The sequence below is a fragment of the Parafilimonas sp. genome, from assembly GCF_051953455.1.
Lineage (GTDB): Bacteria > Bacteroidota > Bacteroidia > Chitinophagales > Chitinophagaceae > Parafilimonas.
In genome coordinates this window covers 1-115,343 of the sequence record NZ_JBQCIT010000014.1, presented here as the reverse complement: position 1 = coordinate 115,343, position 115,343 = coordinate 1, and the positions used below count along the sequence as shown (strand labels likewise).

At 39.7% G+C, this 115,343-nt stretch carries 94 protein-coding genes and 2 tRNA genes (1 of these 96 running past the window's edge); 56 read left to right on the top strand and 40 right to left on the bottom strand.

Annotated elements, in window-relative coordinates:
* The 6 genes from ACTHN6_RS05220 to ACTHN6_RS05195 all read right to left on the bottom strand — a co-directional run.
* On the bottom strand, positions 1 to 704 hold the 5' portion of the coding sequence (locus tag ACTHN6_RS05220) for a dipeptidase (protein ID WP_440434666.1). Its footprint begins 361 nt before the window's first position; only the first 704 of its 1,065 coding nucleotides appear in the window; the start codon lies at positions 702 to 704; its stop codon lies off the left edge, out of view.
* A 113-nt stretch (positions 705 to 817) separates the two neighbouring features.
* Positions 818 to 1,918: a D-TA family PLP-dependent enzyme gene (locus ACTHN6_RS05215; protein ID WP_440434665.1), complete on the bottom strand. Its 1,101-nt coding sequence runs from the start codon at positions 1,916 to 1,918 to the stop codon at positions 818 to 820.
* 311 nt (positions 1,919 to 2,229) lie between these two features.
* A complete protein-coding gene (locus ACTHN6_RS05210; protein WP_440434664.1) occupies positions 2,230 to 3,765 on the bottom strand; it encodes a DUF4832 domain-containing protein in 1,536 nt (511 codons plus the stop codon).
* Positions 3,766 to 3,812: 47 nt separating this feature from the next.
* Positions 3,813 to 4,682, bottom strand: coding sequence for a PKD domain-containing protein (locus tag ACTHN6_RS05205; protein WP_440434663.1), 870 nt, complete (start codon positions 4,680 to 4,682; stop codon positions 3,813 to 3,815).
* A gap of 85 nt (positions 4,683 to 4,767) precedes the next feature.
* Entirely contained in the window at positions 4,768 to 6,246 is a 1,479-nt protein-coding gene (locus tag ACTHN6_RS05200; RefSeq protein WP_440434662.1) for a RagB/SusD family nutrient uptake outer membrane protein, read from the bottom strand.
* Positions 6,247 to 6,534: 288 nt separating this feature from the next.
* Positions 6,535 to 9,528 carry a SusC/RagA family TonB-linked outer membrane protein gene (locus ACTHN6_RS05195; RefSeq protein ID WP_440434661.1) on the bottom strand — a complete coding sequence of 998 codons (2,994 nt, stop codon included), beginning with the start codon at positions 9,526 to 9,528 and terminating at the stop codon, positions 6,535 to 6,537.
* A 348-nt stretch (positions 9,529 to 9,876) separates the two neighbouring features.
* Between ACTHN6_RS05195 and ACTHN6_RS05190 the strand changes: the two genes are divergently transcribed.
* From ACTHN6_RS05190 to ACTHN6_RS05180, 3 genes are all read left to right on the top strand, one after another.
* Complete coding sequence (locus tag ACTHN6_RS05190; RefSeq protein ID WP_440434660.1) at positions 9,877 to 10,743, top strand: EamA family transporter; 867 nt, start codon at positions 9,877 to 9,879, stop codon at positions 10,741 to 10,743.
* Between the two features lie 172 nt (positions 10,744 to 10,915).
* Positions 10,916 to 11,767: a helix-turn-helix domain-containing protein gene (locus ACTHN6_RS05185; protein ID WP_440434659.1), complete on the top strand. Its 852-nt coding sequence runs from the start codon at positions 10,916 to 10,918 to the stop codon at positions 11,765 to 11,767.
* A 92-nt stretch (positions 11,768 to 11,859) separates the two neighbouring features.
* Complete coding sequence (locus tag ACTHN6_RS05180) at positions 11,860 to 13,086, top strand: hypothetical protein (protein WP_440434658.1); 1,227 nt, start codon at positions 11,860 to 11,862, stop codon at positions 13,084 to 13,086.
* Positions 13,087 to 13,178: 92 nt separating this feature from the next.
* Here the strand turns inward: ACTHN6_RS05180 and agaR are convergent, their stop codons facing one another.
* Positions 13,179 to 13,964: a transcriptional repressor AgaR gene (agaR, locus tag ACTHN6_RS05175; protein WP_440434657.1), complete on the bottom strand. Its 786-nt coding sequence runs from the start codon at positions 13,962 to 13,964 to the stop codon at positions 13,179 to 13,181.
* A 151-nt stretch (positions 13,965 to 14,115) separates the two neighbouring features.
* Here agaR and ACTHN6_RS05170 point away from each other — a divergent pair, with 151 nt between their 5' ends.
* The 5 genes from ACTHN6_RS05170 (at position 14,116) to ACTHN6_RS05150 (ending at position 20,506) form a co-directional block, all read left to right on the top strand.
* On the top strand, positions 14,116 to 15,291 hold the full coding sequence (locus tag ACTHN6_RS05170; protein WP_440434656.1) for an SIS domain-containing protein: 1,176 nt from the start codon (positions 14,116 to 14,118) through the stop codon (positions 15,289 to 15,291).
* A gap of 57 nt (positions 15,292 to 15,348) precedes the next feature.
* Positions 15,349 to 16,302, top strand: a complete 954-nt coding sequence (locus ACTHN6_RS05165; protein WP_440434655.1) for a carbohydrate kinase family protein — start codon at positions 15,349 to 15,351, stop codon at positions 16,300 to 16,302.
* The gene (locus ACTHN6_RS05160; protein WP_440434654.1) at positions 16,299 to 17,114 is read left to right on the top strand and encodes a class II fructose-bisphosphate aldolase; all 816 of its coding nucleotides are present in this window, start codon (positions 16,299 to 16,301) and stop codon (positions 17,112 to 17,114) included. The genes ACTHN6_RS05165 and ACTHN6_RS05160 overlap by 4 nt, the downstream gene beginning before the upstream one ends.
* 68 nt (positions 17,115 to 17,182) lie before the next feature.
* Positions 17,183 to 18,259 carry an amidohydrolase family protein gene (locus ACTHN6_RS05155; RefSeq protein WP_440434653.1) on the top strand — a complete coding sequence of 359 codons (1,077 nt, stop codon included), beginning with the start codon at positions 17,183 to 17,185 and terminating at the stop codon, positions 18,257 to 18,259.
* A 186-nt stretch (positions 18,260 to 18,445) separates the two neighbouring features.
* Positions 18,446 to 20,506, top strand: a complete 2,061-nt coding sequence (locus tag ACTHN6_RS05150) for a glycoside hydrolase family 36 protein (protein WP_440434652.1) — start codon at positions 18,446 to 18,448, stop codon at positions 20,504 to 20,506.
* 94 nt (positions 20,507 to 20,600) lie between these two features.
* On the opposite strand, the gene ACTHN6_RS05145 is transcribed toward ACTHN6_RS05150, so the two are convergent.
* The 4 genes from ACTHN6_RS05145 to nirB all read right to left on the bottom strand — a co-directional run bounded on the left by ACTHN6_RS05145 (position 20,601) and on the right by nirB (position 26,025).
* Positions 20,601 to 21,971 (bottom strand): alginate export family protein, encoded by a 1,371-nt coding sequence (locus ACTHN6_RS05145; RefSeq protein ID WP_440434651.1) that lies wholly within the window; start codon positions 21,969 to 21,971, stop codon positions 20,601 to 20,603.
* A gap of 101 nt (positions 21,972 to 22,072) precedes the next feature.
* Positions 22,073 to 22,897 (bottom strand): formate/nitrite transporter family protein, encoded by an 825-nt coding sequence (locus tag ACTHN6_RS05140; RefSeq protein ID WP_440434650.1) that lies wholly within the window; start codon positions 22,895 to 22,897, stop codon positions 22,073 to 22,075.
* A 166-nt stretch (positions 22,898 to 23,063) separates the two neighbouring features.
* Positions 23,064 to 23,432, bottom strand: a complete 369-nt coding sequence (nirD, locus tag ACTHN6_RS05135; protein ID WP_440434649.1) for a nitrite reductase small subunit NirD — start codon at positions 23,430 to 23,432, stop codon at positions 23,064 to 23,066.
* A 73-nt stretch (positions 23,433 to 23,505) separates the two neighbouring features.
* Complete coding sequence (gene nirB, locus ACTHN6_RS05130) at positions 23,506 to 26,025, bottom strand: nitrite reductase large subunit NirB (RefSeq protein WP_440434648.1); 2,520 nt, start codon at positions 26,023 to 26,025, stop codon at positions 23,506 to 23,508.
* Positions 26,026 to 26,201: 176 nt separating this feature from the next.
* On the opposite strand from nirB, the gene cobA reads away from it, so the two are divergent.
* Together cobA and ACTHN6_RS05120 are read left to right on the top strand one after the other, a co-directional pair.
* Positions 26,202 to 26,963, top strand: a complete 762-nt coding sequence (gene cobA, locus ACTHN6_RS05125) for a uroporphyrinogen-III C-methyltransferase (protein WP_440434647.1) — start codon at positions 26,202 to 26,204, stop codon at positions 26,961 to 26,963.
* A 170-nt stretch (positions 26,964 to 27,133) separates the two neighbouring features.
* Positions 27,134 to 27,820 carry a Crp/Fnr family transcriptional regulator gene (locus tag ACTHN6_RS05120; protein ID WP_440434646.1) on the top strand — a complete coding sequence of 229 codons (687 nt, stop codon included), beginning with the start codon at positions 27,134 to 27,136 and terminating at the stop codon, positions 27,818 to 27,820.
* 15 nt (positions 27,821 to 27,835) lie between these two features.
* On the opposite strand, the gene ACTHN6_RS05115 is transcribed toward ACTHN6_RS05120, so the two are convergent.
* The gene (locus tag ACTHN6_RS05115; protein WP_440434645.1) at positions 27,836 to 28,549 is read right to left on the bottom strand and encodes a LytR/AlgR family response regulator transcription factor; all 714 of its coding nucleotides are present in this window, start codon (positions 28,547 to 28,549) and stop codon (positions 27,836 to 27,838) included.
* Positions 28,546 to 29,565 (bottom strand): sensor histidine kinase, encoded by a 1,020-nt coding sequence (locus tag ACTHN6_RS05110; RefSeq protein WP_440434644.1) that lies wholly within the window; start codon positions 29,563 to 29,565, stop codon positions 28,546 to 28,548. The genes ACTHN6_RS05115 and ACTHN6_RS05110 overlap by 4 nt, the downstream gene beginning before the upstream one ends.
* Before the next feature lie 209 nt (positions 29,566 to 29,774).
* Between ACTHN6_RS05110 and ACTHN6_RS05105 the strand changes: the two genes are divergently transcribed.
* Positions 29,775 to 30,332, top strand: a complete 558-nt coding sequence (locus ACTHN6_RS05105; protein ID WP_440434643.1) for a hypothetical protein — start codon at positions 29,775 to 29,777, stop codon at positions 30,330 to 30,332.
* A gap of 82 nt (positions 30,333 to 30,414) precedes the next feature.
* On the opposite strand, the gene ACTHN6_RS05100 is transcribed toward ACTHN6_RS05105, so the two are convergent.
* From ACTHN6_RS05100 to ACTHN6_RS05070, 7 genes are all read right to left on the bottom strand, one after another.
* Complete coding sequence (locus ACTHN6_RS05100; RefSeq protein ID WP_440434642.1) at positions 30,415 to 36,747, bottom strand: fibronectin type III domain-containing protein; 6,333 nt, start codon at positions 36,745 to 36,747, stop codon at positions 30,415 to 30,417.
* A 401-nt stretch (positions 36,748 to 37,148) separates the two neighbouring features.
* A complete protein-coding gene (locus ACTHN6_RS05095) occupies positions 37,149 to 37,562 on the bottom strand; it encodes a GreA/GreB family elongation factor (RefSeq protein ID WP_440434641.1) in 414 nt (137 codons plus the stop codon).
* Between the two features lie 6 nt (positions 37,563 to 37,568).
* A complete protein-coding gene (locus tag ACTHN6_RS05090; protein ID WP_440434640.1) occupies positions 37,569 to 39,137 on the bottom strand; it encodes an FMN-binding glutamate synthase family protein in 1,569 nt (522 codons plus the stop codon).
* A 423-nt stretch (positions 39,138 to 39,560) separates the two neighbouring features.
* The gene (gene acnA / locus ACTHN6_RS05085; protein WP_440434639.1) at positions 39,561 to 42,338 is read right to left on the bottom strand and encodes an aconitate hydratase AcnA; all 2,778 of its coding nucleotides are present in this window, start codon (positions 42,336 to 42,338) and stop codon (positions 39,561 to 39,563) included.
* A gap of 56 nt (positions 42,339 to 42,394) precedes the next feature.
* Positions 42,395 to 42,868, bottom strand: a complete 474-nt coding sequence (locus ACTHN6_RS05080; RefSeq protein ID WP_440434638.1) for a universal stress protein — start codon at positions 42,866 to 42,868, stop codon at positions 42,395 to 42,397.
* A gap of 87 nt (positions 42,869 to 42,955) precedes the next feature.
* Positions 42,956 to 43,867: an SPFH domain-containing protein gene (locus ACTHN6_RS05075; RefSeq protein ID WP_440434637.1), complete on the bottom strand. Its 912-nt coding sequence runs from the start codon at positions 43,865 to 43,867 to the stop codon at positions 42,956 to 42,958.
* A gap of 77 nt (positions 43,868 to 43,944) precedes the next feature.
* Complete coding sequence (locus ACTHN6_RS05070) at positions 43,945 to 44,568, bottom strand: hypothetical protein (protein ID WP_440434636.1); 624 nt, start codon at positions 44,566 to 44,568, stop codon at positions 43,945 to 43,947.
* Positions 44,569 to 44,754: 186 nt separating this feature from the next.
* Between ACTHN6_RS05070 and ACTHN6_RS05065 the strand changes: the two genes are divergently transcribed.
* The 3 genes from ACTHN6_RS05065 to ACTHN6_RS05055 all read left to right on the top strand — a co-directional run bounded on the left by ACTHN6_RS05065 (position 44,755) and on the right by ACTHN6_RS05055 (position 47,271).
* Positions 44,755 to 45,441: a response regulator transcription factor gene (locus tag ACTHN6_RS05065; RefSeq protein ID WP_440434635.1), complete on the top strand. Its 687-nt coding sequence runs from the start codon at positions 44,755 to 44,757 to the stop codon at positions 45,439 to 45,441.
* Positions 45,441 to 46,832: a HAMP domain-containing sensor histidine kinase gene (locus ACTHN6_RS05060; protein WP_440434634.1), complete on the top strand. Its 1,392-nt coding sequence runs from the start codon at positions 45,441 to 45,443 to the stop codon at positions 46,830 to 46,832. The genes ACTHN6_RS05065 and ACTHN6_RS05060 overlap by 1 nt, the downstream gene beginning before the upstream one ends.
* Positions 46,833 to 46,956: 124 nt before the next feature.
* Complete coding sequence (locus ACTHN6_RS05055; RefSeq protein ID WP_440434633.1) at positions 46,957 to 47,271, top strand: HPF/RaiA family ribosome-associated protein; 315 nt, start codon at positions 46,957 to 46,959, stop codon at positions 47,269 to 47,271.
* A gap of 670 nt (positions 47,272 to 47,941) precedes the next feature.
* Here the strand turns inward: ACTHN6_RS05055 and ACTHN6_RS05050 are convergent.
* Positions 47,942 to 48,013: transfer RNA gene (locus tag ACTHN6_RS05050), tRNA-Arg, on the bottom strand.
* 84 nt (positions 48,014 to 48,097) lie between these two features.
* On the opposite strand from ACTHN6_RS05050, the gene ACTHN6_RS05045 reads away from it, so the two are divergent.
* The 6 genes from ACTHN6_RS05045 to ACTHN6_RS05020 all read left to right on the top strand — a co-directional run bounded on the left by ACTHN6_RS05045 (position 48,098) and on the right by ACTHN6_RS05020 (position 53,666).
* Complete coding sequence (locus tag ACTHN6_RS05045) at positions 48,098 to 48,460, top strand: CoA-binding protein (RefSeq protein WP_440434632.1); 363 nt, start codon at positions 48,098 to 48,100, stop codon at positions 48,458 to 48,460.
* A gap of 333 nt (positions 48,461 to 48,793) precedes the next feature.
* Entirely contained in the window at positions 48,794 to 50,212 is a 1,419-nt protein-coding gene (locus ACTHN6_RS05040) for an MATE family efflux transporter (protein ID WP_440434631.1), read from the top strand.
* Positions 50,213 to 50,409: 197 nt separating this feature from the next.
* Positions 50,410 to 51,564 (top strand): AAA family ATPase, encoded by a 1,155-nt coding sequence (locus ACTHN6_RS05035; RefSeq protein ID WP_440434630.1) that lies wholly within the window; start codon positions 50,410 to 50,412, stop codon positions 51,562 to 51,564.
* 356 nt (positions 51,565 to 51,920) lie between these two features.
* Positions 51,921 to 52,301: a GNAT family N-acetyltransferase gene (locus tag ACTHN6_RS05030; RefSeq protein WP_440434629.1), complete on the top strand. Its 381-nt coding sequence runs from the start codon at positions 51,921 to 51,923 to the stop codon at positions 52,299 to 52,301.
* Positions 52,302 to 52,390: 89 nt separating this feature from the next.
* Positions 52,391 to 52,990 (top strand): GNAT family N-acetyltransferase, encoded by a 600-nt coding sequence (locus ACTHN6_RS05025; protein WP_440434628.1) that lies wholly within the window; start codon positions 52,391 to 52,393, stop codon positions 52,988 to 52,990.
* A gap of 133 nt (positions 52,991 to 53,123) precedes the next feature.
* Positions 53,124 to 53,666: a hypothetical protein gene (locus ACTHN6_RS05020; protein ID WP_440434627.1), complete on the top strand. Its 543-nt coding sequence runs from the start codon at positions 53,124 to 53,126 to the stop codon at positions 53,664 to 53,666.
* 19 nt (positions 53,667 to 53,685) lie between these two features.
* Here the strand turns inward: ACTHN6_RS05020 and ACTHN6_RS05015 are convergent, their stop codons facing one another.
* Positions 53,686 to 54,501: an alpha/beta fold hydrolase gene (locus ACTHN6_RS05015; protein ID WP_440434626.1), complete on the bottom strand. Its 816-nt coding sequence runs from the start codon at positions 54,499 to 54,501 to the stop codon at positions 53,686 to 53,688.
* A gap of 161 nt (positions 54,502 to 54,662) precedes the next feature.
* On the opposite strand from ACTHN6_RS05015, the gene ACTHN6_RS05010 reads away from it, so the two are divergent.
* The 4 genes from ACTHN6_RS05010 (at position 54,663) to ACTHN6_RS04995 (ending at position 58,843) form a co-directional block, all read left to right on the top strand.
* Positions 54,663 to 56,354, top strand: coding sequence for a S8 family serine peptidase (locus tag ACTHN6_RS05010; RefSeq protein WP_440434625.1), 1,692 nt, complete (start codon positions 54,663 to 54,665; stop codon positions 56,352 to 56,354).
* Positions 56,355 to 56,356: 2 nt separating this feature from the next.
* Positions 56,357 to 56,869 (top strand): DinB family protein, encoded by a 513-nt coding sequence (locus tag ACTHN6_RS05005; protein WP_440434624.1) that lies wholly within the window; start codon positions 56,357 to 56,359, stop codon positions 56,867 to 56,869.
* A 206-nt stretch (positions 56,870 to 57,075) separates the two neighbouring features.
* Entirely contained in the window at positions 57,076 to 58,539 is a 1,464-nt protein-coding gene (locus tag ACTHN6_RS05000; protein ID WP_440434623.1) for a glycine--tRNA ligase, read from the top strand.
* Between the two features lie 88 nt (positions 58,540 to 58,627).
* The gene (locus tag ACTHN6_RS04995; protein WP_440434622.1) at positions 58,628 to 58,843 is read left to right on the top strand and encodes a hypothetical protein; all 216 of its coding nucleotides are present in this window, start codon (positions 58,628 to 58,630) and stop codon (positions 58,841 to 58,843) included.
* Here the strand turns inward: ACTHN6_RS04995 and ACTHN6_RS04990 are convergent.
* On the bottom strand, positions 58,840 to 59,568 hold the full coding sequence (locus ACTHN6_RS04990) for a ferredoxin--NADP reductase (RefSeq protein ID WP_440434621.1): 729 nt from the start codon (positions 59,566 to 59,568) through the stop codon (positions 58,840 to 58,842). The genes ACTHN6_RS04995 and ACTHN6_RS04990 overlap by 4 nt on opposite strands.
* Before the next feature lie 209 nt (positions 59,569 to 59,777).
* Here ACTHN6_RS04990 and ACTHN6_RS04985 point away from each other — a divergent pair, with 209 nt between their 5' ends.
* From ACTHN6_RS04985 to rpe, 7 genes are all read left to right on the top strand, one after another.
* The gene (locus ACTHN6_RS04985; RefSeq protein WP_440434620.1) at positions 59,778 to 60,524 is read left to right on the top strand and encodes a DeoR/GlpR family DNA-binding transcription regulator; all 747 of its coding nucleotides are present in this window, start codon (positions 59,778 to 59,780) and stop codon (positions 60,522 to 60,524) included.
* A 78-nt stretch (positions 60,525 to 60,602) separates the two neighbouring features.
* Positions 60,603 to 64,034, top strand: coding sequence for a SusC/RagA family TonB-linked outer membrane protein (locus ACTHN6_RS04980; RefSeq protein ID WP_440434619.1), 3,432 nt, complete (start codon positions 60,603 to 60,605; stop codon positions 64,032 to 64,034).
* A 100-nt stretch (positions 64,035 to 64,134) separates the two neighbouring features.
* A complete protein-coding gene (locus tag ACTHN6_RS04975) occupies positions 64,135 to 65,982 on the top strand; it encodes a RagB/SusD family nutrient uptake outer membrane protein (RefSeq protein ID WP_440434618.1) in 1,848 nt (615 codons plus the stop codon).
* A 58-nt stretch (positions 65,983 to 66,040) separates the two neighbouring features.
* Positions 66,041 to 67,891, top strand: a complete 1,851-nt coding sequence (locus ACTHN6_RS04970; RefSeq protein WP_440434617.1) for an outer membrane protein assembly factor BamB family protein — start codon at positions 66,041 to 66,043, stop codon at positions 67,889 to 67,891.
* Positions 67,892 to 67,978: 87 nt separating this feature from the next.
* Complete coding sequence (mfd, locus tag ACTHN6_RS04965; protein ID WP_440434616.1) at positions 67,979 to 71,398, top strand: transcription-repair coupling factor; 3,420 nt, start codon at positions 67,979 to 67,981, stop codon at positions 71,396 to 71,398.
* Between the two features lie 14 nt (positions 71,399 to 71,412).
* A complete protein-coding gene (locus ACTHN6_RS04960; protein ID WP_440434615.1) occupies positions 71,413 to 72,225 on the top strand; it encodes a tetratricopeptide repeat protein in 813 nt (270 codons plus the stop codon).
* Between the two features lie 44 nt (positions 72,226 to 72,269).
* A complete protein-coding gene (rpe, locus tag ACTHN6_RS04955) occupies positions 72,270 to 72,923 on the top strand; it encodes a ribulose-phosphate 3-epimerase (RefSeq protein WP_440434614.1) in 654 nt (217 codons plus the stop codon).
* Here the strand turns inward: rpe and ACTHN6_RS04950 are convergent.
* From ACTHN6_RS04950 to ACTHN6_RS04930, 5 genes are all read right to left on the bottom strand, one after another.
* Positions 72,915 to 73,751 (bottom strand): ABC transporter ATP-binding protein, encoded by an 837-nt coding sequence (locus ACTHN6_RS04950; RefSeq protein WP_440434613.1) that lies wholly within the window; start codon positions 73,749 to 73,751, stop codon positions 72,915 to 72,917. The genes rpe and ACTHN6_RS04950 overlap by 9 nt on opposite strands.
* 232 nt (positions 73,752 to 73,983) lie before the next feature.
* Entirely contained in the window at positions 73,984 to 75,198 is a 1,215-nt protein-coding gene (gene lysA / locus ACTHN6_RS04945) for a diaminopimelate decarboxylase (RefSeq protein ID WP_440434612.1), read from the bottom strand.
* 52 nt (positions 75,199 to 75,250) lie between these two features.
* On the bottom strand, positions 75,251 to 76,486 hold the full coding sequence (locus ACTHN6_RS04940) for an Fmu (Sun) domain-containing protein (protein WP_440434611.1): 1,236 nt from the start codon (positions 76,484 to 76,486) through the stop codon (positions 75,251 to 75,253).
* A gap of 3 nt (positions 76,487 to 76,489) precedes the next feature.
* Positions 76,490 to 77,314 carry an SAM hydrolase/SAM-dependent halogenase family protein gene (locus ACTHN6_RS04935; protein ID WP_440434610.1) on the bottom strand — a complete coding sequence of 275 codons (825 nt, stop codon included), beginning with the start codon at positions 77,312 to 77,314 and terminating at the stop codon, positions 76,490 to 76,492.
* A gap of 25 nt (positions 77,315 to 77,339) precedes the next feature.
* Complete coding sequence (locus ACTHN6_RS04930) at positions 77,340 to 78,146, bottom strand: SDR family oxidoreductase (RefSeq protein ID WP_440434609.1); 807 nt, start codon at positions 78,144 to 78,146, stop codon at positions 77,340 to 77,342.
* Positions 78,147 to 78,287: 141 nt separating this feature from the next.
* Between ACTHN6_RS04930 and ACTHN6_RS04925 the strand changes: the two genes are divergently transcribed.
* From ACTHN6_RS04925 to ACTHN6_RS04900, 6 genes are all read left to right on the top strand, one after another.
* A tRNA-Lys gene (locus ACTHN6_RS04925) sits at positions 78,288 to 78,360 on the top strand.
* 297 nt (positions 78,361 to 78,657) lie between these two features.
* Complete coding sequence (gene rimO, locus ACTHN6_RS04920; protein WP_440434608.1) at positions 78,658 to 79,965, top strand: 30S ribosomal protein S12 methylthiotransferase RimO; 1,308 nt, start codon at positions 78,658 to 78,660, stop codon at positions 79,963 to 79,965.
* A gap of 44 nt (positions 79,966 to 80,009) precedes the next feature.
* Complete coding sequence (gene bshC / locus ACTHN6_RS04915; RefSeq protein ID WP_440434607.1) at positions 80,010 to 81,602, top strand: bacillithiol biosynthesis cysteine-adding enzyme BshC; 1,593 nt, start codon at positions 80,010 to 80,012, stop codon at positions 81,600 to 81,602.
* A gap of 196 nt (positions 81,603 to 81,798) precedes the next feature.
* On the top strand, positions 81,799 to 82,284 hold the full coding sequence (accB, locus tag ACTHN6_RS04910) for an acetyl-CoA carboxylase biotin carboxyl carrier protein (protein WP_440434606.1): 486 nt from the start codon (positions 81,799 to 81,801) through the stop codon (positions 82,282 to 82,284).
* Positions 82,285 to 82,383: 99 nt separating this feature from the next.
* Positions 82,384 to 83,721, top strand: a complete 1,338-nt coding sequence (accC, locus tag ACTHN6_RS04905) for an acetyl-CoA carboxylase biotin carboxylase subunit (RefSeq protein WP_440434605.1) — start codon at positions 82,384 to 82,386, stop codon at positions 83,719 to 83,721.
* Between the two features lie 126 nt (positions 83,722 to 83,847).
* Positions 83,848 to 85,137, top strand: coding sequence for a bifunctional folylpolyglutamate synthase/dihydrofolate synthase (locus tag ACTHN6_RS04900; RefSeq protein WP_440434604.1), 1,290 nt, complete (start codon positions 83,848 to 83,850; stop codon positions 85,135 to 85,137).
* 29 nt (positions 85,138 to 85,166) lie between these two features.
* Here the strand turns inward: ACTHN6_RS04900 and ACTHN6_RS04895 are convergent, their stop codons facing one another.
* The 4 genes from ACTHN6_RS04895 to ACTHN6_RS04880 form a co-directional block, all read right to left on the bottom strand.
* On the bottom strand, positions 85,167 to 85,571 hold the full coding sequence (locus ACTHN6_RS04895) for an acyl-CoA thioesterase (RefSeq protein WP_440434603.1): 405 nt from the start codon (positions 85,569 to 85,571) through the stop codon (positions 85,167 to 85,169).
* Between the two features lie 115 nt (positions 85,572 to 85,686).
* Positions 85,687 to 87,318 carry a L,D-transpeptidase family protein gene (locus tag ACTHN6_RS04890; RefSeq protein WP_440434602.1) on the bottom strand — a complete coding sequence of 544 codons (1,632 nt, stop codon included), beginning with the start codon at positions 87,316 to 87,318 and terminating at the stop codon, positions 85,687 to 85,689.
* A 51-nt stretch (positions 87,319 to 87,369) separates the two neighbouring features.
* Positions 87,370 to 88,293 (bottom strand): PfkB family carbohydrate kinase, encoded by a 924-nt coding sequence (locus tag ACTHN6_RS04885; protein ID WP_440434601.1) that lies wholly within the window; start codon positions 88,291 to 88,293, stop codon positions 87,370 to 87,372.
* A 119-nt stretch (positions 88,294 to 88,412) separates the two neighbouring features.
* Positions 88,413 to 89,591 (bottom strand): aspartate aminotransferase family protein, encoded by a 1,179-nt coding sequence (locus ACTHN6_RS04880; protein ID WP_440434600.1) that lies wholly within the window; start codon positions 89,589 to 89,591, stop codon positions 88,413 to 88,415.
* Between the two features lie 187 nt (positions 89,592 to 89,778).
* Here ACTHN6_RS04880 and ACTHN6_RS04875 point away from each other — a divergent pair, with 187 nt between their 5' ends.
* The 12 genes from ACTHN6_RS04875 (at position 89,779) to atpC (ending at position 100,034) form a co-directional block, all read left to right on the top strand.
* Positions 89,779 to 90,801 (top strand): isoaspartyl peptidase/L-asparaginase family protein, encoded by a 1,023-nt coding sequence (locus ACTHN6_RS04875; RefSeq protein ID WP_440434599.1) that lies wholly within the window; start codon positions 89,779 to 89,781, stop codon positions 90,799 to 90,801.
* A 70-nt stretch (positions 90,802 to 90,871) separates the two neighbouring features.
* Complete coding sequence (locus tag ACTHN6_RS04870; protein WP_440434598.1) at positions 90,872 to 91,030, top strand: hypothetical protein; 159 nt, start codon at positions 90,872 to 90,874, stop codon at positions 91,028 to 91,030.
* A gap of 117 nt (positions 91,031 to 91,147) precedes the next feature.
* Positions 91,148 to 91,705 (top strand): cob(I)yrinic acid a,c-diamide adenosyltransferase, encoded by a 558-nt coding sequence (locus tag ACTHN6_RS04865; protein WP_440434597.1) that lies wholly within the window; start codon positions 91,148 to 91,150, stop codon positions 91,703 to 91,705.
* Between the two features lie 66 nt (positions 91,706 to 91,771).
* Positions 91,772 to 93,178, top strand: a complete 1,407-nt coding sequence (locus tag ACTHN6_RS04860; protein WP_440434596.1) for a peptidoglycan-binding domain-containing protein — start codon at positions 91,772 to 91,774, stop codon at positions 93,176 to 93,178.
* A gap of 124 nt (positions 93,179 to 93,302) precedes the next feature.
* The gene (locus ACTHN6_RS04855; protein ID WP_440434595.1) at positions 93,303 to 94,286 is read left to right on the top strand and encodes a D-alanine--D-alanine ligase; all 984 of its coding nucleotides are present in this window, start codon (positions 93,303 to 93,305) and stop codon (positions 94,284 to 94,286) included.
* A gap of 21 nt (positions 94,287 to 94,307) precedes the next feature.
* The gene (locus ACTHN6_RS04850) at positions 94,308 to 95,132 is read left to right on the top strand and encodes a PASTA domain-containing protein (protein ID WP_440434594.1); all 825 of its coding nucleotides are present in this window, start codon (positions 94,308 to 94,310) and stop codon (positions 95,130 to 95,132) included.
* Between the two features lie 12 nt (positions 95,133 to 95,144).
* A complete protein-coding gene (locus ACTHN6_RS04845) occupies positions 95,145 to 95,459 on the top strand; it encodes a rhodanese-like domain-containing protein (RefSeq protein WP_440434593.1) in 315 nt (104 codons plus the stop codon).
* A 160-nt stretch (positions 95,460 to 95,619) separates the two neighbouring features.
* The gene (locus ACTHN6_RS04840; RefSeq protein ID WP_440434592.1) at positions 95,620 to 96,711 is read left to right on the top strand and encodes a DUF695 domain-containing protein; all 1,092 of its coding nucleotides are present in this window, start codon (positions 95,620 to 95,622) and stop codon (positions 96,709 to 96,711) included.
* 111 nt (positions 96,712 to 96,822) lie between these two features.
* Positions 96,823 to 97,683: a carboxylating nicotinate-nucleotide diphosphorylase gene (gene nadC / locus ACTHN6_RS04835; RefSeq protein WP_440434591.1), complete on the top strand. Its 861-nt coding sequence runs from the start codon at positions 96,823 to 96,825 to the stop codon at positions 97,681 to 97,683.
* Between the two features lie 11 nt (positions 97,684 to 97,694).
* Complete coding sequence (locus ACTHN6_RS04830; RefSeq protein ID WP_440434590.1) at positions 97,695 to 98,039, top strand: translation initiation factor; 345 nt, start codon at positions 97,695 to 97,697, stop codon at positions 98,037 to 98,039.
* Between the two features lie 156 nt (positions 98,040 to 98,195).
* Positions 98,196 to 99,698 (top strand): F0F1 ATP synthase subunit beta, encoded by a 1,503-nt coding sequence (gene atpD / locus ACTHN6_RS04825; protein ID WP_440434589.1) that lies wholly within the window; start codon positions 98,196 to 98,198, stop codon positions 99,696 to 99,698.
* 87 nt (positions 99,699 to 99,785) lie between these two features.
* Entirely contained in the window at positions 99,786 to 100,034 is a 249-nt protein-coding gene (gene atpC / locus ACTHN6_RS04820; RefSeq protein ID WP_440434588.1) for an ATP synthase F1 subunit epsilon, read from the top strand.
* A 370-nt stretch (positions 100,035 to 100,404) separates the two neighbouring features.
* Here atpC and rimM read toward each other — a convergent pair whose 3' ends face one another.
* The 3 genes from rimM to ffh all read right to left on the bottom strand — a co-directional run bounded on the left by rimM (position 100,405) and on the right by ffh (position 103,123).
* Positions 100,405 to 100,929, bottom strand: coding sequence for a ribosome maturation factor RimM (gene rimM / locus ACTHN6_RS04815; RefSeq protein ID WP_440434587.1), 525 nt, complete (start codon positions 100,927 to 100,929; stop codon positions 100,405 to 100,407).
* Between the two features lie 183 nt (positions 100,930 to 101,112).
* Positions 101,113 to 101,550 (bottom strand): 30S ribosomal protein S16, encoded by a 438-nt coding sequence (gene rpsP, locus ACTHN6_RS04810; RefSeq protein ID WP_440434586.1) that lies wholly within the window; start codon positions 101,548 to 101,550, stop codon positions 101,113 to 101,115.
* Between the two features lie 250 nt (positions 101,551 to 101,800).
* Positions 101,801 to 103,123: a signal recognition particle protein gene (gene ffh / locus ACTHN6_RS04805; protein WP_440434585.1), complete on the bottom strand. Its 1,323-nt coding sequence runs from the start codon at positions 103,121 to 103,123 to the stop codon at positions 101,801 to 101,803.
* A 111-nt stretch (positions 103,124 to 103,234) separates the two neighbouring features.
* Here ffh and ACTHN6_RS04800 point away from each other — a divergent pair, with 111 nt between their 5' ends.
* Positions 103,235 to 103,645, top strand: a complete 411-nt coding sequence (locus tag ACTHN6_RS04800) for a DUF4293 domain-containing protein (protein ID WP_440434584.1) — start codon at positions 103,235 to 103,237, stop codon at positions 103,643 to 103,645.
* A 770-nt stretch (positions 103,646 to 104,415) separates the two neighbouring features.
* Positions 104,416 to 104,850: a DUF1801 domain-containing protein gene (locus ACTHN6_RS04795; RefSeq protein ID WP_440434583.1), complete on the top strand. Its 435-nt coding sequence runs from the start codon at positions 104,416 to 104,418 to the stop codon at positions 104,848 to 104,850.
* A 224-nt stretch (positions 104,851 to 105,074) separates the two neighbouring features.
* On the opposite strand, the gene ACTHN6_RS04790 is transcribed toward ACTHN6_RS04795, so the two are convergent.
* From ACTHN6_RS04790 to ACTHN6_RS04780, 3 genes are all read right to left on the bottom strand, one after another.
* Complete coding sequence (locus ACTHN6_RS04790; RefSeq protein WP_440434582.1) at positions 105,075 to 106,388, bottom strand: hypothetical protein; 1,314 nt, start codon at positions 106,386 to 106,388, stop codon at positions 105,075 to 105,077.
* A 10-nt stretch (positions 106,389 to 106,398) separates the two neighbouring features.
* The gene (gene tpiA / locus ACTHN6_RS04785) at positions 106,399 to 107,160 is read right to left on the bottom strand and encodes a triose-phosphate isomerase (protein ID WP_440434581.1); all 762 of its coding nucleotides are present in this window, start codon (positions 107,158 to 107,160) and stop codon (positions 106,399 to 106,401) included.
* Positions 107,161 to 107,340: 180 nt separating this feature from the next.
* Positions 107,341 to 108,498: a putative sugar nucleotidyl transferase gene (locus ACTHN6_RS04780; protein ID WP_440434580.1), complete on the bottom strand. Its 1,158-nt coding sequence runs from the start codon at positions 108,496 to 108,498 to the stop codon at positions 107,341 to 107,343.
* 109 nt (positions 108,499 to 108,607) lie between these two features.
* Here ACTHN6_RS04780 and ACTHN6_RS04775 point away from each other — a divergent pair, with 109 nt between their 5' ends.
* From ACTHN6_RS04775 to ACTHN6_RS04755, 5 genes are all read left to right on the top strand, one after another.
* Entirely contained in the window at positions 108,608 to 109,774 is a 1,167-nt protein-coding gene (locus ACTHN6_RS04775) for a serine hydrolase domain-containing protein (RefSeq protein WP_440434579.1), read from the top strand.
* A gap of 230 nt (positions 109,775 to 110,004) precedes the next feature.
* The gene (gene sucD, locus ACTHN6_RS04770; protein WP_440434578.1) at positions 110,005 to 110,874 is read left to right on the top strand and encodes a succinate--CoA ligase subunit alpha; all 870 of its coding nucleotides are present in this window, start codon (positions 110,005 to 110,007) and stop codon (positions 110,872 to 110,874) included.
* 143 nt (positions 110,875 to 111,017) lie between these two features.
* On the top strand, positions 111,018 to 111,251 hold the full coding sequence (locus tag ACTHN6_RS04765; RefSeq protein WP_440434577.1) for a DUF433 domain-containing protein: 234 nt from the start codon (positions 111,018 to 111,020) through the stop codon (positions 111,249 to 111,251).
* Positions 111,251 to 111,604, top strand: a complete 354-nt coding sequence (locus tag ACTHN6_RS04760; protein WP_440434576.1) for a DUF5615 family PIN-like protein — start codon at positions 111,251 to 111,253, stop codon at positions 111,602 to 111,604. The genes ACTHN6_RS04765 and ACTHN6_RS04760 overlap by 1 nt, the downstream gene beginning before the upstream one ends.
* Positions 111,605 to 111,758: 154 nt before the next feature.
* A complete protein-coding gene (locus ACTHN6_RS04755; protein ID WP_440434575.1) occupies positions 111,759 to 112,754 on the top strand; it encodes an aldo/keto reductase in 996 nt (331 codons plus the stop codon).
* Positions 112,755 to 112,825: 71 nt separating this feature from the next.
* Here the strand turns inward: ACTHN6_RS04755 and ACTHN6_RS04750 are convergent, their stop codons facing one another.
* Together ACTHN6_RS04750 and ACTHN6_RS04745 are read right to left on the bottom strand one after the other, a co-directional pair.
* Positions 112,826 to 113,782, bottom strand: coding sequence for a LysM peptidoglycan-binding domain-containing protein (locus tag ACTHN6_RS04750; protein WP_440434574.1), 957 nt, complete (start codon positions 113,780 to 113,782; stop codon positions 112,826 to 112,828).
* Positions 113,783 to 113,803: 21 nt separating this feature from the next.
* Positions 113,804 to 115,186, bottom strand: coding sequence for a methyltransferase RsmF C-terminal domain-like protein (locus ACTHN6_RS04745; protein ID WP_440434573.1), 1,383 nt, complete (start codon positions 115,184 to 115,186; stop codon positions 113,804 to 113,806).
* Positions 115,187 to 115,343: the final 157 nt, after the last annotated feature.

The window sequence follows — 115,343 nt, the reverse complement described above, 5'->3', positions numbered from 1 at the left end:
TCGCTGTATTGACGGTTATGGTTCACGAATTTTCTGCAATTATTATGACTTGCCCACACATGCCCGTGAAATAAATTCATGGCATCCCAAAATGCATCATCACATAAATGTGTTGTATCCAAAATAATATTTAATCGTTCCATTTCTTTCAGCAAGGTTTTCCCATCTTCATTCAAATGGCCGGTTGCGTCCGTGCCATTGGCATAACGGCCGGGTCCATAATGTGCCGGCCCGATAGCACGTAATCCATAATTATATGCACGCTCTATATAACTTATATCAACCAGTGAATCTGCACCTTCCAGGCTTAAAATATAACCAACGGGTTTTTGTTTATCATCATTCATCCATGCATCAATATGTTCATTTAATGCATTAACCGTTGTTATCATTTTCATTTCGCCGCATTCTTCCATGCTTTTATACCATGCAAGCTGGGCCTGTGTTTGCGCCCATGCCTGCTGCGGTGAATGCCATCCGGGTAAAGGGTTTCCAGTCGCCACATACCTGGCAATTTGTGTGGCGACAACTAAACCAATATTTCCTTTTCGCAATTCAGGAAAGGCAACGGTTCCTTTTGCCCTGTCGGGCTTATCGTTTAAACCAGCTTCACTTTCCCGCAGTTCAAAAACAGTTTTGCGCAGGTCGCGGTTCCATTCCATGGCATTCATGCTAAGGTCTAAATGTGCATCTATTGTAAACATGGTCTGAACCTGGATTTTGAATGATTTAAAGATTATACTGATTTTATTATTAAAGGCCTTGCGTAGCAGCTAAATGTTTTTTCTATCAGGCAATCCAAAAATACTTTCCCGCCTCAAATGGTTATTTTCCTGTCCCTCGCAATCACTTTCCATTCATCAATTGCCTCATTATTTTCAACAACAATGGCCCTTTCGTACAAAGCTACAGTAGGACAAATATGATATGGCACACCATACAGCACATCGCCCACTTTGTATAACGCAGCATCTTCAACCTTCAACACCAAATGTTCTTCGCTTTGGCCAAGTGGCTGTGCATTTTCTGCATTCAAAAAATGAACGCGCTTTTCAATCACATTTTCTGCAGCAACTGATTTATGGCCGAGGTCTATACAAATAGTATGTTCATCAACTACAGAAATAACCCTTGATATTACCAATGCTGCATAATCGAAAGGCTCATCCGGAAATTGTGTTTTATAACCATGATCCCAAAATACAAAAGTGCCGGGGCTGCATTCAACATCTTTGCGTTGGGCATGTATCGGGAAAGTTGGTGAGCCGCCTGCAACTATCTTTAATTTTATATTAAAGGATGACGCTATCTTTTCTGACAGTTCAACCGCCTGTTGAAAAGCTGTATCTGTTTTTTGCTTCCGTTCATCAACATCTGTATCACGGATATGCCCGTCATAAACATGCAGGCCGGTAATATGAATGCCTTTCAAATCCATACAGGTTTCAAAAAGATCAAAAGCATTGGATGGCTTTATGCCGGTTCTGTTCTGGCCGACATTCACGTCTATAAAAACATCAAAAGAAGTATCATTATCCAAAAAAATATCGGAAATGTTTTCTGCATTATCCGCATCGTCAATTAAACAGGAAAATTTTGTTGACGGGTATTGTTTAACAAGCTTTACCAGCCGTTTGGCTTTTACGGGTGTTGGTTGGTAAGCAAGCAAAACATCCGGCGCTTTTATCATGCCCAGCATTTCTGCTTCCGCAATGGTAGCGCATTTAAATTTTGTAATGCCTGCGCCCAGCATCATGCTGCAAACCTCAGCCATCTTGTTTGTTTTTACATGCGGCCTAAGCAAATTAGCTTCCCGCATGCTTAGTGCAGATTGAATGTTTTGCTGCACACGCTCTTTATAAACGATCAATGCAGGTGAATCAACTGTTTCAATATTTTTTATATTATACCAGTTCATCTTTCCATATTTTCTGCAAACATCATAAATAAAAAATGCAAATCGGTTATTAAACAAAAATTATGTTTTTGTTTCAATGGATAATTTAATAATTGCTTCATTTATTCTTAACAGGCAGGTAAACGATAGCGAATAAAGCATCAATAGCTTTGCTTCATATTTAAGTATAACTGTTGAAAATATATTAAGAGTGGTGTGATTTTTCTCATAAGACGATTGGCGTTGCATGTCTATGCGATGCTTGTTTTTTAACGGCAATTAATTGTTGCCCTTTTAATGCCTGCAATAATGCAAGCTTACAGAGCCGGTATTTATTGTATTGTTACCGATTTGTTCAAACTGTTGTAACCCGTTGTTTCTTCCCAGGCTTTTGTATTTGCCAGGCGAATGGAATAAGCAGGGTTTGATGACAATGAAGTATATGCATCGGGCATATTTAAGAACAAATCATAATTGCCGGCCGGCATATTATTTTGTGTTACAATTTTTGCAGTAAATGAAGTTAAGCCACTATACCATTTTCTGATATCAGTGTCAATCACATAAACAAATTCCTGCCTGGTTGATTGATTACGCATAATGAGTTGCACAGGCCTCGCATTATATGGCGAAGCATAACCCACATTATTTATGTTGAGCGTAAATGGCAACTGCATGCCTGCTTTAACAGGCTCTTTTGGAAAAATACCATCTCTTAAAACAAACCTGTAACCTAAATTCTTTTTAATGGCATCCATGCAACCTTCTGTTTGCCAGTCGTTGTTTACATCATTATTATAGGCGCAGTTTAAAAAACTGTAATGCATATTCGCCATTTCTGTTTGTGCTTTGCCGCTGTTTTCACAATTGTTTTCGGGGCTGTAAGTATCATCGCAAGTTTCGCCGCCAACAACCGTGAATTTTCCATCTGTCGCCGCATACAAATGCAATATAGAATAGGCGTCTGCACGCGGCGATGATGAATTGCCATAATCATCATAAGTACCGTAATCGTTGGGCGATGAAAGAAAGCAATCATTATGAAACCCGATGCGGGCGGCATCACTTTCATCGAAAGCCTGAGCATCAGTTAAAGCTGCTGATGATGTTGGTGCATTAACGCCATACACATACCGTTGTTTCATTTGCGGCGTGCGCACCTGTATCATGCGGCTTTGCGGCAATGCACCTAATAAGGCTTTTAATATTTCATTCTTGTCACTCCAGTTCTTATCCAATAATTTTCCTTTTCCGTTTGATGAAGGATCGCCAAAATAATCGCTGTAGTAATTTTCACCCCAGGTACCTATGAACCCCATCTGCATGCAGGCAATAACATCAGCATTATCCTGCAGTATGGGTTTTAACTGCGCTATTTGCGCCAGTACAATATTTTTGGGTGCATCGCCATATTGAGGGCATATAAAACCTTCCGGGCAGGCGCCGCTGTTGGCTGTAATAGTATAACAGAAACGAACGATGAGCTTAACACCTGCTTCACGGGCTGCCTTAAAATCGTTTCCGATATTGTTCAAAACATCCTGCGTTAAATTCTTATTAGTAAATCCATCTAAAATTATATTCCTGAACACAAGTGTACTGTAGATCTTATAATTGCCATCATCAGCCTGTAGCAGGCTGCGCCAGGTTTTCATCGTCTCCACATCGAGTGGTTCGTAATTTGATACATAAGTTTCTGTGGCACGATAAAAGCCCCGCTCAGGATTGGCGAAATCATCACTGCTTTCATCATAATAAATAGTATCTGTTGCAGGCGGCGTATAGGTTACAGGGTTCCCAATTTTATTGCATTGAACAAAAGCAATAATTGATATAATGCCGGCAATGAACAAAAGAATTTTTTTCATGAATGATTGGAACAAGTTATTAGAATAAGCAGCTATATCTTTTGAAGCTATTCACTCATGTCAAGATAAAACGCATCCGTGCTTTGATCGGGCGAATAACCAATGATAGCGCTCCAGTCGTTTGCCGCAACCTGCACACCAATCTTCAATCCTTTACCGGTTAAGCCTTTTATCTTACTCCTGCTAAGCCCGAATTCAAATTTTTGTACGCCACCGCTTTGAACCACTGCCCCAACTTTATAAAATTCGTTGAGGTTTTGATAAGTATAGTTGCCAAAGTTCTGCTGGTCTGTTCCAATGAAATAATAAGGGTCAAGCCAGTCATCGAATATGGTTCCTTCAAGCAACACTTCATACCCACCGTTTGGAATTTCACCGGTTAGCAAACCTGTATTGATATTGTTGTCAGCATCAATATACAGGTCGTAAATATTGCCGTCAGATTTTTTTGTATTCTGTTCAAAATAAACATATACATAATTGGCATCATAATCAAACTTGGCTTTAATAAAGTTGCCGGAATGTGCGCCCGCTGTTATAACATTGGTGGCAACCGTATCCCAGTCTGACAATGAATTATCGTCGAGTTTAATGCCTGAAACTTTTGCTATATGTATTACCGTTGATGCTTCGCCGGTAACGCCTGCAGATGTTGTGGCATATAATGTTGGTACATATTTTCCTTTGCCGGGATAAGTGTGCGTGGGGCTTTCATCTGTTGATGTGGTGCCATCGCCAAAATCCCATTTATAACTCACGGCGTCTTCAGATTTGTTGGTAAAGGAAACGGTTGCGCCATCAATGCTTAAACTATAAAACACGAATGGCTGCGGATTATCTGAATCTTTTTTGCAGGAAGAAAAATTAACAGCTGCAATTAATGCAGCGATTAAAATGGTGAGATTAGTTTTTTTCATTTGTAATGATTTTATAAACCTGCTTTACTGATATTTTTTTAATGTACCTGCTATCGGTCTGACGCCCTAAAGGCGTCTGACCGTGTTACGGGTTTTGTGTGCATAATGAATTACTCTGTATTTCATCAATCGGAATGTAATAGATGATCCTGTTATCTGTCGGTTCTACGATCATATTGCTATAGCCCGTCGGCGTTTTTGACAGGTCAATATCCGTTTCCTTTAAACCCGGCAAATGGTAACCCCAATAGGTTCGGTTCATTGTTTTATTATTGCGATATACATCAAAGGTGCGCTGGCCTTCAAAGGCAAGCTCTATGCGCCTTTCATTCAATACCACGTCCAGTAAAGTCATGCCATTAGGCACTTTGCCATTGTATAAACTGTTTTGCAGGCCGCGGTTCTTTCTTATAGCATCCACATCATCCAGGGCAGCTTTTGTGTTGCCGGTTTTTGCTTCGGCTTCTGCCCGGTTTAAATACATTTCTGCAAGCCTGAGCATAATGGGTGAGCTTAAAGTGGGACTGCCATCCTGGAAAGAAAATTTACTGATATAATAAGTTTCAATACCATTCTTTTTTGCAATACCGCCGTTGCCATCTTCAAGCGGTACAATATAATCCCAGCGCACATCTTCGGGATGTGTGCCCATTAAATTCCTTAATGATGAAGTAGCAAATTCTTCACCCCAGCCACTGTTGCCATCGCTGAATATCATGGAAGCGATAGAACCGAATTTGCCATAATCTTCTTTATCTGTAAAGGCAATACAGAAAATGGTTTCGGAAGCGCCCACTGCATTTGCAAACATTTGCGGAAACGTGTTTGCCGTTGTTAATGCAAACCTTCCGGAGCTGATTACTTTAGTAGCATAAGCTGCTGCGTTGGCATTATCGTCCATGTATAAATACACCCTTGACAGCAATGCCTCTGCTGCTTCTTTGCTGGCATACTGCACACCTCGTGAAGCATCCATTAAATCTTCTGCCTTTAATGCATCTGCAACAACCTGCGCATACACTTCTTCAACGGTTGACCTTGCTTTTTCTGATGGATCGCTGGTGGAGGTTCTTAATATAATGCCGGGTGCTGATTTATCCTGGGTGTATGGCCTTGCAAATAATCTTACAAGATTAAAATGCGCAAAGGCTCTCAGGAAATAACATTCGCCCAGTAATTGTTTTCTTACAGGATCATCTGTTGGTTCTTTTTCTACCGCCTCAATTACGGTATTGCAATCGCTGATGATCTTATAAGATATGTACCAGAAATAACGTGTATTGGTTTGTGTGGGAGAGTGGTCTAAACTGAAACTGTAAAACAAAGGATCTTCTGTTACCTGTGAACAAACAATATCATCGCTGGCAAAATCTGATAACTGGAAAAACTGGCGCAAATACATATTGTTGTCATCCGCTGTGCCGTTAAACATTACATGATCTTTAAACAAAGCGTAAGCACCATTAACCGCGTTGGTTAAACCTTCCGTTGTTGAGGTAAGCGTTTCTGTTGTAATGGAATCGCTGGGCGAAACATCCTTTATACAACTGCTGAAGGTGATCATGCAAAGAAAAATTGCAACAGCATATATGCGAGATGATGACGTTATTGCGAACGCAGTGAAGCAACCTGATTGGTTGTGGTTATATTTAGATGTGCTTATATTTTCTGTCTTCTTGGTTGTGTAAGATTCAGAAGATAAAGACTGGTTCAGTCTTGAAGACTGAGCCAGTCTTTTAAAAAGCTGCCATGAAAATATGTTGCACAAGGGAGTGACACAACCGTGCTTAATCATTGTATCACCTGCCGGTAACATAAAATTTCTTTTTATTGATTTCATATACTTCATGGCTTAAAATTTTATGTTGATGTTTAATAAATACTGGTGATTGTTGGGATATTTGAAATCGCTTACGCCGGGCGTTGTATAAATATCTGACTGGATGGTTGTTTGCGGATCCTGGCCCAGGAATTTGGTGAACGTATAAACATTATCTGCCGTAACTGTAACCGCGATGTTCTGCAGGCCAAGCCTTGTGGCCAAGCTTTGCGGCAGGTTATAACCAAGCGAAATATTGCGTATGGAAAGATAGCTGCCGTTCTGCAAATATCGTGTTGATGTTTCTGTTGAATTAGCCGCGTTTTGCGGGCTAGGATTGGTGGCGATGTCGCCGGGCTTCGTCCAGATGCTGTAACCTGATGGCAGTACAATTTGATTATAGTAAGGCTCGTTGCCATCGTTCATTACAAAGCGCAGATCGTTACTGTAAACTTTGTTGCCATACAGGAAATACAGGTTAGCGCTCAAAGAGAAATTTTTATACGTGAATGTATTGGTAAAGCCGCCCTGGTATTTCGGCAAGGCAGAGCCCACCTCCTGTAAAGTGGCTTCGGCATAGCTTGACGTGGTTTCTTTTGCCGTGACATTGCCATCTGCATCTTTGGTAATTTTTTCCCATAAAGGTGCGCCTGTTTGTGGGTCAACGCCTTTCCATACGGGCATATAGAACTCGTAAAGATTACCGCCATTGCGATAGGTTTGAGAGATGGCCCATGAACCTGTTTTTACAAAATTTGCCGGTAATTTTTGCAGCGTATTTGTATTAAAGCTGATGTTGAAATCCGTTGTCCATGAAAAATTTTTGTTCCGGATATTAATGGTTGATAAAGCAATTTCCAAACCCTTATTTTCTATCTCTCCTGAATTTTCCCATCTTGTTTCAAAACCGACAGACAATGGCTGCGACACCTGCAATAACAAATTCTTTGTTTGATTTTTATATACATCAACAGATAAAGAAATGCGTTTGAAGAAATCTATATCAACGCCAATGTTTGTTTGATATTTACTTTCCCATGTTAAGTTAGGGCTTGGCAGTTGTGATGGCGTTGCTGCAGATTCATTGTTGTATTGGCTGGTTAATGAATACAACCCCAGGTAACGGGAAGCGCCAATATCCTGTGTGCCTGTTACGCCATAACCGCCGCGTATTTTTAAGAGATCAATTACATGATTATCTTTCAAAAAATCTTCATTGCTTATTAACCATCCGGCAGATATGGCAGGGAATGAACCGTAACGGTTATTTTTTTGAAAAGCCGTTGAGCCATCCACGCGGTAAGAGCCGGTTAAGAAATATTTGTTTTTATAACTGTAGTTAACCTGCGAGATATAAGATATTAATGCCGACTGGTCATAATATCCATTCACGCTTAAATTGCTTGATACAACATTTAATACCCTTAAATTAAAAGGCAGGCCGCGGCCGGAAGCTCCTATTGTTTCTGTTTTGCCGCCTTCAAATGCAACGCCTGCAAGGCCGCTTAACTGGTGATCGCCAAACTTAAAATTGAATTTTAAAAGATCATTTGAAATGCCGCTGTAACTTAATATGCTGCTTTCATCCAGATAGCCCGTTCCATGATATTGCCCGGCAACATCGCCTGAATAATAATTAGTGCTCTTGCTGTAGCTTGCGCCAATGCGGTTGGTGCTTGAAAAGGCCAGCCAGTTGGTTATTTGATAATTAAAGTTAAGATCGTAGTTCACATCAAAACCTTTGTATGGATGATCTGAATGATCGATGGTGTGTAAGGGGTTTACTTTATCCCTGCTCCACCATTTGAAGGAAGAGTTGCCATCTACATAAACAGGCTTGCCCGCGCTGTCGTAAGGGTTATCCCAGGGCAGGTTTAGGAATGCATAATAAATATCATTGTAATCATAACTTGTGCCTGTAATACCGCTTATATTAATGGTATTGGTTAAAGATATTTTTGGGTTGAAATGCAACGTTGAAGACGCCCTTAAATTAACGCGCTGGAATTTTGTGTTCTTAAATGTGCCGTCTTCGTTATAATAAGATGCGCCGAGGTAATAATCGTTCTTGTCTGTTCTGCCTGAAATGGAGAAGTAATAATTCTGCATGAATGCAGGATTAAAAATTGTCGTCATCCAGTTATGATCTTGGCCTTGTAATTCACGCGGTCTTTCCGCATAAAATTTCAACAGGTCGATTTTATAGGAGTTGCCCGTATCAGTTGGAATATAGTCGCGGTAGAATTCTTTTTGATAGTTGTATAACTGTTCGCCATTCATCATATCAAGCTTGCCAAAATCCGGCGTGCGAAAACCTGTTGTGGCTTTAAATTCAAAAGCCGTTTTGTTTGTTTTGGCCCTTTTGGTGGTAACCACTATTACGCCTGCATTGGCCTGTGAGCCATACATGGCGGTTGCTGCGGCATCTTTTAAAACAGTGATACTTTCTACATCATTGGGATCGAAGTTGCCGCCGATTATTCCATCCACCACATACAAAGGTGATTGCGATGCATTGATAGATGAAACGCCACGCAGCCTTATCTCTGCATTGGCGCCAGGCACGCCTGAACTATTTACTACCTGCAGGCCAGCCACTTTTCCCTGCAGCATACTGCCTACATCATTGGTGGTTACATCTTTTAATTTGCCGGCATCAACAACTGCAACGGAACTGGTTAACTCGCCTTTCTTTTTATCACTGTAGCCAACAACAACCACTTCATTTAAATTCTTATCTGTTTCAATAAGCTGTATGGTAATATTATTATCTGCTGTATTTACAGCCACATCCTGCGATGCAAAGCCAATAGAACTGACAGTTAATGAAAATGCACCGGAAGGCACTTCAATCCTGAAACGGCCGCTGTCATCAGCAATGAATGATTTACCGTTTTTAATAGTGATGGACGCTTTGCTTACTGCATGCTGATCAGTTGCCGAAACAACTTTACCTTCCAGCGGCCTTGTTTGGGCAGATGCAAACAGGGCAGTAAATACTAATGGCAACAACAATATTTTTTTCATGTAGCGTTGGTTTGTTTTTGATTGTCACATATAATTCTCACCGGTTAATTTTTAATCTGTTTGGTTGCACGGGCTTATTTAAACCCCCATATCTTTTAATGGTTTAACAATAAGCTACTGCATTCAAATCAGCATACTTTAGTTATCATACCGAGCATCGCTATTGTATCAAATCAGTCTATTTTAGTTCAGGCAGCAGAGCCTGTTTCGAAATGTTTACCTTTCCATATTTAAATTATTCGAAAGATTTAAAACAAAACCAAAGATAACGAAAGAAATAAAAACAAAATAAAAAATATTAAAACTTTTTTATGGTTATTTTTATCAAATAAAAAATCATTATAACGAATGATAAAGTCGTCTAAACTCTGGCTGTTTTATGCGATAATCACTACGGTATTTTGGGGTGTTTGGGGCGCTTTTATTGAGATACCTGAAAAAGCGGGTTTTCCTGCAACATTAGGTTATGTGGTATGGAGCTTAACGATGGTGCCTTGTGCATTGGTTGCCTTAAGCATTATAAAATGGAAACCGGAAACGGATAAGCGTTCTGTTTTTTTAGGATTAATAGTAGGCTTGCTTGGCGCCGGTGGCCAGTTAATTTTATTTGAAGCGCTGCGCGAAGGCCCTGCTTACATAGTATTTCCACTAATATCATTGTTCCCGGTGCTGACAATTATTTTATCTGTTGCCTTCTTAAAAGAGCATACCAATAAAAAACACTGGATAGGCATATCGCTTGCATTAATTGCGGCGGTTTTCCTGGCCAACCCGAAATTAACAGGCAGCGAAACTTCGGGCAATAGCTGGCTATGGCTTTCAGTAATTGTTTTTATTATGTGGGGATTGCAGGCATATGTAATGAAGTTTAGCAATAATACCATGAAAGCCGAAAGCATATTTATGTACATGGCTATCGGCGCTTTGTTACTATCGCCTTTTGCCATATGGATGACCGATTTTTCGCAACCCATCAACTGGGGTTTTAAAGGGCCTTACCTCGCATTTATAATTCAAATATTAAATGCTATCGGGGCGCTTACTTTAGTATATGCGCTGCGCTATGGAAAAGCGATCATCGTGGTGCCGCTTACGGGGTTGTCGCCTGTAATAACGATCATTATTTCTTTAATTATTTATGCTGTTTTCCCGGGAACGATTTTATTGATTGGGTTAATATTAGCTGCCGTGGCGATCGTGCTGCTGAGTGAATAAAGCAGTGAGTTGTAATTCACTTGTCTAATCACCGGGGCAATCTTATCACCAGTAATTACTGTTGATCAATAACCAATAGCAGCCGTTCAATAACTCATTCCCGCTTCGGTTATTGATTTATTTAGCTTTATACAGCAGATTAAATTGAGTTGATATAATTATTGCAAAGACAATGTTTTCTTTCTCGCATAATAATATTAATTATACTGTCCGGGTACCGGCATATCCTGTTAATTTACTGGTTGAACATTACATAATAATGAAAGGAAACGGGAAAGTTACCGAAAGGCTGTTCCCTAATAATAAAGCAGAGATTTTTTTTAACCTGGGAGATAAGGTGAAAGGCATAAACAGCAACGATGCTATTACATTCGTTAACAGCAGTATCGTATCAGGTGTAAGGAGTTCTTTTTTTAATTTCTTACCACCCCTGAATTATTTTATGGTGGGGTTACGTTTTACAACTTTTGGATTCAACCAGCTATTTCAAATTCCGGCAATACATTTTACCGACAATAATTTTCCGGCAGAAAACGTATGGGGCAAAGAAATGACGTTCCTCTTAGAACGCCTGTATGAAGCGAGGCTTCAACCTGAAAGGTTATTCAGCATATTAGAAGAATGGATAACTGGCTGCCTGGCAAAATGCTCACTGCATGAAATCATCCAGTGGAACAAGCTGGAAAAAAAGTTCTATATCCCGAACTTATCCGTATCTGGATTAATAGACCGGTATATGGGGTACAGTCACAAACATTCTATACAATTAATAAAAAATAATTCAGGGCTAAGCCCGAAATACATTCAGAAAGTCATTCGCTTCAATGAGGCTCTTGCAATCATCAGTTCCCCCTCTTTTCAAAGCTGGTGCCAGGTTGCATACCTGGCAGGATATGCAGACCAAAGCCATTTTATCCGTGACTTCAGGACTTTTTCAGGATATACACCCGATCAATATTTACACCAGAAGCCCCTGGAATACTACAGAAAAGATATCATAGATACATCCCTTGCAAACAGGTAAATTTTGTTCTATACAAGCTTTAACAGCCACTGTAGTTTTATGCTTTTAAATGATTTGTTTAAAAATCATTGGTAACGTATAAAATTTACAGCATGAAAAACACAATGACCAGAACGGCCATAACCCTATTTATTTTTGGCTATGCACTAATTGCCACCAATTGCAAAAAACCTGAAACCACGCCAACACATCCGGATAATCCAGGCGACTCTATCCTGACCGGCATTCACCCGGATAGCGTAGCCGACCGGTTGCATTTTTTAAATACGACGAAAATAGCCGGTAGTATTCCTGATGCCCCTGCAAACAACTCGCTTAAAATTTCCTTTAAAGACACTTTGTTTCTCCTGGATACGTTTGTACAGCCTGTAAAATTTTTTCATACAGATAAAAATGAAAATGTAGCCGGCATTTACGTGCAGATATTTATAGGCGGGAGCGGCGGCATTTTTGAATCAAGCTATTATTATGATGTACCTGAAACTACACCGGGCAGCGACAGTATATCTATCATATATATTGGTTTTAAAGAAGATGGTTTTGTGCCACCTCCGGGATGCCTGATAAATATTGCACCATATGATGAGGACAAAAAAATAATTGCTGAAGCAACCAGACCATTGGTGATTACGGAACATGAAGAAGTGAATAACCCGGGAAATAATGGCTCATGCGGCCTGGTAACGCCATCAGATGAATCGTGGGTATGGGAAACCACTATTAGCTATGCACAAGCGGGAAAATTAATTATTTATGAGCCCGGAGTGAGATATGACTATGATAATCCCAATCCGCAACACACTGGCCAGGATATATTGGGTTGTTGCATAGAAGGCGAATCTCATTACGGCGCGGAGTGCCTTAGCACGGATTCATCTAATCAAAGGATCTTAAATTTCGCAACCGGCTATTCAATCAACAGTGAAAGCTTCAAATTTTTTGATAATGGCCGTTTTCACAGGATTACTATAGAAAAATCAGTAAACCCGGCGCCGGAAGAAAGTGATTTTTGCGGCAATGGGCCCGGCGTTGTAAAAGATAAAATTAGTGCTGTTACGTATGAAGGAAACTGGGCTATAGAAACAACGCCGCCTTACAGGCGTTGGGATACAAAATGGCTGAGTTTATTAACAACATCTTCATCAGACCCCCTGGGAGGATTTGGGAACGCAGGAGGTTATATTCACCAGTTAAATTGCAGGATGAAGCCGCCGGTACTTGTTTTAATCGAACCCGGCCGCGAAGGAGAAGGAGAATTAATAAAAATATATGACCGGGTTAATGATGACAGAAGCAAGCGTTGGTTTCCATTTTTATAACGATTGATAAACTTATTTAAACATGAGTTCGCGATAACCCAGGCCTTCAGGCCTGAGTTATCGTGAACAGATCAGGAGGAGGCAGGTTGAGCTCATCCTGCCACCAGTACTTCAATGCCTGCTTCCTCCAAACGTTTTTTGTCATCAATGGCAATACCATTATCGGTAACCACTTTTTTAATCTTATCCAGCCCGCAAATAAAGGCCAGGCTTTTTCTTTTAAACTTACTGCTGTCGGTTACGAGGATAACTTCTTTGGCAATCTCAATCATAATGCCGTTTAAATGCGCTTCATCAATATTGGGTGTAAAAATGCCCTGTTTGGTATCAAAGCCATCGGTGCTTAAGAAAACTTTATCAACAAAAAAATTGCGCAGGTTTTTTTCTGCCAACGGGCCTACCAGGCTCATGGCATTCTGCCTTAAATAGCCACCCGGGATGATGACGTTCACAGCCGGGTGTGCCGCCAGTAAATTGGCAATATTCAATGCATTGGTAATAACATTCAAATGTTTTATTCCATCCAGGTGTTTTACAATCTCGGCAGTAGTGGTGCCGCTGTCAATTATAATGGTTTCTCCATCATTAATTAAAGAAGAAGCCAGTTTGCCAATAGCCGCTTTTTCTGCCGCATGAATTTTATGCTTTTCTGTAATGCGCTGGTCTATCCCCACATGGTTTTCGGTATGAATGGCGCCGCCCCTTGCACGCACAAGCAGGTTCTTTCTTTCCAGGTGTTCAAGATCGTTGCGAATGGTTACTTCACTCACATTAAATTCCTTACTTAATTGCGTTACCATCACTTCGCCGGTTTCCTTTATATGTTCCAGTATTTTCTTTCGTCTCGATACTGTAAATCTTTCTTTCCTTTCAGCCATGGATGTAAAATTTTAGCTAATATATCAGAATATTCACTGAAAAACAATCTTAAGCATAATATTATTATTTAAATAGAAAGATTATGAAGAAAATAGAAAGATTTTGAAAGATAAATTTATAATCATTACTTTTGTTTATAAACCTTACTTCATGCAATTGCTTAGTCTGGATGAAAGTTACTTAAAAAGAAAAGGCGCATATTTAACGGCTGCAGAAATTGCCGGCCAGCCTGATTTATGGAATGCTATCGAACATTTATTTTTTGAGTACAGGGATGATGTTCAAGCATTTCTTTCCCGTGCTTATAAAGAAGTGGATAATATTATTTTTACAGGTGCAGGCACAAGCGCGTTTATCGGCCTTTCACTTGAAGGCCCTTTTTTCAGGAATACAAAAATTCAAAGCAGGGCCATTGCTACCACCAACATTGTTTCCCATCCGCAGGATTATTTTAATACAGAACAAACATCATTGATTATATCGTTTGCCAGGAGTGGCAACAGTCCTGAAAGCAACGCTGCACTTAAACTGGCTGATGCATTTTCAAAAAAATGTTTTCATCTTATTATTACCTGCGATGAAAATGGTTCGCTGGCGCAATATGAAACATCTAACCCCAAATATGTTTTCGTATTGCCTGAAAAGGCTAATGATAAAAGCCTGGCTATGACCGGCAGCTATTCGGGTATGTTATTAACAGGATTGATGATGGCGTATATCAATCATCCATCCATTATAAAAGATCAGGTACAATTATTAATAAAAGCAGCCTGGCATATATTATCAGGTGCATTAGTTACGTTGCAGAAAACGGCTGCCAAAGATTTCAGGCGTGCCATGTTTCTCGGCTCAGGAAATTTGTTTGGCACAGCAACTGAAGCGGCGCTTAAGCTGCAGGAATTAACTGACGGAAAAATAATCTGTAAAGAAGACAGTTATCTCGGTTTGCGACACGGGCCCAAGGCCGTAATTGATGAACAAACATTGGTGGTATATTTTTTCAGCAACAATGATTATGTAAAGCAATATGAATACGATCTTGCTGGTGCTATGAAAACCGGCAATAATGCTTTGTACGAACTGGCTGTATCTGAAAAAAAGGAAAATATTGTTGAGGTAAATGCGCAAATAAATTTTGATGACGGGCAGGAATGCATTGAAGAAGATTTTCTTCCTGTTTGTGCGATAGTGCCGGCGCAGTTACTGGCTTTTTATAAAAGTCTCGCTGTTGGTTTGTCGCCTGATAACCCGTCGGTGAATGGCGCCATATCAAGGGTAGTGCAGGGCGTGATTATTTATCCTTTTGAAGCCAGTATGACAATATAAATTATGAATAACCGCAGTTAATAAAATTGAATTTTCATTTTAAAATTTCAGTTAAACGTGCAGGATAAAAAATTTGATGTACTTGTTGCCGGCGAATTAAACATCGATCTTATTTTAAGCGGGCTTCCACAATTTCCTGAAACCGGTAAAGAAATTCTTGCCGATAAAATGGTTTATACGCTTGGAAGCAGCTCCGCCATCTTCGCTTCAAACCTAAGCGCACTGGGTGTTTCCGTTAATTATTGCGGCTGCATAGGCAACGATGACTTTGGAAAGAAGATCGTTAAAGACCTTGAAGCAAAGAATGTTGCCACAGATAATATTATTCTGAATAATTCATTGCAAACGGGTGTTACGGTCGCTTTTAATTTCGAACAAAACCGGGCCATGGTTACTTATCCCGGCGCCATGAATGCATTGAGTGAAAAGGATATAACGGATGCTATGCTGCGCAATGCCAGGCATCTTCATGTAAGTTCCGTTTTTATTCAGCCGGCATTAAAACCCGGCCTCGTAAAATTGTTTAAACGTGCAAAAGATATTGGCTTAACTACTTCTCTCGATCCGCAATGGGATACTTATGAAAAATGGGACTGTGACTGGAAAAATTTACTGCCAAATGTTGATGTATTCATGCCTAACACAGAAGAATTAAAAAATATAACCAGTAAAGAAAATATACAGGATGCCGTTGCTTCAATAAAAAGTTTTGCCAACATTATTGTTGTAAAAAACAGCATTGAAGGCGCCACGGCTTTTTATAAAAATGAAGTGATAGAACAGCCTGCATTTATGAATGATGATTTTGCCGATGCCATTGGTGCCGGCGACAGTTTTGATGCCGGGTTTATACGGCAATTCATTCGCGATAAATCATTAAAGGAATGTACAGAAATGGGTGCTGTTTGCGGCGCATTAAATACAACAGCTTACGGGGGCACTGCGGCATTCATCGATTTGCAGTCTGTAAAAAAATCAGTACTCCAAAAATTTAATTATACCATACAATGACGATGAAAGAAAAGCTGGCGGCATGCACCAAAGAAAGTAAAGCATTGCTGGCGGTGAACTTCTACAATTTTGAAACATTAAAGGGTTTATTGCTGGCTGCAAAGCAAACAAACAGCAGCCTGATCTTACAGTTAAGTGAGAGCTCACTGCAATATCTTGGAATCGAACCGGCTATTGCAATGGCAAAGGTTATGCTGAAAGAATTTAATGTGGAAGGGTGGGTGCACCTCGATCATGGCAGCAGCATTGAAGTTATTACAAAATGCCTGGATGCCGGCTTTGACAGCGTGATGATTGATGCCAGCGAAAAACCATTTGCTGAAAACGTGCACATTACAAAAGAGGCTGTAAGAATTGCTGAACATTATAAAGCAAATGTGGAAGCTGAATTGGGTTATATAGCCAAACTTAACCAATCGCACACATTTGAACCAACGAGCGCTGATGATGCGAAACGTTTTGTTGAAGCAACAGGTATCGATGCGTTGGCAATTGCCATTGGTAATGCACATGGCTTTTATAAAGAAATACCAAAGCTGCGCATTGACCGCTTAAAGGAAATACGGACTGCAGTGAATTGTGCACTTGTATTGCATGGCAGCAGCGGTATTCCGGATGCACAATTGCAGGAAGCCATCCGCAGTGGCATCAGCAAAATCAATCTTGCAACAGAAACAAAAAACACTTTTATGAAAAACCTGCAATCATTATTGGCGGAAAGTGATGAGATTGATTTGCGTAAAGTGTTTCCGAAAGCGATTGATGCAGTGAAGGATTTGATTGTTAGAAAACTTGATGTAATTAATATGTAAGATTGATGAATGGCCGGGCTTAACAGGTTCGTGCTTTTTTATATCTCTTAAAGCAAACAGGTTGTATTATGAAAAAAATATTCGTCGCTTGCGCATTTATGGTTGCACATCACGCTTTCGCACAAACAGAAGCTGATAAATTATTATTGAATAATTACAGGCCTGTATCTATTTATAAAACGCCTGCGGCCAATATACAGAAAGCTGCTTTTCCAATCATTGATATGCATTCACATGATTATATCCAAACACAAAAGGATGTGGACGACTGGGTTAAGCTGATGGATAAAATGAATATCCTGAAAACCATGGTGCTTACTTATGCCACCGGCAAAGGTTTTGACAGCGCCGTAGAGAAATACAGTAAATACCCCGGCAGGTTTGAGTTGTGGTGCGGCTTTGATTATACGGGTTATAGCGCGCCGGGCTGGCAAAAACATGCTGTGGAAGAATTGGAAAGATGTTATAAAAAAGGAGCCAAAGGTGTGGGTGAATTAGGTGATAAAGGTGAAGGCGAGTTGTATTCAAAACCAACGCCGGGAAAGGGTTTGCATATTGATGATCCGCAGATGAAGCCATTGTTTGAAAAATGTGCAGCGCTGCGTATGCCTGTAAGCATTCATGTGGCGGAAGATGAGTGGATGTATGAAACGCCCGATAGCACGAATGATGGTTTGATGAATGCTTTTAAGTGGCATGTGGATATGAATAAAACGGGAAAGCTTGACCATGATGCGTTAATAAGGTCTTTGGAGAATGCTGTGCGTGATAATCCCAAAACTATTTTTATCGCCTGCCATTTGGCAAACTCATGTTCTAATTTGCAGGTGCTGGGTAACATGCTGGATAAGTATCCGAATTTATATGCTGATATCGCGGCGCGTTATGCGGAGATTGCACCGGTGCCGAGGTATGCTGCGGCTTTTATTACAAAATACCAGGACAGGCTATTATATGGCACAGACAATAGCCCTGAAGAGCACATGTATTTAACCACATTCAGGATCCTGGAAAGCGCCGATGAACATTTTTATGAAACAGAAATGTTCAATTATCATTGGGCTTTGTACGGATTGGATTTGCCTAAAGAAGTACTGGAAAAATTATACAGAAAGAACGCGGAAAAGATCTTGAATGAGAAATGATGAAATTAGAATAATGAACATGTTAATTAATATAATGTTCGTTGAACGTCATGTCAAGGCACGAGACATCTCATGAATTTCAAACCGTTTAAAAGACGAGAGATTTCTCCTTCGTCGAAATGACGCTCATAGTTCGATTATTAGTTCAAATAATTATTCCAAGGTGCCCTTTTAATTTAAATTATTATGATGAGAATATTAGCGAATAAAAAGATTACTATTATAAGCTTATGCTGTTGTATTGCTTTCATTACTTCAGCACAAAACACAATCATTAAAAATAAAAATTTAGCCATAGAAGTGAATGATGATTTGCAGACAAAGGTGAATACAAGGTTCAATAATGCAAAACCTTTAACCAATGGTTTCTCTTCATCAGAATATATTCAGACAAAATATTTTACTGCGAAGAATTTTCATCTTACAAAAAAAGAAAAGAACAACATTAAAGATGCCGCAGGAAACGGTGTTGAATGGAAATTTTTCGGATCGGATAATATCAATCACATTGATAAAATCCTTTCTATAAAAACATATAATAATTTCCCCGATGCGGCTTATTTCAATGTGCAATACATCAATAAAAGCAATAAAGAATTGCCTGTTATAAAATGGGTGAATAATGAATACAATGTATTGCCATCAAGCGATACAACAGCATTCTGGAGCTTCCAGGGCAGTTCGCATGCAGACCGCCGCGACTGGGTTCAAAAAGTAAATCGCGGCTTTCATGAAAAAAATTTTATGGGTATGAATGCTTCAGATTATGGCGGCGGCATTCCGGTTATTGATTTATGGAGAAAAGATGCAGGCATTGCGGTTGGCAATACAGAAACTGTTGCCAAACTTGTCTCATTGCCAATAGATTTTGATCAATATGCAGATGCTTCGAATATGAGTTTACAGTATCAGTACCCGGAGCGGGAAATTTTACAACCAAACGATACGCTGCACACTTTTGAAACCTTTGTAAGCGTGCATGAAAGGGATTGTTTTGCCACGTTGCGCAACTTTTCAAACTTCATGCAAACAAAAGGTATAAAGCCTGCAACGACTGAACCTGCTGCATTTGAGCCAATCTGGTGCGCCTGGGGTTATGAAAGGGATTTTACGCTAAAGGAAATTTTAAACACGCTGCCTAAAGTGAAGGAACTGGGTTTTAAATGGGTTGGCCTTGATGATGGCTATCAACAGGCGGAAGGCGACTGGCACACGAATAAAGAACATTTTCCCGGTGGTGATGAAGAGATGAAAGCTTTTATTGACAGCATTCATGCGCAGGGAATGAAAGCTGTATTATGGTGGGCGCCAATGGCTGCAGACCCTGGCAGTAAAGTGTTGAAAACACATCCTGATATTTTATTGCAGCAGGAAAACGGGGCGCCGCAATACATAACCTGGTGGGATGCTTATTATATGTCGCCTACCGATAAAGCAGTAATTGAAGAAACGAGGAATACGGTTAAAATGTTTATGCAGGATTGGGGTTTTGATGCACTGAAATTAGATGGCCAGTATATGAATGCATGCGCCCCTGATTATGGCGGCCATAATATTGATTATCCGGAACAAAGTTTTGAAAAGCTGCCATTGCTGTTTAAGGAAATTTATGAAACAGCAAAAAGTATAAAACCCGATGCCGTGATTGAATTTTGCCCGTGCGGCGATGTAATGAATTTTTATCACATGCCTTATACCAACCAGTTTGTGGCAAGCGATCCAACCAGTAGCTGGCAGGTGCGGTTAAAGAATAAAATATATAAAGCATTGATGCCGCAAACGGCTTATTTCGGCGATCATGTTGAGCTTACAGATACCAAAGAAGATTTTGCTTCGCAAATTGGTATTGGTGCGGTGCCGGGAACAAAATTTGTTTATCCTGCAACGGGCGTAAAAAGTAAAGATGAAAATTTATTAACGCCGGAAAAGGAAAAGCTGTTTGAAAAGTGGATGAATATTTATAATGAAAAGATGTTAAGCAAAAGCATCTTTCGCGGCGATTTATACGATATTGGTTATGATGATCCTGAAACTTATTGCATACAAAAAGGGGATACTATGTATTACAGCTTTTATAATGCAGATTTTAACGGAACCGTTGAGTTAAGAGGCCTGGATGCAAAGAAAAAATATGCAGTGTATGATTATGTAAATGATAAAAAACTGGGAACAGTTAATGGCAGTAACCCTCAACTGCAATTAAACTTTAAACAGAGTTTACTGATAGAAGTATATGAAGTGAAATAATACTTGCAAATTTTTACTGCTGTTATTTGAGTCAAAAAACAACACCTGGAAATGCTGAATTTCGCAGGTGTTGTTGCAAATAACCATTGAGTTATTACTTCAACGTGCTGCTTAAAATAAAAGATGGCTGGATCTTTATCATCAGGTAAGCCCAGTTATTGTTGCTTTGTGCATTCGTTATATTCTTTACACCGGGTGATGCCAGCGATGCTGTTGAAAAGAAATGGCTGTAGCCGGCTTCAAAGCTTATTATTTTAGTCAGGGTGTAAGTGGCATTAACATCTGCTTCTGTTCCAAAATTGCGGTTCATTAAATTATCGTTGTTGTTATAAACAGGACTGCTGCTGTTGAACTGGTGAACACCTGCCGTAAACGCAAATGATGAAGATGCTGTATATTTTGCTTTCAGGTAATAATCTAGTAAACCTTTATTGCCAAAACCGCTGCCTGCATAAAAATAATCCATCAACCCCCAGAATTTGTGCGGTGTTCCATACAGCGGGTCAAAAGCATTGCTTTTATTACCGGTTGAACCACCCGTTGTATAATCAATACCGGGACCAACACTAAACTTTTTATTCACTTTATAAAAAGCGTTGGCCGATAACAGCGCTGCTGATAATTTTTCTCCTGATGCATTTTCTCCAAACTGGTAGTATGCCGAAGCGGAGAAGTTTATTTTATTAAAATTATTTGTGGTATAAAATCCTGTTGTAAACCTTGTCCAGGTACCATTATCCCAAACCTTCAAGGGCACATCATTCGTTATATCATTATGATATTTACTGAACTGGTCCGTAAAGAATATAAAAGAAACATTACCCTGTTCATATTTCCTGTCGGCATAGAGGTATTCAAAACTTTTATACATGCTGCCGCCGTTTGTGTTGGCTGCATAATTACCGGCCGGTGTTGGATTATATTTTGTGTCGGTTACATTTTCTTTATTCTGGTTAAATGCAAAACCGGCATGTATCATCCATTGGTTTGAATTAAATTGCAGCAGGGCCGCATCGTGGCGCCGTGCCGGCTGCGGCCAGTCGAGATTACCCATTAATCGCTCATCATCATAAATTATTTCCTGCCTGCCTAATTTAAGCGCCATGCTATATCTTTTGTTGGATGTATCTGTGAGGCCAATTTCTGCCCATGCTTCATGTAGCATCAGCCCGTTATTATCCTGCGTTGTTGTGCGGTTGATGGTTGAACCATCCTGGCCCCAAACCCGCACATCTTGTATTGATATGCCTAACTTCAGCCGGTAAGTGCTGAAGCCTGCCGATAATCTTGTGCGCTGTGAAGTAAACAGTGCCGGGTTTGCATCTTTTGGCAAAGGCGCTCCCAGGCCGTCGCGGTATTCTGTTCTTGTACGTAATTGTGCCGATACGGTTAATTGCGCCGAGGCGGTACTATAGAAACAAGAAGCCGTTAACCCGACAATTATGGTTTTTAATATTGGTTTCATATTGAATAATTGACAATAAAATATCATCTGCATTTTTATATTGAAAATGCATAATTGTTTAAAAATAAAATCCTGTAAAACGAAGCCTGGCTGCCTTTTAATTATGCGGCTTTTTGAAGCATCAGTTCCTGGTCTTCTGTTTGTTTGCCGTGCGTATAATAAACAGCCATGCCTGTAAATACAAGTCCCCCAACTATATTGCCTGCAGTTACAATAAGCTGGTTATACAGCCACCAGTCGCTGATGGAAACTTTGGCGCCAAACATCATTCCTGCAGGTATTACAAACATATTTACAACAGCATGTTCATAACCTAAGGCGAAGAAGATGAAAATAGGCATACCTGCACAAAAGATTTTGCCAATGGTTGATTTTGATGTAAGGCCCATTACCACACCCGTGCAAACCATCCAGTTACAGAGAATAGCTTTTACAAATGCAGTTGCCAAACCTGCTCCGCCAATTTGTGCATAAGCAATGGTTTTTTTTTCAGCCACGGTAATCATCATTTGTTCTACAGCACCCGGCGTGGTTGCTGTTCCCATCTGTGTTGAAGCAGCCCAGTAAAAAAAAGCAAACAACAGGCTGCCGATAAGGTTACCTGTAAAAACCCAGAACAGGTTTTTAAGCATAGTGCCTGCGCTTATTTTCTTTTCAAGAAAAGCAAGTGGTACCAGGGCAAAACTGCCGGTTACCAGTTCAAGGCCAAGTGCAATGATAATTACAAAGCCAACCGGAAAAACCATGGCGCCGATAAGCGGAATTTTTGTTTGCGTTACAGCCGCAAACGCCAGTACAACAGAGATTGCCAGTAGTGCACCTGAAAGCATGCTGCGGATAAGCAGGTCTTTTACCGGTAACAATGATTTGGCAACGGCGGCATTCATCATGGCGCCTGCTACTTCTTTGGGGGATACATAATCCATAAGTTTTAATTTTTAATTATTAGTAATTGGTTTAAGAAATATTGTTTGATGTTGGTTTAAATGAAGAATGGTTTGTAATGAAGTTTTTGAAGGTTTCTGCTACTGGTCTGATGCAGTGTGCGTCTGACCATGTGCTTCAGGACAGGTCATTTGAATAAACCCTGAATTATTCCATTGTTTCACCTATGCCAATAAACACAATGCCATGCTCCACTTTTACCGGGTAAGTTCTAATAGCGCATTCATCACCGCTTAAACATTCGCCCGTGGCCAGCGAAAAAGTTTTTTTATGAAAGGGGCAGGCTACTTTCGGTTCATCGTTTTTAGTGCCGATCATACCCCGGCTCAAGGCCATTTGCTTTTTATGAGGGCATTCGTTTTGGGTGGCATACCATTCGTTGCGGCGGGTAAAATAGAACAGCGCTATTTGCGTGTCTTCATATTTTACACAAACGCCGCCGTTCTCTGCCACATCTTCCACGCGGCAGGCGGCGAACCAGTTACTTTTTTTTACATTGGTTTCATGTAGCATCATAGTTTGTTGATTTTTTTGGTGATGGCAGGCAAACCGTTAGAGGCCTCTTTTATTTCTAAACACGAAGATTGTTTTACCAGTTAGCAGCTTTCTTTTGCTCTCTTAACTGATCAAACTGAACAGTTGGATCTTTTTCTCCGGGCACATTTATAAAATGATTAAAGCGTTTCCTTATTTCGGGGCTGTTGATAGCAGCTTTCCATTCACACTGATAAGCGTTTACCAGTTGCTGCATTTCCTGTTCCCATTGTTCAGCCATTCCAAGGCTGTCATTCACTACCACATTGCGCAGGTAGTCTATGCCGCCTTCCATTTTATTAAGCCAGGTGGCGGTACGGTTGAGCGGGTCGGCAGTGTGTATATAAAACATCAAAAAACGGTCGATGTATTTAATACAGGTTTCGCTGTCAATATCAGTTGCTAATAACAGGGCATGTTGTGGCTTACTGCCGCCGTTGCCACATACATATAAATTCCATCCTTTCTCTGTGGCAATGATGCCGAAGTCTTTGCTTTGTGCTTCGGCACATTCCCTTATGCAACCCGAAACGGCAGATTTTATTTTATGCGGCGCTCTTAATCCGCGGTAGCGTTCTTCCACCTGAATGGCAAAGCTTACACTATCCTGCAAGCCAAAGCGGCACCAGGTTGTGCCCACGCAACTTTTCACGGTGCGCAATGCTTTACCATAAGCATGGCCGCTTTCAAAACCTGCTTCAATCAATTCACTCCAGATGAAGGGCAGGTCACTGAGGTGTGCGCCAAACATATCTATGCGCTGGGCACCGGTTATTTTGGTGTATAAACCATATTTCTTTGCAACCTGGCCTATGACAATTAATTTTTCGGGTGTGATTTCGCCACCGGGAATGCGGGGCACTACGGAATAAGTGCCGCCCTTTTGAATATTGGCAAGAAAGCGGTCGTTGCTGTCCTGGGCGGTGTCGTTACCTTTGGCAAGCACCATTTCATTCCATAAACTGGCAATGATGGAAGAAACAGCGGGTTTGCATACTTCGCAGCCATCACCGGTACCAAGCTGGTCTAAAACGTCGTTATAGGTTTTAAGTTCATGTATTTTTATAAGATCAAAAAGCTCCTGGCGGCTGTATTGAAAATGTTCGCATAATACGTTGCGCACATATTTTCCCTGCTGCTTCATGGTATGTACCATGAGATCTTTAATCATAGGCAGGCAGCCGCCGCAGCCTGTACCAGCTTTTGTACATTTTTTGATGGCATCCACTGTTTCACAGCCGCTTTCGGAAACCGATTGGCAAATAGTTAATTTGGAAACGCTTTCACAGCTGCATATCAAAGCATCATCAGGCAAAGCAACAATGCCGGCGCTATTATCTTTTTTAGCTTCCCTTGCCGGGAGTATCACATCTTCTGGATGCGGCGGCAGTAAAATCTTGTTTTTGCAGGTTTGCAGAAGTAAATTGTATTGAGCAGCATCGCCTACGAGAATACCGCCTAATAGATATTTACCATCGGCTGAAACATTTATCCTTTTATAAATACCTTTTACAGTGTCCTGTAAAACAATATTGCGAACGTCATCGCCACTGGCAAAAGGGTCGCCAAAGCTGGCAACGTCGGTGTCTACCAGCTTTAATTTCGTGCTCATATCAAAACCGGTGAATTGTTTCCTGGCGGATGATTGGGTTTTGTCAACCATTGCGCATATTTCCAGCGCCACTATTTCAGCCATTTCGTAGCCGGGCGCTACCAGGCCATAGATCATCTCATTATATAAAGCACATTCGCCGATAGCGTAGATAGATTCATCGGAAGTTTGCATGGCATTATTTACCACAATGCCACCATTCATGCCGGTTTCCAGGCCACATTCAAGCGCCAGCTCGCCGCGGGGCTTAATGCCGGCAGAAATAACCAGCATATCTGTTTTAAGCGAGGCGCCATCGGCGAACTGCATGCCTGTAATAGCATTTTTGCCTGTGATTTTTGTCGTATTGGTATTGGTGTGAATGGTAAGACCAAGACCGGTTAAAATGGTCATCAGCATTTGGGAGCCGGATTCATCTAACTGGCGGGGCATTAACCGTTGGGCAAATTCTATAACATGTGTATCTGCAATGCCCAGGTCGAGCAACGCTTTAGCCGCTTCCAGGCCTAACAGCCCGCCGCCTATAACAGCGCCGGTTTTGGCTTTTGCGGCATACGCCTGTATAAGATGGAGGTCTTCGATGGTGCGGTACAGGAAAACGCCTTCTTTTTCAACTCCTTCAATGCGGGGCACGAAAGCGGAAGAGCCTGTGGCCAGCACCAGGACATCATAGTGTATTACAAAACCTTTGAAAGTATGCACCAGTTTGGCCGTGCGGTTAATGGCTTGTACGGGGTCGCCAAGGTGCAGGTTGATGCCATTTTCTTTATACCATCCGGCAGGCGCCAGGGTAAGGTCATCAACGGTTTTGCCTTCAAAAAAACTGCTGAGGTGCACACGGTCGTAAGCGGCATATTGTTCTTCCCCAAAAACAGTTATTTCGAGATTGGGCAGCTTCTTACTTACCAGTTTTTCACAGAATTTGTGGCCAACCATTCCATTACCAATTATAAGTATTCTCATACAGTATAATTTTTATTAATATTTATAATTGGCAAACAATCGTGTTATTTAAATAATAAAATTGAATTAATTACTCATATTATTATTTAAATAATATTGTGAAAGTAATATGTTTTTCAATATAATTTTTAATTTAGTGCCATAAAATATTATATATTTTTTAAAATAATATTAATATGAGTAAGCTTATATTGGTTGGTGCAGGCCCGGGCGATCCTGAACTTATCACTTTAAAAGCCATAAAAATTTTACAGCAGGCCGACGTGATATTGTATGATGCGCTGGCTAATGAAGCACTGCTGGAATACGCACTTAATGCAACTGAAAAGATATTTGTGGGCAAGCGATATGGCTGTCATGTATTAAGCCAGCAGGAGATAAACCATCTTATTATAGAATATGGTACAAAATACAAGAATATAGTACGGCTTAAGGGCGGCGACCCTTTTGTATTTGGCCGGGCGCAGGAAGAAATTGACGCTGCTGTTGGAGCAGGTATGGAAGTGGAAATGGTGCCCGGCATATCCAGCGCGCTGGCGGCGCCGGCCTCCGAAATGATACCACTTACCTGCCGCGGCATAAGCGAAAGCTTTTGGGTGGTTACCGGCACTACGCGCAGCGGTGAATTATCAAACGATATAAAACTTGCAGCGCAGTCAACAGCCACAGTTATTATATTAATGGCAATGAGCAAACTGGAAGCCATAATGGAAATATTTACCGGGTATGGTAAAGGTGAAACCGCTGTTGCCATTATTCAAAATGGCACTACGCCTCAATCAAAAATGGTTACAGGAAAAGTAAGGGATATTTATTTCAGGGCCCAACATGCAGGGCTCGAGAACCCGGCTGTAATTATAATTGGAGAAGTGGTGAATTTAAAATCAAAATTATTTTCTGCAATTCCTGATTTGAAAAATATAAGTGCGCCCATGTAAGCGATGTTAGAAACGTAAGAAAACATTACTACAAATTGCTGACATCCGCTTACATGCCTTACATGGTTAGAAGAACGGCCAGGTAAATTTCCCCAAAACTCATTAACTGCGATTTTATATTGGACCTATATCCTGCGGCAGAAACATACTTCCTGTTTATCTTTATCCGCATGAAAAAACATAAAGGCAATTTTGATGCAGCCGATTCTTTTCTTTATCAAAAATGCCTTAAAGAATGGCGGCCTGCATTAGATGCTAACCGGGAAATTATTGATTATAAAAAAGGAGAAATCTTATTTAAAGAAGGCGATAAAGTTGAAGGTGTTTATTTTATGCTGGAAGGTGTGATAAAAGTGCATAAACATTGGGGCGAAGATAAAGAGCTTATACTGCGGTTTGCGCATAATTATGATATCGTTGGCCACCGCGGGCTTTCAACAAATAATATTTCTTATCCCATTACGGCAACCGCTTTAACGAATTGCACCATCTGCTTTTTGAGCCTCGACTTTTTTGTCGCAACGCTTAAAGTGAACATACAATTTATGTATGATTTTATGATGTTTATGGCAGATGAATTACAGCTTTCAGAACAGCGTATGCGCGACCTGGCACACTTGCCCGTAAAAGGCCGTGCAGCCAAAGCTTTATTAGAACTTCTGGATAAGTTTGGTGTAAACACTGAAGGTTATATTGCTTTTACTATTTCCCGCCAGGATATTTCAGCATTTATAGGCGCCACTTACGAATCGGTGTATAGATTAATGACAGAGTTTACAGAAACCGGGTTAATTAAAACAAATGGTAAAGACATTGCGATAATTAATGAAGAAGGTTTAAAGGCGCTCAGCCGTTAATCTAAGTACAAAGAATTACCTCTTAACAAGTTTGCCATCAACGGCCTGCATCAGTTTTTCTTTTGTATTGCGGCTTAAAGGCAATGTGCGTGTATGAATCATTATTTTGTTGCCCGATATGGAATCTATTTTATGCAGCGCTGCTATATAAGATTTATGTATGCGCATAAAAAGATTGGCAGGCAGCCGCTTTTCCATGTTTGAAATAGTAATATAGCTGATCAGCTTTTTGTTATTGAGATGAACGGCAACATAATTCTGCATGGCTTCAACAAACAAAACTTCTTTATAAAATATCCTTTCCACCTGCTGGTTAACTTTTAAAAAGAAATAATCATTTTCACCTGCCGTTTGAGAAGCATCTTTCATTTTATCAGCGAGAAAATGCTTTGCCTTGGTAACCGCTTTTAAAAACCGCTGGAACGATATGGGTTTTACGAGATAATCAATCACATCCAAATCATAGCCCTGCAAAGCATATTGCGGATATGCGGTTGTGAATATAACAGCCGGCATGTAGTGCAATGATTTTAGAAAATCTATACCTGATAATCCAGGCATTTCTATGTCAAGTAAAATAAGATCAGCTTCGCCTTTATTAATGAAAGGATATGCCTGCATAGCATTATCACACACACCAATAAGTTCTAAAAAATCCACTTCTTCAATGTATTCTTTTAGTCCTTTTTGAGCAAAAGGTTCATCATCAACTACTATGCATTTTATCATGGCAACTGTAATTTTAAATGAACAGCATAAGTTGAGTGCTCATTGTTTATTTGTAATTCATATTTGTTTGCATACAGCAGTTCCAGCCTTCGTTTTACATTCTTTAAGCCTATGCTGCCTTTTGATGTTGCAGGCTCATTGCTTTTTGAATTGGCCACTTTAAAAAGCAATAAATTGTCCCGCCTGCACAAACAAATCTTTATACTGTTAGGTTTATCCGTATGGCGGGAAACATGCTTGAAAGCGTTTTCAACAAAAGGCATAAGTAATAATGGAGCGATGGAAAAATTACGTACACCTTCCTCAACTTCAAAACAAATGTGATAATTATTTTGCCTGCGCAAACGCTGCAGATCGATATAGCTTTTTAAATATTCAATTTCTTTTTCAATAGCAACCTGCTCTTCATTGCATTCATACAACTGGTAGCGCAGCAGTTCAGAAAATTTTTGCAGCGATGAACGCGCCGCGGCATTATGCTTGTCAATCTGGAAATAAATAGTATTGATGGAATTAAAAAGAAAGTGCGGGTTTATTTGCGCTTTGAGATAACGTAACTCCGTTTCAAGATTTTCCACCTGTATCTTCTGTAATAATAAATGTTGTTTATACCAGTTCTTGCTTAATATAAGTGCCATGGTAAAACACATATAAAAAAAGGCGACGGAAAAATTATAAAAGGTATTGTAAAAGAAATTTTGCTTCTGAACATTACCTGCTATATAACCATGCAACCATGTATCGTGTAAATTTTTAAACACGGTAAAAAAGACCAGGCAGCATAAAACGAGCAGGCCATATAAAATGTATTTGCCTTTTTTAAAAAAGGAAGGAAACAGGTAATAAATATTTGTATAGCAAATAAGCATTAGCAGTGCATTGCGGATAAAAATATTCAGCCAGTAATGCCATGCGCCTGCCTTTTGCAAAACATCTGTGGTTACATAAGCGTAAAATACTGTTGTAATAATCCAGAATATAATATGATCAATTTTATACCTGCTGAAAAGATGCATTCTTAAAATTATAAACAATTTGCAGCATGCCGCCGTCCTTTATTCAAAATGCAGGTTTTGCATGATGAAATGCAATAAAGCAGGTCAGCATTTTCATGATAAAGTAATACATCAAGATTATAATGCAGTTAATCAAACAAATTATTTCCAGGCAACACCATGCATTTACTTTGATAAACAATTTATTGTTCATCGTAAAATATCTGATCATGAAAAATTTGTTCTTCAAAAAAGCAGCGCTGAAAGCAGGTTTGTTTGCAGCCATCTGCCTCACTGCATTTATGGTACAGGCCAATGCAGGGCTTGATTATTATGAGATTTATATTGGTAAAAAACTCGTTTTAAAACGTGCATTAAACCAGCCTTTAAGCCTTAATAATTTGCCTGTGAGTGAGGCAAACAGTAATGAGCAGCTGGTTATTTATTACTATCAGTGCAATGCACCTGAAAAGCTGGCCAGCAACAGGGTTATAACCTTAAAAGACGCCAGTGGCAATAAAGTGAAAGAATGGAAGTTTGCCAATGCCAAGGGCGCTGATAAAGGAATGGCCATACCCGTAAAAGAACTTTTGCAACTGCAGAAAACGGGTAATAATTCGCTTGCGCTTTTTTATTCTGCGGAAGGCCGGGAACAGGGAGAGAAGATAGCCATGGTTGCCGGAAAAAGTAAAACAGTGGGTTTTTGGAAAGAAAATCAAAATGACAATAAGATAAGCCTGCTGGCATTACTGGCGTTTGCAAGATGGCGTTTTGCAAATGCAGTTTAATTAACCTCGCAAAGTGAATAAAAAAATGCTGCCCTTGTTTTGAAGGGCAGCATTTTTTTATTGATTTAATTACGGTTTATAATTATTGTTTTAATAACTTAAAATAGCTGGCCGCATTTGCATCCCTGTACAATATTTTTAAAATATAAGTGCCTGGTTTTATACTGGCATCAGGCTTGATTTTAAAACTATGTTTTCCTTCCGGAAGGTTTCCAATGTTTTTATTTAAAATAAGCAAACCATTAATAGCGTATAATTCAAGCCTGATATTATCTGGTTTAGTTAAAGATAAATCCACTGTAAAGTCGTTTACAAAAGGATTAGGATAAGCAGCAACTTTATTCCCTGTTATTATATCAGCAGCCTGTAAAGAAGATGTTCCGGCAGTTTTATTTATTGCAGCAATAGGTGTTGCTGATGCCGATGTATGTTCTGTGGAAGGCGCATTGCCGGAAGCTTCATGTTCTTTAATTAAAAGAGCGCCAAGTAATCCAAACTGCGAAGTAAGTGTATTGGGTGCAATCGTAATAACCGCTTCTCCATTTTCATCTGGCTGAACATTATAAACCGTTATAGTGCCTTTGGTATTTAGCGAAGCATTTAATACGGCTTTTTTGCCATTGACCATATAAGAGGAATTCACATCTCCTCCTGCCTGCGAGCTTGCAAAGAATGTAAAATCATATGTAAGGTTAACATTCAGTCCCGTTACTTTCATGGTTGCACTTTGTCCTGTAAACAACCCATAACTATCAGCTAAAACTTTATCGGGGAATACGCCGGAGTTATTGCCTGTGTTCATACCCGGTGCGTATATGCCGGCAAAAATGCCCGTTTGCTGCAAACTAATGGATGATGGGATACCCGAATCATCCAAAAGATTATTCCACACTAAACCATCTTCCGGTAATGCTAATGTATTATTCCAGGGTACGTTAGCCTGATTTTGAAAAGTGAAATTCACATAAATAACCTGTGCGTAAGTAGCAGCGGCAACTGTATTGCAAAAGCCTGATTGCGCTCCTGGTTTTACGGCCCTTACTGAATAATAATAGGTTTTTGCAGAAAGCAGGTTTGAATCTGTAAATGCTGTAACATTTGCAGCTACGGTTTTCTGTAAAGTATATACTGCATTGCTGTCTGTTGCACGCCATATTTCGAAGCCTGTTTCATCAAAACTTCTGTCGGCCCATTGCAGCTTCACCATATTTTTAGTTACTTCTTTAACGAATAAATCTGCAGGCGCTAAAAGCTGAAGCGAGCTGCTATAGCTTTGAATAACCAGTGAATTTATATAAGCATAATCTGCTCCGGCAGCCTTTGATATTTTTATAGTTACCTCACCGGCGCTGTTAGGCGTAATGCCGTTTATCTGCACCGTTTTATTAATATTATAAGCAGCATCCAGCGTTACGGCCTGCCCGTTTATTTCAAACCTTGTATTTCCGTTTAATCCATCATCGTGGCTGTTGAAGAAAATGAAATTGTATTTTTTAGTTTGATCAAGCCCTGAAATTTTCATGGAGTCAATTTTTGAGCTTCCTTCATATTCACCTGTGCGCACTACTTCCTGCGGGTATAAATTATAATCATTGCCAGGCTGCATTCCGCCTGCAATATTGCCCTGGAAGCCATTCAGAAGTTTTAAAGAAATGCCGGTAGTATTGTTCGCATCATCTTTTAAACCTGATATGCCGGCATTGGCCGAAGGCCAGGCTGTAAAATTATTCCATGGAGAAGGCGCTGCTGAACCGTTAGAGAAATTAATATAAACAGATTGAATATTCTGATCTGTTACTGTTATGCTGAATGATACGGCGCCTGATGCATTATGGTTATCAGTAGCTGTTACTGTAACATCATCGAACCTTCCTGTTACACCGTTTGTTGGATTGACGGCAATGCGACCTGTGCCATTTCCATTGTCAGTAAATGTGGCAAACGAAGGCAGGTTGTCAACACTAAGCACAATGTTATCACTGCTATCATCTGTTGCCACTATATCAATGTTTTTCTGCTGGTTATTTTTAATGGAAACATTGGCTATGGGCGTTATTGCCGGAACTTTATTGGCTGTAACTATACTTGCCGTATCAGAAGGAATAGAAGCTCCTGCATTGTTTACAGCTTGTACAAAATAGAAATAGCCGGTGTTGCCTGATACAGAATTGTCGGTATAGCTTTTTGTATTAATAGCAAGGTTGTCTGCTATTAAAGTAAAGCCGCCGCCTGAACCAAATGAACGATATACCTGGTATTTTGTTTCATTATAAGCTGCGTCATTCCACGTTAGCTGAACACCCTGCCCGGCAATGTACGAAGCCTGTAAAGATGCAGGCTTCACCGGCCTGGTAGAATCTGTATAGAAAGATTTAATAGTGATGGCATTGAGGTAACCAACAGGTGTATTAGCACCTTTTGACATAGTAAAGGTGATCGTGCCGTTGGCTGTAGGTTTAATGTCTTTAAAATCTGCAGTATTGGTTGTATTGCCCTGAACATATAAAGATTTGGACTGCGACCCGATTGTATAAACGGTAGTGCCATTATCTGAAGCCCCTATCCAAACACTGCCGGCATAAAAACTAATGCTGTATTTTCTTGAAGTATCCAGCCCTGTAATCTGGCTTGTAACGGTTTCCGGGCCTCCGAAAACTCCGAAATAATAATAATCCTTCAAAACATTATCAGGATAAATACCGGAGTTATTACCTGTTGAAGGGCCTTCATGCCATACAGACCACCAGCTTGTTTGCATATTCAACCCTATACCGGTTGTTCTGCCAAAATTATCTTTTAAAGCCGGGGTATTTACCGAGGTTATATTATTCCACGGCGCACCCATATCATTTTGATCTTTGAATCTTATATAAACCTCCAGGTTAGGATCATAATCGGATACAGTTAGTATAAAACTGCGTTTTACAATTCCACCTGCGCCATCATTTACCGTAACTTCTGCATTATATATGCCGGAGGCATCGTAACCAGGATTTATTATCAATGCTGCAGATCTGGTATCTATGGGTGAAATGGAATAGCCAGCAGGCAATCCTTTAACCGACCATTGAAGTGTTTGGCCGCTATTAGGATCGGCGGCATCTAGTACTATATTCAAATGCCCGCCTTCGCTTACTGTATAATCCGCTATGGAATCCATAACCGGATTTGTATTCGTATTTACAACAAGTGTAAACACCAGGCTGTCTTTACCGCCATGTGTATCTGTAACACGAATTTTTAACCCGTTATATGTTCCGGTATTGGTGCTTAATGGATTGAAGGCAAACGTTGCTGTTCCGTTTCCATTATCTGTAAAACCTGTAAAAGATGGAATATTGGAAGATGAGAAAGTAAGCTGGTCACCATCCGCATCGCTTGCATGAATCTGTACAATCGTTTGCGCGCCGGCCTTTACCGTTAATTGCTGGCTGTTTAAAAAACTGTTATCTATTACAGGCCGGTTATTTAATGTTGTGCCTTTTATGGCAGCAGTGGCCGGAGAAACTGCCAAACTATTTATGGCTTTTACTTTATAATAGTAAACCATGTTTCCATAAAGATTGCTATCGGTATAAGTACTGCTGTTTTCCGGTAATATAGCAGCAGGTTTAAAATGCAGGCTGTCTGATACAGACCTGAATACCTGGTAGCCGGTTTCTGTGGTATTGTTGTCTTTCCACGTTAATTTAACTGATGAGGAAGATAGCGTTGTTGCTTTAAATAATGTGGGTGTTTTTATAGCCGGCATGGCTGTGGTGGTAGCATTTACCAACGGTGTTTTTGCAGAATTGCCAAATTCGTTTACGGCGTTTACGCGGTAAATGTATTTTGTGCGCGGGTTTAAACCTGAATCTGTAAATGCTGAAACTCCTGCTGCCGTTGTATGAATGATCTCTTCTGTTCCGTTTACCACTTTCCTGTAAACCTGGAAGCCGGTTTCATTGTTACTGTTATCTGTCCAGGTAAGATTTATTTTATCGAACGATGTTGCTGTTGCCTGGAGGTTTAGTGGTTTCTTCGGCGCTGTTCCTTCAGGTACATAATCGCTTTTGAAATACATGTTGGCAATTATACGTGTTGTTGTGTTTCCAAACAGCTCTTTGCATGACCACGCTAACTGCATTGTTCTGGGGCCTTTATTCTGAAAATATCCGAGACTTATAGGGTAGAGGCCTTTTTTAAGTATAATGGAATTGGATTTTGACTTGGCAGATTTTCTCACCCCATCGTCATTATTTATAAACGGCATAATACCGGGATCATATTCATTAAGCCAAAATTTGCTGCCATCATCTGAATTAGTGGTAAAAGTGTAGGTGCCATCAACGGGAATATTTATATAGCCCTGCCAAAGAAATGCAAGCTGAGGCTGCCGCCGTGCAGGCTTCAGGTTAACGTTAGGGGTGATGCCTGTTTCCAAAGGTGTAAGCGTATTAAAGTCCGGGACATTTTTCCAATAGCCTTCATAATATTTATATACCAGGCCATTTAAAACGGCCGCCGCGCTTTTAATTTCGCTTTGCGGAGAAACGTTGCCGCTTGAATCCGCAGCCTTTACATAAATAGTATAGCGTTGCCCTGTTTTAAGGCCGCTTATTAAAAAAGATGTATCGGTGGAGACATAACTTTTCTCACCATTTAAAAATACCTGGTAACCGGTTACACCAATATTATCCGTTGAACTGCTCCATGAAATTTTTATAGAAGAATTGGTTGTATACACAATTTGAAGGTTAGCCGGCGCCGTTGGGGCAATGTTATCGACAGTTGTAATTGTATTGGCAATATTCGACATTGCAGCTGCCCCGCTATTGTTTATAGCTCTTACTTTATAATAATAATTTAAACCCGGCGAAGCGGTAGCATCCCTGTATTCCAAACTGTCGGATGGGGCCTTGCCAATGTAGTTATATCCTCCTGTGGCAGACTGGCTTCTGTAAATTTCAAAGGCTGTTTCGTTATATGAGGGATGCGGGTTATCTAACCAGGTAAGCAAAACTTCCGTTCCCGAATTGGCATTGGCAACCAGGTTGGTAGCAGGCGGTGGAGCATTTTGCCCAGCGGCATTCACCACTAAAAAGGGGTCAGACGGAATGCTGGAACAACTATATTCTTCTGTTACAGAAACTGTGTAATTACCTGGCTCTGTTGCCTTGAATATTCTTTCGGTTCCCAGCACAGTGCTGTTGCCGGCTTTCTTCCAGGCATAGCTGGTATAACCACTGCCGGGTATTTCAAGATTGACATAATTTTTACCATCCCCGGAAACAATTACAGGGCTCATTAAGCCTGAAACCTTTATTGGTGGCGCTTTTGTAGGTGGTGTTACATGTATATTCACCGGTATACGTGACCAGTCAGACCATAATGTTCCTCTTAAAACCCTTGCCTCATAAATTCCAAATGAAGTTGCTGTAATTGTATTGCCGGTGGCGCCGGCAATAAGGTTCCCGTTTTTTCTCCATTCATATTTATCAAACCCGGTTGCAACGCCAATGGTAACATTTATGGCGTCGCCGGTACAAAACCCGGTCCTGCCATATAAAACCCAGGGGTTAGAGCTGTACCCTCTTAGTATGAACGGAAAAAAATCGGGTTCAGCAAATGCCCTGTCCCATGTGCTATGCGCTGTATTGGCATACTCAGAGTAACGATAATTTGCACCTGCAGCAAGCATAGCGTCGCGTACCTGTTGTGCGGTGGAGGGTGAAGGCGAGCCATCGAGCTCGCCCTGGAAATTCCATATAGGTGTAAACTTTAGTTTATTTACTACGGAAGGCTCTTTATAGCCTATAGATACGCTTGACATGGGTAACGATGCCCCTATATAATCAGGATAATTAAGAATCATATCCCACGATGCCTGTCCGCCGGAAGACAAACCGTTTACGCTCATGCAAAAGGGATCAAGCTTATTGTATTGAACCATATAATCAATAATATCAATTACCCTTTGATAGGAGGTAACGCCCCAGAACCCCTGGCTTTGCATGAACAACACATACCCATCGAATGTGCCATTGTCAACTGCATCCATATAAGGCTTGCCACCATGATATAATTGACTTTCATTATCCGTTATAGGACCACTTTCCCCACCGCCATGAAATACGATTGCCATTGGATATTTTTTACCATCATTTACTGTGGGGTTATAAGTTTTGGGAAATTTTAAGCGGAAACAGGAGCCTTCGTAGATGTAGGCCTTATACGAATCTGAATTCCATGATACATTTTTTGTTCTAACCCATTTGCCTATCTGACCATAAGGCGGTTCTGCGGGTGGGTTTTGCGGATCGTAATTGATTACCGGGTCATTAGGATTTAAGACAGATTGTGCTTTTACATTTTTATGGAAACCTGCAAGAAATAATACCAACAAAAGAAAAACAAGCGTAAAATTTTGTTTCATCAGATACAGATTTAATTAAAGAAGGTCTTACAAGGTTACAGCAATTAACTTTTTTATCCCTGATTACTAAAATCATTAGGTTGTAATTAAATTCCTGAATAAAATAATAGATTAGGTATAAAAGCCTAACATTTTTTAAATGTTTATATTAAACTATAAATATATGTGCATAGGTATATGCCAGTTTGAACGCAGGTTAGCGGTTTACTAAAATATGCGGCAAGGGTTGTGTTTGCTTATCAGTTCTTAAACACTTTGCAGGGTTCGCCGCAAACTATTGATTAAATTTTGTAGTTACATAACAAAGCAAAAGCTGTTCAATATTGAACAGCTTTGCGCGGTCCGCTGCTGGGCGATATTTGAATTCTACCCGCTGCAGATAGACATCCGATAACAGTTTATTATGCTGGGTTTCCGCTATAATCATTCATAACATTTAAAATAGTAAATGTTTTATGGCCCGATGGCACTTTCCATTTTACTTTTTGTCCCTCGCGGAAACCAATTAAAGCTGTTCCTATTGGCGCCATGATGGAAATTTTTTTCTCTTTGATATTTGCTTTATCAGGCGTAACAATCATCAATTCCATTTCCTCATTTTTATCGTCTGTTTTTATCCGGACTTTAGAATTTAACCCAACCACATCGGGTGGAAAGTCAGCATTGTCCACAAGGGTTGCTTTCTTTAACTCAGCGGTAAGCTCATCTGCATTCTGCCTGTCAATACTTGAATTTCTGCGGGCATGGTTCAGATAAGAAATCAATAATGCATAATCATCTTGTCTTAAAACAAGCGTGTCTTTTATCTTCTTCATTTGTTTTTAATTTAATTGTGGCTCAAAATTTTGTTGTTGTTTAAACTCGTTTATTTTGTTGAAATATATTTCTTCGAAGCTCCTGGTTGTTTGAGCGTCTGTTCTCCTAAAAAACTTTGCAGCATGAACGCTTTCAATGCGTGCAAATCCGCAGGCGCCCATCAGTTCTTTAGTTGCTTTAATGGTATTTAAGTGATAATTGAAAACCCGCACGCCTTTGTCAGCAGGATCGAGGCCTTTATATAAAGCCGGGTTTTGTGTGGCTACGCCAACAGGACATTTACCCGAATCGCATATTAATGCCTGTATGCAGCCCAACGCAAACATCATTCCTCTTGCGCTGTAACAGGCAGAAGCGCCAAGCCCTATTGCCTTAAGTATATCGAATGCCGTAATTATTTTACCCGCGGCAATTATTTTAATGTTGCCTGACAAGCCGTATTCATCCAATGCCCGCTTTACAAAAGCGAGGGCTTCGTATAACGGCATACCCAGGTGATCGGTAAATTCTAACGGGGCAGCGCCGGTGCCGCCTTCACCGCCATCAACTGAAATAAAATCAGGAATACAACCGGAGTTTTTTATGGCCTGGCAGATATCAATAAATTCCTGCTTATCGCCAATACATATTTTGAAGCCAACCGGTTTGCCATCTGATAATTCCCTGAGTAATTGAAGAAACTGCACCATTCCTTCCGGCGTATTAAATGCCGAATGCGCTGCGGGCGAATGCACCACGGTATGAGGCTGCACCTGTCTTATGGCAGCTATTTCTTCTGTATTTTTTGATGCAGGCAGAATGCCGCCATGGCCGGGCTTGGCACCCTGCGATAATTTTAGCTCAATCATTTTTACCTGTGGGCGCAATGCATTTTTGCGGAATGCACGTGGATGGAATTCTCCCTTTTCATTGCGGCACCCAAAATAACCTGTACCGATTTGCCAAATGAGATCGCCACCACCAAGATGATATTCGCTTATGCCACCTTCTCCTGTATTATGGGCAAAGCCACCCAGTTTTGCGCCCTTATTCAGGGCCATAATGGCTGTTTTGCTGAGGGCGCCATAACTCATTGCACCAATATTATAAATGCTTGCCCTGTAAGGTTGCAGACAGTATTGGTTGCCAATCAATACCGTCAAATCTTTTTCATGCAAAGTTTTTGGATACGCCGAATGTGCAGCCCACTCAAAACCGGGCGCATTAGGGTCTGCCTGCATACCAAAAGCTACCGTTTCTTTTTCATTTTTTGCTCTCTGGTAAACGATGGACCGCTGCCGGCGGCTAAAAGGTTTTCCGTCCAGCTCCGATTCAAAAAAGTATTGTCTTATCTCCGGCCGTATTGATTCAAGAAGATAACGCAAATACCCTATCACGGGAAAGTTGCGTAAAATCGCATGTTTTTTTTGACGGATATTTAAAATAGCCAGTACTAACAATGGCAGGCTTATGGCAAGCGCCCAATACCATTTTTCATTTCCAATAAAAGCGGCCTGTAAGATGATAACATTGACAAATACAAGTAAGGCTATAATAATATTGCTTGCCGAAACAATTTTTCGTTTGCCGGACATAATAATAAGTTTTTATGATTAAAAAAATACAAAACCCACCCCCGGGTCTGTATTTAAACCAGAGCGGGGGATTACTTATTAAAGTCCTTAAAATTTGGGTAATAAGGCAATCGTTGATTACCTATGTAAGAAATACAGGTATAGCATGACAGCACCCTGGGCAAGAATTGCCGGCAGAAGATATATTGAAAATATTTTTTAATGCTTGTCATGGCTTGGACGCTTCGTTATAGTTTTATAGATGAAAAATCCGGCACCTGTAATAAAAAGCTACCGGCCTTACATACCTGTTACATTTATTCAAAATTAGGTACCGGGTATTAACCCGGCATTAAGGGAACATTAGAATAAGATTAGAAATTATTCTTCTAATCTTATTAAATATGTAATCATTGGGAAGAAGGATATAATTTGTTTAAGTGATTAGCTTGTTTTTTTTAAAAATTGTCTTAATACATATTGTAATATTCCACCGTTTCTGTAATACTCTATTTCTATTTTTGAATCTACCCGGGCAATTGCTTCAAATTTAATTTCGCTGCCATCTTCTTTTTTAGCAATTACCTGCACTTTTTTTAGCGGCTTTATGTCTTCAGCAATGCCCGATATAGTAAATACTTCATTGCCGTTAAGGCCTAAACTTTCTGCCGTATCGGCTGGTTTATATTGAAGTGGTAAAACGCCCATTCCTACCAGGTTGCTCCTGTGTATACGTTCATAACTTTCTGCAAGTACGGCTTTAATACCCAGCAGGAATGCGCCTTTCGCCGCCCAGTCCCTTGATGAACCGCTGCCATATTCTTTACCAGCCAGCACCACTAACGGCGTTTGTGTTTGTTTATATTTTATGGAGGCATCATATACAGAAAGTTCCTCGCCGGTGGGAAAATATTTTGTAAAGCTGCCTTCTTTCTGCGCCAGTTTATTTTTTATGCGCACATTGGCAAAAGTGCCGCGTACCATTACCTCATCATTTCCTCTTCTTGAACCATACGAATTAAAATTCTCTCTTTTTACACCGCGGCTTATTAAATATTTACCTGCGGAAGAAGATTCATTAAACTGCCCGGCTGGCGAAATATGATCTGTTGTAATGCTATCGCCCAGCACCAATAAAGCCCTTGCATCATGGATATTATTTAAAGGTGGTGCATCATCAGAAATATTATAAAAAAAAGGAACTTCCTTGATGTAAGTGGAATTTTCATCCCACTGGTATAACCTTTCATCCGGCACATCAAGGTTTCTCCATATATCATTGCCTTCAAAAATTTCTGCATAATTTTTTGCAAAGTCATTTGGAGAAAGCACACTGCGCATTAACTCATTTATCTCATCATCAGCAGGCCATATATCTTTTAAATAAACAGGCTGCTGGTTCGGGTCAAAACTTATGGGTTCATTTATTAAATCCACATCCACCCGGCCCGCAATAGCATATGCTACCACCAGCATTGGCGACATTAAAAAATTCATTTTTACCTGGGGATGAATCCTTGCTTCAAAATTGCGGTTGCCGGAAAGAACGGAGGCTACTACAACATCATGTTCTTCCACGGCTTTGGCAACAAAAGTGGGCAAAGGACCGGAGTTGCCAATGCAGGAGGTGCAGCCATAACCCACTGTATGAAACTGCATGGCTTCCAGGTCGTCTAACAAATCAGCTTTTTCAAGATAATCTGTTACCACTTTGGAGCCGGGCGCCAACGAAGTTTTTACCCAGGGTTTTGTTTTCAATCCATGTTCCCTTGCTTTTCTCGCCACCAAGCCAGCACCTACCATTACAAAAGGGTTGGAAGTATTGGTGCATGATGTAATGGCAGCAATAGCTACGGCGCCATCCGAAAGCATAAAACTTTCTTCGCCAATGGTTACCCATACATTCTTCATTCCGTTTACAACAGTTTCTTCAATTTCCGGTTCGGGCGTTAATTCGGTTTTTGGTTGCGTTACAGGCTGGCTGCCACCTTCAGCCATCCACCGGCTTAATTGTTTATCTTCTGTGTATTTGCGGCCATAGGTTTCATCTAAAAGGCTTATAAATTTTGATTTGAAATTTTTTAATAAAATTTTGTCCTGCGGGCGTTTTGGCCCGGCAACCGAAGGTTCTATTGTTGAAATATCCAGGTTTATAATATCCGTGTAATGAATGTCTTCAGTACCGGTGCGCCAAAGCATATTCGCTTTGCAGTAATCTTCTACCAGTTTCACCTGTTCTTCCGAACGGTTACTCCTGCGCATATATTCCAGGGTTTTATCATCTACCGGGAAATAGGTGATGGTGCAGCCAAATTCAGGTGACATATTGCCAATTGTGGCCCTGTCGGGAACAGAAAGATTGTCGAGCCCCGGGCCGAACACTTCTACAAATTTTCCAACCACGCCATATTTCCTTAAAAGTTCAGCAATAGAAAGTACCAGGTCTGTTGCGGTGGAACCCAGTGGCAACCTGCCGGTTAATTTTAGCCCAATCACCTGCGGCGTTATAAAATAAATAGGCTGCCCTAAAATGGCGGCTTCCGCTTCAATACCACCCACGCCCCACGCCACTACGCCAATACCGTTTACCATGGGTGTGTGGCTATCGGTGCCCACTAATGTATCAGGAAAAATTTCACCGTTGCGCTCTATTATACCTTTTGAAAGGTATTCGAGATTTACCTGGTGGCAAATGCCCATACCCGGCGGCACCACGCTGAAATTGGTAAATGATTTTTGCGCCCATTTAAGAAACTGGTAGCGTTCCTGGTTACGCTTATACTCTTCATCCATATTACGGTTATAAGCGTATTCAGTTCCAAAATAATCAACCTGCACCGAGTGGTCAATCACAAGATCAACAGGAATTAAGGGGTTTATTTCATCAGGATTTTTGCCCTTTCGCGCTATTTCGGCACGCAGCGAAGCAATATCCACCACGGCGGGAACGCCGGTGAAATCCTGCATTAAAACGCGGGCAGGTTTAAAGGGAATATCTTTATCCGAACCTTCCGGCTGCCATTGAAGAATGGTTTCGATGTTTTCTTTTGTTACCGCGAAATCATCAAAATTGCGCAGTGCATTTTCTAAAAGAATACGAATGGAAAAAGGTAGCCTGCTGATATTATGCCCCTGTTTTTCTAATTCTGCAAGACTATAGTAAGTAAACGTTCCGTTTTTAGTGGTGAGTAATTTTTTTGTTTGATAAAGATCTTTTGACATGGTGTTTAGTTTATATTACCGCTGCCTGCTAATTAAATAAAGCCTGTGCCTGAATATTATCCTGCCGCTGCAGGCTTTACCGGAATAATGAACAACGGTATGTTTGTATGATGTAAAACATTTTCAGCTACGCTACCCAGCAGTACTTTATCCAGCCCTTTGCGGCTGTGCGTTCCCATCACTATCATATCTGCTTTTATTTCATTTGCTGTTTCAAGTATGCTTTCTGCATAGTCTCCTTCCTTTACAACTGTTTCAATAGTTTTATCTCCCAGGTTCCACTTTACATTATCCAGGTAATCTTCCGCAGCCGTTTTCAATTTCTCGCCTGTGTCTGTTTGAACAGCTTCTGCATTATTAAAATTGTTGTATCCCAATATAGGTGAGTAGTTAGGGGAAGCGTAATAGGTTGCATTAGAAGTTACATGCAGCAAAACGGTATGCGCATGCAATGCCTCCGCTAATTTATAACCGGCTTGAGCAATATGATGAGCGCCGGTATTGTTGTCAAGAGCAATTAATAACTTCATTTTATACAAATTTAATATTTAAGAAATTCAATCATCAGCGGCAGGGCAATTTTCATTCATGTTATTTTAAACATCATACCTGCTAATTTATACAGGTGTGGAGAGCAGCGTATTTTTGCTTTCCCCATTTTCATTCTTTGTTGTATGAATGGGTAATACGCCCGCCATATCGCCGATAATATTCACCAGCTCAGCACCCGTTGGTACCACAATCTTTGCATTCGATTTAAGGGAAGCCTCAACGGTTTCCAGCTTTTTTAATAACTGTGCATTGCCTGTAAAGTATTTGTCAGCAGCTTCATTTACCAGCATAATGGCTTCAGCTTCACCTTCGGCATGCAATATTTTAGCGCGTTTATAGCCTTCTGCTTCTTTAATCTTTGCACGTTTTACGCCATCTGCTGCCGTTTCCGTTGCAGTGGCATAATCAATCGCCGCTATTTTTTCGTTTTCTGCTTTCACCACTTTGTTCATTGTATCCTGCACATCCCGTGGCGGGTCTATTTCTTTTAATTCTGTGCGTACAATTACAATGCCCCAGTTTGATGTTTCGTTTCTAAGCGTGTTGTGCAACTCCGCATTTATCTTTCCTCTCTCACTGTTTGCGGATCTTAATGTGAGTGTTCCGATAATATTTCTGAGCGTGGTGCGGGCAAGGTTTACAATTTGCCGCCTGTAATCATTTACATTGTACTGCGAATTTTTTACGCTTTCCTCTGTTTCTATAACCTTAAAATATACCTGTGCATCCACACTTGCATTCAGGTTATCGTTGGTAATAATTTCCTGTGGCTGTGCATCCACCATTTGTTCCGTTACGTTTACCGCATACATTTTATCTATAAAAGGAATGATCCAATGAAAGCCAGGCGTAGCAAACTTGTGATATTTACCCAGTCTTTCAATTAAGCCCCTGTGTGTGGGGCGCACTATTTTTATACCCAGGAAAAAGAAAAATACTATTCCTGCTATTATAATAGATAAAGCTTGTGTTGTCATTTAATCGTGTTTAAATTATTAATAGTAATGAGATTAAAACGGTTTAAATTTTATTTCATTTATGTTTAGATCCTTTGTTAGCTCTTGTTACATAAACCGAAAAGAATATCAGCTTCCAAATGGAAATGTATAACGAGGTCGCTTTCAAGTTCTTTCATCTTGTCAAATAAAGATGTGTAATAGCTGCATGCATCCTGCGGTACTTTGTAATCGTTTGTTATTTCCCTGAAGGTTTTCAGGTAATGAAAAGATTTTTGAAGTTCAGCCTGCTGCAATTGCAGCTTTTCTTTTAAAGGTTGTATAATAGCATTATTGTTTTTGCCTTGATATTTTAGTTCACTCATTATTTGCCTTACATAGGGAAACAAGGACTGCTCTTCTTTCAACATTTGATTTAACAAATGGTGAAAGAAAAGAAAGGCGGTTTCGTTAAACTTTTTTAATTCTACATGTTTTTCACTGTGACGATATGCAACTTTTTGCGTGAGGTTATAAATGGCAATTGTACTTTTTTTCGCAAAAGCATGATGCGTTTTAATAATGTAATCAATAAGAACGTCCGCATTAAGCTTATTGTTATTTCTACGGTTAGTTGCATCGTTTATTTCATGGCGGCTAATATCAGCATCGTTTAAATTTTTTGCGGTAAAATAATTTTCGCTAACAGTGTTTTTTAGATTGATTAGCTGTATTGTATTCATATCGAACTTTTTAATTGTTTTGCAATGCAGGGGGTGAATACTTCACCAGAATAATAACTTTCAAAACTACGTACGGGCCATTAACCTGGCATTAACGGCGCATTAGAATATGATTAGAACCGGATTGATTTTCTCCGCCTAAAATGAGAAGAAGTAAATTGCTTAAAATAATGGCTGTTTTTATATATGGAAAGAAAAATATTGATTGTTGAAGATGAAAAAAAAATTGCCGATACTTTAAAGTTCGGGCTTGATGAAATTGGCTTTAGCGTTGAAGTTGCTTACGATGGAAAACTGGGTTATCATTTATTCTGCGCAAAAGAGTTTAATCTTATTATTCTCGACATAAACCTTCCCGGCATGAACGGTTATGATTTGTGTAAAGCCATTCGCGCCAAAAATCAACAAATACCCATACTCATGCTTACTTCTATGAGTGCGCTGAACGACAAGATTGAAGGATATGAATCAGGTGCTGATGATTATATGGTAAAGCCCTTTGAATTTAAAGAGCTCCTGTTAAAAATAAGGGTATTGCTAAAACGAACAGTGAACCAAAGTTTACCGGTTGGGGATATTTTAAAAGCGGCAGACCTTGAAATGAATCTCGACAGTAAAGAAGTAAAAAGAGACGGCAAAGTAATTAACCTTACCGCAAAGGAATTTCAGTTGCTTGAATACCTGCTTCGAAATAAAAACCGGGTTGTTTCAAGAGTGGATATAGCGATTAATGTGTGGGATGTGGATTTTGAAACCAATACAAATGTTATTGATGTTTATATAAGTTACCTGCGTAATAAAGTGGATAAACAATTTGAACATAAATTAATTCAAACCCATGTGGGCATGGGCTATATTTTAAAGGACCACTGATGCATGTAAGAATAAAAATAACCTTGCTGTTTACATTCATACTGTGTGTATTACTTGGGCTGTTTTGCGGCAGCATTTATTATTTTTTTTACGACATCAGGCTGGAAAATATGAAGGCGCATTTAACAAACCAGGCTATAACCACGGCCAACATGCTGAATGATACCGCGGCCTTTAACCCTGCGCTGATGAAAAAGATAGATTCACTTACGGTGATACCAATGCGCGATAAAACGATACAGGTATATAATTCTTTTAATGAAAAAATATATACTGACAGTGATATGCCACAGGATAGTTTGCGGGTTACTGCCGCCATACTAGACAAGGCAAGAATTGATAAAGCATATTTTTTTACCGATGGCAACCGTGAAGTCGTTGCCTGGTACGATACCGGGGTTAATTATCATCCTGTTATTATAGCTGCTGCATTTGATGAAGAAGGCAAGCGTAACCTGCATCATCTCAAAATTATTTTACTGATAATTTTTGCATGCGGCAACCTGGCCGCGTTTACACTGGGTTATGTTTTTTCAAACATATTATTGAAGCCGATAAAGAAGATTGCAGATGATGTGAAAGACATTTCAGCACAGAATCTTGAGCACAGGATAAAACCCGGGAGTGCGAGAGATGAATGGAATTATCTTACAGAAACCTTAAATGAGTTATTAGACCGTTTGCAGCAAAGCTTTGAAATGCAACGCAGGTTTATTTCTTCTGTGTCTCATGAATTAACCACGCCGCTTACTTCAATTTCAAGCCAACTGGAAGTATCGCTGCAGCGAAACAGGGAGGCCAAAGAGTACCGCGGCATCATGCAATCCGTTTACCAGGATGTGCGCAACCTGGCTAAACTTACACAAACATTATTGGAATTTGCAACAGTATCAGGCATAAAGGGCGGTATTGAAATTAATTCAATTAGAATTGATGAAATACTGATGCAGTTGCCGGGCGAGATCACAAAAGTGGATAAAGAATATTCTGTGAAACTGGAGTTTGAACAATTACCGGAAAATGAAGACAGGTTATTGGTATTTGGCAATGCCGAGCTATTACTTTCCGCTATAAAAAATGTTGTTTCTAACTCCTGCAAATATTCGACGGACCATCATGCAGTAGTAAAATTACTCGTTCAGCCTAAAGAAATTTATATTATTATTGAAGATGATGGAAAAGGTATTGCTGAAAGTGATCTGAAAAATATTTTTCAGCCGTTTTACAGAAGTGAAGACAGCAAATCAACAAAAGGTTTTGGCGTAGGCCTGCCGCTGGTATACCGCATTATTAAATTGCATAAAGGACAAATAAAAGTTAACTCCATCGTAAACAAAGGCACCACTTTTTTAATTCAGCTTCCAATTGCCGAAAATGTGCGTCAAAAATAATTTAATGACTTTCTAATTTGTTCTTAACCCCTTTCTAATAACTTCAATTTAGCTTTGAATAAAGGCTGAAAGTCATGCAATTAATTATTGCTTTTGAAATATTTCTTCACTATAAAATAATCTTATGAACATCATTATCAAATCGGTAGATTTTAAAGCAGGCAAAGATCTTGAAGCATTCATAAAAGAGAAAGTAAAAAAGTTATTCGACCAATGCGATAACATTATTCGTGCGAACGTAATTCTTAGAAAAGGTGCAAGCAAAAAACATGAAAACAGGTTATGCGAGATAAGACTGGAAGTGCCCGGCTATGATCACTATGTGAAAAAAAGCAGTATAGGTTATCGCAGGGCCGTTTCGCAATCGGTGGATGTGCTGCAGGAAATTTTAAGAAGAAATAAAAGCAGGTTACTTGCCGAAAGAGTAGTAATTGTATAGTTAATCAAATCGCATTATAATATCTCGAAATAAAAATACATTCTGCTATTCCTGGCCGTTTTTTTAATTATTGTGCTTATAAACTGCGTGATAATTAGGCCGGAATATTTTAGTGGTTCGGGCTTCCATTGATTGCTCATGCTTACTATACCTCTTTTATTTGTTATGATGCATTATGCGAGGAGAAAATATATAACGCTGCCATCGTTATTGCGCAAGCTTGATTCTTTGCGATTAAAAACGATTAATAAAAAGCGGTAGCCTGACATACCACTTTCCGGTTCCTCTAATTTCATTTGAATATTTGCGAACTTGTTCGTAACTTAGCTTTTTAAGGGTTTAGGGTTGAAAATTTCCTGCCATTCCTGGCGGGAAATTTTTTTTGACGCAGTTCAAAAATTTAATTGAATAAGATTAAGCACCCGTAATATAACCCGGGGTTTATCCTACCCGTTTCATTTTTCGGTTACGCCCTTTTTTCAAAACTCACTGTTTCTTCAATCTGGTATCAATATTGATTATTCAAAAGCTAATAAAGCCTTGTTTAAAAGTGCGCTGTTGGCAATCTGCAGCAGTGGTATTTATAACATCTGGCCGAATATTCACAGGATCGGGGGTTCACCAAAAAAAAACGGAAAGCAAGTATTAAAACATGCCTTCCGGAAGTAAGTAGCCCCGACAGGAATCGAACCTGTATCTAAAGTTTAGGAAACTTCTATTCTATCCATTGAACTACAGGGCCATTAATTGCCGCAAATGTAAAGGTTTAACAACAAATCTTTCATCAAACATTTTTCGGATTTTTACAATATTTATAATTTTCAATATGAATAAAAAAACTGTAGTATTAGGGGCATCTCCCAATCCCGCACGATACAGCAATCTTGCAACCGGCAGGCTGGCAGCGCATGGGCATACCGTAATACCTATCGGCAAAAGAAAAGGGCAGATAAATGATATTGATATAATAAACGAAACCATTAATGTTGAAGATGTGGATACGGTAACGCTTTATTTGAACGCCCAGAATCAAAAACAGTATTACGATTATATTCTCTCACTGCGTCCTAAACGGATCATCTTTAATCCCGGCGCTGAAAACGAAGAATTGGCTGAACTTGCACTTGAAAATAATATACAGCCAATGCAGGCCTGCACATTGGTTTTGCTAAGCACCAATCAATATTAATTCTATAATTAATTATATAGGTTATTACAATAGCATTTCACTAATAAATAAAATCTAAAAAAATTCTTAAAAAAATTTGTGGGTAATAAAAATATCCCCAACTTCGCGTCTCTAAAAAAATTGAACAGTGAAAATGTTATGCTTATTTATACAAAAGGATGATACCTGGGGAATAAATTTCGTCCCGGTAAACAATCCGATTGCGGGCATAGCAGCTTATTTCAGCTAAACACAACTGTTACTAACTGATTATAAACAGCCCCGCTACCAACGGGGTTTTTTATTGCCCGCCTGAGAATTTTAGTATAACAAAATATTTAAAACCAAATTAAAATGTTGAGACGACTAACCTATAAGTCAAAAGGCTTTTTGGCACTTGCCGGCAATGCCATCAGGGGTGTTGAAATGGATTATACACAAGGCAGTTTACGCAAAGCCATCATCATGCTGGCTATACCAATGATATTGGAAATGAGCATGGAGAGTGTATTTGCATTGGTAGATTTGTTTTTTGTGGGGCATTTACCTGATGCCGAACACACTTTACAATCTGTAAGTTTAACCGAATCAGTTCTTTCAATTATATATTCTGCTGCTTTTGGTTTAAGCATGGCTGCAACAGCGGTAGTATCAAGGCGGATAGGCGAGAAGAATGCCGATGAAGCAGCGCATTCAGCCGTTCAGTCATTATGGCTAGCCTGTTCAATAGCCATCATACTAAGCATACTGGGTGTTGTATTTGCTGACGATATTTTGCGGGCTATGGGCGCTGATGAAAGAACGGTAGCCATAGGTACCACCTTCGCCCGCATTGATATGGGAAGCGCTGTAATTATCATGCTCCTTTTTCTTATCAATGGCATATTTCGCGGTGCAGGTGATGCATCAATGGCTATGAAGAGTTTGTGGCTTGCCAATATTTGCAATATCATTCTCTGCCCGGTGCTTATCCGCGGCCTTGGCCCCGTTCCGGCACTTGGCTTAACAGGTGCAGCCATAGCAACTACTACGGGAAGAGGCATTGGCGTGTGTTACCAGTTATATTATTTATTCAAAGGTGATGGCATTATTAAAATACAACGCAGGCATTTTAATGTTGACTGGTCAATTCTCAAATCGCTTATCAATATTGCGGCGCCAGCAGTGTTCCAGTTTATTATTGCTTCATGCAGTTGGGTGGTGCTGGCAAGACTGGTAGCGGATACCGGCCACAGTGTAACATCTGCAGGTTATCAAACAGCATTACGGGTGGTGGTATTTTTTATACTGCCCGCCTGGGGATTGAGCAATGCCGCCGCAACATTGGTTGGCCAAAACCTTGGCGCAAAACAGTTGCAGCGTGCAGAAGAGAGTGTTATAAAAACAGCAAAATATAATGGTGTATTTATGGGGCTTGTATCATTAATATTCCTGTTAGGCGCCTATCCTGTTATTAGCTTTTTTACCAACGATGAGGCGGTAAAGGAAATTGCTGTAAAGGCATTGCGCATCATGGCCTCAGGTTATATATTTTATGGTATAGGCATGGTAATGGCAAATGCTTTCAACGGCGCCGGGGATAGCTGGACGCCAACGTGGATAAACCTTGCAGGCTTTTGGTTTTTCCAGATACCATTAGCGTACCTGCTCACTTTATATTTCGATTTTGGGCCAACAGGTGTATTCGTATCCATACCTGTAGCTGAAACGTTGATCACTATTGTTGCATGGTATTTTTTTAAACGTGGCGGGTGGAAGAAGGTAAAGGTCTGAACCAGGATTTTGAGTGGATTTTTATAATTAACAGATATAGTTTTTATAATGCTCCTCTGCTAGATAAAAGATAATGATAATGCATTCAATAATTAAAAACAAATTACGGTCGTAGTTATGTAACATTTGTATAACCCGGCCATAAATAAAATTAATAATGGCCGGGTTTTTTATGCCCGGTCAAAAAACAAATAATTATGGGCTCAATAATAAGTATTGTAATAATAATATGCATTGTATCAATACTACACAATTATAAAAGCAAGTGGAAATACAGGCTGAAAATTTCGAAGATAAAGGCGGGCAATACTGCCCAGTTCTTTGATAATTATTTCATTGAACCAAGATATTTTTATACAGTGGTTTTTAATACGGTGCCTTGTGTAGCATACATAGGAAATGTTGATATCAACAAACTTTTTGATTTGGTAAAAACAAATAAGTATGGCAATGTGCTGGAATCTTTTCAGCGTATTTATCACAACTGGGATGATGATACTGTTCGTTTTTCCAAAACATTGTTTGTGCTGGAAAATAAGATTATTATACGAATGATGGATGACTGGAGTGATGTTTACTTTGATACAGCAAGTTATGACCTGGCGAGAATAGTCCTTGCAGATTTTAAAACCTGCAAAGCGCCGCAAAAAGAGAAGGATTATGAGATCAATATCATTTCTTTAAACAACAATGATCTTGATCTTAAAACATTATCCATCAAGCCAACAACATTGGACATTGATCTTTATTATAACGATGATTTTAAAGCAGTAGATGCGGTAATAAAGGAAAGATTAGGCAAAGAAAATGATAAGGGCATTGTATTGCTGCATGGCTTGCCAGGTACCGGTAAAACAACTTACTTAAGATACCTGATTGGTAATCTTAAGAAGAAGGTGATGTTTGTTGCTCCAAGTGTTGCAGGCAACCTGATGAATCCTGAATTCATGGATTTATTATTGGATAATCCAAATGCAGTGCTGGTAATTGAAGACGCTGAAAATATTATAATGGACAGAAAATACAGCAGCCAGAGCAGTGTAAGCAATCTGCTGAACATCAGCGATGGATTGCTGAGCGATTGTTTGAATGTGCAGATCATCTGTACGTTCAACAGTGAACTTGCATTTATTGACAGCGCTCTGCTGCGCAAAGGAAGATTGATAGCGAGATATGAGTTTGGAAAATTGTCGGTTGATAAAGCAAGAAAACTGAACGATCATTTGGGATTAAAAACTGAGATCAATAAACCGTTAACGCTAGCTGAGATAACAAATGCTGATGACGTAAATCCTGAACCGGTTAAAACAAAAGTGATTGGTTTCAGAAGGGAAGCGATAATGGAGAATTAAATGTTTAAAAGGGCTGGTGGGCCTTAAAACCTGCCGGCTCCTTTGCTATACATCATTCTTATTTCTGTAGAAAAAGAGATTGAATAATAAACTGTATTGCGCAACGGCAATACAAAAAGAATGAAGATTAAAGTTTTTATTTTCAACAATGGAAACACTTTGTAAAGTGTGGTTTAATAATATAAATTAGCGTGTTATGGCATTTTAAGACAACACATACAGGTAGAATTCAAATACGCATAACGTTAATGACGAATAGCAAACTTGACATAAAACTCAGACCGACAGAAGTAGCCGACTTGGATATTTTATTTGAATTTTAACTTGACAAGGAAGGTGGTTATTTAGCTGCATTTATGCCCAAAGACCCGGCAGACAAACCTGCTTACTTAAGCAAATACACAAAATTATTAGACGAACCTACAGTAAATAATCAAACAATCGTTCTCGACAATATTATTGTGGGAAGTATTGCCAAGTTTGTAATGGAAGGAGACGCAGAAATCACTTATTGGATAGATAGAAAATTTTGGGGGCACGGAATAGCGACAAAAGCTCTTAAAGATTTTTTAGACATAGAAGCTGCAAGACCAATATTTGGACGAGTTGCATTTGACAATGTCGGTTCGCAGAAAGTGTTAGAAAAATGTGGTTTTGTCAAAATCGGCTCTGACAGGGGTTTTGCAAATGCCCGTCAAAAAGAAATTGAAGAATTGATCTACAAACTTGACAACTAATGGCAGAATAAAAAACGCCCTATTTTGAATAAGTAACACATCCCGCCTGAGGTTATCATAATTACAGTATGGAATTATAATCATATACCATGATTTTTTTATTTGATAAAGAATTAATACTTGAAAATGCTTATGTTTTGCTAAGGCCTGTTACAAAAGCAGATGTTGACAATTTATTGCCTGTGGCTATCCTGGATAAAGACCTGCTTCAATTTTCACCGGCACCCATTTATACAAAAGAGTTGCTTGAAAATTATATTGATAAAGCAATTGAAAATCGGCAGAATAACAACCGCTACGCTTTTATAGTGTTTGATAAAACCCAAAATGCTTATGCCGGGAGCACCAGTTTTTTAAACATATCAAATGCAGACGACAGGCTTGAAATTGGTGGAACCTGGTATGGAAAAGCATTTCAGCGAACTGGCCTAAACAGGAACTGCAAATATTTATTGCTTACGTATGCTTTTGATGATCTTAACGCAGAAAGAGTTGAGTTTAAAACAGACGAAAGAAATATAACATCAAGAAAAGCAATTGAAAAAGTCGGGGGAAAATCTGAAGGCATTTTAAGACACCACACGTTAATGTATGATGGCTTCAGGCGCAACACAGTTTACTATAGCATTTTAAAACATGAGTGGAGCAGTCTGAAAAATGATTTCTTTGATAAATCCCTGAAATTGTAATTCTGCAATTATTTATCGATACCATCAAAACCTGCCTGGTATTACGATATTGATTTGGAGCATTTTTAACCCTTAAATTTGAGAAGACATACAACATTAAGGAGTATATACATTAACCTAAAAACCAAATATTATGAAACAGCTTTTTTTATTAGCAATGCTTGCTTCAACAACATTTATTTATGGACAAACAACAATTGATTCTTCAATTAAAATTGTGTATGCGAACAAAGACACTGCGACCCATACGCCAGCTTACTTTTTAAATGGCCGGTTTGTTAATATTTCATCTTTCAATACGAAAATCATAGACAACATTAATGTGATTAATGAAGCTATAAATATTGACGGTATAGAATACTCTGGACAAGTTTATATTACTACAAAAAAGGGATATGAGCCCCAATTAATTTCTTTAACTGATTTAAAAAATAAATACACTAATTTAAAAAATAAGCCTGCGGTTTTTACAATTGATGGAAACCTTATAAATGCAGATTATGACAAATACCTTGTTGATGAAAATGATATACTTCGAATAGATATTGATAAATTTAAGAATGCAAAGGAAAACATTGATTTAGGGCTTATCAAATTGCTTACAAAAAGCGATAGCAATATTAAAAAATCACAGGAAATCAGGATACGTGGTAAAGAAGTTGCTTCCAATCAATAAACTATTATAACCAAGCACTTCAATTTCTTAAAAACGCCATCACGGCTTTAGCAAATTCAGGCGTAGATGCCGCATGGTTATGATCACCGGGAGTAACTGCTGTTGTTGCATTAGGAAAGAATGAGGCCAGTTCATCTGCGTTGCCATTATCAACATCACTGTCTCCGTGAATAACCAACACAGGCGTTTTAATCTTTGCCAAGATTTCTTTTGGCGTGGAAGGCTGATATTTTTGAAGGAAAGCGAGCGCCTGCTGGTCTAATCCAGCCTTCTGCACATGCTGCACCATCGCATGCAGCGAAGCCACCGTGTCAAATGCTAATGCATGATAAAACTGTATGCGCCGCGGCCAGTGAGGATTGGTAAAATCCGAGCCCATGCCGCCCATGACTGCCTTATGCACATTTTTATCTAATGCGAGCAATCTTGCTGTTATAATTGAACCTCTCGAATAACCAACAACATCATATTTATTTATGTGGAGATGTTTTAATAACAGCATTAAATCTTTTGCTTCCGCATCGTTATTATATGCGGCATCGGTATGGGGTTTATCAGATTTGCCGTTACCCCGCAAATCCACCAATATTACTTTATTGCCTGCAGCAATAAGGCTGTCGTATAAAGCCGCATGCCGCCATGAATTACTGTTCACAATAAAACCGTGTACCAGTAAAACAGGGAGACCATTGCCCCGTATTTCATAATAAATTTTTGTATTGTCAAACGACTTAAAATAGCCTGAATCAACCGGTATTGTTTGTGCCTGCAGCTTTATGTTTAAAATAAATAAACCTGTGATTAGTAACATTAAAACATTAAGGTTCTTATACATTTTTTTGTAATTAAATATGATAAAATAATTGCGAAGTTCTTTTTGGTATTCCTTCACATATCACCCATTATCTTTACTAATAGTTTCCTAAATTGCCTTTCTTTAAAAATTTACTCTTTATCTGTTAAAGATATTTGTCGTCTTAAAAATCAAGTTTTATTATGCGTTTACCGAGTGTTATTGTGTTGCTGGTTTTTGTTTGCTGCAGTTTTTCAGTTAACGCCCAAAACAGTGTTAACCATATCAATACGAAAATATGGTATCAGCAGGATTCTGCCGCTGATTTTGTGGATGGTATAAGCCTTAATAAAGCTTATGATCTTTTAAAAGGAAAAAAATCAACGCCTGTAATAGTTGCAGTAATTGATACAGGCGTTGATACAACGCATGAAGATCTTAAGAAAATTCTTTGGGTAAATAAGAAGGAAATTCCGGGCAATGGTATTGATGACGATAACAACGGTTATGTAGATGATATTCACGGATGGAATTTTCTTGGCAACAAAAACGGCGATAACCTTACCAAAACTTCTGATGAGCGCTCCCGGGTGTATTATGCCTATCGTGATAAATACGAAGGTAAAAACATTGATACAGCCACATTAGGCACTGATGAAAAATGGATATATGCAGAATGGAAAAAAGCCGCAGCTGATATGACCATTTCCACCGATGAGCAAATGGAAGTAATGATGCTGGAAGCTTTGGATAAAAGCCTGCGCAAGCAGGACGCTATTTTACAGCAGGAACTTGGTAAAAAAGAATATTCTATCAGCGATCTTGAACATAGTGAAATAGCCAGCGTTTCGGGCAAGCAGGCTAAAACAAGCTATATGAATATCTTAAAGATTGTGCAAACAGACAGTGCTACTACCAATGTAAGCCTGCTGGCCGATCTTGAAGAATACCTGGATGGAAAAAAGAGTTCATTGCAAAATAAAACCACAGCGCCACCCGATTATCGTGCAGAATCAATAAAAGATAATTACTACGATATAAATGATAAATACTATGGCAACGGCGATGTTATGGCAAACGATCCTGATCATGGTACGCATGTAACCGGTATTATAGGTGCACAACGCGATAACAAAATTGGTGTGGATGGCATTGCAGATAATGTGCAGGTAATGATGGTGCGTGCTTTACCTCCCGGCGGTGATGAGTATGATAAAGATGTGGCGCTGGCCATAAAATATGCGGTTGATAATGGCGCAAAAGTGATTAACATGAGCTTTGGTAAAAGCTTTTCACCGCAAAAAAAATGGGTGGATGAAGCAGTGAAATATGCCGAAGACCACGACGTATTGCTGGTGCATGCAGCCGGTAATGAATCAAATAATATTGATTCGGTTGATAACTTTCCAAATCCGGATTTCCTTAACACTGCAAATGCACCCGATAATTTTATTACAGTTGGCGCTTATGGCGATCCTAAAATTAATAACGGTAAATTCATAGCCTATTTTAGTAATTATGGCAAAGGCACGGTTGATATTTTTGCGCCCGGTGTAAAAATTTATTCAACATTGCCGCATAGTTATGGTTACCACGATGGCACCAGCATGGCTTCACCGGTTGTTACAGGCGTTGCGGCATTGCTTCGTTCTTATTATCCGCAGTTAACGGCGGCGCAAATAAAATATGCATTAACCGGTTCGGCAACACATTTGGACACAGTTAATAAGCCTTTAAAGGATGACAATTCAACAGATGAGCCAATTGAAATGAGTGAACTTACCAGCGGCGGCTTGCTAAATGCGGCTGCGGCTGTAAAGCTGGCCTCCACCTTAAAGCCTGAAACAAAAAAAGTAAACAGCAAACCTTTGCAAAATAACCTTGAAAAAAAATAATTATGGCAAGACCACAGGCTAACGAATCAGCGCCTTATTATCAAAAATATATTATGCTGGCGGAAGGCGATTCTGTAATGGAACTGGTAAACAAATATGCCTTCGATATACAGGAATTCTATAACAATTTGCCAGAAAGCAAGGCGGATTTTGCTTATGCAGAAAATAAGTGGACAGTAAAGCAGGTATTACAGCACCTTGCCGATGCGGAACGCGTTTTTGCTTATCGTGCCTTGCGCATAAGCCGCGGCGACATAACGCCACTGGCTTCTTTTGAAGAAAATGCTTATGTTGAAAATGGCTTTGCAGAAGAAAGAAGCTTGTCTTCACTTAAGCAGGAGTTTAATTCGGTTCGCGCCGCCACCGATATATTTCTGTTAGCTTTAAATGAAGATCAGATTAAGCGCACAGGCACGGCTTCCAATAGTACTGTTTCGGTAAATGCCCTTGCTTATATTATTTACGGCCATCTTTTGCACCATCGCAATATTTTGCAGGAACGTTACGGCGTTTAGCCTTTTTCGTGCCCTATTCATAATGGCGGGGTGCCGGTGTTATAGCAAGATGATTTTATTGCGTAATAGCTTAAGCTTCTATTCCTCAAAAGGTTATATAACGGAATAAAATATTGTATTTGTGAATCGTCAATGCCGGGTTATAAACTCCGCAAACACTCAACATTTAACCTTAAACTTTAATATATTTGCGCCCATTTTAAGCTATGAGTGTTCAGCAAGACAATCGTTTCCAGGCCATAATTTCCCATGCTAAAGAATATGGATTTGTATTTCCTTCCAGCGAAATCTATGATGGTTTAAGCGCTGTTTATGATTATGGCCCATACGGAAGCGAGCTGAAAAAGAATATCCGTGACTACTGGTGGAAAAGCATGACGCAGATGCACGAAAATATCGTGGGTATTGATGCGGCTATTTTCATGCACCCAACCACCTGGAAGGCCAGCGGCCACGTAGATAGTTTCAGCGACCCGATGATTGACAACAAAGACAGCAAGAAACGTTACCGCGTAGATCACCTTATTGAAGCGCATGCCGATAAATTAAAAGAAGAAGGTAAGGAAGACCTGGCCAACGCTGTTTTAAAAGAGCTGGAAGTGCTGGATGCAAAAGGCGATTTGGATGGTTTAAAGAGGCTGATTGATGATAATAAGATCGTTTGTTCCATAAGCGGCACTTCTAACTGGACTGACATTCGCCAGTTCAGCCTCATGTTCAAAACGGAGTTTGGCGCCGTTGCCGGCGATAACCCAGATGACAATATTGTTTACCTCCGGCCCGAAACGGCACAGGGCATTTTTGTAAACTTTTTGAACGTTCAAAAAACATCAAGGCTTAAAGTTCCCTTTGGTATTGCACAAACAGGCAAGGCTTTCCGCAATGAAATTGTTGCCCGCCAGTTTATTTTCCGCATGCGTGAATTTGAGCAGATGGAAATGCAGTTCTTTATTCGTCCCGGCACACAGAAAGAATGGTATGAATACTGGAAAGAAGAAAGGCTGAAATGGCATTTAAGCCTTGGTATTCCCGCAGAAAAATACCGTTATCATAACCATACCAAACTGGCGCATTACGCTGATGCTGCCTTGGATATTGAATATGAATTTCCCATTGGTTTTAAGGAAGTGGAAGGCATACATTCAAGAACGGATTTCGATTTAAGCCAGCATCAAAAATACAGCGGTAAAAAACTCACCTATTTCGATAATGAACTTAACCAGCATTATATTCCTTACGTAATTGAAACTTCCATTGGTTTAGACAGGATGTTTTTACTCATCTTAAGCCATGCCTACGAGGAAGAAAAATGGGTAAAGGAAGATGGGAGGGAAGATAGCCGCGTGGTATTGCGTATTCCTGCAAAAATTGCCCCGGTTAAATTAGCGGTGTTGCCGCTGGTTAAGAAAGATGGCTTGCCGGAAATTGCAAGAAGCATCATTGCTGAATGCACGCCTTATTTTAAATGTTTTTACGAAGAAAAAGATACGATAGGCAAACGTTACCGCAGGCAGGATGCTGTGGGAACGCCTTTTTGCGTTACGGTTGACCAGCAGACAAAAGAGGATGGAACTGTTACAATAAGATACAGGGATACCATGCAGCAGGAACGGATACCGATAGAATCAATCAAAGATAAATTACAGGGTTTGTTAATATTAAATGCATAACCGCGACTAACGCAGTAAACTATTTTCTAACTTGATCCGTATAAATACGGAATGCTATATGTGTTTTGAAAATTAATAATATAGATCTATGATATCAACAGTAGTTGCTGCTATTGCAGCTTTTTGCCTGGGTTTACTATATAAAAGGGTAATGGTAGCCAAGCAAAAAAAGAGAATACTTCGGCTTGAAGATGAAATGCTTTCTAATCATTCAACCATATTAGGCCTTGAAAAAAAGATAGCTGAAATTCAGAAAGAAAGTGAAAATTATAAGCCAACTGACCGCAATCTGAAAGTCTCCTAACCATACAGCTCCAGGTGTATAGATTTTTTATCGTATCCCATTGAAAGGATATTTTGTTTTGCCTCATCAATCATATTTTTCCATCCGCATAAATAGAAATCGGCATTCGGCCTTTGTACAGTAAGAATGTCCTGGTAAATACCGTGCACATAACCATGCCTTATTGTTTCATTGCCTTTGTCCTCCCTGGAATAAGAAGGCAGGTAATAAAAATTACTGAGTTTTTCACTGGCCGCCTTCATCTCTGCTCCATATAAACTGTCGCATAATTTGCGGCAACCGAAAATGAGGTAGATATTTTTATGTTCAAGCCTATGCAGTTGGATATAGTTTATCATAGAGCGAAAAGGTGCAATGCCCGTGCCTGTACAAATAAAAAACAGGTCTTTATCTATCTCTTCAGGCAAGGTAAAAACGCCCTGCGGCCCCCGCACCGGAACCTCGGTACCCACTGAAACTTCGTTAAAGAGGTAATGCGTGCCTGCCCCGCCTTCCATCAATACAATTACCAGCTCAATTATGTTTGTTCCATCTGGGTGTGAAGCAATGGAATAACTTCTCCAGCGTTTAACAGGTTTATCGCCAATTGGCAAATCGAGCGTTACAAACTGGCCCGGCTTAAAATCAAAAACCGGAAGTTCAGGTATCTCAATCCAAAAACGCAGTACGGCTTCATTAATTTTTTCAATCCTGGTAAACCGGCCTGTTCTCCAAGGTGATGGCATAGCAAAATTTTAAGTAAGATACAAATTCAAAGTTTTCAAAAGCAAGTATTTATTCTTTTTTTCAGAATCAAAAACATTAGCGTGTTTTATAGAACCAATGATTATAAAAGCGGTTATGTGCGGTTTTAAGAAAGTATTTATGCACATTTTTGCGGGTATTTGCATTTTAATTATGATTTCCTTCTATATTCGTTAACGAAACAAAAGCTATGCTTAAAAGAGAAAGGCAATCACTTATACTGCATGAGGTGAACCTGCACAATAAAGTGTTATCTGTCGATTTAAGTAAAAGGATCAATGTTTCTGATGACACCATCCGCCGCGACCTGCACGAATTATCAAAATCCGGAAAAGTTATAAAAGTGCACGGAGGCGCCTTATCACCATCATTTTATAATTCGCATTCAACACCGAAAAGCATTTATGCTTATGAGGAAAAGAAAATAATTGCGGAAAAAGCAGTGCAGCTTATAAAAGATGGAATGTTTGTTCATTCCAGCGGCGGCACCACAATAATTGAAATGGCGCGGATATTACCGCATAACCTGCATGCCACCTTTATATCCGGCAGTATACCTGTATTATCTGAATATATCCTCCACCCGAATATAGAAGTAATAGTTGTTGGTGATAAAGTTTCAAAAAGCTCCATGATAACCGTGGGTCCGGATGCTGTTTCCAAAATAAAAGAGCTGAGGGCAAATTTGTGTTTTTTAGGCGTTAACGCCATTAATACCACCGGGGTATCAGATAACGATTGGGAAGTGGCACAGGTAAAAAAAGCAATGATAGAATCATCAGATAAACAGGTTTGCTTAACCATTTCAGAAAAGCTCAACACAAGGCAACCTGTTCACATTTGCGGCCTCAATAAAGTTGGTATACTTATAACCGAATTATCTCCTGATGATGAGAAACTGAAACCATACAGGGACGCAGGAATTGAGGTTTTGTAATTTTTAATTAACTGTAAGCTTATAACTATTCCAATATTGAATAGCTGTTTATTCATTTTAATCACTAAAAAGCATACTATGCGGGCAATTAAACACTTATTTTTTTCTTTTCTGCTCACATTAAGTTGCTGTTATTGTTTTGGCCAAACAAAAACAATTAATGGCAATGTATCTGCAGCAGGAACCAATTTACCGCTGAACGGTGTTACCGTAACAGTAAAAGAAACCAAAATTTCCACCATCTCCAATTCATCAGGCGATTTTACCATTAACGCAGCACCAGGCCAAACACTTGTGCTGTCCTATATTGGATATGCCGATAAAGAAGTGGTTGTGGGTAGTGCAAATGAAATATCTGTCTTACTGGATGTTGCTTCAAACGCATTGGAAGATGTGGTTGTGGTGGGTTATGGTTCCCAGAAAAAAGCAAACCTTACAGGCGCTGTTTCAACAGTTGACGTATCAAAAACATTAACCAACAGGCCGATTGCCGATGTGGGCAGGGGGCTGCAGGGCTCAGCTTCCGGCTTGAGTGTAAGCATACCAAGCGGTGAAGTAGGCTCTGACCCGATTATAAAAATAAGAGGTGTAATGACTTCCTTCCAGGGGAGCAGTACACCACTGATACTTTTAGACAATGTGGAAATACCAAGCATCCAGATTGTCAATCCAAACGATATTGCTTCTATTACCATATTGAAAGACGCGGCTGCGGCTTCTATTTATGGTGCAAAGGCATCCAATGGTGTTATATTGATTACCACCAAAAAAGGTTCGGGCAGCAGCAAGCCGCAGGTTACGTATTCAAACAACTTCTCCTGGCAGAATGTGTGGAAAGATTTTGAAATAGGCCAGGTGAATGCCCTGAAATATACAGTAGATGCCGCTGAGCGTGTGGGCACTTTCACACCAACCGGCGCTTTCTATTATGTGGACAGGGCCAGTTACCTGAGATCAGTGGAATGGCAGAAACTATATGGCGGGAAGATAGGCCCGGGTGACCCTACGGTTTTTGGCCGCGACTGGTATGTACAGGGTGCCAGCAACCAGAAAATGGGTGTGAGAACATACGACCCTTATGATTATATGATTAAAGAATGGGCGCCTACCCAGCAGCATAATATTTCCGTGGGTCAAACTTTAAACAAAACTACTTACAACATAGGTCTGGGATATTTGGATCAAAGCGGCATGATGAAGCCGGCTAAAAAAGACGAGTTCACGCGGTATAATGCCTCGCTCAGGCTTTCAAACGAAATAAATAAATACATTACCATTCGTGCCGGGGCTATGTATTCAAGAAGAAATAAAGAATACCCGTATGTTACCAGTTCAACCACTGCCGATCCCTGGCTTTACCTGTACAGATGGGGCTCGTTGTATCCGTTTGGCAATGACGAAAACGGCGATCCTATCCGCAGCCCGGTAAGTGAAGCTGCTGCTGCCAACACAGCAAATATTCTCCAGAATTATATGAATGTAAATGCAGGTGCAACATTGAATTTTACCAATAACTGGACGTTGGACTTTGATTATACTTTCTCTAACCAGGAAGAGATCTGGAACCGCCCGGGAACCAGGTACACGGCACGCAACTCATGGGTAGCTCCCAAAGCAAGGGTAAATGACAACGGCGATCCTGTTTATGTGGACAGTACCGGAAATGTGGTATCCGCAACGGCTCCCGGCGCTATGCCCGCCTTTGACCTGTCTTATGATACTTATACTTCATTGGGCGCAAATCCTGATCATATTTATCGCCGCACTACTAACTTCCACAGCAGCACCATCAATGCTTATACCACCTATAACCTGAATTTAAAAGATGACCACAGGTTTAAATTCATTCTTGGTATTAACCGTGTGGCTGCTCAAACCGAATGGCAGTCGCAGCAGGTGAACCAGTTAACAGATATCCATAACCCTGAGTTCAGTTTTGCTGTGGGTTCGCCACCAATTGTAGATGGCGATAAATTCTGGGAATCTCAGTTAGGTTATTTTGGCCGTATCAACTATGCCTTTAGAGATAAATACCTTATTGAAGGTAATCTTCGCTATGATGGTTCATCCAAATTTCCCCGTGACCTGTGGTGGCGATGGTACCCTTCCGTTTCGGCAGGCTGGGTAATTTCAAAGGAAAACTTCATGCTTTCGCAGGATGTAGTGAGCTTTTTCAAGATAAGAGGTTCATGGGGTACCATTGGCGATCAAACTGTACCGAACACTTTGTATTTGCCGCTCATGTCCAGCAGTCTTTCCAGCTGGATTGGCGCAAACGGGTCAAGGGCTGTTACGGTTGGAACGCCTCCGGCCATTGTAAACAATATTACCTGGCAGGATATTCAAACAAAAAACCTTGGTGTTGACCTCGCATTCTTCGAGAACAAGTTGTCTGTTACCTTCGATCTCTTCCAGAGAAATACCAGGAATATGATTGTTCCGTCCGAGGGCATACCTTATACTTTCGGCACAGGCGCCCCGCAGGGAAATTTTGGTTCGCTGCGTACAAATGGGTGGGAACTTACGGTTGAGTTTAACCACAGGTTTAAAAATGGCCTGGGCGTGAATTTCAGGGGAAATATTTCAGATGCAAAAACGCATATCCTGGAATATGGCACCTCTACCGGCGTGAACAGTTATTACAATGGAAAAGATATAGGGGAAATATGGGGTTACCGTACCGACAGGCTGTACCAGGCGGGTGATTTTGAATTGGATGCTGATGGCAAACCACAGTTAATCACGCTCACAGCAGATGATGTACCCGCAGAATATGTAGGCAAGAAAGCAAACAAATTAAAGGCCGGGGTACATGGCGAAAAGCCCGTGTACCAGGCATTCCTTCAAAACTCATCGAACTTCTTTTTTGGGCCCGGCGATGTGAAATTTAAAGACCTGAACGGTGATGGTGTTATTGACAATGGCAGCGCAACCCTGGATGATCATGGCGACCTGGCGGTGATTGGTAATTCCACACCAAGATACGAGTATGGGTTCAGGATTGGGGCCGATTACAAAGGTGTTGATATTAGTTTATTTTTCCAGGGCGTAGGCAGCCGCCAGATATGGGGCGATGGATTTTTAGCCATTCCGGGATATAATTCTGCAGACGGTGCTATGCCGGAAGCAATTGCCAGCAATTACTGGACACCGGATAATACTGACGCATTTTATCCCGCTGCCTATAACAATGCCGGCAGCAATGCTGCTAATAATATGCAGGTGCAGGACAGGTATTTATTAAACATGGCTTACCTGCGGCTTAAAAATTTTACCATGGGGTATTCCTTCTCGCCAGGCCTGCTTAGAAAAGTGGGCGCTAACTCTTTCAGGGTTTATGGTGCTTTGGAAAACTTCATCACCTGGGACCACCTCAGGGGATTACCAATTGACCCGGAAGCTATTAATGGTTATTCCATGTGGAATACATCAAACTATAACCTGGGCCGTACCGGCATAGGCACGCCTGCATTCAAAAGCATATCAATTGGTGTTCAATTAAACTTTTAAAATTATCACGATGAAACCGAACACGATAAAAATATTTAATGCACATGGAGCTGAATCTGTGAGGTTCCGTGCGGCAAATAAAAACTCAAAAAATATTCGGATGAAAATATATAAATATATCTGCGGTTTTGGAATAGCATGTATGCTTTTCACTTCCTGCAAAAAAGATTTTTTAGACAGGCCGCCCCTTACGAGTTACGTGGATGCAGATGGGCAATACTGGAGAAATGAAGACGACATCCGTATGTATGCCAATGGATTTTATACCAATTATTTCAATGGGTATAACACCTCCTTTACCGCAGATTACACGCCAGTACGCGGCTATACATTCAATGATGATTTAACCGGCAAAAACGTTCAGTCTAATTTTGAAAGCTCTGTGCCTTCATCAAGAGGGTCCACTTCCGAAGCCGCCGCCTGGATGTCTCAATATGCCGGCCCTACCTGGGATTTTGCGTGGGTGCGCAAAGCCAACATCTTTATTGACCGCCTGGATAATATTGCCAAAGCAAATATTACCGATGAAGCTTACCGGCACTGGAGCGCTGTGGCCAGGTTTTTCAGGGGATATGAATATTCCCGCCTGGTTAGTGTGTTTGGCGATGTACCTTATTATGGCAGGGTTGTTCAGGAAACCGAACTGGATAGTTTGTATAAAGACAGGGATAGCCGGGGAGATGTAATGGATAAAGTATATGATGATTTTAAATTTGTATTGGACAATATCCGTGACGACGACGGAGCGCTGTTTTTAAACAAAACCATTGCCGCCGCTTTTATCTCCAGGTTTATGCTGTTTGAAGGAACGTATGAACATTACCATTCACTGGATGCCGCAAGGGCTAAAAAATACCTTGAGTTTGCTGTTGAAGCCGCCAACGTGGTAATGAGCAGCGGTAAGTATAATTTTGGCAGCGATTTTAAAGCATTGTTTTCCTCCGAAAACCTGGCCGGTAACCCGGAAGTGTTATTATACAGGAAGTATGATGCCGCTTTGTCAATAACCCATTGCATAGGTTCTTATTCCAATGGCACTGAAGTGGTGGGCGTGGATCCAAATCTTGTATTGGCTAAATCGTTTATTATGAATGACGGCAATGTGTGGGAACATTCTTCTGAACCGGGCGCTGATGATTTTTCCATTGCCAATCTTGCCAAAACAAGAGACCCCCGTTTTGAGGCTTCATTTATTAATAATGCCAACCCGGCTTCTGCCACACTGTTGTATGGTTATAAATTTGCATCCAGGGAAGCCATTACCTATATCGGTAAAACTTATCCTGCTGCATGGGGAAGCAATACCAACACGAGTGATGCGCCGGTAATGCGGTTAGGCGAAGTGGTTTTAAACTGGATTGAAGCAAAGGCTGTGCTTGCACAATATTATGGCGGCCCTGCAGTTACACAGGCAGATTTGGATCAGTCAATCAATGCCATCCGTAGCCGTCCTTTGGATGCAGATGCGATTGCGAAAGGTGTACAGAAAACAGCGCCGTTGTTATTATCCTCTCTTCCGGATGATCCGGCAAGAGATGCCGATGTGCCGGCATTAATATGGGAAATTCGCAGAGAGAGAAGGATGGAATTTGTATTTGAAGGCTTCCGTTTGTTAGACCTGAAAAGATGGAAGAAACTTCAGTATATGGATTTCAGCACTAATCCCGATTACTTTCTTGGTCCCTGGGTGAACCTGCCTGTTGAACTGCCGACAGCTTTAACCGATGCAGCCGCTACAAAAGGGAATGTAAAAGTGAAAAAGGCGGACGGTACAATTGTTACCTATGACGGAACAAATGCTGCTGATATGGTAGGTTTCTGGGTGGTAGAGAATGCCGCCAACAGGGATGGATTTTCAGATAAGAATTACATGTCTCCTGTGGGGCAAACGCAGGTTGAAGAATACCAGGATAAGGGTTATACGCTTTCTCAAACGGAAGGCTGGTAATAAAATTGTTTTATATAAAGCACAGGTGCAAAGCCTGTGCTTTTTTTATTTTATAAGCATGAAGAAAGTACTGTTTGTAATTGTATTGACATTAAGCTTTTGCATAACTGAAGCCCAGGATGGTTTTAAATTTGCGCATGTGTCCGACACACATATCGGGAGTAATAATTCAGAAGATGATCTGCGCAGGACAGTGCAAAGCATCAACAACGATTCGTCCATTGCATTTGTAATTCTTTCCGGTGATATAACAGATTTTGGTTCAGACTCTGAATTTATTATTGCCAAACAAATACTGGATAGCTTAAACAAGCCCTGGCACATTATTCCCGGCAACCACGATGCCAACTGGAGCGAAAGCGGTACAAACAGTTTCAAAAAAATATTCGGTGCAGAAACTTTCTTCTTTGATTTTGGCGGCTATTATTTTATCGGCTCGGCCTGTGGGCCAAACATGCGCATGAGCCCGGGCCAGGTGCCAAGGGAAAATGTAGTGTGGCTCGATTCAACATTGAAACATCTTAAGAATAAAAAGCAGCCAGTCATTTTTGTGAATCACTATCCAATGGATAGTTCTTTAAATAACTGGTACGATGTAATTGATCTTTTAAAAACAAGAAACACACAACTCATTATCTGTGGGCACGGCCATGCCAATCACCAGCTAAATTTCGAAGGTATTCCCGGCATTATGGGTCGCTCTAATCTTCGCGCAAGAAAAGATGTTGGCGGTTATAACATCGTTACCATACAAAATGATACGGCAACTTATACAGAACGCAATCCCGTTACCGGCGAAGAAAACCAATGGGCGCAGGTGGCATTATATAAGCACCATTTTAAGGCAGGTTCAAGCACTTACTACCGGCCTTCTTATGCAGTTAATTCAACGTATAAGAATGCACAAACTGTTTGGGAATTTACGGATAACAGCGATATAGGTTCCGGTGTTGCAGTATCAGGTAACTTGGTTATAGCAAGCAATTCAAAAGGCTTTATCTATGCATTGAATAAAACCAATGGTAAAAAAGCCTGGTCGTACAAAACCAATGGTAAAATTTATTCAACACCAGCGATAGAAAATAATCTTGTTGTTGTTGCATCAACCGATAATAATATTTATTGCCTGGATGTAAATAACGGGAAACCGCACTGGAAACTAGAAACCAATAAGCCTGTTGTAGCCTCGCCATTAATTAAAAATGGTATTGTTTACATAGGTGCTGCTGATGGAAAATTCCGTGCGATTGATTTGCAGACAGGAAAATTAAAATGGAGTTATGATAGCGTAAAAGGCTTTGTGGTAGATAAGCCTTTGTTCTATAATAATAAAATATATTTTGGCACGTGGGGCACTGAATTTTATGCATTAAATGCGGAAGATGGAACGCTTGTATGGAAATGGAATAACGGCTCTGCCAACCGCATGTATTCGCCGGCAGCCTGCTATCCTGTTGCTGCAAACAACCGTGTATTTATTGTGGCGCCTGATCGTTATGCAACCTGTTTTGATGCACAAACGGGCAATGTTATCTGGCGGAAACAGGATCCTCTATACCGTGTGCGGGAATCAATGGGTTTATCAGAAGACAGTTCATTGGTTTATGCAAAAACAATGGAAGGCGAATTGATTGGCTTTTCCACCAAAGCTGACAGTATGCAAATTGATTTTAAATCAAACACTAATTTGGGATATGAAATTGCACCAACAGCAATTGTTGCAGATAATGGTTTAATCTATGTGCCTTCTGATGATGGCACTGTTGTAGCTGTTAATAAAGATGGATCCGTTTTATGGAAAAATAAAATTTCAAATGCGCTCATTACGAATATTACTGCGGTTTTGGGCGATAGAATTATCGTAACTACAATGGATGGAAAGGTTGTTTGCCTGCAAACCTTACGTTAATAATTACTATAATTTATAGGGAACAGGCGAATCTATAATCTATGATTTAAAATTTGACGCTGAATGAACTAACTTTGCACCGCGTTTATGAATCTTGGTGCGTTACTGGATAAGTACAAACAACATCCCCGCCTATTTCACCTGGCGGACAGGCTTACTTTTGCCGATACTCAAAAAATATTTCTTAAAAATTTACAGGGTAGCAGTGCCGAATTTGTTTTAGCGGCTTTGTTTGATAAATATCAAAATGATAAAGAGAATAATGCAGCAACGCATTTGGTTGTTTTGAACGACGCGGAAGAAGCAGCGTATTTTCACAACACGCTGGAAAATTTAACCCAGGCATTGAACCTGTTTTATTTTCCTTCTTCTTTTAAAAGCAAGAAAGATTTTAAACATCTCAACAGCAGCCATGTTATGCTGCGCACTGAAGCTTTAACCAAAATGTCAGTTGCGCCGTCAGGCATCATTATTACTTATCCTGAAGCGTTGTTTGAGAAAGTTGTATTATCAAAAACACTAAGCAGCAATATCATTCATATAAAAACAAATGATACGCTTAACCTTGACAGTTTGCTTGAATTGTTTGTGATGTATGGTTTTGAGCGCACCGATTTTGTATATGAACCGGGCCAGTTTGCTTTACGTGGCGGTATCCTGGATATTTATTCTTTTGGCAATGAAAAACCTTACCGCGTTGAGCTATTCGGCAATGATGTTGACAGCATTCGCATATTCGACCCGGAGTCGCAGTTAAGTGAAAGAAAATTATTACAGGTTTCCATCATTCCAAATATTGATACACAGTTTGAAAGCGATGAGAAAATTTCCCTGCTTGAATTTTTGCCTGAACAAACTGTAGTTTGGATAAAAGACTGGGATGTTATCCGGGAAGTGATTAATGAGCAGGAAGAGCAATTGGGAGATTACCTGGAGTCCATAGTCCATAGTCCACAGTCCACCGAAGAAGATGATGATGATAATACGATATTGAAGACAGTTGAACTAAAAGACTTTGTTCCTGCTGCAACAATTGAAAGACAAATACTGCAACATCATTTGGTGGAATTTGGTTATAAGCCGCATCTTTCCAGCTTTGAAATCGAACTGAATACAAAACCGCAACCTGCATTTAACCGGCAATTTGATCTCTTGATAAAAGATTTGAAAACGCATGAAGCCGAGGGTTATGAGTTGTACATTTTTGCAGAGCAGGCAAAACAGTTAGAGCGTTTGCATTCTATCTTCAAAGACCTTAATACGGATATTCAGTTTATACCTATTGCCACTTCTATTCATGAAGGTTTCATTGATGAAGACACAAAAGTAGTTTGTTATACAGATCATCAGATCTTTCAGCGTTACCATAAATATCGTGTTAAGCAGGCTTATAATAAAAATAAAGCGCTTACACTTCGTACGTTAAAAGAATTGCAGCCGGGAGATTTTGTTACGCATATTGATCATGGAGTGGGCACGTACAGCGGTTTGCAAAAAATAGAAGTGAATGGTAAACTCCAGGAAGCCGTAAGGATTATTTATAAAGACGGCGATATTTTATATGTGAACATTAATTCGCTGCATAAAATATCAAAGTTTACAGGCAAGGAAGGAACAGCACCGAAGATTAATAAATTAGGAAGTGATGTATGGAACAGGCTAAAAGAAAAGACCAAAACGAAAGTTAAGGAGATTGCTTTTGATCTGATTAAACTATATGCCCAACGCAAGGCACAGCAAGGTTTTGCGCATACACCGGACAATTATATGCAAACTGAGCTTGAAGCATCTTTTATTTATGAAGACACCCCCGACCAGGCAAAAGCCACCGAAGATGTAAAGCAGGATATGGAAAAAGCTTCACCAATGGACCGCCTTGTTTGCGGCGATGTTGGTTTTGGTAAAACAGAAATAGCCATTCGTGCTGCATTTAAAACCTGTATTGATGGTAAACAGGCTGCGGTGCTTGTGCCTACAACCATTCTTGCATTTCAACACTATAAAACTTTTAGTGAGCGGCTGAAAGATTTTCCTGTGACTATCGATTATATCAACCGCTTTAAATCAGCCAAAGAAAAAAAGGAGACGCTTAAAAAAGTTGAAGAAGGAAAGATTGATATTATCATTGGCACACATGGTTTGCTGGCCAACAGTGTGAAGTTTAAAGACCTCGGATTAATGATAATTGATGAAGAGCAGAAGTTTGGTGTGGCGCATAAAGAGAAATTAAAAACATTAAAAGCAACGGTTGATTGCTTAACCTTAACGGCCACGCCTATTCCGCGTACATTGCAATTCAGCTTGATGGGCGCAAGAGATTTAAGCATCATCAATACACCGCCGCCCAACCGCCAGCCTATACAAACAGAAGTAGCGGTGTTTAATGAAGATGCTATTCGCGACGCGATCTATTATGAAACGGAACGCGGCGGCCAGGTTTTCTTTATTCACAACCGCATTTTAGGTTTGGCTGAAATGGCAACGATGATACAAAACCTTTGCCCTGATTTAAGTATTACCTATGCACATGGGCAAATGGAAGGCAATAAACTGGAAGAAAGATTATTGGATTTTATTGACAGAAAGTATGATGTATTTGTTTCCACCAATATTGTTGAAAGCGGCGTTGATATTCCGAATGTAAATACCATCATTATTAATAATGCGCACCAGTTTGGATTAAGTGATTTGCACCAGCTGCGTGGCCGTGTTGGACGCAGCAATAAAAAGGCATTCTGTTATTTGTTTGCTCCGCCCATGAGCACTTTGCCAACCGATTCAAGAAAACGTTTGCAAACACTGGAACAATTCAGTGAACTGGGCAGCGGTTTTCAAATTGCTATGCGTGACCTGGATATTCGTGGCGCCGGTAATTTACTCGGTGGTGAACAAACCGGTTTCATGGCTGATATTGGGTTTGAAACTTATCAGAAAATATTGGATGAAGCCATACGTGAATTAAAGCGCACGTCGTTTAAAGATGTATTTAAAGAAGAGATCAGCAGGCAGGATGATTATGTAAGCGATTGTACCATTGATACCGACCTTGAAATTCTTATTCCTGATGATTATGTGGAAAGCATAACGGAGCGCCTGTCGCTTTATACAAGGCTGGATAATTGTGAAAAGGAGGAAGAATTGCAGGCATTTGAAAAAGAACTCATCGATCGTTTCGGACCATTGCCAAATGAAGTTGAAGACCTGATTACCACTGTACGTTGCCGCTGGACTGCGGTTGATTTGGGTTTTGAAAAGATGACATTAAAAGATAAAACGTTGCGCTGCTATTTCATCAATAAAAATGATTCGCCTTATTTTGAAAGCGAGGTATTCCAGGGTATCATGCAATACCTGCAAACCGGAACTAATAAAGCAAGGTTAAAACAGGTGGGTAAAAACTTTTTATTGGTGGTAAATGATGTGGACGATATGAATGTAATGTTATCTTTCCTGCAGCGCATGCATAATGCTGTTATTCAAAAGCAGGTTGCTGCTGCAAGTGCATAAATGTATTTCACTTAATGAAAAAGCTATTATTCTTAATATTTATTAGCGGCGTTTTATTTGCCTGCCATAATACAGACCAGTCTGCATCTGGTAAAAAAGACGACTCTGTTAAAAATGCTTTGCAGCCGCTGATAGAATCTTTGGAAAAAAAGTTAAAGGAATATCCTGACAGCACAGGATTGCGCCTGCAATATGCCTTTACGTTAGATAGCGTTAAAATGTATAAAGAAGCGCTTGTTCAAATGGATTCATTAACCAATAAAGATTCTGCCAATTACGGTTTGTTTTTCGCAAAAGGAGAAATAGCGGAAGATGCAGGTGATACGGCGCTTGCCATAAAAAGCTATGCAAAAGCTGCCCGCATTTATGAATCTCCTGATGTATTGCTGGCGCTTGCCAATTTATATGCAGAGATGAAAAATGAGCGGGCCATTTTATTATGTTCACGCGTCAAAGCCTTAAGCCTGGGCCGTGTAGCAGATGCCAACTGCGCTTTTATAACAGGTGTATATTTTGCACGCACCGGCAAAGCAGGCGATGCTGTAAAATATTTTGATGAATGTATTGCTAATAATTATACTTACATGGAGGCCTATATTGAAAAAGGGCTTGTTTATTTTGATGCAAAACAATATGATAAAGCATTGAGTGTTTTTCAGCTTGCTTCAACAGTGAATAATTTATATGCCGATGCTTATTATTATATGGCGCGTTGTTATGAACTGATGAATAAAAAAGACAGTGCTGTATTACGTTTTAAACAATCATTACAACTTGATCCCACACTTGACGAAGCGCAAACACGCCTGAAACAATTGGAAGAATAAATATTTTGCCTTTTTAATTTTTACTTTTGACTTAAACACGAACTATGTCTATCGTTGCGCCATCATTACTCGCCGCTAATTTTTTAAAGCTCGAAGATGAATGTAAAATGGTGAATGCCAGTGAAGCAGAATGGCTGCACCTTGATGTAATGGATGGCCAGTTTGTTCCCAACATCAGTTTTGGCATCCCGGTTATTGAATATGTGCGAAAAGCAACGCCAAAATTCTGCGATGTGCATTTAATGATTGAAACACCTGAAAAACTTGTACCGGCATTTAAACAGGCAGGCGCAGACAGCATTATTGTTCATTATGAAGTTTGCCCTAACCTGCACCGCAATATTCAGCAGATAAAAGAATTAGGTATGAAGCCTGCGGTTGCCATCAACCCGCACACACCTGTTTTTATGCTGGATGATATTTTAGCAGATTTGCATCATGTTTTAATTATGACGGTTAATCCCGGCTTTGGCGGGCAAAAATTTATTCCGCATTCACTTAAAAAAGTTGAGAAACTACGCAGAATGATTGATGAAAGAAAGCTGGATGTTTTAATTGAAGTGGATGGCGGTATTACGGTTGAAAATGCACAATCGCTGGTTAATGCGGGTGCTGATGTTTTGGTGGCGGGCAATACCATTTTCAGTTCGGCAGATCCAAAGGAAACAATAAAAAAACTGAAAGCCTGCTCAAGATAATTTATCGCTTTCGTTTATTATTTTTTCAGCTTCCTTCATGGCAGCGCCTTCTTCTATTTTTCCTTCCACTTCCAGCATACGGATGGCTTTTGCACCCTGCAAAAATTCAGAAGCAAAAATGAACTCGTTCAATCTTTCGTTCTTGCTGAAAATAATATCCTTCTTAGAACCTTCCCATTCTTTCCTGCCCTTATATAAATACATTATATGATCGCCTATTTCCATTACGCTGTTCATATCATGGGTTACTACAACTGTAGTAATGTTATATTCTGTTGTGATACTTTTAATAAGCTGGTCGATAACCAGTGAAGTTTGCGGGTCAAGGCCACTGTTGGGCTCATCGCAAAAAAGATATTTCGGGTTAAGCACAATCGCCCTTGCAATACCAACGCGTTTTTTCATACCACCGCTTATCTCAGCAGGAAATTTTTTATTGGAGCCCTGCAGCTCCACTTTTTCCAGCACTTCATCCACGCGTTTTCTTTTATCGCGGTAACTGAGGTTTGAAAACATATCAAGCGTAAAAATAATATTCTGCTCCACCGTCATAGAATCAAACAAAGCAGAGCCCTGGAACAACATGCCGATCTGCTGGCGCAGTTCCGTCCTTTCCTCACGGTTCATTTCAAGCATGTTTTTACCATCATATAATATTTCTCCTTTATCAGGCCTGAACAATCCAACCACGCATTTGGTAAAAACCGTTTTACCGCTTCCGCTCGAACCAATAATAAGGTTGCATTTGCCTGTATCAAGCACACCACTTATATCTTCAAGAATAACCTTATCCCCAAAGCTCTTTCTTATATTTTTTACTTCAATCATAAAGCCACCTTTAAAATTACATAGTAATTTTTTCTTTATTATACCAGCGCTTGCACAAATAGCATCACGGTTGTGTCACTCACTTGTACTGAATATCGTTATTCAGCTTTCGTAAATCATGAACCGTCAAAAGTGAATAAAACAGTTCAATATTTTCGATTTAATGTCTAACCTTAGACATTAAACTTTAAACACCTGAACCCGTAAACTCATGAACTTTTAAACTCGTTCATCACAATACTTCCACCTGGTTCCGCAGCAAGTCTTCAAACTCATCCCGTTTTCTTATCAGTTGCGGTTTACCATCTTTAAATAATACTTCCGCCGGTTTTAATCTTGAATTAAAGTTACTGCTCATTTCAAAGCCGTAAGCACCTGCATTGTAAAAAACGAGGTAATCGCCTTCACGTACTTCATTCAGTTTCCTGTCCCAAGCAAACGTATCAGTCTCACAAATATTTCCAACTACTGTATAAATACGTTCCGCACCTTTAGGATTAGATAAGTTTTCTATGCGATGATAAGCTTCATAAAACATAGGCCTTATTAAATGATTAAACCCGCTGTTTACGCCTGCAAAAACCGTGGCAGTTGTTGTTTTTACAACGTTTGCCTTCACTATAAAATAACCGGCTTCACTTACGAGAAACTTACCGGGTTCAAACCATATTTCAAGTTTGCGGTTACTTTCTTTCTCAAATTTTGTAAAAGCCTGCGCTAATTTTTTGCCAAGATCATGCACATCTGTTCTTACATCATCATCGTAATAAGGCACTTTAAAACCGCTGCCTAAATCAATTACTTCTATTTGCGGAAACTGGCGCGCCATTTCAAACATTATTTCAAGACCCGCAATAAATACATTGGTGTCTTTTATTTCGCTGCCCGTATGCATATGAAGGCCCTGCACATTTAGTCCTGTTGATTTAATAATGCGTTCAATATGCCTTACCTGGTGAATGGAAATGCCAAACTTGCTGTCAACATGCCCGGTTGAAATTTTAAAATTACCGCCGGCCATTATATGCGGGTTCAGGCGTATAAAAACAGGGTAGGAGCTTCCGTATTTATTGCCAAAGCGCTCCAGCATGGAAATATTATCAATATTGATATGCACGTTTAACAACTTGCCTGCTTCTATTTCTTCAAAGTCAACACAGTTGGGTGTAAACAAAATCCTGTCAGGAGTAAAACCAGCTTTTAAGCCAAGCTTTACTTCATTAATGCTAACGCAATCCAGGCCTGCACCAAGCTTGTTCATTAACTTAAGAATATTGATATTGGTTAATGATTTACATGCATAAAAAAACTTAGCATTGCATTCCTTAAATGCTTTGTTTAACTCGTGCAGTTGCTCTTCAATTTTCTCTGCGTGATAAACGTACAGCGGCGTTCCAAATTCTTCTGCTGCTTCAATCAGTTGTTTTCTGCTCAAACTCTGGCTCATGTATAAAAAAAATTATTTTGCGAATGTAAGCGAAGTGTGGATTTAAAAAATGTTAGTTCTTTTTGAATAAAGCGGCAAACATGGTATCGGCTTTTTTAGCATAACCTTTTATCAGTTCCATTTTTATTAATTCAAGTTTTAATTTCTGCTGAATAAAATCAGCAATTGCTTCATTTTCTTTTTCAAAAACGGAACAGGTTATGTAAAGAAAAAAGCCATCAGTTTTCAAATATGGTACTGAATTACTTATAATCTCTTGCTGCCGCGTAGCATATTCTTCAATTTTTATTGCATCGAAAAAATATAATTGTTCCGGCGTTCTGCTCCAGGTGCCGCTGCCGGTGCAGGGCGCATCGCAGATAATGAGGTCGTAAGAGGAATTGGGAATTGGGAATTTGGGATTGGGAAAAGTTGGTTGGTTGAAATGTTGATTGGCTGCATCGTACACAAAAGTTTTATATTTTTTAATGTCTGCTTTTGCAAAACGTTGCTTAAGGTTTTGAATGATGGATGGACGGATATCAGAAGTAGTTAATTCAATATTTTTTAATACATCATAAGCCAGTATTGATTTGCCGCCACTGCCGGCACAACAATCCCAAATCATTATACGATTTTGAAATGCTTCTTTGCTGATAGCTGATAGCTGACGGCTAAAAGCTTTTTCAACTATTTTAAAAAAGCTTTTCACCTGTTGCGAAGCATAATCCTGAACCACAGCTTCTTTATCAATATCTGTAACTAAGTTGATATTGGTAGAAGGAGGGAGGCTGATGCAGTTTTCTTCTATAATGTTATATTGAATGTTATGTGATTGCAGTTTTTTTGTAACCGCATCATTAAAACCAGGCCTTATCCTTAAGAAAACATCTGGTTGTACAAAGAAAGCTTTGGCGAAAGCATCATTATCTAAAGATTGGCTTGTTGCATCATAAAACGGAAAAATATCGGGCGGGGAAAAAGAATATTTTGATTGAATAAATACTATGCGTTTTTCTAAATTATTATAATTATTCAGCCATTCGTCTTCAAATAGAAATTTCCATTCTTTGATATCATCATTACAAATAAAAATAGCAAGCTTTAATCTTTCTTCTGCTGAGATATTTAAAAATGCTTTTCCGGGCCTGTAAAAATTATAACAAACATGTGCTATAATCCTTCTGTCTCTCGAACCATGTTTTTTATGCTGTGAAAAATATTGTTTTAAGAAATGTTGTAATGGAACAGTTCCATCATACAACTGTATAATTTTTATAGCCGAATTAAAATACGATTGAAAACGCATGGCTTATTCGAAGAAGATTTTTACACGCTCGTACATTAATTTATTGCTGGGCAAAGTGTTTAATGTTGTTCCGCCGGAAAAACGTTTTAATCCAAACAAACCTGCAAGGTTGCCTTTATTAATAGCAAGTTCAAGATAACCCGCTGAATTAAACCAGGCCAGCCTTTCGCCCTGTTCAACAGAAGCATAGTTTTCACTAATGGTTACTATGCCGCCATCGTTGCGTGCAGGCAAAACAATCCTGAATTTTCTTCCCTTCCGGTGTTCTTCAAATTCTTTTTTAGTAAGATTGATGACCACATTTTCAAACTGGTCTATAAATATTATCTGGCTGTCAATCCAGTCGGGCCCGGCTGTTGAACGAAATGGATATTTTTCTTCAATGCTTGTAACCGCATCGCCTATTGCCTGTAAAGATGAACCATTTTCTATTGCATTCAATGCTTTGGCAAAAGCTTCGGTGCAGCTTAATACGCCTAAGGCATTTGATATTTTAACGGAAACAATTTCGGCAGGTTTTTCACCGGCGATCATTGTTAAGATACCATTATCGGGACAAACAATAAACTGGTTGTTGTGTTTTGCAAGCAATAAATGATCCGGCACTTTTTCAAATAAATTTATTATCACAAAATGAAAAGCGCCTGCGGGATAAAATGAAAAAGCATTAGTGCAAACATAAGCGGCATGCAAATAATTATTGGCCACAAGCTGGTGCGTAATATCTATAATAGAAGCCAAAGGAACAGCTTTTATAAGCTGCCCTTTAATAGCACCAACAACATAATCGCTTTGACCTATATCAGTAGATAATGTAATTACAGGCATGAATTGTAAATAACAGGCATTCGCTTTATTTAACCAAAACTCCTTTATTAAAAAAGAATTTATGCACTAATTTATCTGCAAGCTCAGGCATAAAACGGGTTAGAAAAATTGTTTGTTTTCCCTGTCCTGATAAAACCAGAGTGCGTTTTCTTTTTTCAATGGCTTTTAAAATATGTTCAGCCACTTCTTCAGCGGTCATAAGGCTTTCTTCATCCAGCGGTGTTTCGCCCTGCGGCTGCGAATTTTTATTTAAAGCAACATTACGGATATTTGATTTTGTAAAACCCGGGCAGGCCCACATTACGTTTACACCACTATCCAATAATTCTGTTCTTAACGCTTCCATCCATCCCTGCAATGCAAACTTTGATGCAGAATACCCGCTTCTTCCGGGCAATCCCCTGTATCCGGCAATAGATGAAATGGCAGCCACTGTGCCTTTGTTTTTAAGTATATGCGGTAAGGCATACTTGGTGCAATAAACAGCGCCCCAGAAATTAATATCCATTACACGGCGTATCGTTTCAAGATCTGTTTCGCTGAACAATGCGCGCATTGAAATGCCTGCATTATTAATTAATATATGAATAGTACCAAAAGTGGCGATAGCCTGGTTAACCATTTGCTTGCAATCAGCTTCGTTGCTTACATCTGCAGACAATGCCAGCAATGGCTTGCCCGCATATACCGTTTGTAAATGATATAGCTTATCATAGTCACGCCCGCAGGTAACAACTTTTGCGCCCTGCTGCATTAATGAATAAACGAGCGCTTTGCCAATTCCGTCCGTGCCGCCGGTAACCAATACTACTTTGTTTGTAAAAAACGACATATCCTTTATTTGCCTGCAAATTTAGTTACTTGCAAAGGTTGTAGAAATGTAAATATTGAAAAGTAAAAAGAAAGAAATTATTTTAGTTTTGGTGCAATATGTTTTTCTTCTATTTTTGCACTCCCAAAAACAAAAAGGGATGAACTCGTAGCTCAGTTGGTAGAGCACAACACTTTTAATGTTGGGGCCCTGGGTTCGAGTCCCAGCGGGTTCACAAAAAGGCGCAAATAATTGCGCCTTTTCTTTTTTAAGAATAACCTGTTCATCTGAATGCAGGATATCAAATTTTTAGGCGATACATCTTATCCGCTTTTCCTGCTCATTATATATTATACCGCCCGTATCAGCAACCATAAAAGCATCGTGCAGCCTGATAGGCCATTCGTAAATGGATAAACAAAAATTGGTATGAGACAGGAAGATGAAATTTAAAGTTTAGCTGCATCGCAGCAGGTTACTTGTTAATATCTTCCTGCATAAATTTCCCTGCTTTACCTTTGCCCACTCTATTATGAAGGCGAGAACATTAAAACCTGATAAAGTAAACATTATTACACTGGGCTGCAGCAAAAACCTGGTTGACAGCGAAGTGCTTAGCGGCCAGCTAAAAGCCAATGAAATAAATGTGGTGCATGAAAATGCCAGGCTCGACCATAATATTGTAGTGGTGAATACCTGCGGTTTTATTGATAAAGCCAAAGAGGAAAGCATTAATACCATTCTCGCACAGGTTGATTTAAAGAAGCGCGGCAAGCTGGATAAGGTGTACGTTACGGGCTGTTTGAGTGAACGTTATCGCAACGATCTTGAATCAGAAATCCCGGAAGTGGATTCCTGGTTTGGAACATTAGAGTTGCCTTTAATTCTGAAAGAATTTGATGCCGATTATAAAAAAGAATTGTTAGGCGAAAGATTATTAAGCACGCCAAAACATTATGCTTATTTAAAAATAAGCGAAGGCTGTAACCGCACCTGCGCTTTTTGCGCTATTCCTTTAATGCGCGGTAAACATATCAGCAAAACTATTGAAGAGATTGTGGCAGAAGCAGAAGGTTTGGTGAAACGCGGCGTGAAAGAAGTCATGCTTATTGCCCAGGAGCTTACCTATTACGGTCTTGATATTTATAAAAAAAGAATGCTGGCCGATCTGCTGAAAAGATTAAGTGATGTGCAGGGCCTGGAATGGATTCGCCTGCATTATGCTTATCCCAATAAATTTCCGCTTGAGGTATTGGATGTAATGCGGGAAAGAGAAAACATCTGCAATTATCTCGACATGCCCTTGCAACATGCCAGCGACCGTATGCTGCAGCTAATGAAACGCCAAAGCACTAAAGCAGAAATCATTGAAACATTAAATACTATCCGCGATAAAGTGCCGGGTATATGTTTGCGCACAACTTTAATAACTGGCTTTCCTGGTGAAACAAGAGATGATGTGGAAGAATTGAAGTCTTTTTTGCAGGAACAACATTTTGACAGGGTGGGTGTGTTTACCTATTCGCATGAAGAAGGCACCAGTGGTTATAACCTTATGGATGATGTGCCTGCTGCTGAAAAACAAAAGCGTGCAGAAGAAATAATGGAAGTGCAGCAGGAAATAAGCTATGAAAAAAATGCAGAAAAAGTAGGCAAAATATTTAAAGTTATCGTAGATAAAAAAGAAGCAGGCCGTTATTTGGGCCGCACAGAATTTGACAGCGTAGAGGTGGATAACGAAGTAATTATTCAATCAGGCAAAAAATTACAGCCGGGCCAGTTTGTACAGGTAAAAATAACCAATGCCTTCGATTACGACCTGGAAGGAGAAGTTATATAGCCGGTAACGGAACGTGTTGTTTAGTGCCTTAATTTGCATCGCAAATGGATACACACTGTAGTTATGTTTCTTACGAAAAGACAGGATATTTTTCTAAGCTCGTTATTGATTATTTAAATAACGCTGAAGCCTTGCAGCCTTTTTATAACCTTCGTCCGCAACCGGAAAGTGTAACCGCTGCCATCGCTCAAAAAGAAGGGTTTAAACACCGGCAGGTTTTGGTTCAGCAGCTTCAGCAACAGTATAATGGTTTAAACGTTTCTGAAAAAACGTCTTCTAACATTCAATCGCTGCTAAACCAAAACACTTTTACCGTTACAACAGCGCATCAGCCTAATATTTTTACCGGGCCTTTATATGTTGTCTATAAAATTTTTCATGTTATAAAGATTGCAGAAGAGCTAAATGTTTCTCATAAAGAAAAACATTTTGTGCCGGTTTATTTTATGGGCAGCGAAGATGCAGATCTTGATGAACTGAATAATATTACCATCAATCAGGTAAAGTATGCCTGGCAAACAAAACAAACCGGTGCCGTTGGCCGGATGTATGTTGATAAAGCTCTGCTGCAGGTGTTGAATGAAATAGAAGGACAGCTTAGCGTATTGCCGTATGGTAAAGAACTGATGGAACTCTTCCGATCAGCTTATAAAGAAAAAACAACTATTCAGCAGGCAACGCTTCATTTATTAAACGCTTTGTTTGGAGAATATGGATTGATTGTTTTAATTCCCGATAATGCCGCTCTTAAAAAGCTTTTTCAGCCTGTAATTGAAAAAGAATTAAAAGAACAATTTTCACATAAGGCCGTTGCCACAACAATAAAACAGCTTGGAGCGCATTACAAAGTGCAGGCGAGCGGCCGCCAGATAAACCTGTTTTATTTAATGGAAGATAAACGGGAACGGATTGAAACAGAAAATGAAAGATTTAAGGTAGAAGGCTTAAAACTGGAATGGTCGCTTGATGAAATACTGCAGGAACTTGATGAGCACCCTGAGCGTTTTAGTCCTAATGTTATTTTGCGTGGCCCTTTACAGGAAACCATTTTGCCTAATATTGTTTTTGTTGGCGGCGGCGGCGAGCTGGCTTACTGGCTTGAGCTAAAAAATGTTTTTAATGAAGTGAATATTCCGTACCCCATGCTTGTTTTACGCAATTCATTTTTGCTGGTTGATGAAAGGACGGCAGGAAAAATAAAAGCGATGGATTTTTCTCCCGCTGATTTTTTTGAAGATGAACATACTTTAATGAACCGGTTTGTGCACGAACACAGCACTAATATCACCAGCCTTGAGGCAGAATTTACACAAGCTGAGTTATTGTATGATGAAATTTCGGGCATTGCTTCAAAAATAGATACTACCCTTGTTCAGCATATTGCAGCATTAAAAGTAAAAACGCTTAAGGGGCTTTCTGGTCTTGAGAAAAAAATGCTTCGCGCAGAAAAAAAGAAATATGTTACAGACCAGGTGCAGCTTCAAAAAATAAAAAAGCAACTTTTTCCTGCCGGGAATCTTCAGGAAAGGGTAGAGAACTTTTCGGCATTTTATGCCGGTTCAAAGCCATCTTTTTTTAAAGATATTTTTGCAGCGTCAGGCGCTTTCAGCCAGCAGTTCGCTATATTGGTTCGGTAAAAAATGCATGTTGGTGGCAACAATAAACCAGGCAATACTTATATACTATTGTATGCAAAAAATGAAGCAATTTTTAAAAAATATATTTTCTCAGAAAATGCCTGTTTTTTACAAAAATTGGCTGTTCTGTGCAATTTTTGCCTATTTTGCCTGCCCTTTTTCACTAAAATCATATAATAACCCCAAAAATTAAATTATGGATTATAAACAGATTCAGGAACTTATTAAGCTTGTAAACAAAAGCAACATAGGGGAATTAAGCATCGAAGAAAAAGATTTTAAAATATCAATCAAACAGAAAAGAGATAAGGTTTATCAGCCTGAAATACAGCAAGTGCCTGTGCAGGCCCCGCTGTATGTTCAACCACCGGCCGCAACCCTTCCACAGCCGGCAGCTGCTGCAACTGCGCCTGAGCAGGCGTCCGCTCCTTTAAAAACGGATAATCTCATTACCATAAAAAGCCCGATGATCGGCACTTTTTATAAAAGGCCTGGCCCTGACAAACCCAATTTTGTAGAAGTGGGAGATGAAATTGCACCCGGAAAAGTTGTTTGCATAATAGAAGCCATGAAGCTGTTTAATGAAATTGAAAGCGAAGTGAGCGGCAAAATTGTAAAAATACTTATTGAAGATGCAAGCCCTGTTGAATACGACCAGCCTCTGTTCCTTGTTGAACCATAATTTGGAAATAACAGTAATTTAAAAACCTGGAGTTCCCGGTTTTCAAATTGCAGTCAGTGTTTTCAAATTATTACATTTTCAAATTTTCAAATTAGAAACGTGTTTAAAAAAATACTCATAGCCAACCGTGGCGAAATTGCCCTTCGTGTTATAAGAACCTGCAGGGAAATGGGCATTAAAACGGTGGCCGTTTATTCTACTGCCGATAAAGACAGCCTTCATGTGCGCTTTGCCGACGAGGCGGTATGTATTGGTAAACCGCAAAGCAGCGATTCCTATCTTAATATTCCACATATAATTGCCGCATCAGAAATTACCAATGCCGATGCCATTCATCCGGGTTATGGTTTTCTGGCAGAAAATTCAAAATTTGCCCAGATATGCGGCGATCATGGCATTAAATTCATCGGGCCCACGCCATCCATGATCAATGCTATGGGCGATAAAATAACCGCCAAAGAAACCATGATAAAAGCAGGTGTGCCTGTTGTACCCGGCGGTGAAGGGTTATTAAAAAATCTGGAAGAAGCCAAATCACTTGCAAAAGAAATTGGTTATCCTATTATATTAAAGGCAACTGCTGGTGGCGGCGGCAAAGGCATGCGTGTGGTGTGGAGTGAAGGCGAAATTGAGCGTGCTTATAACACAGCTAAAGCAGAAGCAGCCGCTTCATTTAAAAACGATGGTATCTATATGGAAAAATTTGTGGAAGAGCCACGCCATATAGAAATACAGGTTGCCGGCGATCAGTTTGGTACGGTTTGCCATTTAAGCGAACGTGATTGCAGCATTCAGCGCAGGCACCAGAAATTGGTAGAGGAATCTCCTTCACCTTTTATGACGCCTGAACTGCGTGAAAAAATGGGCGCTGCCGCTATTAAAGCCGCTTCAGCTATTAATTATGAAAGCGTGGGAACCATAGAATTCCTGGTTGATAAGCATCGTAATTTCTACTTCATGGAAATGAACACCCGCATACAGGTGGAACATTGCGTTACGGAAGAGGTTATCAATTTCGATCTTATAAAAGAACAGATTAAAATTGCGATGGGTGAACGCATTTCCGGTGAAAACTATATGCCGCAAATGCACGCCATCGAATGCCGTATAAATGCGGAAGACCCGTATAATGATTTCCGGCCTTCACCTGGCAGGATAAATGTATTGAACACGCCTGGCGGGCATGGTGTGCGTGTTGACAGCCATGTGTATGCAGGCTATGTGATTCCGCCGTATTATGATTCAATGATCGGTAAACTAATAACAGTTGCCCGCACCCGTGAAGAGGCTTTAGATACCATGTATCGCGCTTTAAGTGAATATGTAATTGATGGCGTAAAAACAACTATTCCTTTCCATCTCCAGTTGATGAAGAATGAAGATTTCCGCAAAGGCAATTTCACCACTAAATTCCTGGATACTTTTGTGATGGAATAAAACTAAAATTAATAAACCGGAAACGGGCCGGAAGGTGTAAAAGCTTTCCGGTTTTTTAATTCCAGGCAGGCTTATATCAATTTTAATTCAATACTAAATCCAGTATCTTTCATTTTACTTTGCAGTATGACGTACGCTGATACGCTTGCATATTTATACGAACAGTTGCCCATGTTCAGCCGCATTGGCACAGCTGCCTACAAAAAGGATTTAACCAATACAAAACAGCTTTGCGCTGCGTTAAATAACCCGCAAAAAAAATTTAAGAGCATTCACATTGCAGGCACGAATGGCAAAGGTTCTGTAAGCCATATACTGGCTGCCATTTTGCAAACAGCCGGTTATAAAACAGGTTTATACACATCGCCGCATTTAAAAGACTTCAGGGAAAGAATAAGGGTGAATGGTGCAATGTGCACTAAAGAATTTATTATTGATTTCACTGAAAGAATTAAGCCACAGATTGAACGTCTTGAACCTTCTTTTTTCGAGATAACAGTTGCAATGGCGTTTGAATATTTTGCACAACAAAATGTGGATGTAGCTGTTATAGAAACAGGGCTTGGCGGCAGGCTTGACAGCACGAATATTATTTTGCCCGAAATTTCAATCATCACAAATATTGGTTACGATCATACGCAAATATTGGGCGATACACTTGAAAAAATAGCTTATGAAAAGGCCGGTATCATCAAGCAAAATATCCCTGCCATCATTGGCGAAGTTGTGGATGAAACAAGATCCGTATTTGAATCTTCGGCTAAAGAGAAAAATGCGCCGCTGATTTTTGCACAGCAAAATTTTTACGTGCAGGACTTTAACTATGAAAACAATCATCTGAAAGCAGAAGTGGTTGATGTAAGAAAAGATGAACATCATACTTTCCTGCTCGATTTGCCGGGCATTTATCAAACAAAAAATATTGTTACTGTTTTGGAAGCGGTGCATCAACTGCAGCTAAAAGAATGGCATATAAAATTACAGCATGTGGAGAAGGCTTTAAAACAGGTAAAACATCTTACCGGCCTGCATGGACGATGGGAGAAATTAAAAGAAAACCCGGCTGTAATTGTAGATGTGGCGCATAATACTGCGGGCATAAAACAATTGCTGGAACAACTTGAACTTGAAAGCTATACCCGCCTGCATTTGATTATTGGGTTTGTAAAAGATAAAGATATTGAAAGCATCCTGGCTTTGTTGCCCGTAAATGCCGACTATTATTTTACCAAAGCGCAATTACCAAGGGCTTTAAATGAAAAAATACTTGCCGATCTTGCTGCTGTGCATGGTTTGAAAGGAAAAGACTTTGCAGATGTAAATGCTGCGCTTTCTGAAGCTATTACCCGTGCTGATAAAGAAGACCTGGTTTTAATTTGCGGCAGCGTATTTTTGGTGGCAGAGGTGAATTTATAGAAACTCCCGACAATACAGGCCTGTAAACATTATTGCATAAACAAACTTACCATAGCTTCATCAACACGCTGAGGTTTTTGCGCTTCAACATCAACAGGTATCCACAAGCTCACTGCGCTGATAATTTTTTTGTTATCTGCCGGGCGGGTTATTTCATAATGACGCTTCCAGGTTACGTTTGTATATTCTCCTGTCCATGTTGTTATAAGGAGGTTATCATTTAAAAAAGCCTGGTTGTGATAATCCACTTCATGTCTTCTTATCATCCACACAAACTTATTTTTTAGTTCAGGTGTGGCAACTGCATGCCAGTGCATAGAAGCAATATCCTGCATCCATTGTATATAAACCACATTGTTTACGTGGCTCACTGCATCAAGATGCGGTTGCTGCACTTGAATGTTTATGCTAAATTTTTTCGGGATGAATGACATGATTAAATATGATAAAAATTTAAAATGATGAGTTGTGAATAAATGCCCCCATTCTTATATTCACGATTTCCGTTTGACGGTTTCCGAAAAATGTGTTTAATACTGGCTGAATGTTTTATTTCAATGCCATTAAATTGTTGTTGTCGGTAAATAATTTGGCCGCCATTGCAGAATCATGTTTATAAATATCCCGGCGAAAATTGAGACTGCCATTGCTGTCAACAAACGCAGTGTAATAACTTATTACAACCGGAACCGGTTTTTTAAGCGTTACCCATTTTTCTTTATCAAGATTCATAAGGCTATCAACCGTTTGGTTATTATAGGTTGCCGTATCGGAACGCAGTAAATACATAGCAAGCTTTTTGGGTTCGCTCAAACGAATGCATCCATGACTGATATTCCTGTTGGACGCATTAAATGCGCCATGGTTATTTGTATCGTGAAAATAAATATCAAAGTTGTTTGGGAATAAAAATTTTACCCTGCCTAATGCATTATCTGCTCCCGGCAACTGCCTTATAGCTGGAACGCCTTTTGCCTGCAGGCCAAACTGCTCCATGCGGTGTGAAGCAAGATAATTGGGATTGCGCGCAATGCCCGGCAATATTTCTTTTTTCACAATACTTGCCGGTATATTCCAGTACGGGCTAAACACAATGTATTTTAAATTACCTGTAAATATAACCGTGCCGGTTGCCGATGAGCCTACAACAACATCCATGGGAAACTGCAGCTTGCCGCTATCATACACATACATTTTATATTCAGGAATATTTACCACAATCGAATTGGTACTGTCGTTCATTGGCGGCATCCAGCGCAGGCGTTCGAGGTTTATGAGAATTTGTTCTATTCTTTTAGCCGGCGTTACATTTAGTTGTGTAATAAATGTCTTTCCAATCACACCATCGGGGTTTGCGCCCATTCGCACCTGGAATCTTTTTACAGCAGCCAGCATTGACGAATCAAAAACACCTGTAGTATCATTTTCAGCTAAATCACCTAAAGCAAATAAGCGCTGTTTAATGGTTATTATTTCGGGTGATGTGGCTCCTTTATGAAATGCTTTTTCAGGATATGGCAAAGAATCCCAGGGTGTGGTTTGAGCTATTTTACGATAAACGGAAAGATAATCCAATAACCTTTTGTAAGCACTGCTTAATGGGATTTCACTTTTTTTAATGTCTGATTTATTCGCGATAAGCGAATCGAGCATCACTGAAAGGTTCAGTTTTTTACGTGGGATAAACCAACCGAGTTCCTGGACATTTATATCGCTGCCTCCATAAATTTTTGAAGCATAGGCAAAGAACTGGCCCGTGAGCTTTAATTCTGTGTCCGTAATATTCCGCGTTGTTTTTATATTCTTATCTGAAGTATCCGTTTTAAACTTATCTACTTCATCGGAGAGCTTCTTATTGTATAAACTCCTGTCGTTATAGGTGTCAACAGCATTTGCCAGCAGGTTCATAAAATTATAAGCCTGCTCACCAATGCCGCTACTGTCAAACCATGCACATTGATAATTGCGCAGCTTATAAAAATCACTATACTGATGGCTGAACTTTGTATATTCAGGATGTTTTGTTAAAAAAACTTTGATAGTATTACTATCAATGAACAGGTTATTGAAAGATGTTTTTTGATTAATGCTTTTATCAACTTCTATTTTCTCTTTTTGTTTTGATTTGCATGAATAAACGCCAATACCCGTAATAAGAACAGCCCACAGTATTTTTTTCATATTTGGAATTATGGGTATTTTATTTTCAATTATCACACCAAAGCAATGCCTTTATGCCAAAGTGATATCGAAGTTAACAAGCTGCACAAATTCCTGTAAGCGGTTTCCAATGTCTTCTTTTGAAATTTCTTTTAAGCGTTGGGGGCCAAATTTTTCCACACAAAAGCTTGCCATGGCAGAGCCAACAATGATGGCCGTTTTCATGTTTTCAAAAGAAATATCTTTTGTTTTTGCAAGATGGCCAATGAAGCCTCCTGCAAAAGTATCGCCTGCGCCCGTTGGGTCAAACACATCATCCAATGGCATTGCGGGTGCAAAGAAAACATTGTTTTCATGAAATAGTAAAGCGCCATGCTCACCTTTCTTTACGATAAGAAACTTTGGTCCCATTGTTAATATTTTTTTCGCTGCCTTTACAAGTGAATATTCATTGGTTATTTGTCTTGCCTCACTGTCGTTAACCAGTAAAACGTCTACCATGGTAAACGTTTTTTTAAGATCTTCCCATGCTGTTTCAATCCAGAAATTCATGGTATCCATTACAATTAATTTTGGACGTTGTTTAAACTGGTTGATTATTTTTTGCTGAATGGCAGGCACGAGATTACCCAGCATCAGGAAATCGCAATCCTGGTAACTGTCTGGAACATTAGGATCAAAATCAGCCAGCACATTCAGGTCAGTGATCAATGTATCACGGCTGTTCATATCAAGATGGTATTTGCCGCTCCAGAAAAAAGATTTTTTATCAGGCACAATTTCAACGCCATCTGTTTTAACACCCCTGTCTTGCAATGCTTCCAATTCATCTTGCGGAAAATCGTTGCCCACAATTGAAATTTGTTGAATTGGTTGCACAAAAAAAGATGCTGCATAAGCCACATACGTTGCCGACCCGCCAATAATTTTATCTGTTTTATCAAAAGGCGTTTCAATAGCGTCAAAAGCCATTGTTCCTACTACGGTAATACTCATTATTTTTTTGGTTTGGCGCAAACCTAAAGCAATAGCGGAAAATAAAAAACGGTTAATGTTCACAAACCTGGAATATCCCAGAGAAGTTTTAATCCAGGTTTATTAACAGCACTTTAATTTCAGGCGTATTTTTCAACCATTTCCAGAATAACCTCGCAGGCTTTTTTAATTTCATCTTCTTCAATTATCAAGGGCGGGGCAATACGTAACCTGTCAGGTGCAAAAACAAACCAGTCTGTAATCAAACCTTTATCAACACATGTATGAATAATGTTTTGAGCTGTTTCCATTGTTTTAAACTGCAGGGATGCCCACAAACCAAAATGGTTTATCTTCTTTATAGATGGATGGTGCAATTGCTCTGTTAAAAATGCCTCCTTCTGTTTTACACTATCGATATAATTTCCTTCCAGCAATACTTCAAATGCCGCCTTGCCTGCAGCGCAGCTCACCGGATGCCCGCCGAATGTGGTAATATGCCCGAGTACAGGGTTAAAGCTTAAGGTTTGCATTACGTTTTTATCAGCAATAAAAGCGCCCAGTGGCATGCCGCCGCCCAAAGCTTTACCTAATAGTAAAATGTCGGGTACAATATCAAATTGCTCAAATCCCCATAAGCTTCCCGTTCTGCCAAAGCCTGCCTGTATTTCATCAAGGATTAATAAAGCGCCTTGTTCTATGCATCTTGTTCGCAGTTGCTGCATCCATGTTTTTGATGGTATGGTAATGCCGCTTTCTGCCTGTACCGTTTCGAGGATTACGCAGGCTGTTGTGTCATTTATTAAATCAAAAACTTCATCGCTGTTATAATCAACATGCAGAATGCCGGGCAATAAAGGCCTAAAGGCATTGCGGTAATATTCATCACCCATAACGCTTAATGCGCCCTGTGTACTGCCATGATAACTGTTATTAAAAGCAATTATATTGGTGCGGCCTGTGGAGCGTTTCGCCAGCTTTAAAGCGCCTTCTGTTGCTTCTGCGCCGCTGTTGGTAAAATAAATGCAATCCAATGTTGAAGGAAGATGTTCTGTCAGCAATTTGGCATAAGCCGTTTGCGGGGTTTCTATAAACTCACCATACACAATCAGGTGCATATAATCGTCTACCTGCTTTTTAACAGCATCAATTACTTTGGGATTGGAATGCCCGATGTTGGCTACATTAAAACCTGAAATTAAATCGATGTATTTTTTTCCTTTTACATCGTACTGATATATGCCTTCCGCCTTTACAATTTCAAGCCCGATGGGTGCAGGCGATGTTTGGGCAATATGTTTAAAAAATATGTCGCGCAAAACAATATTGATTTAATATGAAGTTGAATATTTCTGCAAAACAAAATAATAATTACAAACTATTGCATTGCTAAAACTGGATACAGTTAATTCTCCTTCGTTTTAATGAGCCTTTTTAAAGCAATACAATAGCCAAACATTATTCTTATTAAATGTCAAAATAAAGATGAAGCAGTAATTTGCCTGCATGAAAACAATAATCTTTTTGCTGGTAACATTTGTATTCATATCATCATTAACAGCCCAGCCCGGTAAAAAATATGTATTGGTAATACATGGCGGCGCAGGTACAATTCTTAAGTCTTCAATGACGCCGGAAAAAGAAGCCTTATATAAACAAGGCCTGCAGCATGCATTAAATGCAGGTAATATAATTCTCAAAAATGGTGGTACAGCCCTGGATGCTGTTGAGGCTGCTATAAAAGTTTTGGAAGATGATTCTTTGTTCAACGCAGGCAAAGGCGCTGTATTTACCAATGCAGGAAATAATGAACTTGATGCTTCCATTATGGATGGAAAAACGCTGAAAGCCGGCGCGGTTGCAGGTGTTACAAATATTAAAAATCCCATCACTGCTGCGCGTGCTGTAATGGATAAAAGCGGGCATGTAATGATGGCCGGCACAGGTGCGGAAACGTTTGCGGCAGCCAACGGTTGCACGGTTGTTGATCCTTCTTATTTTTTTACAACAGCCCGCTGGAGAGGTTTAATGAATGCAAAAAAACAAGACTCGCTTAAAGCCTTGCATAAAGACTCTTCGAATACTTTGTTAAGACAACCGGGTAACCATGATTATAAATATGGAACCGTTGGTGCTGTTGCTTTGGATATGCATGGCAATCTTGCCGCAGCCACCAGCACCGGCGGCATGACAAATAAACGCTATGGAAGAATTGGTGATTCGCCCATTATCGGGGCGGGCACTTATGCTGATAATAATACCTGCGCTATAAGCTGCACAGGTTGGGGTGAGTTTTATATTCGTTTGGTGATGGCCAAAACCATAAGCGACAGGATGGAATTTGCACATCAAACTCTAAAAAATGCAGCTAATGAAATGATTATGAAAAGGCTGCCTGCACTTGGCGGCGATGGTGGTTTAATCGGCGTGGATAAAGATGGAAATATTGTAATGAGCTTTGATACGGAAGGCATGTATCGCGGCTTTATAAAGTCTGATGGTGAAACGAAAGTGGAACTTTATAAATAGCGTTTAAATATTTTTGTTTCATGATTTTATGGCATGGTTTTATAAATAGTATGCTTATAAATCTTTTACTATGAAAAATATTTCCAGGCAAATATTAAAGCCTGTAAGTGCAATGATGATAGCAGCAATAATGCTCTGTTCCTGCAGTGCCACCGTAAAAGTTCCTAAACATCCGGGCCCGGGCGAACCACCGCCACCTCCTCCAAAAGTTGAGATACATAATAATTAATTCAATTACACTTCATATATATTCGAAATGGCTTGATAAACACAAGCCATTTTTTTTTACACATTGCTTTACGTTTATGCTCTTATAAAATGGTATCTAAGTGCTTAACTTTACCCAATGTCAACAAAGATTTATACAAAAACGGGAGATAAGGGGAAAACCGTTCTTATTGGCGGAACGAAAATATTTAAGAATGATATTCGTATCGAAACCTATGGCACTGTTGATGAATTAAATTCACATATTGGGCTTGTAAGAGATTATACGCCAGACGAGCATCAGCGCGATGTTTTAAAACAGGTGCAGGACCGTTTGTTTGTAATTGGTTCATCACTCGCCTGCGATCCTGAAAAAGAAACCGGTATGCATATTCCTGATTTGCGGGAAGATGATATTATTACGCTTGAAAAAGAAATAGATTATATGAATGAGCGGTTGCCTGTTATGAAAAACTTTATCTTGCCGGGTGGGCATGCTGCAGTTTCATCCACCCACATTGCACGTTGTGTTTGCAGGCGTACAGAACGTTTATGCGTAAATATGCAGCAGCATGAATTGTTTATAGAACCGTTGATATTGAAATACCTTAACCGGCTAAGTGATTACCTTTTTATGCTTGCGCGCTTTACCGCACAGGAATTGCATGTAGCCGAAATAATATGGAAACCGCGTTAACTGCAGCTCATATAAATAAGCCAAACCTTAACGCTTCCTTTTAATGCTGAAAATTAGATTTGTAACATGAAGCGCTTTTTCTTGTTGTTATTGCTGACTTTTTTTCTGTACCCGGCTTTTGCGCAGGATTTAACCGGTATCTGGCGGGGTAACTTTTATGCCGGCGCGCCACCTTTTCAGCAATATTATAAATATGAAGTGCAGATAGACCAGTTGAATAATAACTCAATAAAGGGCGTAACCTATTCTTACCGCACTACTGTTTTTTATGGTAAGGCCACTTTTGAAGGTATATGGTTCCCCAAAACAGAGAGTGCCCTTATAAAAGAATTAAAACTTGTTGAACTTAAAATGGCAGGCAATAGTGATGCTTGTGCCATGACGTGCAACCTTGAATATTCAAAGCAGGATGGAAAAGAAATACTCAGCGGCACTTTTACAAGTATAAACGTAAACAGTAAAACGGATTGTGGCAGCGGCACCGTTTACCTGGAAAGGGTGCAGGAATCAGATTTTCATAAAGAAGATTTTTTGCTGAAGAAAAAACCATCGGTGCCTTCACCGGAAGACCGCATTGGTCCCAGGCCAACTTCTAAAAATACAGTTGTAACAAGCAATACGAAGAAATTGCAATCAGCGCTGGGCGTTCCGGCAGATGGCGTTGCCGGCCCCAAAACCATGGCTGCCCTTAGAAAGAAATTACCTGGTTATGATGATGAACCGGACTTCAGCGATACGGATGCTATTAATAAACTCATAAATCGTATTAAAGGAAATAATTCTTCTGCAACAACAAAAACGCCCTCACCGGTAAATGATGTTTCTAAAGCAAACGCCAAACGGTTGCAAACAGCTTTGGGTGTGCCTGCAGATGGCGTTGCCGGCCCCAAAACAATTACCGCTTTAAAAAACAAATTGCCCGATTTTAAAGAACGGCTTGACGTAACCAATACAAACCAGGTAAACGATTTAATAAATCGTATTAAAAAGGCGGATGCAATTGCAAAAAATACCATGCCGGTAAAACCTCCTGCAGCAAAGCCCGATACAATTGTAAAAGGGCCGCCGCCGGCAAAGGCCCCTGAAGTTGTTCCGGAAAAGATAAAAATACCGGTGCCGGAGGTTATTAAAAAAAGAAGTAACCCGCTTATCAGAACAATTGTTACCAACCAGCCCGATATTAAAATTGACTTGTATGATAATGGTGATATTGATGGTGATACAATAACGGTATATCATAACAATGAGGTGATTGCCTGGAAAAAAGGATTAACTGACAAGCCTGTTACAATTAATGTAAAAGCCGATGCCGGCAATACAATGCATGAGTTTGTGATGGTGGCCGATAATCTTGGTTCCATTCCGCCTAATACGGCATTGATGATTATTACAACGGGTGGCAAGCGCTACCAGTTATTTGTGTCGAGCGATAAACAAAAGAATGCAAAGGTGGTGGTGGAATATCAGCCATAATCTTTTGCAGGCCAATGATATTTCTGTTCACTGCTAGCAACGGTTAAAGAGCAGGATAAAAAGCGGCAATGATTTAGGAATGGCTTGTACTTTTTTCTATTTCTTTGCGTTTCATAAAAAAGGTATGAAGAAAAAAATTGCATTGCTTACCGGCGGTTATAGCCGCGAAGCTGAAATAAGCTATCAAAGCGCAGTAACGGTAAACAATAATGTTGACAGAAATAAATACGATGTTTATCTCATCGATATAAATCCCGAAGGGTGGTTTTATGAAGATGCCAACGGGGGAAAAATAAGTATTGATAAAAACGATTTTTCTATAACAATAAATCATGAAAAAATAAATTTTGACGGTGTGCTGATGTGCATTCACGGTACGCCGGGCGAAGATGGAAAACTGCAGGGTTATTTTGATTGTATCGGACTGCCTTATACAACCTGCGATGCGGCCACATCTGCTTTAACTTTTAATAAAAGATATACGGTAGCCGTTGCAGGTTTCGCAGGAATAAACGTAGCTAAATCCCTGCATGTTTTTAGGAATGATGTTGTGAACGAAGAAGACATTATTAATAAATTAAAATTCCCGGTATTTGTGAAGCCTAATAATGGCGGTTCAAGCATAGGTATGAGTAAGGTAAACCAGCCTTCGGAAGAAATTGGGATAGCTTTGCGCAAAGCATTTAACGAAGATGACCAGGTGCTGGTTGAAGAATTTATTGAAGGCCGGGAATTTACAATTGGCGTGTTTAAGACAAAGGGCGAAATCATTACATTGCCCATAACTGAAGTAAAATCGAAAAAGGATTTTTTTGATTTTGAAGCAAAATATAAAGGTTTAAGCGAAGAGATTACGCCAGCGCAGGCAAACCCTGCAATTATTGAAAAAGTGCAGCGTGCTGCAAGAAAAGTATATTCGGTATTAAATTGCCGTGGCGTGGTAAGAATAGATTTTATTTACAATGAAGCAAAGGGCGAACCTTTTATGCTTGAAGTAAATACCGTGCCCGGGCAGAGTGCAGCAAGCATTATTCCACAACAGGTAAAAGCGATGGGATGGACGCTTGAACAGTTTTATACAGCGCTTATTGAAGAATGCTGGAATTAATTAATAAGAAACAATCCATTAATGTTTAAATTTATAACGGAACGCTCTTTTTTTGTAAACCTTTTAGTGGCGATAGCGCTGCTTTTATTAATGATTTTTGCGTTTTTCTTTTCACTGGGTTCTGTTACGAAACATAACGAGTCTATAACCGTACCTGATGTAACCGGCAAAACATTGATAGACGCAACCGCTTTTCTCAAACAAAACAAATTCCAGGTTTCTGTGCAGGATTCCGTGTATGTTGATTCAGTGCCGCCGCTCACCGTAATTAAGCAATCTCCCGAAAGTGAAGAAGTAGTAAAGGCAAACCGCACTATTTATCTTACCATAAACCGTGCAACCCCGCCGTTAATAGAAATGCCCGATTTGAAAGGGTTCTCTTACAGAAGTGCACAAATGTTTTTAGAAAGCCTGGGGCTTAAGCTGGGCAATATAAGTTATACACCAGATATTGCGCGTAATGCAGTTAAAGACCAGTTGCTGAATGGTAAAACAGTGAACCCGGGTACCAAAGTGCCTATGAGCACGGCCATTGATCTTGTACTTGGTAATGGCCTCGGCGATACACAACTTGCTGTACCCGATCTTGTTGGCTTAACCGTGTCACAGGCAAAGGAATATTTATCAGGAGACAATATAAGCATAGGTGTAATACTTACTGAAGGTGCAGTTGCAGATACTGCGAATGCATATATCGTTCGCCAAAACCCGGACCCCACAACGTTATTGCCAAGCGGTGAAAGGGTTAATAACCGTATTCGCGCCGGGCAAATGATGGATATATGGATAAGTACAACCGCGCCGGTAAAAGATTCATCCGTAATTCCGCCGGCTATTAATAATTAATAAAAATCTATTATGCAAACAATAACAGTACAGGAATTAAAACAACGCCTCGATGCAGGAGAAAAAATTCAACTTTTGGATGTAAGGGAACCTAATGAAAATGCTGAATTTAATATTGGCGGCACATTGCTGCCGCTTGGTGAAGTGCGCAATATGCAAACAGAACCTGTTGATGACTGGAAAAAAGATGAAGTGGTGGTGTATTGCAGAAGTGGCAACCGCAGTGGCCAGGCGGCAATGATACTTGAACAGTTAGGTTTTGAAAATGTGAAAAACCTTACAGGCGGTATGCTGGCGTGGCAACAAAATTTTGGTGCAGGCAGCTAAAAGCGCCCTCGTCCATATAATTCATAATTACATATTTATTATATTGATTAATTCGTTTGCCTAGCCCTCAGCTGCGGAAATCAAAATAATACGTATTTTAGCAACGGCTGCTTGCAATAATTAACTCTTAAATATCCTACACAACTCTAAATCTAAAATCATGGGGCTACTCAAAAAAATTTTTTCCAAAAGATTTCAATCTGATTTATACAGAGATTTTTGGGATTGGTTTCAAAAAAATGAAAAAGGTTTTTATTCTGTAATAAAGAATAAAGGCAATATTGAAGAAGCTTTTTTCAATCAGTTTACGTCTAAATTAAAAGACGTGGGTAAAGATATATTTTGTCTTACCGGAATGAGCAACGATAATACTGTTGAATTAGTATTTACTGCAGAAGGCGTGATTAAAAATATTGTTTTTATTGAAGAACTGGTGACTGCCGCGCCTAAAATTAAAGGCTGGAAATTCACGGCACTAAAACCTGCACTTGATATAAAGAATGTTGTCATAAATATGTCAGGTTATTCCTTCAACAGTGAAAATATTTGGTTCTGTGAAAATGATGATGATGAATATCCGGATGAAATAAATATCTCCATAGTACATAGTGATCTGGTTGAAGATAACTGGCAGGCAATTACAAACGGCGTTTATGTTTTTCTTAATAATTATATAGGTGAATTAAATTTTGCTACAACAATAGACAATATGAAAGTAATTGGGAAGGCATTGGCCAACGGGCCGCTTATCCCGGTAGAAAAATTAAAGCCCTATTTAAAATGGCGGGAAAAAGAATTTGTTGAAAAATATGGCAGCATGCACCACAGCTCCGAAAATGATCATTATGCAACCCTCAAGGTTGCATTAAAAAACGGGAATTCTTTAATTGCAACCATGAATATGGATTTGCTTGAATGGTATGGCAAAACTTCACATCCCTGGATTGGCGAGTTTGAAATAAAATATAAAGGAGAGAATGGTGGTGGTATGCCGGACAAAACAGTGGCTGAACTGCTGAATACAATTGAAGAGAAAATTTGTGAAGAGCTCAAAGACGCCGATGGCTATTTAAATGTAGGCAGGCAAACAGCTGAAAGCATAAGGGAAATTTATTTTGCCTGTAAAGATTTTCGCAAACCTTCTAAAGTTTTTGATAAGGTAAAACGCCATTTTGATGATAAATTTGAAATATCATACAATATTTATAAAGACAAATACTGGCGGTCATTTAATCGTTTTAAACAGAACTAATGTTATGTTTAAATGATGAATTCTCGTATTTAAGTGAGTAATTAGTGGTCAGTTGTGAGTGTATACACTATCATTGCTGGTAACTCACTTTACTTAACACTAAATAAATTCATGCAATCTTTCAACGAACGTTTACATCATTTAATTAAAGAGGCACTTGCAGAAGATGTGGGCGATGGCGATCATTCTGCATTAAGCTGTATTCCGGCGGAACAAAAAGGCAAAGCTGTTTTAAAAATAAAGCAGAACGGTATTCTCGCCGGAGTTGATATAGCACAACAAATCTTTAATTATGCGGAACCCGCTTCTTATTTCGATATTTTTAAAAAAGACGGCGAAGCCATGCACAATGGCGAAACTGCTTTTGAAGTAAAAGCGCATATTCATACCATATTAAAATGCGAAAGGCTTGTATTGAATTGCATGCAGCGCATGAGTGGTATTGCAACATTAACGCATCAATACACAGAAAAAATAAAAGGTTATAAAACCCGCTTGTTAGATACAAGAAAAACAACGCCTAATTTCCGTTTGCTGGAAAAAGAAGCGGTGCGTATTGGCGGCGGCGTTAATCACCGTTTCGGTTTATTTGATATGATTATGCTGAAAGACAATCATATTGATTATGCCGGCGGCATTGAGAAAGCAATTGAAAAAGCCTGGAATTATGTTCAAATAAAAAAACCGGGATTGAAAATAGAAGTAGAAACAAGAAATATAGACGATGTAAAAAAAGTTTGTGCAGTTGGCAAAGGCAAAGTATTCCGCATTATGGTTGATAATTTTACGCCCGCCCAAATAAAAGAAGCGCTGGAAATTATTAAAAATGATTTTGAAACCGAGGCCAGCGGTGGCATAAATTTGAATAATATTGAATCCTACGCGGAAACCGGGGTTGATTATATTAGTGTTGGCGGATTAATTCACCAGGCTCAAAGCTTAGACCTGAGCTTAAAAGCCGTTGTAATTTGAACGTGTAAAGTATGAGTAAGAAAAATAAACCAGACTCCAGGGGCTTTGTTTATAGTACCGACCCCAGCTTTTCTTTTCAGCCCGATGACATTGATGAGCAGCAAACCCTGCCTGTGGCGCAGCAAAAATTGAGGGTACGGCTTGAAACCAAACACCGCGGTGGTAAAACCGTAAGTTTAATCACAGGTTTTACTGGCACTGCGGACGACCTTGAGGATCTCGGGAAAAAACTAAAAAATTTTTGCGGAACCGGCGGCAGCGTTAAAGACGGTGAAATAATTATACAGGGAGATCAGCGGGAAAAAATACTGCAATGGCTGCTGAAGAACGGCTATAAACAATCCAAAAAAATATAAAAATGCTTATTTCGGGATCTGCTTTGTCATTAACCAGTAAATTTTAAACATTTTTTATACAGAAAACTGAAATCTTAAATCAGAATTGCTAACTATTATTCGATTTTCTTGCGTCATAAGCTTACTTTTGCGCAAATTTTAAAAAGCATATTTTTTATGGCCAATACAGGTAAGGTTAAACAAATTATCGGCGCGGTGGTTGACGTGCATTTTCCTGACGGTTCACTCCCGGAAATTTATAATGCCCTTGAATTAACACGTTCTAACGGCGACAAGTTAGTGCTTGAAGTTCAGCAACATTTGGGCGAAGACAGTGTTCGCACCATTGCAATGGACGGCACGGAAGGCCTTGTTCGCGGAGCTGCCGTTGTTGATACCGGTAAAGCAATCGCAATGCCAACAGGCGAAGCTATTAACGGTCGCTTATTTAATGTAACCGGAGATGCAATTGATGGCTTACCTGCTGTTGACAAGAAAAATGGCCGCCCTATTCACGCATTGCCGCCGGCTTTTGAAAACCTTAGCACTGCTACAGAGGTTTTATTTACCGGTATTAAAGTTATCGACCTTATCGAGCCTTATGCAAAAGGTGGTAAAATTGGTTTGTTTGGTGGTGCCGGCGTGGGTAAAACTGTATTGATCCAGGAATTGATTAATAATATTGCGAAAGGCTATGGAGGTCTTTCTGTATTTGCAGGTGTGGGCGAAAGAACCCGTGAAGGAAATGACCTGCTGCGTGAAATGATTGAAGCCGGCATTATGAAATATGGCGATTCTTTCAAACATAGCATGGAAGAAGGCGGATGGGATTTGAGCAAGGTGGATATGGAAGGCCTTAAAGAATCAAGGGCTACATTCGTATTCGGCCAGATGAATGAACCCCCCGGCGCCCGTGCACGTGTGGCTTTAAGTGGTTTAACAATTGCAGAATATTTCCGCGATGGCGACGGCACCGGAAAAGGTAAAGACATTCTTTTCTTCGTTGATAATATCTTCCGTTTCACACAGGCAGGTTCTGAGGTATCAGCTTTGTTAGGCCGTATGCCTTCAGCCGTAGGTTACCAGCCAACATTGGCAACAGAAATGGGCTTGATGCAGGAAAGGATTACTTCTACAAGAAACGGTTCAATCACTTCTGTGCAGGCAGTTTATGTGCCTGCGGATGACTTGACTGACCCAGCTCCCGCCACTACCTTTGCTCACTTAGATGCTACAACGGTGTTAAGCCGTAAAATTGCCGACTTAGGTATTTATCCTGCGGTTGATCCGCTGGATTCTACTTCAAGAATTCTTACGCCGGCCATTGTTGGCGATAAGCATTACGATACTGCCAACCGGGTAAAATTAATCCTGCAGCGTTATAAAGAATTGCAGGATATTATTGCCATCCTTGGTATGGATGAACTGAGTGAAGAAGATAAACTGGTGGTAAGCCGTGCACGCCGTGTACAACGCTTCCTTTCCCAGCCTTTCCATGTAGCTGAAGCATTTACCGGTTTAAAAGGTGTGTTTGTAAGCATTGAAGACACTATTCGCGGTTTTAATATGATCATGGACGGTGAAGTGGATGAATATCCAGAAGCAGCCTTTAACCTGGTAGGTACTATTGAAGATGCTATTGAAAAAGGGAAAAAACTGATTGAACAGGCAAAAGGATAATTAGCAAATTAGCTAGTGTGCTAATCATGCTAATGAAAATCAGTAGGTTATTAGCAAATTATCACATCAGCACATCAGCATACTAAAATGACTTTAGAAATATTAACACCTGAAACAAAATTATACAGCGGAGAAGTACATGGCGTTCAATTACCTGGTATTGAAGGGTCTTTTGAGATATTGGAAAAGCATGCACCACTTGTAGCCGCACTTGGAAAAGGAAAAATAAAAGTTTTAAAAACCAAATCAGAGGTTTTCAGCTATACGATTCAAAGCGGTTTTGCTGAAGTGCTGGACAATAAAACAACGGTTTTGGTAGAAGGCGCTGCAGAATAAAAATTTTTTTAACAAGAGAAAAATAATAAAACCCTCCTTAAAAAAGAGGGTTTTATTATTTTAGTGGCCCGGATGAGATTAATTCAGTTGACTTTATCCGGATACTTTATTAAACAAGAACTCAGGACAACATTTTTTCATAACAAAAATCATGAAGTCTATGAATCAAACACCAGTAAATATGCCCCAGTCAAACACAATTAAACCTGAAATTGTTGATGTATTAATTCAATTTTTTCTTAGCTGAGAAAGATTGAATTTAATACGCGGATGAATTAATTTTTGCTTTGATTCCTAACGACGATAATTTGCTTTATTCCTGGTAGAAATCGTTGTGGTAAAGTTTTATGCCCTTTGCAATAAGGAACATTCAACTGTTGCCCAGGTAAACCTCCAATAGACCATCCGGAAGGCTTACATGCACTTCCTTTTTCTTTCGGTCTATATGAAGAAGGGTTGCTTCGTTTAAGGGAATAAGCACTTCTTTATCTTTTATCATCAGCTGCAATAGAACCTGCAGCGGCTGTTCAATTACTGATTCAACGGAACCCAGTTTCCCGTTATCATTATAAACTGTAAAGCCAATAAGATTTACCGGGGCTGTTTTACTTACCAAGCTATCGAAATTCGTTTTGGTAAGCCATACTTTTTTCTGAAGCAGCAGGGCCGCTGCTTCCTTTGTATTAATGCCCTCCAGTTTAATAATGGTTTCAGCCTCGTTTTTTATAGTGCTTTTTTCATGGAAATAAGGCAGGTATTCACCCTTTATTTTTTCTATGAATATGGCTGAAGTATTTTTGAAATCTGTTTTCCTGCCCAATACATGTTTTAATACAAACTCGCCCTGAAGGCCGTGTGTGGCAGCTAATTTTCCTATGTGAATATATTCGCTCAAAATATAATGATGTAAGATTTAATTTAACTGATTAAGCCTCCAACCCGTGGCCGCCATAAAAATATGCAGTATAAGGGAGCGACACAACTAAAGTGTAACAGGAGTTAATTTGCCGGCAACCCAAAATAAAAAAATCCCGCTATTGCTAACGGGATTTTAAGAAAAATTTTTCCATGTGGCTGCTTACGCTTCAGTAGAGTCCGGAGCTTGTGCTTTTGTTGCAGCAGGTTGCGGACGAGCAGCAATCCTGGTTCTTCTGTGCTCATCACTACGGCGCTTTACATGAACTTCGTGTTCTTCATGCCATTTCTGGAACTTCTGCATGGCTGCTGCCTCATCGAACAGGCCAAGTTTTACACCGCGTAATAAGTGTTTTAAATAGAGCACTCCTTTAAAGGATAAGATACGGCGAACAGTGTCTGTTGGCTCAGCACCTTTGTGCAACCATTCTAATGCTTTTTGACGGTCTAACTGGATTGTTGCTGGAACAGTTAGCGGATTGTAGGTTCCGATTTTCTGGATAAATTTTCCATCACGGGGTGCACGGGCATCGGCTATTACGATAAAGTAAAAAGGTCTCTTTTTACTTCCGTGCCTTTGAAGTCTGATTTTTACTGCCATTTTAAATAGAAATTTAAAGGCCTTTGTTCAAAAGGTTTAAATGAATAATTGAACTGCGAATGTAAGTGATAAATAATGATTATAAAAACGCTGCATATAAAAATTAATTTTTTTTTAATCAGCGGCAAAACAAAGGCAAACAGGGAGTAAAAAAATTAAGATACCGGAAGGGAAAATTGCACAGGAAAAAGTGGCCGGAGACGGGTTTCATTTACCGCCGGTTACTTTCTCCTGTGCGAAAAATAATGTATTACCGGCGCATACCGGGCATGCGCATGCCGCCCATCGGCATTTTATTCATCATCTTCATCATCTGTTTCATTTGTTCAAACTGCTTCATAAAAGCATTCACATCTTCCATGGATTTGCCTGAGCCTTTTGATAAACGGGTGCGGCGGCTTTGATTGATAATATCCGGGTTTGCTTTCTCATAAGGCGTCATGGAATTAATAATGGCTTCCACGCCTTTAAATGCATCATCGCTTATATCCACATCTTTTATGGCTTTGCCCACGCCGGGTATCATACCCATTAAATCTTTCAGGTTGCCCATCTTTTTTATCTGCTGTAACTGGTCATAGAAATCCTGGAAATCAAACTGGTTCTTGCGAATTTTCTTTTCCAGTTTCTTGGCCTGCTCTTCATCAAACTGCGCCTGTGCTTTTTCTACCAGTGAAGTAATATCGCCCATACCTAAAATACGCTGGGCCATACGGTCGGGGTAGAATACATCGAGTGTATCTAACTTCTCACCACTGCTTACAAACTTGATGGGTTTATTTACCGTGTATTTAATAGACAAGGCGGCACCGCCACGGGTATCGCCATCAAGCTTGGTTAAAACAACGCCAGAGAAATTAAGCCTGTCATTAAAGGCTTTGGCTGTATTCACAGCATCCTGGCCGGTCATGGAGTCAACCACAAATAATATTTCAGTTGGATTAACCGCGGCCTTTATATTAGCCACTTCGGTCATCATGACTTCATCAATGGCAAGGCGGCCGGCTGTATCTATGATTACAACATTTTTATTTTTTCTTTTGGCTTCCTTAATAGCATTCTGCGCAATGGCAACCGCATCTTTTGTTTCGGGCTCGCTGTACACTTCCACATTAATCTGTTCACCCAAAACCTTTAACTGGTCAATGGCTGCAGGCCGGTAAATATCTGCCGCCACTAATAAAGGCGATTTTTTCTGGCCCTTTAAATAATTCGCCAGCTTGCCGCTGAAAGTGGTTTTACCGCTACCCTGCAAACCCGCAATTAAAACAACAGCCGGGTTACCGGTCATATTAAACTCAGCTTCGGTGCCACCCATTAATTCAGTAAGCTCATCCTGCACAATTTTTACCATCAACTGGCCGGGGCTGATGGCGTTGATTACCTTTTCGCCGGTAGCTTTCTCTTTAACCCTGTCTGTAAATTCTTTGGCAATTTTATAGTTAACGTCGGCATCAATTAAAGCACGGCGAATATCTTTTACCGTATTGGCAATATTCAGGTCATTTATTCTTGCTTCACCTTTTAAATTCTTAAAAGCGCTTTCGAGCCTTTCGGTAAGATTATTGAACATAGAGATTTTTTAAGGATTGCAAATATATAGCACGAAAAATAAGCATCATTATCATTTACTTTACGGCTTGTTACTTAGCTTTATTTTTAAATTGATTTTAAATATCAGTATATGATACAAAGAATACAAACTGTTTGGCTGCTGCTGGCTTCTGCCTGCACATTTTTAACCATGAAATTCCCGTTTTATTATATCGGCCCCAATCCCGACCTGGCTTCAGACCAGTTTAATGCCACCACTAAAATGATTTTACTAATACTCACAGCCATTTTAGGCACGCTTAGTTTATTTACCGTTTTTATATTCAAACAACGCAAACTTCAAATTTGGTTAACCATACTTGCGCTGATAATAAGTATTGGTAATATTTTGCTTTATTTCAATTATAAAAAAGAGTATGCTGGTGGAGGGCTTGCTTTAACCTCCGTATTGGCTTTTGTGATTCCCGTATTTTTATTTTTTGCGATACAAGGTATTTACAGGGATCAAAAGCTGGTGAAAAGTATGGACAGGCTGCGCTAAACCTGCAATGCAAAGAGAAATTCCTGCTGTTATTTACGCAACCAGATTATTCGTAAATCCTGACTGGATACAAAATTTCTGTTTAAATACGAGGATAAAAATTTTAGTGAATAGAAAATATTTTTTTGATAGCAATTTCTTTAACGTCTTCACTTGCCATTCGTAAAAAGTAATCCGCACACTACTTTAGTAAGAGAACTTGGTGGTGAAACAACCTGCTCTGGGAAAAAATATTTAGTTTAAGATTCTATGCAAGTTGTTTAAGGTTGATGCAATTTTAATGTAGCAGCCGGCATATGCTTTTGCAGCAAAGCAGAAACACATATTGCCATCAACAACGGAACAAATTAGACAAAGTTTATAGTTGAATTAAATAACAAGTGATTTATTTGCCTAAAGCTATCTCAAACAAAAATTTATAATAATAGAAGCAAGACCTGGTAATGCAAACGGTGTCGCATTGAGCCCCTGGACTTGTCGTATTAACACAGCGCTAAATTCTCAAATGCTTTTCATCTTTGTACCATCGATGGCGTTATGCAAGCGACCGGCGGTTCACAGGAGGATACATCAGGCGATTTTAAATACGGCGGCGGGGGTATCTTATGGTGATGAGCAACATCGAAATTTAATGCGGTTATATAGAGAACTACATCACAAAAGAAATACGAAACGCTGCCTTCATATGCTATGTAAAGTTTTTCGGGAATTAATATTAACGGCTTCTAAAAGAAGCTAAATATTTAATAAATACTACCTAATAATTTTATATGAATGTACAAGCACAGATCGAAAAGTATATTGCCAGCCAGCCTGAGCCAAAACGCAATGACATGCAAGAGCTCCACCGAATCATTCTGCAATTAATGCCTGCATGTAAATTATGGTTCTTAGATGGAAAAAACAGTGAAAACAAAACTGTTTCAAATCCTAATGCGGGCTATGGATCGTACACCATAAAATATGCGAATGGAGAAACCAGGGAATTTTACCAAATTGGTATGTGCGCTAACACAATCGGTATGTCAGTTTATGTTATGGGTATTGAAGACAAAACCTACCTGCCCCGGGTGTATGGAAAAGAAATAGGCAAGGCGAATGTGACCGGCTATTGCATTAAGTTCAAAACGCTAAAAGATATAAATATGGATATTCTTAAGGCGGCAATACTATATGGGGTTCAGAATTCTTCGCTTCGCCATTAGTAACGTTCGTGCTGATGCTCTGGTAGCGAAGCACCACATTATGCAAAGCAACTGGCACATTGGGGGAAGAAAGCTAAACAGACAAAGCTTTATGCCTTTTGCCCTCCTCGGCTCGGCGAAATGCTCGGCAGATTTCGGCGAAGTTTGCAACTCCGCCGCATTTTAAAATAGAGTTCGCAGTTTTTCTTCGGCGTAAGACTAATGTGCCAAAATAAATCCCTAGTTTAACCCTTCATCACTTTCAGCATAGAAAAAAACCAGTCATAATCAGATTTTCTCCATCTAAAAAATTCCGAAAAATGTAAGGGGTGTTCACGGTAATAGAACCACATAACGAGCGCTGTGTTTACTGCATAACTTATAGTGCTTACTAGGGCTGCGGCAACTATTCCATACTTCGGTACAAAAATAAAATCGCCGGCAATGGTTACAATTAAACCGCAAATAGCGGCGTAAAGGTTTATCCTTACTTTTCCCTTTCCTGCAAAATAGGCTGATAATAAAGTTACCACGCTCAGCGAAAAAATACCCGGGATTAAAATAAGCATCGGCAATTGCATTTTATTAAAACTCTCGCCAAATACAATAGTAAAAAACTGTTTGCCGAATACGGCAACACCAATAAATATCACTAAAAATAACTGAGAAAAAATTCTTGACATCACCATCAGCGCGTTGTTCAGTTTATTATCATCCGTGCCGCTTGCCGTTGTGGGAAAAACAACCACAGCAATCATCTGCGGAATGATAAGCATGAGTTGCCCGATCTTTGAAACCTGTATGTAATTGCCCAGGTCTTCAGGTGTGCAAACAGGGCTGTACTTTACAAAAACATAATCAATCCTGTACACCAAAAAGAAAATGGCATTGGCGCCAAGCGCCGTGAATGAATAAGTAAGCAGTTGCCTGAATAAACCGCCTTTGGGAAAACCAGGCCTGCCTTCTTTCCTGTACAGGATGACATAAGATGCAAACACGAGCAGGCCGCCGGCAAAATACGTTGCGAAATATAAGAATGTTACCCACTGCGCCTGGCTTTCATCCGGAACAGATTCCTTGCCAGGAATAAGGAATATATATAAGATGTTTACAAGCGTCAATAAAATATTGGGCAGGTAATAATTTTCTTTTGTGTAATAAATAACTGCGCCATAGTTAGCCAGCGACATGCCGGATACAAACACGAATCCATATAAACAATACCAGGTTATTTCTGTGGCCGTAGCTGAATTGCCAATTAAAAAATAGAGATAAACAAGCAGCGACATAATTGCGCCTGCCGCAATGCTCCATGCTGCCGCAATGGTAAGCAATTTATTACGTTCTATTTTATTACCCGATGCAAAATAGGTTAAGCCCGATTCGCCACCGAGGCTTAGCACTACCTGCATGAAAGAAAAAATAATGGAGATAAAATAGAGATTGCCTGTAGCGCCGGCTCTTAAATAACGGGATAAAAAAATATTCACGAGCAGTACTGAAAAAAAATAAAGGCTGCGCCAGATAATGCCCTGCGTCAATAGTTTTTTTAAACCCATTGGGTTAATATTATGTCAGGCTTTGTATAATGGCAACAAACTCACCGGCAATAAGCGATGCGCCGCCCACCAAACCACCATCAACATCAGGCTGCGAAAAAATCTCTTTGGCATTGCTGGCCTTTACACTGCCGCCATATAAAATGCTGATGTTATCGGCTACTTCTTTTCCAAACTTCCCGGTTAAAACTTTACGCAGGTGCGCATGCATTTCCTGCGCCTGTTCGCTGGTAGCTGTTTTCCCCGTACCGATTGCCCATATTGGCTCGTAAGCAATAACGATCTTTTGAATGTCATCATTTGAAAAATGAAACAAAGATTCTTCCAGTTGCGTGGCCACAAATTCGTTTTGTGTGCCGGCATCCCGAATGCTTAAAGGTTCGCCGCAGCAAAAGATAGGCGTGATGTTATATTCTAAAGCGATGTTTAATTTTTCTGCCAGGAACTGGTTGCTCTCCATGAAATATTCGCGGCGTTCGGAGTGGCCAAGCACTACGTATTGTATGCCGAGCGACTGCAGCATTTCAACAGAAACTTCGCCGGTATATGCGCCCGATTTCTTACTGTAACAATTTTGTGCGGCAATAAAATAATTTTCTTTACCGGCAATGGCTTTTTGCGCCAGTTGCAGGTAAGGGGCAGGCACGGCAAAAACGGCTAATTGATCTTGTCCTAATTGCACGTTAGCAGCAACAATATCGTTTATTAAAGTTTCGGCTTTTTCAACTGTAAGGTTCATTTTCCAGTTTGCAGCGGCAATTTGCTTTCTCATTATATGGTTTAATTTATTTGTGATTATCAGAAGTCAGAGACTTCACGCATACTTCCTGCGAAGTCCGGAGACTTCGCAGAGCGTTTAAATTTTCACACAAAGGAAAAAGCGATAGCAGGATTGCATTCTTTTCCTGCACTCTTTACTCTGCCCGAACAGATATAACGCTTGCTCATTCATTTAAAAACGGCGGTCAAAAATATACTTTAGCACAGATATTTCGGCAGAAGATAATTTTTCGCCTTTTAATTCTTTCCAGTTATTGATATGCTCAACGGCTTTCTCAAATTTATAATTGGATGATTGCTGTATACCCCATGTAAAGTCTTCAACAATTCTTGGTATCAATCCTTCTCCAAAAACATTGCAGCAGGTGCCAATGATTGTACCTGTATTGAGCGCTGTATTAATAGCTGTGCGCGAATAGTCGCCCATAACTACACCGAACTTTCTGCCGGCATTTACATTCACACCATAAGCTTCATGAAATATGTTCACAAGCCCTGCTGTATTCTTAATGTTGCTGTTGCTGGTGCCGGCGCCAAGGTTGCACCAACTGCCGATAATAGAATCGCCCAGGTAGCCATCGTGTGCTTTATTGCTGTGCGATTGCAGTATGCTGTTCTTTACTTCGCCGCCTGCAACGCAGTAAGGGCCAATAGTTGTAGCTCCATAAATTTTTGCACCCATTTTTACAGTTGCGCATTCACAAATAGCAATCGGACCGCGTAACATGGCGCCTTCCATAATGGTTGCATTTTTTCCAATATAAACCGGGCCTGTTGAAGCATTAATAATGCAGTGTTCAACCACAGCGCCTTCTTCAATAATAATATTTTCAGGCTGGCTTGTTTTAATGGTTTCAGGCAAAGGCTGGCTCATGCTCCTGGCGAAGAGCAATAAAAAATCTTTACGCAGTTGCTCATCATTCCATAAAAATAACTGCCATGGATATTGCAGCCGTATAATATTTTCAGCTTCTCTGAAACTGGTGAAATGTTTTTCGGGCTTATTGAAAATATGATTGTCAATTAAAGAATTTGTTCTGCATGCAATGATGCCGTTAGCATCCCTTAAAGCTTCATCAGGTTGAAGGGAGAGAATTTGTGAACGTAAATTATCTTCATCTTTCAGCGAAGCATCTATATATAAATATTCATCATCAGGCGGAGCTTCGTATAAGCCTGCGAGATAATTTTCCGCCTGTATAAAAACCGGCAGGCCGCTTATAGTTTCCCAGCGTTCTTTAATGGAAAAAATACCATAGCGTATATCAGCTATAGCTTTTGTTTGTGTAAGTGGGTATAAATTTTGCTTTGCATTTGTGTCAAATAACATAATTACCATAAGTGTAAAGATATTGTTGTAAAAAAAAATGAAATGAAATTTTATACACTATCGCATTACATTTACCGCGAACAAAGTATTACAATAAAGTAGCCGATTCATGCAGCATACACGAATTTTAGCCCTTTTTTTTGTTTTAGTTTTTTGTTTTGTTTTTATAAGATGTTCATCGGGCACTGCCAAAAGCAATGCTGGCAAAAAGGATACAACTGGCCTTACAAAAGATTTTAAGTTTACAGGTTTAAGTGCCGCAAAGGCTGCGGCATATACCAATGCCATTGATGAATTTTATCAAAAGAGACTGGTAAGAACGGGTTTTAACGGCGCCATACTTGTTGCCAAGAACGGGCAGGTTTTGTTTGAGCAATATCGGGGTTACGGAAATTTTATTACGAAAGATTCTGTTACCCCGCATACGCCTTTTCATATTGCTTCCACTTCAAAAACATTTACAGGTATGGCTGTTTTGAAGTTGTGGGAAAATGGAAAACTATCCCTGGAAGATACCCTGCAAAAATATTTTCCGCAACTGCCGTATAAAGGCATTACTATAAGAAATTTATTAAGTCATCGCAGCGGCTTGCCCAACTATTTATATTTTATGGATAGCATTTGGGACAAGCATAAAGAAATGACGAATGAAGATGTGCTGCATGCAATGATTGTGCATAAACCGCGTATTCAGAATTTGCCTGACAGAAGGTTTCAATACTGCAATACCAACTTTGTTTTGCTGGCTTTAATAGTGGAAAAAATAACGGGGCAAAAGTTTCCTGATTATATGAAGAAAACTTTGTTTGAACCGCTGGGTATGCATGATACGTATATCTTTTCCATAAAAGATACGGCTAATTATAATCCTACCTGGTCTGTTTCAAGAGGATTTCCGATGGATCAATACGATTGCACTTACGGTGATAAGAATGTATATAGTACAGTGCGGGATTTGCTTGCCTGGGACAAATCTTTATACCAGCATACTTATTTAAAAAGGTCAACGCTGGATATGGCCTTTACACCATTAAGCAATGAAGTGCGGTCTATGCATAATTATGGTTTAGCCTGGCGCTTATTTATTAAAAATAAAGACACGGTTATTTATCATAATGGTAAATGGCATGGCACGAATACATCATTTATAAGATTGGTGCAGGACACAGCTACCATTATTGTTTTGGGTAATAAGGAAAACAGGAACATTTACCAGGCGAAAGAAATGGAATCCATCTTTAATGGCAAGTTGCAAATGGATAAGCTGGATGAATGATGTGGGAAGCGGTATTGGTGAAACGTGAATACAAGTTCGTAAAGATTTTAAATGTAAGCTGAAATCAGATCGAACAACAAAAGGTGAATAATAAGACTGTCAACAATAATAATCAAATTTCAAAGCCATCACGTTTGATGTTTTACGATTCACGAAATTCAATCATTTTATTATCTTCATCCGCAAACTAAAAACTAACTATTATTTTTGCGGACTTTAATAAACTACACATGAGCGTATTGCTGAATAAGAATTCAAAAGTAATTGTACAAGGCTTCACTGGTACAGAAGGAAGTTTTCATGCCGGACAGATGATTGAATATGGAACCCAGGTTGTTGGTGGTGTTACACCGGGAAAAGGTGGCAGCACACATTTAGATAAGCCCGTTTTTAATACCGTTGCCGATGCAGTAAAAGCTACCGGCGCTAACGTGAGCATTATATTCGTTCCGCCTGCTTTTGCAGCCGACGCCATTATGGAAAGCGCTGAGGCTGGCATTGAACTGATTGTTTGCATAACAGAAGGTATTCCTGTGCAGGATATGGTTAAAGTAAAAAATTACCTGCAGGGAAAATCGTCAAGGCTTATTGGCCCCAATTGCCCGGGTGTGATCACTGCTGATGAAGCTAAAGTAGGCATCATGCCGGGTTTTATTTTTAAGAAAGGACGCATTGGTATTGTTTCCAAATCGGGTACATTAACCTACGAAGCTGCCGACCAGGTTGTAAAAGCCGGCCTTGGCATAAGCACGGCTATTGGTATTGGCGGCGATCCTATCATTGGCACTACTACTAAAGAAGCTGTTGAATTATTTATGAATGATGATGAAACAGATGGCATTATTATGATCGGTGAAATTGGCGGTGGCATGGAAGCTGAAGCTGCCCGCTGGATAAAAGATAATGGTACCAAACCAGTTGTTGGTTTTATTGCAGGTCAAACAGCACCTCCGGGCCGCAGGATGGGCCATGCGGGTGCTATCATTGGCGGCGCTGAAGATACGGCTGCTGCTAAAATGAAAATATTAAGCGAATGCGGCGTGCACGTGGTGGCCAGCCCTGCTGATATTGGTAAAACAATGGCTGAGGTATTGAAATAATTTATTGCTAATGTTTTTTTGAAAAGGGGCTGAATTGTAAGCAATGCTTACGGTTCAGCTTTTTTGATTTTTATTATAATCCTGTTGAAGAGACTGGAAGAAAACATCCCAAATAAATCCGGAGGCATTTAGTAAATTTGTGTATGAACTGGAAAGCATACATTACTTCTGACATATCTGTTTTAAACGGGAAACCAGTAATTAAAGGAACAAGGCTGTCTGTCGATTTTATTTTGGAGCGGCTTGCCGATGGATGGAGCGAAGAAATGCTTTTAAAAAATTATCCTTCCCTTTCTGCAGATTCCTTAAAAGCTGTTTTTGCTTATGCACATGATTGCCTTAAAGATGGCTTACTCTATGATAACAAACTTGTTTGATGCATTTTTTAGCAGATGAAAATTTCCCTCTTTACAGTATTGAGTTATTGAAAGAAAAAGGATTTGCTGTCCGCAGTGTTTTTGATATCCTCAGAGGTAAGCCCGATATTTTTCTTTTAAATGAGGCTATAATTGCCAAAGAAATAATTCTGACATTTGATAAGGATTTTGGTGAGTTAATTTTTAAAACCAAGGTAAAAGGCTCCTGCGGAATTGTACTTTTCAGGATGGAAAATTTCCTGCCTTCAACACCTGCCGAAATCCTTATTGATATTATTGTTACAAAAAGGATTTCTCTTGACAATAATTTTACGGTAATTGATGCTGACAAAATCAGGCAAAGACCAATTTAATCATTACAGAAAAAAGATGTGGTAATAATATAATCTCTTATGAATATCCAAGGATTATTAGCGTAGATGAAGAAACCGAAGGATTTCATGCAGAACTGAACATTGACCCGAACAAGTTTATAGCAAAAACATTTATCATAATAAAACAAACAGTATGGAATACAGAAAAATAGGCGATTCAGATCTTAAAGTCTCAGTAATAACTTTTGGTGCATGGGCTGCAGGCGGCTGGATGTGGGGCGGCACAGAAAGAAGTGAAGCGGTAAAAGCTATAAAAGCAGCGTATGATTTGGGCGTAACCTCTATTGATACTGCGCCGGTTTACGGTCAGGGCACCAGCGAAGAAATAACAGGCGAAGCCATTAAAGGCATTCCCCGTGATAAGGTACAGATACTTACTAAATATGGCATGCGCTGGGATGAGACGAAAGGTGCGTTTGCTTTTAAAAGCAAAAACAATAGCGGGGAAGATATTGATATTTATAAATATGCCGGAAAGGAAAGTATTATTAAGGAATGTGAAGACAGTTTGAAAAGGCTTGGCACAGATTATATAGATCTTTACCAGATTCACTGGCCTGATGTTACCACGCCTATAGAGGAAACGATGGAAGCTGTTTCAAAATTGATTGAACAGGGAAAGGTTCGTTATGCCGGTGTTTGTAATTATAATGTTGAACAAATGCAGGAAGCCGGAAAATACATTAATCTTGTTTCAAACCAGGTGCCTTACAGTATGGTAAAACGCGATATTGAAAAAGATGTGGTGCCGTATTGCATTGATAATAATAAATCTATCCTGGCTTATAGCCCGCTTGAACGCGGCTTGCTTACCGGTAAAATGCAACCCGGGCATGTTTTTGCAGCAGGCGATCATCGCGCCAATTTATATTTTTTTAAAGATGAAAATCTTAAACGCACCAACGAATTCCTTGAAAAAATAAAACCGCTTGCTGAAGAAAAAAAGGCAACGATTGGCCAGTTGGTTATTCGCTGGACAATAGAACAACCGGGAATTACAATTGCGCTTGTTGGTGCAAGAAATGAAAAACAGGCGGTGCAGAATGCGGCTGCCATTAATATAAAGCTGACTAAAGATGAAATAGTTTTTATAACCAGTGAACTGGATAAACTTGAACTTATTAAATAAGGTTCTTTAAGATTGTATAAAAATATAATGCAGCTCTGAAATCTCAATAAAGTTCGGAGCTGCATTCTCTATCAGAAGCTTACATTCAAATTAAAGCTGGCAGCATCGTTCACATGTAAAGCTGCTGCAGTAGCATTGCTTATGCGAAAATTAATACCAGCATTATCTTTCAGATCGCCCATGTTCCAAAGTACTTTGGCATAAACCGCGCTGCCATTATCGGAACTAAGTTTTACAATTGTTCCCGGTTCTATATCATTTGCAAGAATATAATATTTGCCATCAGCCCAGCCGCTGGCCGTTTTAAATGTTTTGGAAACACCGGAAACGGTTTGCATATTCTTGCTCTTCTTTTCCTTAAACTGCGGCGCAAAAAAACCATCTCCCGAATAAGTGGTGACGTCTTCTGCCGGTGCGGCCATGTTGTTTACTGTTTGCATCACAGGCGATATATTATCTGTTGCCGCTGTTGAATTGTAATCAGGTTTGCTTTCTTCAACAGGTTCTTTTTGTGGTGCCGGCGCTGCTGTTACTGCTGCTGTTTGTTGCCTTTGCGGTGCAGGAGTCTTGGCCATCTTATTTAAGCCGCTTTCATTAACTATTAATAGAGTGCCAAGCCTGGCGCCGTTATCTGTAAGATTGTTCCATGCCTTAAGCTGGTCAACCGTAACGTTATATTTTTTACTGATGCTGTACAGCGTTTCGCCTTTGGCAACCAGGTGTGTTATTTCACCGGATGAAGGAGGGGCAGCCTGCGCCGGTGTATTCACAACAGGCCTGCTGTTTCTTTCAACTGCCTGTTGCTTTGTGGAAGGTATTTTTATGTTTGAGCCGTAAACCAGCTTGCTGTCTGCGTGCATGTTATTGGCACGCATAATATCCCCAACAGAAGTATTGTATTGCCTGGCAAGCGCAGATAAAGTTTCACCTTGTTTCAGTGTATGATTAATATAATTTGACTGGGCCTGCAGTGTTTGTGCAGAAAGAAATAAAGCCAATGCTGCTGCGGTTACTTTTATATACTTCATGCTCTATATTTTGTTGCAAATTTATTCTTTACGGATACGCCATTCTGTTGGATAATAATTATTAACACGGTTGTGCAAAATTTTTATCCAGCCGAGCGGAAAATTTTTATATGTGCATAAACTCCATCCTTTATGCGTGGATGCTAATACAACGTCTTTTTTTCGCAGGTATTGCAGGGCCTGTTCTTCGTCTAATTCAATTTTAAAAATATTATCATTGAATACTGTGCTTAAGGCAAATTCATGGTGAGGGATTAAATCATTGCCTTTTATTTCTCCAATATTAATACCTGCTTTTTTGAGGTATAAATTTTTTTGGAGCAGGGCAATATCATTGTTCCATTGTTTATGAATAGCACGAAAGAAATCCGCCTGTTTAAAGAACAGCCAGTCGTTTCCCAATAGATATGGCTGCACCAAAGCAGCTTCTTTATTATTTATTTTAGGTAAAGATGGCTGGCTGTTTTTTGTATAAGTTTCGGTTTCATTTTTTTGCACAGCGCACATAAAAAAACCTTCACCTTTTAGTTTATGCGGCCAGAACCGGTAGCCATAACAATGATGCCTGAGGGAATTGGTTTCATCAATATTCCAGGAAGCATCAACATTAAATTTTATACTTTCAACCTTAAACATTGCCTTCATCCAGCCGGCTATATCTTCATCCTCTTCCTGCGAATAAGAACAGGTGGAATAAATTAAAATGCCATCATGTTTTAAAGCAGGGTATATATCGGCAATGATGCGTTGCTGGCGCTGGCTGCACAGTTTCACGTTGTTTTCACTCCATTCATCGATAGCGTCTTCATCTTTCCTGAAAAGCCCGCTGCCACTGCATGGCGCATCAACTACAATCAAATCGAAATAGTTTTTCAAACGCTGAAAATCCGCTGCATCATTATTGGTTACAACCACATTTTCTGAGCCCCATTTGGTTATGTTTTCATATAAAATATTCGCTCTTGTTTTTATTACTTCATTCGAAACAATTAAGGCGTTCTTAAAATAAGAGGCCAGTAATGTGCTTTTTCCACCGGGTGCTGCACAGAGGTCCAGCACTTTTATATTGGCATCACGTTTAAATAATTGTTGCAACGCTGTCCATAAAAACATGCTGCTTGCTTCCTGCACATAATAAACGCCTGCATGCAGCAAGGGGTCGAATGTAAACTGCGGCCGTTCATCCAGGTAAAAACCATATTTGCACCAGGGTACTTGTTTATCCAAGCTGAATTGAGGATGTTTTATAACAGGAACATGCTGAAAATGTTCGTACTTTTTTTCATTAAAGCGAACCGAGGTGATTGTTTGCGGACGATAATGCGCCGTTTCAAAAGCCCGGTGATTGAAACCTTTTATATCGGCAATATTGTTTATTAATGCTTCCGGTAATTTTCTTTCCAAGATATCAGGATAAAATATTAATAAGTTCTTCTATTTCATCAATAGTGTTGAAGGCATGTATTATAATGCGCAGCCTTTCTTTATTCAAAGGAACGGTGGGATATAAAATTGCTCTTACATCAAAACCTTCATGCTGCAATTGCGCAGCAATCTTTTT

Bases quoted from the DNA above. Each gene is read 5' to 3' on its own strand.
- ACTHN6_RS05090 (WP_440434640.1), bottom strand. From the start codon at position 39,137: ATGTCCGGCAAACGAAAAATTGTTTCGGCAAGCAATATTATTATAGCC.
- rimO (WP_440434608.1), top strand. From the start codon at position 78,658: ATGAAGGCGAGAACATTAAAACCTGATAAAGTAAACATTATTACACTG.
- ACTHN6_RS04985 (WP_440434620.1), top strand. From the start codon at position 59,778: ATGCTTAAAAGAGAAAGGCAATCACTTATACTGCATGAGGTGAACCTG.
- ACTHN6_RS04900 (WP_440434604.1), top strand. From the start codon at position 83,848: ATGACGTACGCTGATACGCTTGCATATTTATACGAACAGTTGCCCATG.
- ACTHN6_RS04960 (WP_440434615.1), top strand. From the start codon at position 71,413: ATGAAAAAGCTATTATTCTTAATATTTATTAGCGGCGTTTTATTTGCC.
- ACTHN6_RS04855 (WP_440434595.1), top strand. From the start codon at position 93,303: ATGAAGAAAAAAATTGCATTGCTTACCGGCGGTTATAGCCGCGAAGCT.
- mfd (WP_440434616.1), top strand. From the start codon at position 67,979: ATGAATCTTGGTGCGTTACTGGATAAGTACAAACAACATCCCCGCCTA.
- ACTHN6_RS05185 (WP_440434659.1), top strand. From the start codon at position 10,916: ATGTTTTCTTTCTCGCATAATAATATTAATTATACTGTCCGGGTACCG.
- ACTHN6_RS05030 (WP_440434629.1), top strand. From the start codon at position 51,921: ATGCCCAAAGACCCGGCAGACAAACCTGCTTACTTAAGCAAATACACA.
- ACTHN6_RS04790 (WP_440434582.1), bottom strand. From the start codon at position 106,388: ATGGGTTTAAAAAAACTATTGACGCAGGGCATTATCTGGCGCAGCCTT.
- ACTHN6_RS05210 (WP_440434664.1), bottom strand. From the start codon at position 3,765: ATGAAAAAAATTCTTTTGTTCATTGCCGGCATTATATCAATTATTGCT.
- ACTHN6_RS05195 (WP_440434661.1), bottom strand. From the start codon at position 9,528: ATGAAAAAAATATTGTTGTTGCCATTAGTATTTACTGCCCTGTTTGCA.
- ACTHN6_RS04850 (WP_440434594.1), top strand. From the start codon at position 94,308: ATGTTTAAATTTATAACGGAACGCTCTTTTTTTGTAAACCTTTTAGTG.
- ACTHN6_RS05110 (WP_440434644.1), bottom strand. From the start codon at position 29,565: ATGCATCTTTTCAGCAGGTATAAAATTGATCATATTATATTCTGGATT.
- rpsP (WP_440434586.1), bottom strand. From the start codon at position 101,550: ATGGCAGTAAAAATCAGACTTCAAAGGCACGGAAGTAAAAAGAGACCT.
- ACTHN6_RS04865 (WP_440434597.1), top strand. From the start codon at position 91,148: ATGTCAACAAAGATTTATACAAAAACGGGAGATAAGGGGAAAACCGTT.
- ACTHN6_RS05080 (WP_440434638.1), bottom strand. From the start codon at position 42,868: ATGAAGTTATTAATTGCTCTTGACAACAATACCGGCGCTCATCATATT.
- ACTHN6_RS05095 (WP_440434641.1), bottom strand. From the start codon at position 37,562: ATGAAGAAGATAAAAGACACGCTTGTTTTAAGACAAGATGATTATGCA.
- ACTHN6_RS04780 (WP_440434580.1), bottom strand. From the start codon at position 108,498: ATGTTATTTGACACAAATGCAAAGCAAAATTTATACCCACTTACACAA.
- lysA (WP_440434612.1), bottom strand. From the start codon at position 75,198: ATGAGCCAGAGTTTGAGCAGAAAACAACTGATTGAAGCAGCAGAAGAA.
- nirB (WP_440434648.1), bottom strand. From the start codon at position 26,025: ATGAGAATACTTATAATTGGTAATGGAATGGTTGGCCACAAATTCTGT.
- ACTHN6_RS04975 (WP_440434618.1), top strand. From the start codon at position 64,135: ATGAAAATATATAAATATATCTGCGGTTTTGGAATAGCATGTATGCTT.
- ACTHN6_RS05180 (WP_440434658.1), top strand. From the start codon at position 11,860: ATGAAAAACACAATGACCAGAACGGCCATAACCCTATTTATTTTTGGC.
- ACTHN6_RS05060 (WP_440434634.1), top strand. From the start codon at position 45,441: ATGCATGTAAGAATAAAAATAACCTTGCTGTTTACATTCATACTGTGT.
- ACTHN6_RS05190 (WP_440434660.1), top strand. From the start codon at position 9,877: ATGATAAAGTCGTCTAAACTCTGGCTGTTTTATGCGATAATCACTACG.
- accB (WP_440434606.1), top strand. From the start codon at position 81,799: ATGGATTATAAACAGATTCAGGAACTTATTAAGCTTGTAAACAAAAGC.
- ACTHN6_RS04755 (WP_440434575.1), top strand. From the start codon at position 111,759: ATGGAATACAGAAAAATAGGCGATTCAGATCTTAAAGTCTCAGTAATA.
- ACTHN6_RS05205 (WP_440434663.1), bottom strand. From the start codon at position 4,682: ATGAAAAAAACTAATCTCACCATTTTAATCGCTGCATTAATTGCAGCT.
- ACTHN6_RS04860 (WP_440434596.1), top strand. From the start codon at position 91,772: ATGAAGCGCTTTTTCTTGTTGTTATTGCTGACTTTTTTTCTGTACCCG.
- ACTHN6_RS04970 (WP_440434617.1), top strand. From the start codon at position 66,041: ATGAAGAAAGTACTGTTTGTAATTGTATTGACATTAAGCTTTTGCATA.
- bshC (WP_440434607.1), top strand. From the start codon at position 80,010: ATGGATACACACTGTAGTTATGTTTCTTACGAAAAGACAGGATATTTT.
- ACTHN6_RS04750 (WP_440434574.1), bottom strand. From the start codon at position 113,782: ATGAAGTATATAAAAGTAACCGCAGCAGCATTGGCTTTATTTCTTTCT.
- ACTHN6_RS05150 (WP_440434652.1), top strand. From the start codon at position 18,446: ATGATGAGAATATTAGCGAATAAAAAGATTACTATTATAAGCTTATGC.
- cobA (WP_440434647.1), top strand. From the start codon at position 26,202: ATGAGTAAGCTTATATTGGTTGGTGCAGGCCCGGGCGATCCTGAACTT.
- ACTHN6_RS04935 (WP_440434610.1), bottom strand. From the start codon at position 77,314: ATGCCTGTAATTACATTATCTACTGATATAGGTCAAAGCGATTATGTT.
- ACTHN6_RS05155 (WP_440434653.1), top strand. From the start codon at position 17,183: ATGAAAAAAATATTCGTCGCTTGCGCATTTATGGTTGCACATCACGCT.
- ACTHN6_RS04765 (WP_440434577.1), top strand. From the start codon at position 111,018: ATGAACTGGAAAGCATACATTACTTCTGACATATCTGTTTTAAACGGG.
- ACTHN6_RS05065 (WP_440434635.1), top strand. From the start codon at position 44,755: ATGGAAAGAAAAATATTGATTGTTGAAGATGAAAAAAAAATTGCCGAT.
- rpe (WP_440434614.1), top strand. From the start codon at position 72,270: ATGTCTATCGTTGCGCCATCATTACTCGCCGCTAATTTTTTAAAGCTC.
- sucD (WP_440434578.1), top strand. From the start codon at position 110,005: ATGAGCGTATTGCTGAATAAGAATTCAAAAGTAATTGTACAAGGCTTC.
- ACTHN6_RS05005 (WP_440434624.1), top strand. From the start codon at position 56,357: ATGGCAAGACCACAGGCTAACGAATCAGCGCCTTATTATCAAAAATAT.
- ACTHN6_RS04840 (WP_440434592.1), top strand. From the start codon at position 95,620: ATGGGGCTACTCAAAAAAATTTTTTCCAAAAGATTTCAATCTGATTTA.
- ACTHN6_RS04980 (WP_440434619.1), top strand. From the start codon at position 60,603: ATGCGGGCAATTAAACACTTATTTTTTTCTTTTCTGCTCACATTAAGT.
- ACTHN6_RS04775 (WP_440434579.1), top strand. From the start codon at position 108,608: ATGCAGCATACACGAATTTTAGCCCTTTTTTTTGTTTTAGTTTTTTGT.
- ACTHN6_RS05160 (WP_440434654.1), top strand. From the start codon at position 16,299: ATGACGATGAAAGAAAAGCTGGCGGCATGCACCAAAGAAAGTAAAGCA.
- ACTHN6_RS04885 (WP_440434601.1), bottom strand. From the start codon at position 88,293: ATGAGTATTACCGTAGTAGGAACAATGGCTTTTGACGCTATTGAAACG.
- ACTHN6_RS05140 (WP_440434650.1), bottom strand. From the start codon at position 22,897: ATGGATTATGTATCCCCCAAAGAAGTAGCAGGCGCCATGATGAATGCC.
- ffh (WP_440434585.1), bottom strand. From the start codon at position 103,123: ATGTTCAATAATCTTACCGAAAGGCTCGAAAGCGCTTTTAAGAATTTA.
- ACTHN6_RS05145 (WP_440434651.1), bottom strand. From the start codon at position 21,971: ATGAAACCAATATTAAAAACCATAATTGTCGGGTTAACGGCTTCTTGT.
- ACTHN6_RS05040 (WP_440434631.1), top strand. From the start codon at position 48,794: ATGTTGAGACGACTAACCTATAAGTCAAAAGGCTTTTTGGCACTTGCC.
- atpC (WP_440434588.1), top strand. From the start codon at position 99,786: ATGACTTTAGAAATATTAACACCTGAAACAAAATTATACAGCGGAGAA.
- nirD (WP_440434649.1), bottom strand. From the start codon at position 23,432: ATGATGCTACATGAAACCAATGTAAAAAAAAGTAACTGGTTCGCCGCC.
- ACTHN6_RS04875 (WP_440434599.1), top strand. From the start codon at position 89,779: ATGAAAACAATAATCTTTTTGCTGGTAACATTTGTATTCATATCATCA.
- ACTHN6_RS04940 (WP_440434611.1), bottom strand. From the start codon at position 76,486: ATGCGTTTTCAATCGTATTTTAATTCGGCTATAAAAATTATACAGTTG.
- ACTHN6_RS04795 (WP_440434583.1), top strand. From the start codon at position 104,416: ATGAATGTACAAGCACAGATCGAAAAGTATATTGCCAGCCAGCCTGAG.
- ACTHN6_RS04800 (WP_440434584.1), top strand. From the start codon at position 103,235: ATGATACAAAGAATACAAACTGTTTGGCTGCTGCTGGCTTCTGCCTGC.
- ACTHN6_RS05115 (WP_440434645.1), bottom strand. From the start codon at position 28,549: ATGATAAAATGCATAGTAGTTGATGATGAACCTTTTGCTCAAAAAGGA.
- ACTHN6_RS05055 (WP_440434633.1), top strand. From the start codon at position 46,957: ATGAACATCATTATCAAATCGGTAGATTTTAAAGCAGGCAAAGATCTT.
- nadC (WP_440434591.1), top strand. From the start codon at position 96,823: ATGCAATCTTTCAACGAACGTTTACATCATTTAATTAAAGAGGCACTT.
- ACTHN6_RS04830 (WP_440434590.1), top strand. From the start codon at position 97,695: ATGAGTAAGAAAAATAAACCAGACTCCAGGGGCTTTGTTTATAGTACC.
- ACTHN6_RS05105 (WP_440434643.1), top strand. From the start codon at position 29,775: ATGAAAAATTTGTTCTTCAAAAAAGCAGCGCTGAAAGCAGGTTTGTTT.
- ACTHN6_RS05010 (WP_440434625.1), top strand. From the start codon at position 54,663: ATGCGTTTACCGAGTGTTATTGTGTTGCTGGTTTTTGTTTGCTGCAGT.
- ACTHN6_RS04995 (WP_440434622.1), top strand. From the start codon at position 58,628: ATGATATCAACAGTAGTTGCTGCTATTGCAGCTTTTTGCCTGGGTTTA.
- ACTHN6_RS04890 (WP_440434602.1), bottom strand. From the start codon at position 87,318: ATGAAAAAAATACTGTGGGCTGTTCTTATTACGGGTATTGGCGTTTAT.
- ACTHN6_RS05025 (WP_440434628.1), top strand. From the start codon at position 52,391: ATGATTTTTTTATTTGATAAAGAATTAATACTTGAAAATGCTTATGTT.
- atpD (WP_440434589.1), top strand. From the start codon at position 98,196: ATGGCCAATACAGGTAAGGTTAAACAAATTATCGGCGCGGTGGTTGAC.
- ACTHN6_RS05170 (WP_440434656.1), top strand. From the start codon at position 14,116: ATGCAATTGCTTAGTCTGGATGAAAGTTACTTAAAAAGAAAAGGCGCA.
- acnA (WP_440434639.1), bottom strand. From the start codon at position 42,338: ATGTCAAAAGATCTTTATCAAACAAAAAAATTACTCACCACTAAAAAC.
- tpiA (WP_440434581.1), bottom strand. From the start codon at position 107,160: ATGAGAAAGCAAATTGCCGCTGCAAACTGGAAAATGAACCTTACAGTT.
- ACTHN6_RS05075 (WP_440434637.1), bottom strand. From the start codon at position 43,867: ATGACAACACAAGCTTTATCTATTATAATAGCAGGAATAGTATTTTTC.
- ACTHN6_RS04950 (WP_440434613.1), bottom strand. From the start codon at position 73,751: ATGATTGAAGTAAAAAATATAAGAAAGAGCTTTGGGGATAAGGTTATT.
- ACTHN6_RS05070 (WP_440434636.1), bottom strand. From the start codon at position 44,568: ATGAATACAATACAGCTAATCAATCTAAAAAACACTGTTAGCGAAAAT.
- ACTHN6_RS05035 (WP_440434630.1), top strand. From the start codon at position 50,410: ATGGGCTCAATAATAAGTATTGTAATAATAATATGCATTGTATCAATA.
- ACTHN6_RS05000 (WP_440434623.1), top strand. From the start codon at position 57,076: ATGAGTGTTCAGCAAGACAATCGTTTCCAGGCCATAATTTCCCATGCT.
- ACTHN6_RS04845 (WP_440434593.1), top strand. From the start codon at position 95,145: ATGCAAACAATAACAGTACAGGAATTAAAACAACGCCTCGATGCAGGA.
- ACTHN6_RS05015 (WP_440434626.1), bottom strand. From the start codon at position 54,501: ATGTATAAGAACCTTAATGTTTTAATGTTACTAATCACAGGTTTATTT.
- ACTHN6_RS05045 (WP_440434632.1), top strand. From the start codon at position 48,098: ATGAATAAAAAAACTGTAGTATTAGGGGCATCTCCCAATCCCGCACGA.
- agaR (WP_440434657.1), bottom strand. From the start codon at position 13,964: ATGGCTGAAAGGAAAGAAAGATTTACAGTATCGAGACGAAAGAAAATA.
- ACTHN6_RS04870 (WP_440434598.1), top strand. From the start codon at position 90,872: ATGAAAAATATTTCCAGGCAAATATTAAAGCCTGTAAGTGCAATGATG.
- ACTHN6_RS04895 (WP_440434603.1), bottom strand. From the start codon at position 85,571: ATGTCATTCATCCCGAAAAAATTTAGCATAAACATTCAAGTGCAGCAA.
- ACTHN6_RS05215 (WP_440434665.1), bottom strand. From the start codon at position 1,918: ATGAACTGGTATAATATAAAAAATATTGAAACAGTTGATTCACCTGCA.
- ACTHN6_RS04930 (WP_440434609.1), bottom strand. From the start codon at position 78,146: ATGTCGTTTTTTACAAACAAAGTAGTATTGGTTACCGGCGGCACGGAC.
- ACTHN6_RS05200 (WP_440434662.1), bottom strand. From the start codon at position 6,246: ATGATCACCTTCAGCAGTTGTATAAAGGATGTTTCGCCCAGCGATTCC.
- ACTHN6_RS04990 (WP_440434621.1), bottom strand. From the start codon at position 59,568: ATGCCATCACCTTGGAGAACAGGCCGGTTTACCAGGATTGAAAAAATT.
- ACTHN6_RS04760 (WP_440434576.1), top strand. From the start codon at position 111,251: ATGCATTTTTTAGCAGATGAAAATTTCCCTCTTTACAGTATTGAGTTA.
- ACTHN6_RS05100 (WP_440434642.1), bottom strand. From the start codon at position 36,747: ATGAAACAAAATTTTACGCTTGTTTTTCTTTTGTTGGTATTATTTCTT.
- ACTHN6_RS05020 (WP_440434627.1), top strand. From the start codon at position 53,124: ATGAAACAGCTTTTTTTATTAGCAATGCTTGCTTCAACAACATTTATT.
- ACTHN6_RS05120 (WP_440434646.1), top strand. From the start codon at position 27,134: ATGAAAAAACATAAAGGCAATTTTGATGCAGCCGATTCTTTTCTTTAT.